We start from the raw sequence: 112,386 nt of genomic DNA on the forward strand, positions 1-112,386 counted from the left end.
ATCCTTTCGGCGTCTGATTCCCAGTCAGCGGGAGTTGCCTTCCCGGCCGTTGGGCCGTTCCGACGTCCCAAACCCTAGCGGATCCGCTCCGTGATTCCCAATCGGACCTTGCGGTCCGATCAAGCATCACTGAGATCCGAAATCGAATTGAATTCGGGCACGCCGAAATCAACCCGTCCGGGAGATCGTGCTGGTGGTTTGAGGTGCCGCTCATGCGGCGGAGGTGCTGTCGCAGAACCGTTACGGCCCCGTGGCAACCCGGAGAACATTACGGGGCGGGCAGAGGGGTGTCAAGCCTCCCCTGTCAAGATTTTTTCCGCGTCCGCGTGTCCGGGCGTCAGTCCAGGTCGGTCAGCCGGCCGCCGGCGTCGGGCTGGGCGTGCTCGACGCGGCGCAGCAGCCTGGTGAGGACCTCGCCGAGCACCGCACGCTCCGCCGCGGAGAGGTCCTGGAGCAGGTCCTCCTCGAAGACGGAGGCGAGGCGCATGGCCTCCAGCCACTTCTCGCGTCCTTCGGTGGTCAGCTCGACGATCACCCGAACGCGGTTGGACTCATCCCTCTCCCGGGTGACGAGCCCCTCGGTGACCATGCGGTCGATCCGGTGGGTCATCGCGGCGGGGGTGAGGCCGAGGCGCTTGGCCAGCTCGCTGGGGCCCATCCGGTAGGGGACCCCGGAGAGGACGAGGGCCTTCAGGACCTCCCACTCCGCGCTGCTGATGCCGAGAGCGCCGGTCTGACGGCCGTAGGCGACGTTCATACGGCGGTTGAGCCGGGACAGCGCCGAGACGATCTTCTCGACCTGGGGGTCGAGGTCCTGGAATTCGCGCTGGTAGGCGGCGATCTGTTCGTCGAGTGTCGGCTCGCCGGCGCCGGGGGTGTCGGCCATGGGCCGAAGTATCGCACGGGCGCGCTTGGCGTTGAAGTCCTTCACGATGTAGTCTTTAGCTTCGAACTTTAGCTTCAAAGTCTTGAGACTTCACCAGTCCACGACTTGACTACCTGAGAGAGGTGAACGTGACCAGGGCGATGGGCGCAGCGATGCGCCGGATCCACGTGGGCAACGCACTCAGCGCGTTCGGGCTCGGCTTCACCGTCCCCTACCTGTACGTCTATGTGGCGCAGGTGCGGGGACTGGGTGCCATGACGGCGGGGTTCGTGCTCGCCGTCTTCGCCGTGGCCGCGCTGATCGTGCTGCCGTTCGCCGGCCGGGCGATCGTGCGGCGTGGTCCACTACCGGTCCTTCTCACCGCCCTGGTGACCGCCGCGATCGGTGCGCTGAGTCTGGGGCTGGCGGGGAGCGGTGCGACCGTGCTGGCCGCGGCGGCGTTGCTCGGGGCCGGGCAGGCCGTGATGCAGCCGGCGCTGGCGACGATGATCGTCGAATGCTCGACGGCGGAGACCAGGTCCCGCGCCTTCGCGACCCAGTTCTTCCTGCAGAACCTGGGGCTGGGTGTCGGTGGCCTCATAGGCGGCCACCTCGTCGACACCACCCGGGTCTCCTCCTTCACCCTGCTCTTCGCGATCGAGGCGGCGATGTTCCTGCTCCTGGCCGTCGTCATGGCGACGGTACGGATGCCGTACTCGCCGCGGATCGCGGACGCGCCGGCCTCCTCGTCGGCGAAGGGCAACTGGAAGCAGTTGCTCGGGAACCGGGCGATGGTGCAGCTGTCGGTGCTGGGCTTCGTGCTGTTCTTCGCCTGCTACGGGCAGTTCGAGTCCGGGCTGAGCGCCTACGGCGTCGAGGCGGCGGGGATCTCCACGTCCGCGCTGGGTACCGCGCTGGCGGCGAACACGCTGATGATCGTCGTCGCGCAGTTCGCCGTGCTCAAGCTGGTCGAGCGCAGGCGGCGGTCACGGGTGATCGCGGGTGTCGGGCTGATCTGGGCCGTGGCCTGGGTCGTGGCGGGTTACGCGGGGCTGGGGCACGGCAGCCAGGAGATGGCGACGGCCGCGTTCGTGTCGACGTACGCGCTGTTCGGGCTGGGTGAGGCGATGCTGTCGCCGACGGTGGCCCCGCTGGTGGCCGACCTTGCCCCGACCGGGCTGGCCGGGCAGTACAACTCGGCGTTCGCGCTGGTCAAGCAGCTGGCGCTGGCGCTGGGTCCGGCGGTGGGCGGCCCGCTGGCGGCGTCGCTGCCCGCACCGTACGTCGTCACGTTCCTGCTGTTCTCGCTGGGCATCAGCGTGCTGGCGCTGCGGCTGGGCAAGCGGCTGACCGACGTCCAGGACCGGCCCTGGCTGGCTGCCCGGAGCAGGGTCGTGGCGCGAGGCGGGGCCGCTTCGGAGTCCGTGTCCGCGTAGCGGGTTGGGACCGGGGGGGTAGGGACGCTCACCGGCGCTTGCCGGGTGCCGCTGACAAGACGCCCGCGGCTGGGGCGCCCCTTCAGGGGCGCGGGGAACTGCGCGAGCAACCCCCCACCCACCCGCACCCGAAACACAAGGGCCGCCCCCCTACGGCGCGACTCCTACCCCTTCGGCAACACGAACTCGCACCACACAGCCTTCCCGCCCCCGGGCGTCCTCCTCGACCCCCACCCCGAAGCGATCGTCGCCACGATGGCGATCCCCCTGCCCGACTCGTCGCCCGGTTCCGCGCGCCGGCGCCGCGGCAGGTGGTCGTCGCCGTCCGTCACCTCGATGATCAGTCGGCGGTCGGTGCGGCGCAGCCGCAGCCGCATGGGCGGGGTGCCGTGCTGGAGGGAGTTGGCGACCAGCTCGCTCGTGGCGAGGACGCCCAGGTCCTGGAGATCGGCCGGGAACCGCCAGCTGGTCAGCACGCCGGAGGCGAAGGCACGGGCGCGTGGCGCCGCCTCGACGCCGCCGAGGAGTTCCAGCGCGGCGTTGCGGAACAGGTCGCTGTCCGGGCCCGTGCGGGCCGGATGCTGCAGGACCAGGACGGCGACGTCGTCGTCGTGGTCGGCCGTGACGCCGGCCGAGCGGACCAGGCGGTCGCAGACGACCTGGGGGGTGCCGGTGGCGCCTGCCAGTGCGTGGGACAGGGCCGCGATGCCCTGGTCCAGGTCCTCGTCCCGGCGTTCGACCAGGCCGTCCGTGTAGAGGACGGCCGTCGAGCCGGGGCCCAGCGGTACCGACCCGGACGTGTGGACCCAGCCGCCGGTGCCGAGCGGCGGCCCGGTCGGTTCGTCGGTGCGCAGCACGCTGCCGTGCTCGTCGCGGACCAGGATCGGGAGGTGGCCGGCGGAGGCGTACACCAGTCGGCCCTCGTTGGGGTCGTGGACGGCGTAGACGCAGGTGGCGATCTGGTTGGGGTCGATCTCGGTGGCGAGGCCGTCGAGGAGCTGGAGGACCTCGTGCGGGGGGAGGTCCAGTCTGGCGTAGGCGCGGACCGCCGTACGGAGCTGGCCCATGACGGCCGCCGCGCGGACGCCGCGGCCCATCACGTCGCCGATGACGAGGGCGGTGCGGCCGCCGCCGAGGGTGATGACGTCGTACCAGTCGCCGCCGACCGCGGCCTCGGTGCCGCCGGGCTGGTAGGTCGCGGCGATCCGCAGGTCGTCCGGCTGTTCGAGTTCCTGCGGGAGCAGCGAGCGTTGCAGGGTGACCGCTGTCTCGCGCTGGCGGCGTTCGCTGGCGCGCAGGCGCTCGGCCGCCTCGGCGTGGTCGGTGACATCGGTGGCGAAGAGGAGGACGCCGCCGTCGCGGTCGCCGTTCTCGGCGACCGGGGTGCAGGTGAACGTGTAGGTGCGGCCGTCGAGGGCCTTGCGGGACTTGAGCGTGCGGGGCTTGCCGCTGCGCAGGACCTGGTCGAGAAGGGGGAGCAGGCCCAGTTCGGCGAGTTCGGGCAGGGCTTCGCGGGCGGGGGAGCCCGGGGGGCGGACGCCGAAGGCCGACGTATAGGCGTCGTTGACGTACGCGATGTGGTGGTCGGGGCCGTGGACGAGGGCGACCAGGGCCGGGACGTGGTCGAGGACGCCGCGGGCGGGCAGTTCGTCGACGGCCGGGACGCAGGGTGGTTCATCGGTCAGTTGTTCGGCGCGGGCCGCGGGTACGGAACCTTCCCCCCGCCGGTCCGGGGGGACCGCGTGCTCGGTCCGCGCTGCGGCGCGGCGCTGCGTTCCGGGGAGCCGGGCGCTCCAGCGCGTGAAGTTCACGAAACCTTGCCTCGTGTCGTCGTCTCCGGCCGGCTCGGGGAGCGGCCGGGGGCCGGGGGAAGTCCCCCGGTGCAGTTCTGGGGAGAAGCTGGGGAGAAGCCTTGTGCTCGGTCTGAGGGCAGTCTGGCAGGGTGGCCGTCGGCGACGACATCCGTCAGACGCCGGGGCGGGCCGTGGAGTTCCTGAGTTCCGTCAGGACGACCCGTTCGAGTCGTCGGAGGGACTGTGAGGAGGCTTTCCACCGGCCGCGAGTTCGAACTCCGCTCGGGGATGTTCGAGTGATCCGAGCGAGACGATCTCCCGTTTGAAGAGCCCGGAGAGGATCCATTCGGCGAGGACGCGGGCCTTGCGGTTGAAGGTGGGCACTCTGCTCAGGTGGTAGACGCGGTGCATGAACCAGGCAGGGTAGCCCTTCAGCCTGCGCCCGTAGACCTGGGCGACACCCTTGTGGAGGCCGAGGGAGGCGACCGAGCCGACGTACTTGTGGGCATAGGTGTCGAGGGGTTCGCCGCGCAGTACGTGGACGATGTTGTCGCCGAGGACCTTGGCCTGGCGGACCGCGTGCTGGGCGTTGGGGGCGGTCTCGGTGCCGGGTTCGGCGGCGGTGACGTCGGGGACGGCGGCGGCGTCACCCGCGGCCCATGCGTGGTCGACGCCGTCGATCCTCAGTTCGGCGGTGCATTTCAGCCGCCCGCGCGGGGTGCGCGGCAGGTCGGTGGCGGCGACCAGGGGGTGCGGTCTGACGCCGGCCGTCCAGACCAGGGTGCGGGTCGGGAAGCGCTGGCCGTCGCTGAGGACGGCGACGCGGTCGGCGCAGGACTCCAGACGGGTGTCGAGCAGCACCTGGATGTTGCGGCGGCGCAGTTCGGTGACGGTGTAGCGGCCCATCTCCGGGCCGACCTCGGGCAGGATCCGGTCGGTGGCCTCGACGAGGATCCATTTCATGTCCTCGGGCTGGATGTTGTGGTAGTACCGCGCGGCGTAGCGGGCCATGTCCTCCAGTTCGCCGAGGGCCTCCACGCCCGCGTAGCCGCCGCCGACGAAGACGAAGGTGAGGGCCGCGTCGCGGATCTCGGGGTCGCGGGTGGAGGAGGCGATGTCCATCTGCTCGATGACGTGGTTGCGCAGGCCGATGGCCTCCTCGATGGTCTTGAAGCCGATGCCGTGCTCGGCGAGCCCCGGGACGGGCAGCGTGCGGGCGATCGAGCCGGGGGCGAGGACCAGTTCGTCGTACTCCACGAAAGTGGCGCCTTTTCGCTCCTCGGCGGTGGCGAGGGTGGCGACTTCGGCGGTGCGCTTGGCGTGTTCGACGGCGGTCACCTCGCCGATGACCACATGGCATCGGTCCAGGACGCGCCGCAGGGGTACGACGACATGACGAGGGGAAATCGAACCCGCGGCCGCTTCGGGAAGGAACGGCTGATACGTCATGTAGGGGTCGGGGGCGACGACAGTGATGTCGACCTCACCCTGACTGAGCTCCCGCTTCAGCTTCCGCTGCAGCCGCAGGGCCGTGTACATCCCGACGTAGCCGCCGCCGACAACGAGAATGCGCGCACGTTCCTTCACCATCCCATGACGCACCCGTGACTGTTGTTTGTCCACAGCCCCGGCAATTTGTGTGACCGGCGGACGGCTGCGCCGAGCGCCGGGCGCGCGCCCCCCACCGAAGGAAAGGGGCCAGGTCAGCGGGGGCGGGCAGGGGGGCGTGAAGGCAACGAATCGGGAGGTAAACGACTCGTACTCCGATCGGGGGGCGCTCCGTGCGGAACGTCCCCCTTCTGAATTGACAGCCTCTCAACTATGTTCGTGTGTCGACGGGGTGTAGGGGATGTGGCCGATCCGTCCGCGACGGGCGGTCCGCCCGGTCCGCGGTCCATGGATCGCTCATGGGTCGGCCGCAGTTCCGCTCGCTCCGGCTCATCAGTGACGGGGAGAGTCTCCGGGGGGAGACGTCTTTAACCGGGGGAAAACAAATGCACATTCAGGACACGCATTGGTCATCGGTATCCGCTCTGGCGGCCGGTGGCGGAACAGTGAGCGCGACGGCGGGCAACGGACGCGGTGACGGGCCGCGTACGACGCCGTTGCGGGTGGACGCACAGCGCAATCTGGAGCACGTGCTGCGGGCCGCGCGCGAGGTCTTCGGCGAGCTGGGTTACGGCGCGCCGATGGAGGACGTGGCACGGCGGGCGCGGGTCGGTGTCGGCACCGTGTACCGGCGCTTCCCGAGCAAGGACGTGCTGGTACGGCGGATAGCCGAGGAGGAGACCTCCCGGCTGACCGACCAGGCGCGGGCCGCGCTCGGGCAGGAGGACGAGCCGTGGTCGGCGCTGTCGCGCTTCCTGCGGACGTCGGTGGCGTCGGGCGCCGGGCGGCTGCTGCCGCCGCAGGTGCTCCGGGTCGGGGTGCCGGAGGAGGTCGGCGGCCGTGCCGTGGCCGGCTCCGGGGCCGAGGAGGCCCGGGTGCCGCAGCAGCGGACCCAGCCGGCGGCCGGGGAGTTGCGGCTGGTGTCGGAGGAGCGGGAGCCGGTGGCCGACATCGCCGACGACGCGGGCGCGGCCGCGCTGCTCGACGTCGTGGGGCGGCTGGTGGAACGGGCGCGGGCGGCCGGTGAGTTGCGGCCGGACGTCTCGGTGTCCGACGTACTGCTGGTGATCGCCACGGCGGCACCGTCCCTGCCGGACGCCGCGCAACAGGCGGCGGCTTCGTCCCGGTTGCTGGACATCCTGCTGGACGGACTGCGGTCCCGGCCGTGACGGTGGCTTCCGGTACTTGCGGTGCCCGCGGGAGCGCGGCAGCAGGTGCCGGGCCATCACTGTGGGCGGGTGCGGGTGAGTTGTGGCTGGTCGCGCCCACGCGGCGGAGCCGCATATCGGGCACAGCCCCGCGCCCCTCGGGGCGCTGCGTCCCGGCGTTTCCTCTTACGGGTGACCGTGTTGTCGCCCGGGGAGCCGGGTCATAGGCGGTGTGGCAGTCTGAGCCGGTGATTCGGTCGGTCGGGCAGGCATCGGGGGCGTTCCGCGATGAGCGTTGACGGGTGGGACGAGTCCGTCGGTGAGGGGACGACCTCGCCGCAGGTGCCCAGCCAGGGCGGGCGGGCCGCGGTGCCACCGGCCGGCGAACCGCCGGAGGGGAACGTTCCGGCACAGCGGGACGGCAGTGTGCTGCCGCCGTCCCGCGAACTGCCCCATCCCGACAGCCAGTTGATCGAGCGGATGCGGGCCGGCGACGACTCGGCGTACGAGGAGCTGTACCGCCGGCACGCGGACGCGGTACGGCGCTATGCGCGGACCTGCTGCCGGGACGGGCACACCGCCGACGACCTGACCGCCGAGGTGTTCGCCCGCATGCTGCAGGCGGTGCGCGGCGGTTCCGGACCCGAGTACGCCGTGCGCGCCTATCTGCTCACCTCGGTACGGCGGGTCGCCGCACAGTGGATCAAGTCGGCCCGGCGCGAGCAGCTGGTCGACGACTTCGCGCTGTTCGCGGCACAGGCCGCGCGTGGCACCGAGGGGGCCGAAGACACCGCATCTCCTGGCTCCTTCGGAGCGGGGCTCGACCTCGGCGCGGACGTGCGCGCGATGCACGAGGCCGAGCAGTCGATGGCGATGCGGGCCTTCCGTTCGCTGCCGGAGCGCTGGCAGGCCGTGCTGTGGCACACCGAGGTCGAGGACGAGTCGCCGAGCGAGGTGGCCGTTCTCTTCGGACTGGACGCCAACGGCACCCGGGTCCTCGCCAGCCGGGCCCGGGAGGGGCTCAAGCAGGCCTACCTCCAGGCCCATGTGAGCGCCTCCCTCGTCGACGACGAGGAGTGCGCCCGCTACGCCGACCAGCTCGGCGGCTACGCCCGCCGCAAACTGCGGGTCCGCGCCGAACGGGGGCTGCGCAAGCACCTGGAGGAGTGCGCCAGGTGCCGGCTGGCCGCCGCCCAGATCGAAGAGGTCGCGAGCGGTATCCCGGCCGTCGTACCGGTCGCGGTCATCGGCTGGCTCGGAGCCGCCGGGTACGCCAAGGCGCTCGGCATCGTCGCCGGGGGCGCCGGGGTGGGGGCCGCGGGTGCGGCCGCCGCGGCCGCCGGTTCGTCCGGCGGGGCGGGCGGCGGGGCCGGGGGTGCCGCCGCCTCGGAAGGGCTCGCGGGGCCGGTGAAGGCCGGTATCGCCGCCGGAGTGGCCGCGACGGCGATCGCCGTGGTGGCCCTCGCCCTGACGAACGACAGCCACCCGGTCAAGGAGGCGGTGAAACCCGCCCCGTCCGCGCCGGCCGTACAGCGGCCCGTGACGCCGGCCCCCACCCCGCCGAAGCGGAAACCGGCACCCGAGCCGGTCGTCCTCGCCCCCCGGCCGACCTCGACCCCCACCCCCACCCCGACCCCGACCCAGGCCCCCAGGCCCGCCCCGAGCCCGAAGCCGACCCCCACCGCGACCCCCGCACCGGCCCCGAGCCCGACTCCCACTCCCACGCCGACGCCCACTCCGCCGCCCGCCCCGGCCGTCTACCAGTTCAGCGAGCTGCGCTTCGACATCACCGGCGACGGCACCCGGCCGGAGATCCGGCTCGGCGAGAGCAGCTGGGTCTGGCAGCGGTACGGCGTGACGGTGGCCGGCAAGGAGTACGCGCACGGCGTCACCGTGCACGGCCGGTCCTCCGTCACCATCGACCTCAACCGGCAGTGCACCGCCTACGACGCGACGGCCGGCGTCGACGACATGACCCTGGGCCTCGGCAGGGTCACCTTCGCCGTCTACGCGGACGGGGTACGGCTGTGGCGGTCCGGGGCGGTCGAGGGCGGACAGGCCGCCGTACCCGTCCATGTGGACCTCACCGGGCGCCGGACCGTGCGTCTGGTGGTCGAACCGCTGACCGCCTTCGACACGGTGGCGCTCGCCGACTGGGCCGAGTCGAAGTTCACCTGCCGGTAGCGGACGCGGCCCCGGCTCAGATGCCGGTGGCGGCCGGCGTGCTGTTCAGCTCACGCAGGGCGTCCTCCTCGGTGAGGGAGGCGCCGCGCGAGCGCTCGGCCGCGTAGCGCCGCGCGGTCAGCGTCGTGCGGGCGGTCTCGTCGACCTCCGCGGCGCGGGTGCGCTCCGGCTCGGGGCGGACGCTCCCGGCCCGCCAGTGGTCGGCGGCGGCGTACAGCCGTACCGCCCCGGCGAGATCGCCGAGCCTGGCCAGCAGGTCGGCGCCGACGTCCACCAGGGCCGCCGTGATCACCTCGGCGCACCGGTACTCCACCGCCTCGCGCAGCCCCTCGGCCACGATCGGCAGCGCCCGCGCGGGACCGTGCTCCTGGGCCGTGAGCATGGCCTCGACCACGCGGATCGCGGCCCCGAACTGCGGAGGCGCGGAACCGGCCGCCGTGGCGTCCCGGGCGTACTCGTAGCATTCGCGCGCCCGGGGCAGGTCGCCGTCGTAGTGCGCCAGGATCGCCCGCAGCAGCGCCACGTACGCCTTCGACTCCGCCACCCCGTACCGGTCGGAGGCCTCGCCCGCGCGGTCGAGGGCGATCCGGGCGCCCGCCCGGTCGCCGGAGCGGAAGGCGATCTCGGCGAGCCGGGCGAGCAGGAACGGCGTCTCCGCGTACGCGCCGACCTCGTGGGCGAGCCGCAGCGCCTCCCGGTACTCTCCCTCCGCCGCCGCGAACCGGCCGCGCGCCATGTCCGCCTCGCCCGCCGCGCTGCACACCTGCGCCCTCATCCAGCGGTCCCCGACCCGCCGGCCGAGGACGCGCAGCTCGGCCAGGTCCTCGTCGACGCCCCGCAGGTTGCCGGGTGAGTCGACCATGATGTGGGTGCGGTACATCAGGGAGACGCCTACCTCCCAGTCGCCGCCGTACTCCCGGCAGTTGTCCACCACGGCGGACATGTCCGGGGCGATGTCCACGGCCGGGCCGCCCAGGGTCCAGGCGGTGAGCGGCCAGATGAGGCCGGGCAGCCGGGCGGCCCGGGGACCGCCCGGCTCGAACGCGGCCCTGATGAGCGAGAGGTACCGCGGGGTCCGCTCGTCCGCGACCAGGTCGGGCTGGCCGGACTCGGCGGCCAGGAACAGGTCGTACAGCCTGAGGTCCATACGCAGCTCGCACAGCGGGTGCCCGGCCCCGGCGTCGGGGGCGGCCAGGAACGCGCCCACGGGGTCCGCCGCGTCGGCGAGCGCGCGCAGCTCGTCCGGACCGGCGTCCTCGGGCAGGGCGTCCCGGGCGACGCCCAGGCGCAGTACCGCGCGGAACGAGGCCGTCGCCTCCTGGCGGTAGTTGCGCAGCCACCAGAACCAGCCGACGGCGAGGACGATCCGGCCCGCCTGTACCTCGTCGCCCGCGCGCATCGCCCGGTCGAGGGCCGCGCGGATGTTGTCGAGGTCGGTCTCCAGGCGGCGGATCCAGGGCAGTTGCTCCCCGGAGCGCAGTCGCGGCTCCGCCTCCTCCACGAGCGCGCGCACCCAGGTGCCGTGCCGCCGCTCGGCCGCCGCACGCAGCCCGGGAAGCTCCGCGGCGCGCTCGACGGCGTACTCGTGGATGGTCTCCAGCATGCGGTAACGCATACCGCCCGTGCCGTCCGGGGTGGCGACGATCAGGGACTTGTCGACGAGCGCGCCGACGAGGTCGGCGGCCGGTCCGGTGCACACGGCCTCCGCCGCCGTGAGGTCCCAGCCACCGGCGAAGACGGACACCTCGCGCAGCATGGTCCGCTCCCGCTCGTCGAGCAGGTCCCAGGACCAGTCGACGACCGCGCGCAGGGTCTGCTGGCGGGGCAGGACCGTACGGCTGCCGGCGGTGAGCAGGCGGAAGCGGTCGTCGAGCCGGTCGGCGATCTGCCGGGGCGTCAGCAGCCGCAGCCGGGCGGCCGCGAGCTCGATGGCGAGCGGCAGCCCGTCCAGGCGGCGGCAGATCTCGTCGACGGCCGCCGCGTCGCCCGGCGCGGCACCGGTCCCCGTCCCCGTCCCCGTCCCCGGGCGGACGGTGGCCGCGCGCTCCTCGAAGAGACGGTGTGCGTGCTCGGGAGCGAGGGGCTCGACCGGGCGCACCGACTCGCCGGGGACGCCCAGGGGTTCACGGCTGGTGGCGAGGACCGTGAGTCCCGGGCAGTGGGTGAGCAGGGTCTCGGCGAGAGCGGCCGCCGCTTCGATGACGTGTTCGCAGTTGTCAAGGATCAGGAGCTGGCTGCGCGGGGCGCAGTACTCGACGAGCAGGGCCGTGGGGTCGGTCTGCACGGTCGCCAGCTCGTTGGTCATGAGCACGGTCTCGCGCAGACCGAGCGCGCTCACCACCGCGCCCGGCACCGCCTCGGGCCGGTCGAGCGGGGCGAGCTCGACGAGCCATGCCTGTGGGAGCCCGGCGGCGGCCTCCTCGGCGAGACGGGTCTTCCCGGAGCCGCCCGGTCCGGTGAGGGTGACGAGACGGGCCCTGTGCAATTCGGAACGAACGGCTTCGAGTTCGGGTTCCCGGCCCACGAAGGAGGTAAGACGCGGACGGAGGTTGCCGGTGCGGGGCGGGGGCGCGCCGAGGGGGTCGGGTTCCGGCGTGAGCAACGACGCGTGCAGCGCCTGGAGTTCCGGGCCGGGGACGGCGCCGAGGCCGTCGGCGAGGGTGCGGCGGGCGGTCTCGTAGGCGGCGAGCGCGTCCGCCGGGCGGCCGGTGTCGCACAGGGCGCGGATGAGCAGGGCGTGCAGCGACTCGTCGTACGGGTGGTCCGTGGTGAGCCCGGTCAGCTCCGGTAGGGCGTCGGCGGCGCGGCCGAGGCGGAGGGCGGCGTCGGCGCGGGCGCGGGTGGCTTCCAGCCGGAGCGCCGCCGGGCGGACGGCGGCCGCCACCCGGTCGGGGAGGTCGGCGAGGGCGGGGCCGCGCCAGAGGGCGAGGGCCTCGGTGAGGAGGCGGTGGGCCGCCGCCGGGTCGCCGGCGGCGAGGGCCTGGCCGCCCTCGCGTACCTGCCGCTCGAAGACATGCAGGTCGACGTCGTCCGCCGTGGCCGCCAGCCGGTAGCCGCCGGGGCCGGACGTGATGCTGTCCTTGCCGAGGCTGCGGCGGAGCCGGCCGACGAGGGCCTGGAGTGCGGCCGGGGCGTCCTGGGGCGGGTCGTCGTCCGCCGCCCAGATCTCCTGGATGAGGATCTCGGGGGTGAGGGTGCGGGCGGGGTGCAGGGCGAGGACGGTGAGCAGCGCGCGGAGACGGGGGCCGCCGACGGGTATGGGGGCGCCCTGCTCATCGGTGGCTTGGGCCGTGCCCAGGATTCGGTACCGCACCGGGTCATTGTCACCGGGGACCGGCCGAAGGGGCACGGAGTTTCGACGGGGGGTGTGTCGGGGGCCGCGGGGTGGGGCCGGGGAGGGTGGGGACGCGGGGTGGGGACGCTTACCGGCGCTGGCAGGGTCCCCCCGCGCCCACCCGTGCCGCCCTGCGGCACGCCTGCCCGCGGCTATATGAACCACGACCCGCGAACGTCGCGCCCCGCCAGAACCCCGCGGAACAGCACGAACCCGCGGACGTCGTGCCCCGTCAGGGGCGCGGGGAACTGCGCGGGTGACCCCCACCGGGCCGCGGCCGAGCCACGAGGGTCCCACCCCCGATGCGGGGGGCCGGGGGCGGCAGCCCCCGGACATGTCGGCCCCCTCCCCGGAGGGTCACGCCCCCGAGGCCAACGCCCCCCTCATCGGCCTCACCCCCGCCGGCACCGCACGCGCGCGTGCCGGCGTCCCCGTCCAGCACGTGCCCCGCCGGGACAGCAGCCGGCGCAGCCACAGCTCCAGGGAGACCAGGTCGGCCAGCCCGTCCAGCGGCAACGGCTCACCCGCGGCCGCCGAGCGGAGCGCCTTGCGGACGACTCTCGCCTCCACCAGGCCCGCCTGGGCGAGCAGCGGCGTCGCGAAGAGGGAGATCAGGTCGTCGGCGGCCACGCGCAGCCCGGTGCGGGTGGCCGCCGCCGAGGAGGCGTGGGAGGGGGCGCCCCAGCCCGGCGGGAGGTCGGTGACGCCGGCCCCCTCCAGGACCGTACGGAGGATCGCGGCACGGGCGCCCGGCTGGACGCGCAGGGCCTCGGGGAGGTCGCGGCAGGCGCGGACCACCTGGTTGTCCAGGAAGGGGGCGTGCAGGCGCTGGGAGCGGATCTCCGCCGCCTGCTCCAGGACGCGGAGGTCGGCGGCGTGCCGGGCCAGCACCGCACGCGCGCGGTAGTCTCCGGGGCGCTGCCCGGGGCCGACGCCGGAGCGGTTCGCCGACCCCTGGAGCAGAACCGATACTTCAGCGAGGGCCTCACCGGTCAGCCAGCGCGCCGCCGGGCCCGGTCTCGCCCAGGTGAGCGCCGCGAGGGACGCGCCCACCGCGCCTCCGGGATCGTCGAACCGGCGCCGCAGCAGGCGCTCGGCGAGGGACTCGACGCCCGCGCGGTACGGCGTACGCGCCAGTCGCCGTGCCGCGCCGTACACGCGCGCGGGGACCATCACCGAGCCGTCGGCCTTGGCCAGCGCGGCGACCGGGCGGACGAGGTGGCGGCGTTTGCGGTCCATCAGCAGGTCGGCGAGGCGCGCGGGGTGTGCGTCGAGGACCTGGCGGGCGCCGTAGCCGGTGAAGTGGTCGGCGCTGCCCGCGGCGAGCCGGGCGCGGTGCCGGGCGGCGGAGATCAGCGACGGGCCCGGTTCGTCGGTCAGGGGGCCGTCGAGGTCGGCGTACGGCAGCGTCTCCTCGCCGCCGGTGACCACCACGTGGTGCAGGCGCGGGTTGGCGGCGAGGGTGCCCGCGCGCTGGAGTTCGGCCTCGCGGCCGCCCACGGCCAGGTCGTTGAAGGTCACGGCCAGGAGCCGCTCGCCGGCGCCCGTGCCGTGGCCGAGGACCGTGCCGGGCATGCCGGGCAGGCCCGCGGCGAGCAGCGCGAGCGTCCCCGACGCCGGGCCGCCGGAGAGGTCGGCGCCGATGCCCGGGACCGGCATCCCGCGCGCCGCGCGACGCTCGGCGGGGCCCATGCCGGGTACCGGACCCGGGTCGATGTCCGGGACGTGCCGGGGTGCCGACAGCCGCGCGCGTACCGCTTCTACGAGTGCGTCCCGTACCGCGTCCACCGCGCTGTCCGGGTCGGCGGAGGGGGCCGCGACCGCGAGCGAGGCGACCTGCTCGTATCCGGCGACCTCGCGCGCCCCGGTGCGCAGGATCAGCGCATGCCCCGGCGGAATGCGCCGCACGCCCTCGTACGGGGTCGAGTCGTGCACCGCGGCCGGCACGTCGGGGGCGGCGAGCAGGGCCGCGAGGTGGCCGTAGTCGAGGTTGGCCTCGATGAGGTCGGCGAGCGGCAGCGCGGCCGTGGCGTAGGCCGTACCGCCTGCCCAGGGGCTGTGGAAGACGGGGCGGGCGCCCGCGAGGTCGCCGCAGACCGTGACCCGGCGGCCGACCTGGACGACGGCCGTGTAACTGCCGGACCAGGCGGTCAGATGCCGGAGTGCGCCCCCGCGCGCCGTGAAGAGGCCGAGGCGCAGTTCCTCGTCGGTGGCGCCGCAGGTGCCGAGGACGGCGATGCGGTTCTGTGCGTCGGCCTTGATGACACGCACCTCGTCGGGGCGCCAGTCACCCACCGCCCAGAGCGGGTCGGGGTCGCCCCACAGGAGCTGGGAGCCGACGGGGTGGACGGTCTCGCCGTCGTAGCCCATGGCGCCGGCGGAGCCGAGCGTGGCGGCACCGGAGGCGGTGCTGCTCCATCCCACCAACCACCGCATCGACGCCTCCACAGGCTGTGGACAACCATGCACGGGTACGAACCGGGTCCCCATGCTGCCATGAAGGACGCGGTCCGGAGGGGCGGTGGGGCCGCCTTTGATCCATGGAAGATTGAACGGAGTTGCCGCAGGACGGGCCACGCGCGCGTGCCGTGGAGGGGCCGCGGCGGGAGTCGGCCGCCGTACGGCACCAGGTGACTGCGACGCGAATGCGCCCCCTGTACGCTCCCCCAAGACGCCCTTCGCGCCCTCAATTACCGTGGTAGGAGCGTTGGACCCTCGCGAAAGGTGGGGTCGATTTTCGGCCAAATCGGCGATGGCCGCGCGGACTTGCGCACGCTCCGTACATGCTTTGCGCATCGCACGTACGCGTGTCAGGACACGCACAGTCCGGGAGGCGGGCATCGCCTCCCGGACCGGTCCGCCACCCGCGGGGATGAAGGTGGCGGTGTCCCCCAGCCCACTGGATCCAGTACAGCGGGCCGACCCACGCACCAACCATGGAACCGCTCCCCCGATGGCCGGAGAAGAGCGCACGGGCGGGCGCACGGCCACACGGCGGGGGCACGTCGCGACAGGTCGTGCACGGTGCGTATCTGGGCCGCACTCGCGTACGGACCACAATCCCGCCATCCGGAACAATGCCTCTTAACGCTTGGGATGCGGCGAACTACGCTGGGTTTACGAATGCCGCGTGGTTATGCCAGCGCGGCAGCCGTCTGTGTCGAGGGGTGGCGCATGTCCAGGGAGCAACGCGGGCCGAACGAAAAGCTCGGCGCCGTTCTCGCCCTCGCGGGAATCAGCAACGCAGGACTCGCGCGACGCGTCAACGATCTTGGCGCTCAACGCGGGTTGACTCTTCGCTACGACAAGACGTCGGTGGCGCGCTGGGTGTCGAAGGGCATGGTGCCGCAGGGCGCCGCCCCGCACCTCATCGCTGCCGCGATCGGCCAGAAGCTGGGCCGCCCGGTGCCGCTCCACGAGATCGGCCTGGCGGACGCGGATCCCGCACCCGAGGTGGGCCTCGCCTTCCCCAGGGACGTCGGCCAGGCGGTGCGGTCGGCGACGGAGCTGTACCGTCTCGACCTCGCCGGCCGCCGGGCCGGTTCCGGGGGCATCTGGCAGTCGCTGGCCGGATCGTTCGCAGTAAGCGCATACGCAACGCCCGCCTCGCGTTGGCTGATAACCCCCGCCGACAGTTCGGTCGCGCGCGAGGCGAACGCCGTGGACGGTTCGGGCGCACCGCTCAAAGTCGGCCACAGCGACGTGCAGAAGCTGCGGGAGGCCGCCGAGGACGCCAGACGCTGGGACTCCAAGTACGGCGGCGGCGACTGGCGGTCGTCGATGGTGCCGGAGTGTTTACGCGTGGAGGCGGCGCCGCTGCTGCTCGGCGCGTACTCCGACGAGGTCGGGCGGGCGCTGTTCGGGGCGAGCGCGGAACTGACCCGGCTGGCCGGGTGGATGGCCTTCGACACCGGGCAGCAGGAGGCCGCGCAGCGGTACTACATCCAGGCGCTGCGGCTCGCCCGCGCGGCGGCCGACGTGCCGCTCGGCGGGTACGTGCTGGCCTCGATGTCCCTCCAGGCGACCTACCGGGGCTTCGGCGACGAGGGCGTCGACCTCGCGCAGGCCGCGGTGGAGCGCAACCGGGGGCTGGCGACCGCGCGGACCATGAGCTTCTTCCGGCTGGTCGAGGCGCGGGCCCACGCGCGCGCCAATGACGCGCAGGCCGCGGGGGCCGCGCTGAAGGCCGCGGAGGGGTGGCTGGAGCGGGCCCGGGAAGGGGACAACGATCCTTCCTGGCTGGGCTTCTACGGCTACGACCGGTTCGCCGCGGACGCGGCCGAGTGCTACCGGGACCTGAAGGCTCCGCGGCAGGTGCGGCGCTTCACCGAACAGGCCCTCTCCAAGCCGACGGAGGAGTTCGTGCGGTCGCACGGGCTGCGGCTGGTCGTCTCGGCCGTCGCCGAACTGGAGTCGGGCAACCTCGACGCGGCCTGCGAGCAGGGGGTGCGGGCCGTGGAGGTGGCCGGGCGGATCTCCTCGGCGCGGACCACGGAGTACGTGAAGGATCTGCTGCACCGGCTGGAGCCGTACGGGGACGAGCCGAGGGTGGTGGAGCTGCGGGAGCGGGCGCGGCCGCTGCTGATGGCGCCGGCGTGAGAGTCGCCTGAGCGTCTGCGGGGTTCGTGTCGCATCGCGGGTGCGGGTACGGGTGCGGGTGCGTGGGGGCTGGTCGCGCAGTTCCCCGCGCCCCTGACGGGGCGCATACGGCCCCGCGCCTCTGACCGGGCGCTTCACCAACCGTGCGTTTGAAGTGGCTGTCAGTGGCGCAGTGCACTATCGAGGTGGGAGGTGGTGCAGGTGCGCGCCGGGATTGCTTACGACTGTGACGTGCTCGTCGTCGGGGGTGGGATCGTCGGGCTGTCCACCGCGTATGCGATCACCCGTGCGGCGCCCGGGACCCGGGTCACCGTGCTGGAGAAGGAGGCCGGGCCGGCGAGGCACCAGACGGGCCGCAACAGCGGGGTCATCCACAGCGGGATCTACTACCGGCCCGGGTCGCTCAAGGCGCGGTACGGCGTCACGGGCGCCGCGGAGATGGTCAAGTTCTGCGCGGAGTACGGCATCGCGCACGCCGTCACCGGCAAGCTGATCGTCGCCACCGAGCGGGACGAGCTGCCCCGGCTGCACGCGCTCGTGCAGCGCGGCCGGGAGAACGGCATACCGGTGCGCGAGCTCGGCGGCGCGCAGATCGGGGAGTACGAACCCGAGGTGCGCGGGCTGGCCGCCATACACGTCGGGACGACCGGGATCTGCGACTTCGTGGGGGTCGCCCGGCAGCTCGGGGAGGCCTCGGGGGCGGAGATCCGGTACGGCGCCCAGGTGGTCCGCGTGGACCGGCGGCCGGAACGCGGCGTGGCCGTGCTCACCGCCCGCGGTGACGTCGTACGCGCGCGCGTGCTGGTCAACTGCGCGGGACTGTACTGCGACGAGATCGCGCGGCTGACCGGGGATGAGCCGGGGATGCGGATCGTGCCGTTCCGCGGGGAGTACTACGAGCTGGCGCGGCCGGAGCTGGTCCGGGGGCTGGTGTATCCGGTGCCGGACCCGGCGTTCCCGTTCCTCGGGGTGCACCTCACGCGCGGGATCGACGGAGGAGTGCACATCGGGCCCAACGCGGTGCCGGCGCTGGCCCGGGAGGGGTACGGGTGGGGCGTCGTACGGCCGCGGGAGGTCGCCGGGACACTGGCCTGGCCGGGCGCCTGGGCGCTGGCACGGCGGCACTGGCGGTACGGCGGCGGGGAGCTGCACCGGTCGGTGTCGAAGAAGGCGTTCACGGCGGCCGTACGGCGGCTGCTGCCCGCCGCCGGGGAGGAGGACCTGGTGCGGGCGGCCGCGGGGGTGCGGGCGCAGGCCGTGCTGCGGGACGGGACGCTCGTCGACGACTTCCTGATCAAGGAGGCACCGCGGGCGGTCCATGTGCTGAACGCGCCCTCGCCCGCGGCGACCGCCTCGCTGCCGATCGGGCGGGAGGTGGCACGGCGGGCACTGGAGACGCTGGACTCGGTATGACCCCGCCGGGCGTCCGGCGGGGGCCGTAAAATCGACGCACTGTGTCTGATTCCCGCAATGCCCCCGAAGCCCCCCGGCCCGCCGAGCTCACCGGGCACGCCCCCGGTGAGCACTCCGACCACGCCCCCGGGGTGTCCGTCCGGCACACCCGGGCCAAGGGGGAGCCGCGGTTTCCGGACGGGCCCAAGGCCGATCCCGCCGGGTCCCACTTCGAGCGGCGGATCCGCAGTTTCCAGCCGCGCCGCAGCCGGGTCACCGCCGGCCAGGCCGACGCGCTCCAGCGGCTGTGGCCCAAGTGGGGCCTGGACATCGACGGGCAGCGGATCGTCGACCTCGGCGAGCTGTTCGGGAACGCCGACCCGGTGGTGCTGGAGATCGGGTTCGGGATGGGCGAGGCGACCGCGCAGATGGCCGCCGAGGACCCGGGCGTCGACATCCTCGCCGTCGACGTGCACACGCCGGGGCAGGGGAACCTGCTCAACCTGGCCGAACAGAACGGGCTGTCCAACGTCCGGGTCGGGAACGGCGACGCGATCATCCTGCTCCGGGAGATGCTGAGGCCGGACTCGCTGGACGGGCTGCGCGTGTACTTCCCGGACCCCTGGCCCAAGAAGCGGCACCACAAGCGGCGGCTGATCCAGCCGGAGTTCCTCGATCTCGCCGCGACCCGGCTGCGGCCCGGGGCGATCGTGCACTGCGCGACGGACTGGGAGCCGTACGCCGAACAGATGCTCGAAGTGCTCGATGCCCACCCGGAGTTCGAGAACACACAGGCCGGCGGCGGTTTCGCGGCACGTCCGGCGCACCGGCCGCTGACCCGTTTCGAGGGCCAGGGACTGGACAAGGGACATGTGGTGAACGATCTGCTCTTCCGCCGCGTACAGCACCCGGTGCCGCAGAGCGAGCGGCACCGTCAGGAGTCACCTCGTTAGGGTCGATGCCGTGGCCACCTCCCCGCCGCCGTACCCGCCGTATCCGTCGTACCCACCGGACCGCGCCGACGGCGGTCTGCGGCACCCGCACTGGTGGCAGCGGCGCTGGGTGCGGTACGGAGCGCTGAGCACGCTGCTCGCCCTCTCCGGACTGGTGATCATCGCGCTGGTGCGGCAGCAGACGGGGACCGAGGGCTTTCTCGTCGGGCTCGGGCTCGCGGTCCTGCCCGTGCCGCTGCTCGTCGGCGCGTTCCGGTGGCTCGACCGGGTGCAGCCCGGCCCCTGGCGGAACGTGCTGTTCGCGTTCGCCTGGGGCGCCTGCGCGGCGGCCCTGATAGCCATCGTCGCCAACAGTTTCGCGACGAAGTGGATAGCGACGGCGACCGCGGATCCGAGCAGCGCGGACCGGCTCGGGGCGACCGTGATAGCGCCGGTCGTCGAGGAGTCGGCGAAGGCGGCGGCCGTGCTCCTCGTCTTCCTGTTCCGCAGACGGGACTTCACCGGGATCGTCGACGGGGTGGTGATAGCCGGGGTCACCGCGACCGGGTTCGCGTTCACCGAGAACATCCTCTACCTCGGGACGGCCTTCGGGACCGACCAGCTGACCGGGGACAGCGGGATCGCCTCCGTCACCGCCGCGACGTTCTTCGTGCGCATCGTGATGTCGCCGTTCGCGCACCCGCTCTTCACCGTCCTCACCGGCATCGGCTTCGGCATCGCCGCGCTCTCCGGGGAGCGGCAGCGGGCGCGGCGCGTGCTGGTGCCGGTCGCCGGGCTGCTGCTCGCGATGAGCATGCACGCGTTCTGGAACGGGTCCTCGACGTTCGGGCAGCTCGGGTTCTTCGCCGTGTACGGCATGTTCATGGTGCCGGCGTTCGGGGTGCTGACCTGGCTGGCCGTCTGGACGCGGCAGCGGGAGCTGCGGACCGTGCGGGAGGAGTTGCCGGCGTACGTCTACACGGGCTGGCTGGGGGCGGCCGAGCCGTTCGTGCTCGGGTCGATGCGGGCCCGGCAGCTGGCCCGGGAGTACGCCGCGTACCACTTCGGGAAGGCGGCGGGGCGGTCGGTCGCCGAGTACGAGGGGTACGCGACGACGCTGGCCCTGCTGCGGTGGCGGGGGCAGCGGGGGCGGGCGGGAGCCGACTTCGTGGTGCGGGAGCGGGAGCTGCTGGCGGAGTTGTGGAGCCGACGGGAGCTGGTCCGCCCGGCCCTGGAGTACGCGGCCCGGACGGCCGCGCCGGGCGGGTGGCCGGGATACGCCGGCCACCCGCCGTCGGTCTGTGCGGCACCGGGGTGGTACGGGACGGCGGTGCCGTATCCGGCCTACAACCCGTACCGGAGCTGACGCCCGGCGGCTGCGGACGGCTCGGCACCGCCGGAATGCGCCGCGACGGCTGAGCGCCGTTGCGGCGGCGGACAGGAAGGTGACCGGCGAAGAGAAAGCAGCAAGCCGAACGCCCCCGGGGACGCGGGGAACTGCGACGTGCCCCGTAAGGGGCGCGGGGAACTGCGCGATCGGCCACGACGGCGCTGTGCTGCGCAGCGGGCCGGCGTTCTGACGGCGGGCGCCGGCCGGCGGGGCGTCAGGCGGAGGCCGTGGTGAGGCGGGACAGTTCCTGGTCTGTCAGCTGCAGGTCGGCCACGGCAAGCAGCGGCGGGAGTTGTTCGAGGGTGCGGGCCGAGGCGATCGGGGACGTGACGGTGGGCTGGGCCGCCAGCCAGGCCAGGGCGACCGTGGGGACGGCGACGGAGTGGGTCTCGGCGATCTCGTCGAGCGCGGTGAGGACCTTCTGGCCGCGGGCCGACTCCAGGTACTGGGCGGCGCGGCCCGCCCGCGGGCTGTCGACCGTCGTACCGGGACGGTACTTGCCGGTGAGGAAGCCGGCCGCCAGGGCGAAGTAGGGGACGGCCGCGAGCCCGGTGCGGGAGGCCAGGTCCTGGAGGGAGCCCTCGTAGGTGTCCCGGGAGACCAGGTTGTAGTGGGGCTGGAGGGCGACGTACCGGGCGAGGCCCTCACGGTCGGAGAAGTCGAGGGACTCCTGGAGGCGTTCGGCGGTGATGTTGGACGCGGCGATGTGCCGGACCTTGCCCGCCCGCACCAGCTCGTCCAGCGCGCCGATGATCTCCTCGACCGGGATCTCGGGCTTGTCGAAGTGCGTGTAGTAGAGGTCGATGTGGTCGGTGTCGAGGCGGCGCAGGGAGGCCTCCGCCGCGGCCTTGATGTTGGCGGCGGACAGCCCCGGGTACCCGGGGTGCTGGCTGACCTTCGTCGCGATGACGACGTCGTCGCGGTTGCCGCGCGCCCTGACCCACTTGCCGATGATCGTCTCGGACTCGCCGCCCTGGTGGCCGTCGATCCACGCCGAGTACGAGTCGGCGGTGTCCACGAAGTTGCCGCCCGCGGCGGCGTAGGCGTCGAGGACGGCGAAGGAGGTCGCCTCGTCGGCGGTCCAGCCGAAGACGTTGCCGCCGAGGGCGAGCGGGAAGACCTCCAGGTCGGAGGAGCCGAGCTTGTGCAGGGAAGGGGAAGCGGAAGAAGCAGTCATGCCTCACTTCAACACGCGTCGCCGGGCGCCCCATGCCGACGCAACACGAAGTTCTCGTAAAACGGAGCGGCGGCCCCGACAGTCCCCGGGCGGGGAGAGTCGTCAGGGCCGCCGGGGAACACGGTCGCCGTGGCACCGGTCAGGGGTTGAGGCCCTTGCCGCGCAGCCAGGTCATGGGGTCGATGGCGGTGGCCTGGCCGCCCGGGTGGACCTCCAGGTGGAGGTGCGGGCCGGTGACGTTGCCGGTGGCGCCCACACGGCCGATGACGTCACCGGTGGAGACCTTCTGGCCGACCTTGACGCCGATCGAGGACTGGTGGCAGAACCACAGCTCGGTGCCGTCGTCGAGGGTGATGATCGTGCGGTAGCCGTAGGAGCCGGCCCAGCCCGCCTCGGTGACCGTGCCGCTGTGCACGGCCTTGATCAGCGTGCCGGTGGGCGCGGCGAAGTCGAGGCCGGTGTGGTAGCCGGAGGACCACATGGAGCCGGCCTGGCCGAAGGTGCCGGTGATCGTGTATGAGACGACGGGCAGCGTGTACTGCTTGGCCAGCGCGGCGAGCCGGGCCTGCTCGGCCTTCTGCTTCGCGGAGGCCTCGGCCTTGTCCTTGGCGTCGGCGGCCTTGGCGGCGGCCGCCTGCTCCGCCTTGGCCTCGGCGTCGGCGACCGCCTTGTCGGCGGCGGCGACGGCCTTGGCACTGGCCTTGGTGTCGAGCTGGCTCCGCTGCTGCGCGGCCTGCGCGATGATCCGGCTGCGCAGCGCCTCACCGGCGTCGGAGGACGAGGAGTCCGCGTCGGTGGCGGTCGTCGTGGTGACGCTGCTGAGCGCGGTCTGGGTGGCCTGGTGGCCGGTGCCCTCGCCGAGCAGGGAGCTGACGGAGGTCGGCAGGTCGGGCAGCGAGATGGAGACCGGCGGCTTGCCGGTGTTGGCGCTGGCCATGCCGCCCGCGCCGACGGCGGCGATGACGCCGACGCCGAGAACCGTGGAGCTGCGGGCGAGCCCGCCGCCGCGCTGCTTGGCGACCCGGTGCCGGCCGCGTGAGGAGAGGGACTCCTCGGTGGGGTTCCACTCCTCCCAAGGGCCCTCGTCGGAGCGGTAACTGCCGTAGCCGAAGGTGTCGGGCTGACGCTGGCTGGGCACGAACGGGGCTGTCGGAGCAGGCGGGTTGGACGCCACGCGGGCGCACTCCTTTCCTTCCGCCGCCTACCGGGTTAGCTGACGGGTTCGGAGCGGGAAGGTCTCCTACGCGCGTATACCGGCCGTTTCCTACCCGGCGGTAGCCGTGCGATTCACCCCAAGGTGGTGGTTCCCCGGTTCCCTTGCGGGATTCGGCGCGTGCGCACGGAGCCATCTCGGGTGACGGCTGGGACGACCGCGCTGCGTTATCGAACGTTAATAGACGTGGCTATGAGATTCCAAGCCGTTCGTCTTGATCATTAAGCTTTCAAAGCTTGGACTTACCGGCCACTAACGGTCAAAAACGGTCGAGTTGGCGGTGCTCGCTGCTCAGCTCGGGAGTCATCAGGAGTCACACAGGTTTTGATGGTGACTCAGTTGTGATGCACAGGGCGGCCGCCCGGACACCGAGTGTGACCGGGCGCGGGGTCGGCGCTCAGGGCCGTCGTACGGCGAGCAGCGCCATGTCGTCCGTCATGCCGCCGCCGGTGTGCCGGCGCACCTCGGCCGCGAGCCGGGCGAGCAGCGTGCCGGGGGCGGCGGCGGTCCGGCCGGTCAGCCGCCGCTCGGGGTCGTAGAACCGGCCGTGCGCGTCCCGTGCCTCGGAGAGGCCGTCGGTGTGCAGCAGCAGCGTGGCCCCGCTCGGGAAGGCGTGCTCGGCCGCCCGGTCGGGCCACGTGCCCAGCTCGCCCATCCCGAGCGGTAGCGCGGACTCCGGCGCCCGCACCGGGCGCACCTCGCCGTCACCGTGCAGCAGCAGCGGCGGCGGATGACCGCGGTTGACGACCCGGAGCGTGCCGTCGCCGTGCGGGAGCTCGGCGAGTACGGCGGTGGTGAACCCCTCGTGGGCGTCGATCCCGCCGCGCCGGACGCCCTCGCGCGCCAGCGCCCGCTCCAGCCGCCCGGCGACCGCCTCCAGCGTGGCCTCCTGCTCGGCGGCCTCCCGGAACGCGCCGATGACCACGGCGACGGCGGCGACCGCGCCCATGCCCTTGCCGCGGACGTCGCCGACGACCAGCCGCACGCCGTACGGGGTGTCCTGGACGGCGTACAGGTCGCCGCCGATGAAGGTGCCCTCCTGGGCCGCCTCGTAGCGGGCCGCGATCTCGAAGCCGCCGATCCGCTCGGCGGGCTCGGGCAGGACGGCCCGCTGGGCGGCCTCGGCGATCTCACGGGCGGAGGCCAGACGCTGGTCGCCGATGCGGACGATCCGGTTGATGCCCGCGGCCAGGACGGCGACGGTGACCACGGTGACGATCTCGGTGACGGCGTCGGCGTCCGGGAGCACGGCGAACCGCGCGTGCACGGCGTAGGTGGCGAGGAGCGCGGCCAGGCCCGTGAGGACGGTGGTGCGCAGGGCGGAGAGCGGCGCGGCGATCAGCGGGGCGGCCGTGAAGAAGGGGACCGCGGTGAAGAACCGGGGGGTCAGGACGTCGTAGCAGACACCCGCGCCGATCAGCAGCGCGGGCAGGGAGCGGGCGAGGGCCCGGGAGAGCGTACGGACGGACGTGCGGGCGGACGTGCGGGCGGACGCCGGGCCGCGCAGCTCCGTCTCTCCACGGCCCAGCACGCGACCCCCCTGATGTCCCATGTGTTCGATGCCTGTCCGTCCAGGTTTGCGGCTGTGAGCGGGTGGGGCGAATGGTGTGGGCCGGGCGGATGAGTGCGGACGTGTGTGACGAGGAACACGTACCGGAACCCGTGCCTGGATACGACTCAGGGCCGGAATCCTCGAACTTGGATTCCGGCCCTGGGTTTCAGTAGCGGGGACAGGATTTGAACCTGCGACCTCTGGGTTATGAGCCCAGCGAGCTACCGAGCTGCTCCACCCCGCGTCGGTGAAACCAGCATACGTCATCCGAAGAGCAGAAGTCACACGGGTTACTTCCGGCGGACGCCGGAGGGGAGGGGAGGAGCGGCGGCTGTCCGGCTGACGGCCGGCGGGGGCTGGTCGCGCAGTTCCCCGCGCCCCTTCGTGGCTCGTTGCAGTGGCGCCCCTGAAGGGGTGCGGGGAACTGCGCGGGCAACCACGACGCACCCGCACCCGCACACCCGTCCCCGCCGCCCTCCCCGCCACCCACCGCAGGGTCAGCCGAGGAGATGCCCGTTCGGCGCCTTCGCCTGCGCCTCGTACTCGCCCAGCACCAGCACCTCCACCCCCGCCTCCCGCAGCGTCCCCGTCCCGTCGGCCGCCGTCACGAACGTGTCCGGCTCGCGCCATGCCGTCACCACCCGCCGTACCCCGGCCCGGAGGATCAGCTCGGCGCACGGGTGCGGGCGGGAGGCGCGGTGGGTGCAGGGTTCGAGGCTGGTGTAGACCGTGGCCGTGGCCAGCCTGGGGTCGGCCGGGGGGATCTTGGCCAGCGCCGCCTCCTCCGCGTGCACCACGGGGTCGCCGGCCTCCCGGGAGTGGCCGCGGGCCAGCTCCGTGCCGTCGGCCGCGACCACCACCGCGCCCACGCTGAACGCGGTCCGGGAGGGCGGACAGTGGGCCGCCAGTTCGCAGGCGAGCCGCAGCCAGTGCCGGTCCGCGGCGGCCGCCGACCCGCCGGTGCCGGGGGCCGTGGGCTCGTAGCGCATGAGGACGACGTCCTCGATACGGCGGGTGTCCAGGAGCCGGAGCCGCCCGGCCTGGTACCCGCCCGGCCCGAACAGGCGCGGTGCCTTCGGGTCGCCGACGAAGAGCGGGGCCAGGACCAGCTGGAGCTCGTCGGCGAGGCCCTGCTGGAGCAGCTGGGTGTGGACGGTGCCGCCGCCCTCGACCATCAGGCGCCGCACCCCCCGGACGTCGTACAGGTGAGCGAGGAGCGGCCGCCAGCCGAGGCCGGCGCCGAGGGGGACCACATCGGCGGCGATCCCGAGGGCACGGGCCCGCCGTGCGCCCTCGTCCGTCGTGTACACGGTCTTCTCGCCGCCGGTGTGCCAGAACTTCGCGTCCGGGTCGAGGTCGCCGGTCGCGGTGACCGTGACCTTGAGGGGGTACTCGGGCCGGCCGGCGGCGACCCGGGCCGCGCGCCGCTCCGGGGAGTTGACCAGGAGCCGGGGGTTGTCCGCGCGGATGGTGCCGGCGCCGACCAGGATGGCGTCGACGGAGGCCCGTACCTCGTCGACGCGGTCGAAGTCGGCGGGGGACGAGAGCAGGAGCCGGTCGGGGCCGGTGTCGTCGAGGTAGCCGTCGAGGGAGACGGCGGCGGACAGCAGGACGTGGGGGTACGGCATCGACTGCGCTCCCTGACACGGACGCTTGGTTAAAGTTTGAAACAAACCTACACTGGTCGCATGACGACTCGCTGGCTCACCCCGAAGGAGCAGCGCGCCTGGCGCGCCTACATGGCGGCGACGAACCTCCTGGAGGACGCGATCGACCGGCAGCTCCAGCAGGACGCCGGCATGCCGCACCTGTACTACGGCATCCTCGCCAACCTCTCCGAGGAGCCGGAGCGCAAGCTGCGCATGACCGATCTCGCCCAGAAGGCGAAGATCACCCGGAGCCGGCTGACGTACGCCGTGACGCGGCTGGAGAAGGACGGGCTGATCCGGCGCGAGGACTGCCAGTGGGACAAGCGGAGCAGCTTCGCGATCCTGACGGACGAGGGCATGGCGGTGCTGGAGCGCACCGCGCCGGGGCACGTGGAGACGGTACGGGCGGCGGTCTTCGACCATCTCTCCGACGAGCAGGTGGAGCAGCTGGAGGAGATCAGCTCCGTGATCACGCGGGCGCTGGAGGGTGACGAGTCGGCCCCGCACCCGCCGTCGGACAAGCTGCCGTGGCGGCGCCGGTCGTCGTCCCCCTGTTCCGGATCCTGAACCCGGCCCTCCCGCCTCTCCCGCCCCTCCCGGCCGTGCACTCGATTTCACGGAACCGTACGGAAATCTGTTGCTTCAAATTTAAAGCATGGGGTAGGGTTCCAGCCGTGGATCTGCTTCAAATCTGAAGCAGGTACCCGCGACGTCCCACTGGAGAACCCGATGACCGACTTCCCCGCCGCCACCCAGCGCGCCCGCGTCCGGGTCCCGCTGCGTTTCAACGACGGTTACAGCGTCGACACCGAGCTCGTCACGTTCCACGGACTGGCCGACGGGCAGGAGCACGTCGCCGTCGTCCTCGGCGAGCCGGCCCCCGGCACCCTCCCGCTGGTGCGCCTGCACTCCGAGTGCCTGACCGGCGACGTCTTCGGCTCGGCCCGCTGCGACTGCGGACCCCAGCTGCGCGAGGCCGTCGAGCGCATCGCCGACCGCGGTGGCGTCCTGCTCTACCTGCGCCAGGAGGGCCGCGGCATCGGCCTCTACAACAAGCTCGACGCCTACGCCCTCCAGGACCAGGGCCTGGACACCTACGAGGCGAACGCCGCCCTCGGCCTCCCCGAGGACGCCCGCGACTACACCGCCGCCGCCCAGATGCTGGCCGCCCTCGGCATCACCGACCTCGACCTGCTCTCCAACAACCCCGACAAGGCCGAGCAGTTGCGCGGCCTCGGCGTCACCGTCCGGGACCGCGTCCCGACCGGCGTCTTCAGCACCGCCCACAACGTCCGCTACCTGCGGGCGAAGGTCCTGCACACCCAGCACACGCTGCCGCTGGCCGAGTTGACGGAGCGCAGCGCGGGCTGAGCGGCGCCCGGTGCGGTGTACTGGCGACGACAGGCACACCGACGAGGGGGAGCCACCGTGGACGACCGGCTGACGCGTGTTCTCGACGACCTCCACCGGGAGGGCCGGGCGCACGACGGCCCACTGGCCGACCGGCTGCTGAGGCTGCGCAACATGACCCCGGACGCGGCCCGGCTGATCGCGACCCTGATCCGGGCCCGGCGCGCCACGTCCGTCCTGGAGATCGGCACCTCCAACGGCTACTCGGCGATCTGGTTCGCCGACGCCGTCCGCGACACGGGCGGGCGGCTGACGACCGTGGAGCTCGACGCCGACCGGGTCACGGCCGCGCGGGCCAACCTGGCACGCGCGGGGGTCGCGGCCCATGCGGACGTCGTCCACGGCGACGGCGCCGATGTGCTCGCCGGGGCCCCCGACGCCTCCTTGGACCTGATCGTCCTCGACGCGGAACGGCCCGCGTACACCGACTACTGGCCGCGGCTGCGGCGCGTCCTGACGCCGTACGGCGTGCTGGCCGTCGACAACGCGGTGAGCCACCGGGAGCAGGTGGCCGCGCTCCGCGAACTCCTCACTGCCGAGCAGGAGTTCGCCGTCGCCCTGCACGAGGTGGGCGACGGGGTACTGACCGGCGTCCGGGTGCGCGCGGGCCGGCCGGCGTAACCCTCCAGGCCGGCGCCGAGGTCGGGGCCCCGGATCCAGAGGCCGCACGGCCCCCGCAACGAGGCAGCGCCCGACCCGACCGAAGTCGGACCAGGCGCTGCACAGCAGGTCAGGGGCCAGATCCCCCGCCCACCACCCGTAGGCCGTGTGGGACTCGAACCCACAACCAATGGATGAAAAGTCCTGGCTGGATCTTGCCGGGTGGTTCCTGACGCTGCTTCGGTTTCCGGATCCGCCTGGTCAGGACAGGGTCCGCGTGACCTTCGGTCCGGTCCCTGACAGCCGGTGCCATCTCGTCCGCTCACGCATCGCTCACGCAAAAAGGTCGGCTGAGCAGTGCTTTCGACGTCGGCGCCGCCTTCTGGAGTCAGTCTGCGGCAGATGCGTCCACGTCCGCCAGACACCGCTCGTTGATCGTCGGCGGAAAAGCAGCAGCAGCCGGCCGAGACCAGAGAGCGCCACGTTGTGCCTTGTCAGAGACGGTCCGGGGGAGGCTGCTCACCATCAAGGTGCCGCATCGCGTACGCGCGTTCATCCGGATGTCGTGCCAGGCGTGCCATCGCCCACGCGGTGTGCGCCGGGGATCTCCACCACCGACTCGTGGCCGGGGATGTGCATCTGCCCGAGACGCTCGGCGTCCTCCACCTTCCACCCCTGCACGAGGTAGCTGTCGCTGCTCTGTCGCCGCCGTCCGATAAACGGCGTGGTGACGGCACGTTCACGTCGTACAGGCACGCCTCGGCAACGTCCGGCCGCGAGCTCGGCCTCGGGCGCCGTCTCCTCGACGCACTCGCCTGCCGCCCGCCCCGCCCCTGACCTTGGCCCATGACGGGCCCCGCGGTAGACGCGTGGGCAAAGCCCGCATTCAAGGGGCGGGTACCACCTGTGCGGCCAGTATCGCGGCGGCCAGCAGTTCCTCGCGGGGCGCGTCGGAGGCCGCGTTGACGGCGAGGCCCTCGGCGGTGGCCATGAGGAAGCGGGCCAGGGCCTTGCAGTCGGTGTCAGCCGACAGGTCTCCGTCCGCCACGGCCTTCTCGAAGCGGTCCTGGACGGCCTGCCGGTAGTCGTTGCGGGCCGCGGTGAGCAGGTCGACGATCGCGCGGCCGTCTTCGCCGGAGGCGAGTCCCGCCTGCACGGTCAGGCAGCCGCGGGGCTTGCCCGGTGTGGTGTACGCCTCGACCAGGCCCGTGAGCAGCCGCAGTGCCACCGCACGCGCCGTGGGTTGCGCCAGCGCCTCGCGGGACAGCGGCGAGCGCGCCTGGGCATAGCGGTCCAGGACCTTCTCGAAGAGCTGCCTCTTGTTGCCGAAGGCCGCGTAGAGGCTCGGCGGCCGGATGTCCATCGCCTGAGTCAGGTCGGCGATCGAGGTGGCCTCGTAGCCCTGGCGCCAGAACAGTTCCAGCGCCACGTCCAGTGCGGCCTCCTCGTCGAAGGCGCGCTTGCCGCCTCTGGGCATGCCCCTCTCCTCTCTCATCCGGCTCCGGCAGGGTGCCGGTTGCCCGATTCCTTTAGTGGTCGTTACAGTGTAGCGACCGACCGCTTTAGCAATCACTACATGAAAGGGTGAGTGGTCCCCATGGGCAAGCTGACGGGCAAGACCGCGGTCATCACCGGCGGAAGCAGCGGGATCGGCCTGGCGACCGCCCGGACGTTCGTCGCCGAGGGCGCCCACGTGTACATCACCGGCCTCGACGCGGAGGAACTGGTCGAGGCCCAGGCCAGGATCGGCGGTGACGTCACAGCCATACAGGTCGACATCTCCCGCCTGGAGGATCTCGACCGGCTCTGGCAGCAGGTCAAGGAGGAGCGGGGAGGCGTCGACGTCGTCGTCGCCAACGCCGGCCGCGGCGAGCAGGCCACCCTGGCCCAGGCCACGCCGGAGCACTTCGACCGGATCTTCTCCGTGAACGCCCGAGGCACGTTCTTCACCGTGCAGAAGGCGCTGCCGTTGCTCAGCGACAACGGCTCCGTCGTCCTGATGGCGTCCGCCGGGCATTTGAACGGCGCGGCGGAGCGCACCGTCTACAGCGCCACCAAGGCCGCCATCCGCTCTTTCGCCCGCACCTGGGCGAGTGAGCTGAAGGACCGCGGGATCCGGGTGAACACGGTCAGTCCAGGACCGATCGACACACCCGCCCTCGACACGCAGGACGACCCGGACGCGCTGCGCGCCGCCCTCGCGTCCATGGTCCCCCTGCGGCGCCTGGGCCGGCCCGAGGAGATCGCCGCGGCCGTGCTGTTCCTCGCCGCCGACGACAACCGCTACACCACCGGCTCCGACCTCGTCGTCGACGGCGGCCACACCCAGATCTGACCACCACCAACGATCCGGCTTCAAAGCCTTCTTGAGGAGAAACCCATGAGCGACACCACGACATGGCCGCATCACGCACTCGGCAGGGAACTGAGCAACTGGGGACGGTGGGGCGACGACGACGAGATCGGCACCCTGAACCTCATCACGCCCGAAAAGCGGGTCGCCTCGGCCCGGCTGGTCAGGACCGGGAAGACCTTCGACCTGGGCATGTCGTTCGGCAAGGAGGGCCCGGCCGGCCCGAACACCTTCCGGGACAACCCCCAGCACCTGATGACCCTGGTGCCCTCGGACAGCGCCGGCGCCCCCGACGGCATGTTCGGCACCGACGACCTGGTGGTCATGAGCCTGCAGGCGGCCACCCAGTGGGACGGCCTCGCCCACATGGGATACGGCGGCCACTTCTACAACAACGTGCCGGCCGCCGCGGTGAACAACTTCACCGGCGCCTCCAAGGACTCCTTCGACAAGGTGGCCGGCCGCCCGATCTCTCGCGGGGTGCTCCTGGACATCGCCGCACTCAAGGGCGTCGACCGCCTGGAGGACTCCTACGAGGTCACCGCGGCCGACCTGTCGGCGGCCGAGGAGCGCCAGGGCGTACACGTGGAGTCCGGTGACATCCTCTGCGTCCGCACCGGCTGGCACCGGTGGTTCGCCGAGGGGGACCGTGACCACTACATGGGCGAGCACGAGGCCGGCCTCGGCCTGGACACCCTGCGCTGGCTGTACGACGTCGAGGTCGCCGCCGTAGCCGTGGACAACTGGGCCGTCGAGGTCTACCCCTCGCCGGTCGAAGGCACCTACGCCCCCTTCCACCAGGTCGCGATCCGGGACATGGGCCTGACTCTCGGCGAGATGTGGGACTTCGAGGCCCTCGCCGCCGACTGCGCCCAGGACGGCGTGTGGGAGTTCCTCCTGTGCGCCCCCGGCCTCAAGATCACCGGCTCGGTCGGCTCCCCCATCACCCCCATCGCCCTCAAGTAGAAACTGCGGCCCTTCGGACCACGCACAGCGCGGAGAGAGACCGGCAACAGCGCTCTGGTGCTGCGGTACTTCGAGAGCTTCGCCGCGGCCGCGGACGTCCAGATGCCGGGCCGGGTCGGACGGGTCATGCCGAAGGAGCCGCGGCGTCTCCGCCGCCGGAAGGGTCTACGACCAGCGGCCGGTCTTCGTCCTCCAGGTGCGGGACAACAAGATCCTCCGCGTCCGGGAGTACCTCGACACCCTGCACGCCGTCGCCGTACTGGCGGCGAACTGACCCGCCGGCCCGGGGATGTCGCTGATCACAGGACATCCCCGGGGCCGTTCACAGCAGTTGACACCTCGCCCGGTTCACGGAAGGCAGTACATCGACATGACATCCCCCCGGCTGACGATCGACGTGTGGGCGGACGTGCTCTGCCCCTGGTGCTACGTCGGCGAGCATCGGCTGAGCACCGCGGTCGCGCGGTCCCCGCACGCGGCCGACATCGAGCTGAAGATCCACACCTGGCAGCTCGACCCCGACGTCCCCACCGAGATCTCATGGATCCCGGAGTACCGGGTGAGGAAGTTCGGGGTCACTCCCGCCCAGGCGCGCGCGATGGAGAGGGAGGTGGCCGGGCAGGCCGCCGCCGACGGCCTGCCCTACGTCCTGGACCGACCGGTGCGCAACACCCTCGACATGCTCCGCCTGGTCCACCTCGGCAACGAGCACGGCGTGGGCCGGCCGTACATGGCGGCGATGCAGGACGAGCTGTTCGGCGGCAACCCCGACGCCTTCGCGCGCGACACCCTGATCCGCCTCGGCGTGAACCTGGGCGTCCCGGCCGGCGAGATCCGCTGCGTTCTCGCCACGGACCGCTACGCCGACGCCGTGCGGACCGACCACGCGGCCGCCGTCGCCCTCGGTGCCCGCGGTGTGCCCTTCACCGTCCTCGGCAACAGCTTCGCCGTATCCGGTACGGCGAGCCTCGCCCAGTACACCGATGCCATCGACCGGGCATGGGAGCACACCCATGGCTGACACTCCCCCCACCCCGTCGCCGCTGGAGTTCATCGAGACCGGCCCGGACGGCGGTTGGTGCGATGCCAGGACCGGCCTCTGTACCACCGCGGCCGGGTCGGAGGTCCCGCTGCCCGAGGGCGAGGACGCCGGCCCGCAAGCCGGCGCCCGCTCCACCCCGAGCAGCCCTCCCGTGTGAACCACCCCGGATAAGATGTGATGCAGCTCACATAGGAAACGTTGCCGTTTTCTGAGGCCCTGGCTAGGCTGATGCCGTCCGAAGAGAACGGCACCGTTTTGCTCGGGAAGGGAGCGCCATGAGCGAGCAGTCCACCGCCCGCCGCAGCCGCTTCACACCCCTGCGCGCGGCCCAGCTCTACGACGCCGTGCTCGACCTCCTGCAGGAGGTCGGATACGAGGCGCTCTCGATGGAAGCCGTGGCCACCCGGGCGCGGTTCAGCAAGGCCACCCTCTACCGCGACTGGGGAGGCAAACCGCAGCTGGTCGCCTCCGCGATGCAGTACCGCAGGCCGGTCCAGATCGACACGATCGACACCGGATCGCTGCGCGGTGACCTGTACGCACTGGCCGGCCACTCCGACAACAAGGAGCTCGCCCAGAGTGCCGCCGTGCAACTGGGCGTGGGGCACGCCATCTACACCAACCCCGAACTCCGCCGCACCCTCAGAGAGGTGATGCTCGACCCCATCCTCGACGACATCCACGCCATTCTCCGACGCGGCGTCGACCGAGGCGAGGTCGCCCCGGACAACCCCGCACTGGATCTCGTCCCGCCGATGCTGGCCAGCCTCGTCATCGCCCGTCCGCTGATCAGCGAGACGCCGATGACCCAGGGCGATGTCAGGGGGCACATGGAAGCCCTGGTCTTCCCCGCCCTCGGCATCTGACCCGCTCCCGCGGGCTTCACGCGCCGGCCTCCCCCACCGTCGGTGCGCACCAAGCACCTTTCCCGCCCTCGGCCTCCCCGCGCCGACGGCGTCTCGCGCCCTCCCTCCGGCCAATGACGGCCGTGTGACCGAGGCGCTCCTCTCTTTCTTCCCGTGCCTCCGCACGCCTCGACACCCCCACCTGACGCGCGCCGCTCACGTCGTCGGGCCACCCCCGCACGCCCTCATGCCCTGACGGGCGATCCCAACGACCTGACCGAGAGAGCACCACCATGGCCACATTCCTGTACAGACTCGGGCGTTCGAGTTTCCGTCGACGCCCCCTCGTCCTCCTTGCCTGGCTCGCCCTGCTGGGCGCGGCGATCATCGCCGCCCTCAGCGCGCCGGCCACGAAGGCGCTGCCTTTCACGCTGCCCGGGGCGGAGTCCCAGAAGGCGTTCGACCTGCTCGACGAGCGTTTCCCGGGCTCTACTTCGGACGGCGCCACGGCCCGGATCGTCTTCAAGGCCCCCGAGGGGCAGACCATGACCACCCCGGCCAACAAGGCCGAGGCGCAGAAGGTGACCAAGGAGATCGCGAGCGGCTCCGACCAGGTGGCCTCCGCGGTCGATCCCTACACCGCCGGGGCCGTCAGCAAGGACGGCTCGACCGCGTACATCTCTGTCACCTACAAGGTGACCGCGGCCGAGGTGGACTCCGACTCCCACGACGCGCTCGACCGCACCGTCGAACAGGCGCGGGAGTCCGGACTGACCGTGGAGGCCGGCGGGAACGCCGTCAAGGTGGCGGCCCACGGTGCGGCCGCCGAGGTCATCGGCGTGATCGTCGCGGCGGTCGTGCTGGTCATCACCTTCGGCTCCCTGGTCGCCGCCGGGCTGTCGCTGCTGACCGCGCTCATCGGCGTCGGTATCGGCTTCCTGACCCTCACCGCGCTGAACTCGCCCCTCGAACTGGGCGACAACTCAGGGGTGTTGGCGTTGATGCTGGGGCTTGCGGTCGGCATCGACTACGCGTTGTTCATCGTCTCCCGCTACCGCTCCGAACTCGCCGAGGGACACCCGAAGCAGGAGGCCGCGGCCCGCGCCACGGGCACCGCGGGTTCCGCGGTGGTCTTCGCGGGCCTGACCGTGGTCATCGCGCTGGCCGGACTCGCCGTCGTCAACATCCCGATGCTCACCAAGATGGGGCTGGCCGCCGCCGGATCCGTCACCATCGCGGTGATCATCGCCATCACCCTCGTGCCCGCCATGCTCGGCTTCGCCGGTGACCGGGTGCTGTCCAGGAGGAGGTCCGGCAAGAGGAAGCCCGGCACGGAGAAGCAGCCCGGTGAGGCGCACGCCCCGGCGAAGTCCCCGATGGGCGTGCGCTGGGCGCGGTTCGTCCTCCGCCGCCCCGTCGCCGTCCTGCTGACCTGCGTCGTCGGCCTCGGTGTGATCGCCGTCCCGACGGCGTCCATGACCCTGGGTCTGCCCGACGACGGCGCCCAGCCCACCGACACCACCCAGCGCCGCGCCTACGACCTGCTCTCCGAGGGCTTCGGCGCCGGCTTCAACGGCCCCCTCGTCGTCGTGGTCGACACCGCCCACAGCGACGACTCGAAGACGGCCGTCGGCGAGGTGGTCTCCAGGATCGGCAAGCTCGACGACGTGGCCGCCGTCGCTCCCGCCCGCTTCAACCAGGCCGGGAACACGGCGATCGTCACCACCGTCCCGTCGTCCAAGCCGGCCTCCGAGGCCACCGAGAAGCTGGTCGAGCGCATCCGCGACACCGGCGCGGCGATCGAGAAGGACACCGGGGCGAAGCTGCTGGTCACCGGCCAGACCGCGGTGAACGTCGATTTCTCCCAGAAGGTCAACGACTCCCTCATCCCCTACCTGGCCCTGGTCGTCGGACTCGCCTTCCTGCTCCTGATGGCCGTCTTCCGGTCCGTCCTGGTCCCGCTCAAGGCAGCCCTCGGGTTCCTGCTCTCCGTCCTCGCCGCCCTCGGCGCGGTCGTCGCGGTCTTCCAGTGGGGCTGGCTCGCGAGTGCGATCGGTGTGGCGGAGACCGGGCCCATCATGAGCCTGATGCCGATCTTCATGGTCGGCATCGTCTTCGGACTGGCGATGGACTACGAGGTCTTCCTGGTCACCCGGATGCGGGAGGCGTACGTCCACGGCGAGGGGCCGGGACAGGCGGTCCTGACCGGCTTCCGCGACGGAGGACGCGTGGTCACCGCGGCCGCCGTCATCATGATCGCCGTCTTCTCCGGCTTCATCGGCGCGAGCGGCGCCATGATCAAGACGATCGGCTTCGGGCTCGCCGTGGCCGTCCTCTTCGACGCCTTCGTCGTTCGCATGGCCATCGTTCCCGCGGTCCTGGCCCTGCTCGGCAAGTCCGCTTGGTGGCTGCCCGCCTGGCTCGACAGGATCCTCCCGAACGTCGACGTGGAGGGCGAGGGACTCGCCAAGTCGGCCTCCCCACGCCCGGGTTCGGGGCCGGACAACGACGACCACCCGCAACCCGTCCGCGTCTGACCCCTGCACCGCTGCCCCGGGCGCGGGCGCACAACGCCCGCGCCCGGGGGCCCGACCGGATCGCCCGCGCGCACCCCGCACACCGCTCCCGCCACCCCGTGGATTCCACCCCCACATTGGAGCAGTCCGGCATGATCACCGTCCTCATCGCCGACCCCCACGCCCTGCACCGCATCGGCCTGCGCACCCTCCTCGCCTCCCGGCGCGGGCTGACCATCGCCGGCGAGGCCACCACGGGCACCGAGACGGCCCGTATGCACGACCGGCTCCGCCCGGATGTCGTACTGCTGGGCAGTGGCCTGCCCGCCATCGACGTCACCACGACCGTCCGCCGCCTGAGACAGACCCGTACCCCCGGCTCCGCGTCGCCGCGCGTCCTCGTCCTGAACTCCGCGCGCCGCGACGAACACGCCTACGACGTCCTGCGTGCCGGGGCCGACGGATTCCTCCCCGACACCACCACTCCCGAAGAGCTGGTCGCGGCCCTGTTCACCGTGGCCGCCGGGGACGCCGTCGTCCCGCCCCGTCTGGCCCGCGCTCTCATCCATGCCGTCCGTCACGACCCCCGCCCCGAAGTCCCGGTCCCCAAAGGCAGGTTGGAGGACCTCACCAGGCGTGAACGCGACGTCCTGACAGCCGTGGCCGCCGGCCGGTCCAACGCCGAGATCGCCGCACAGCTCTCCATCGCCACCACCACCGTCAAGGCCCACGTCACCAGCATCCTCACCAAGACCGGAGCCCGCACCCGCGTCCAGGCCGTGATCTTCGCCTACGAATCCGGACTCGTACGGCCTCCCCTGCCCCCTGCCGGCCCCTCCCTCCCCACCCCCCACCGAATGACGAACCGCGAGGAACCGACATGCGGGTACTGCTCGTCGAGGACGACCCTGCCATCGCCGAACCGCTGGAACGCGGCCTGAAGCGCTACGGCTACACCGCGCACCGGGCCGCCACCGGACGAGACGCCCTGCGCGCCGGAACCGCCTGGGACATGGTGCTGCTCGATCTGGGACTGCCGGACATCGACGGACTGGACGTCTGCAGACAGCTGCGCGCCGACAGCGACGTCCCGCTCATCATGATCAGCGCACGGGACAGCGAGGCCGACAAGGTCGTCGGCCTCGAACTCGGCGCCGACGACTATCTGGTCAAGCCGTTCCTGGTACGGGAGCTGATAGCCCGCATGCGCGCGGTCCAACGCCGCCGTGCGAGCGCCCCGCCGCCCACCCCGGGACCATTCGATCCCGGCCGGCCCGGCGTGGTGATCGACCTGCCCGCGCCCGGACGGACAGCAGACCGACACGGCCGGGTGGTCATCGACCGCCAGGCCCACCGCGCCTTCCTGGACGGCTCCGAAGTCGCCTTGCCGCCCCGGGAGTTCGCCCTGCTCGCCTTCCTCGCCGAGCAGCCGGAGGTGCTGGTGACGCGCGAGACCATCATGTCCTCGGTCTGGGACGCCAACTGGTTCGGTCCCACCAAGACCCTCGACACCCATGTCTCCGCCCTACGGCACAAGTTCGGCGACGCCCTGACCATCGAGGCGGTACGAGGCGTCGGCTTCCGTCTGTCGGTCGGCCCCCGCACCGCCACACATTCCTCCGCATCATGAATGAATCGATTCACTACATGGGTCCGCTAGAGGTCGAAGGGCGGAACTCCGCGCGACCCTGCAGCCTGGAAGGGATGTTCGCACGATGAAGCATAGGCAGTTCGAAACGTTTAAGTAAGCCTATTGACGCGAAATGTGCCCTCTCACTAGCGTGCGCCGAAACGTTCCAACCCGGCGGAGCGCTGCGGCAGCCCTTCCGTGCCACCGCGGGCCTGCCGGGCGGGTTCACTGGACAAGGAGGGAACGGCATGCCTCTCAACAGGTCGGCCACGCGTCGGCAGGTGGTGGGTTCCGCTGCCGCGGCTGTGGTGCTCGGTATGGTGAGCCCGGCGCGCAGCGCCGCGCTTTCCGGCGCCCCGGCGGCCACGGCCGCCGGCGCCGAGGACGGCTGGACGGCGCAGTGGATCGGGCGGGACACCCCGTCGGTGGCGCCCGAACTGGGCAAGCAGAACCCGGCGCCGCTGCTGCGCCGGAAGTTCGGGCTGGGCAAGCGCGTCGCACAGGCGAAGTTCAGCATCGTAGGACTGGGCTACTACGAGGCGTGGATCAACGGCCACCGAGTGGGTGACCAGGTCCTGGACCCGCCGCCGTCGGCATACGACAAGACCGCGTACTCGCGTACCTTCGACGTCACGAAGGCGCTGCGCAGCGGGGACAACGCCATCGCCGTCACCCTGGGCCGCGGCTACCTCAGCACCCCGTCGACCACACCGGCCACGATATTCGGCCTGGCAAAGGCACCGTGGACACAAGAGCCCCGACTTCTGGCGCAGTTGGACATCGTCTTCGGTGACGGCACCAGACACCGGGTCGTCAGTGACGACCAGTGGAAGATCACCGACGGGCCCACCCTCGACGCGCTGTACTTCGGTGAGCACTACGACGCCCGCCGGGCCAGACCCGGCTGGACGAGCACCTCCCACGACGACTCCGCCTGGGAAACCGCGCAGGTGCAGCCGGCGCCCACCCAGCAGGTGGTGCCCGCCGACATGCCCCCGGTGAAGGTCACCGACACCTTCGGCCCCGTCGGCTCCACGGAACCGAAGACCGGCACCCAGGTCCACGACTTCGGCCGGACCACGGCCGGCTGGGCCCGCATCAAGGTCAGCGGCACGCCCGGAACGACCGTGACCCTCATCTACGGCGAGCAGCTCAACGACGACGGCACCGTGTTCCAGTCGGGCCTGCTCGGTCCCGCCGCGGTCACCCACCTGGATTCCTACACCCTGGACGGCAAGGGAACGCAGACGTGGGAACCCAGCTTCACCCGGCACGGTTTCCGCTACGTCGAGGTCTCCACCTCGACACCGCTGACCTCGTTCGGCATCGAGGCCCGCGTCGCACACACCGCGGTGGCGTCGACAGGCCGCTTCGACAGCGCCAACCCGCTGCTGAACAGGATCAACGCCAATCAGCGTGCGTCGCTCCTGGACAACATGTGGGGCATTCCCACCGACACCCCCTGGCGGGACCGGCAGGGCTGGACCGCCGACGCCTACCTCTACCTGGACTCGGCGGCCCTCAACTTCGACGTCGAGGGCCTGTACCGCCAGTGGCTGCGGACGTTCCGGGAATCCCAGCGGGCCGACGGCAGCCTGCCGATCATCGCCCCGGACCCCGGCGGCCTCCCTCTGTTCAACGACCCGTCCTGGTCGGGCACGCTGATCTCCTCCGCCTGGACCCACTATCAGCACTACGGCGATGCCGGCGTGCTGTCCGACAACTACCCGGCCATGGCGCGCTGGCTCGACCTGATGCGCACCACCATCGCGGGAACGGACGGTCTGTACACCGGCTTCTCCTTCGGCGACTGGTCACCGCCCGGCGCCGAGACGGGCACCACCGTGGCCCTCAGACCGCCGGAGGGCTCCCTTCTCACCGCCAACGCCGACCTCTTCCACGAGGCCCGTCTCCTGGCCCGGATCGCGAAGGAACTCGGCCACCCCGACGACGCCGCCCGGTTCGACACCATGGCCGACGCCCTCGCCGAGAAGTTCAACGACACGTTCTTCGACGACGCCACCGGCGTCTACCGCACAGCAGTGGACGCCGGCTACCGCCAGACCTCCAACCTGGTGGCCCTGGCCTACGGGCTGGCCCCCGAAGAACACCGGGACACGGTCCTCGCCAACCTCGTCCAGGACATCACCGACCGCGACAACCACCTGAACACCGGGGCCATCGGCACCAAACTGCTGCTCCCCGTCCTGACCGAGAACGGCCGCGGCGACCTGGCCTACAAGATCGCCGCCCAGACCAGCTACCCCAGCTGGGGCCACTGGGTGAAGCAGGGCGCCACCACCTCCTGGGAGACCTGGTCCATGACCAAGAAGGACCTCTCGATGAACCACCCCTTCCTGGGCACCGTCGACGACTGGTTCTACCAGCACCTGGCGGGTATCCAGGCGGCCGCTCCCGGCTACGGCAAGGTGCTCGTCGCGCCGGTCGTGCCGGACGGCCTGCGCTACGCCTCGGCCCAGGTGGCCACCCCGCGCGGCGAGGTCAGCGCCGGCTGGCGCCAGGAGAGGGGCGGTCTGACCCTCACGGTGAAGGTGCCCGCCAGGACACCGGCCGAGGTCCGTGTCCCGGTCCCGGACGGTGCATGGAGCATCACCGCGGACCGGCGCGCGACCCGCGGGGAACGAAAGGACGGCTACGTCGTCTACCGGGTGCATGCCGGGACCCACGTGTTCCGCGTGTCCTGAGCAGGCACCGGGCCCCGAGCCCGCCGACGGGAGCGGGTTCGGGGCCCGGCCGAGGTGTTTCAGGTGGACCGGCGGACGACGACCTCAGCCGAAGCCGCGCTCTCCCAGATCGCGCGGCCGAGCGGAGTCCGCCGACCGTTCAGCTCCGCCTCCAGCCAGACGGGCAGTCCCGTCAGGCTGTCGGAGTCGGCCAGGCGTGCCGTCGTGAGCGCGGGGATCGCCAGGCTGCCTTCCACGGTGTCCTCGGCGCCGATGACCGCCACCTCCGACGGAACCCGCCGGCCCAGATCCGCAGCTGCGGCCAGCACCGCCAGTCCATGGCGGTCGTCGGCCGCACAGATCGCCGAACCCGGCATCCGGCCCAGCGCCGACAGGGCCGCCACCGCCTGCGGTCGGTCGAGAGGCAGGGTGAACACCTCGGGTTCCGGCAGCCCCCGCCGCCGGCATTCCTCCCGTACGCCCTGGAGCCGGTGCTCGGCCACCACTCGCCGGGTCGAAGGCTCCGGGAAGGCGTACCGGACCCGTTCGTAGCCGCGTTCTGCCAGGTGCGCGACCTGGGCGCGGCCGATCGCCCGCTCCCAGGGCCGGTCCGCCGCCTCCGGATCGGCCTCGGCGGCGGGGAACCCGAAGACGTGCCGGGCGCCGGCGGCACGGATCGCCTCCTGGGTCTGTACGGTCACGAAGGCGAACAACGCGACGCCAAAGGGCTGCAGCGCCCCGGCCACCTTCACCGCCTCCGCCTCCTGCAGCAGCGTGTGCGTCACGACGGTGTAGCCGAGGTCGGACAGGGCGCCTACGACCGCACCGTTCCAGCGCTCGCTGACATCCCCCACGAACGTCGGGTCGAGGACCACCAGGACGACGTTCGAGTGCCCGCGGCGCAGCGCCGTACCCACGGCATTGCGCACGTATCCGAGTTCGGAGACCGCCGCGGCCACACGCCCCTTCGTCTCCTCACTGATCGTCTGGGACTCCTTGCCGTTCAGCACGTAGCTGACCGTGGCCACGGAGACCCCGCTGAGCTTGGCCACATCCCGGATCGTCGGACGGCGTACCCCGGCTCCCACTCGTCCAGCCCCTCTTCCTCGACTCCAGCCAGAGTATGCGCAGCTCATCTCCGTGCGCACCGAGTCCTCTCCACCTTCCATGAGGACCCGATCCGTGATCGATCAGCCCATCGGTGGACGGCGGCCTCCCTGCCTGTCGCCAAACTATGGCGAGCCCGGGCGGATGGTGCGGCCGACACGGAGGAGCAGCTGCCCACACCCCCCTTACCTTCACAGTGACGAGAAGCGGAGATCTTTCAGCGCGTGCCGGCAAGAGGTCCCGCTGCAGGCTGGAGGCGCCAGACACCGAGAGCCGGTTTGCCGAGATGCTGCGGGCGGTACCGGAGACTTGGCCGAGGTGGAACAGGACCAAGTGAGCAATTGCTGCGGCTGTTTGGCATCTCGTCCACGCGATGGGCACCAGTCCGCCCTCCGCGCCCGATACGGGGCCAGCACACTGCGGCCATCGAGTCCGGCACCTCTGCCTTGCTCGTCGTCTCGCTCGCCGACTTGGCGTGCCCTCGAACATCCGCTCGCGCATCACTCACGCAGAACCCCGAAAACGCCGCAGCGCCCGAGTCAGCCGAAGCCAACCCGAGCGCTGCAGTGCAGCTCAGAAGGGATTTACCCTCCCCCGCGTCCGTAGGCCGTGTGGGACTCGAACCCACAACCAATGGATTAAAAGTCCACTGCTCTGCCAATTGAGCTAACGGCCCAGGCGATGTTGTCTCCCCGAGCATAGCCGGACGGAGGCGTCTCGCCGATCGGGTATCGGGGGCGTGGCCGCGTCGTGTGGCGGAAGAGGGGCTGGAGCGGGGCGGTCGGTCAGAGGTCGGCCAGTTTGGGAGCGGCCTCCTCGCGGGCCGTTCCGGCCGGGTTGAGGAACCAGTGACGGGCCGAGACCTGCCACCAGATCGCGGCGAAGCCGAGGACGGCCAGCACGGCGACCGGCGCGTAGTTGAAGGACTTCCAGGTCACCGGGGAGACCTGCGGAAGCATGAACAGGATGGTGATGACCACCACCCACGTCACCGATGTCACGCCGATCACCTTCGACCAGCGGCCCAGGTGCCAGGGGCCGCGCTCGAACGCGTCGCCCTTGCGCACCCGCAGCAGTGTCGGGATGACGTAGGCCACGTACAGCCCGATCACCGCGATGGACGTCACGGCGGCGTAGGCCGTGTAGTTGATCAGGTAGGGGAGACCCAGGGCGAGCGCGGAGAGCGCCGCCAGCCAGACCGCCGCGACCGGGGTACGGGTGCGGGGGCTGACCGTGTGCCAGACACGGGAGAAGGGGAGCGCGCCGTCGCGGGAGAAGGCGTAGATCATGCGGCTGTTGGCCGTCACGGAGGCCATTCCGCAGAAGAGCTGGGCGCCGATGACGACGAGGAGCAGGAGCTTGCCGGTCGTGGCACCGAGCGCGTCCAGGAGGATCTGGGCCGGCGGGGCCCCCGTCGGGGACGCCAGCTCCTTGTCGTACGACTGGATCGCGAACGTGAAGCCGAGCAGGAGGACGAAGCCGGCTATCCAGGAGGTCCAGATCGAGCGGACGATGCCCTTCGGTCCCGCCGTCGCCGCGTCGTGGGTCTCCTCGGTCATGTGCGCCGAGGCGTCGTAGCCCGTGAAGGTGTACTGGGCCATCAGGAGGCCCAGGAGGACGACGTAGGGACCGCTGCTCCAGCCCGTCTCGTTCACGAACTTGGTGAAGACGAAGGACGTCGACTGGTGGTGGTCGGGGACGAAGGTCAGCGCTCCGACGATCACCAGGACGCCGATCACGTGCCACCACACGCTGACGCTGTTCAGGATGGCGACGATGCGGACGCCGAAGGTGTTGAGGAGGCCGTGCAGGACCAGGATCCCCGCGAAGAGGAGGATCGTGCGGCCGGGGGTGACCTCGAAGTCGAACTGGAGGTTCAGGTACGCGCCCAGGAAGGACGCGGCGCCGAAGTCGATGCCCGCCGTCACCGCCACCTGGCCGAGCACGTTGAACCAGCCCGTGAACCACGCCCAGGCGGCCGCGCTGCGCGGCGGGGCCAGGCGGTGGGCCCAGAAGTAGAGGCCGGCGGAGGTCGGGTACGCCGAACAGATCTCGGCCATGGAGAGGCCGACGAAGAGGGTCATCAGTCCTACGGCCACCCAGCCCCAGGTGATCACGGCCGGACCGCCGGTGATCATGCCGAAGAGGTAGAGGGTGAGGCAGCCGGAGAGCACCGAGATGATCGTGAAGGAGACCGCGTAGTTCGAGAAGGCCGACATACGGCGGGCCAGGACCTGGGTGTAGCCGAGCTGGGCCAGCCGTTCCTCGTCGGAGAGCGGCGTGCCTGTCGCGTCATCTGTCATGCCCCCAGCGATTCCCTCGCCAGGGTCGTGACATGCATCACAACTTGGCCAGAAAAGCCCCTTGAAACCCTGCCGTCCGCTCCCGATCGGCACCCGCCCGCCGAAGGAACCATTGCCCTTGCCGCCGTAGCGGTGAAGGTGTCCCGCGGAGTCCCGTACGACCAGGTCGTTCTTCCCGTCCCCGGTGATGTCGCCGACGCCGAGGCCCGCGCCGTACGTCGATCCCCAGCCGTCGGCGACCTTTGCGCGGGCCTTGGGCCGCCGGGGTTTTCGGGGCATGCGAAAGGGCCCGCAGGAACGTGTGGAACGTTCCGTACGGGCCCTTCGTCAGCTCACTCGGTGTCAGCCGTTGCGCTTCCAGCGGGGCTTGTCGTCACGGCGGCCGAAGGAGCCGGAGGACGAGCCGCGGTGGTCGTCACGACGGCCGACCGGGCGCTCGTGACCGCTGTGGCCGCCGCTGCGGAAGCCCGGGCGGTCGTCACGGCGGTCGCGGTTGAACGGACGGTCGCTGCCACGGTGGCCGGACGGACGCTCGTCACGACGGAAGCCACCGGACGCCGGACGCTCGTCACGGCGGTCGAAGGAGCGGCCACCGCGGTCGTCACGGTCACGGTCGAACGGACGGCGCTCGTCGCGGCGGAAGCCGCCACGGTCGTCACGGCGCTCGTCACGACGGTCGTCCCGGCGGAAGCCGCTGGACGGACGCTCGTCACGACGGTCGAAGGAGCGGGCACCGCGGTCACCGTCACGACGCTCGTCCCGGCGGAAGCCACCCGACGGACGGTCGTCGCGGCGGAAGCCGCCACGGTCGCCACCGTCACGACGGTCGTCCCGGCGGAAACCGCCCGACGGACGCTCGTCGCGGCGGAAGCCGCCACGGTCGCCACCGTCACGACGGTCGTCCCGGCGGAAACCGCCCGACGGACGCTCGTCCCGACGGTCACGGCGCTCGTAGTTGCCCCGCTCGTCACGCTGCTGACGCGGACGCTCGTAGGAGGAGGACTCCTGACGGTCCGGCGCCTCGGCGACCGGCTGCTCCGCCACCACGGCCTCGGCCTCGGCCACGGCGACGGCCTCGGCCACCGCCGTCTCCGGGTCCTCGCCGCGCTCGCGGGCGGCCCGGGCGACCAGCCGGTCGGCCTCCTCGCGCAGCTCGGCGGCCCGGCGCTGGGCCCGCTCCAGCTCCTTGGTGAGCTGGGTGACCTCGCGCTCGGCCTGCTGCGCCGCGTTGCCCGCGGACTCGGCCTGCACCTCGGTCATGGAACGGGCCCCGGTGATGTCGGCGACCTCGGGCTCGAAGGCCGTACCGGAGTTGATGATGTGACGGCCGGCGTCGACGCCCGCGTCCTCCATCAGCCGGAAGATCTGGCGGCGCTGGTGCGGGAGGGAGAGCGAGACGACCGTGCCGGTGCGGCCGGCGCGAGCGGTGCGGCCGGCGCGGTGCAGGTAGTCCTTGTGGTCACCGGCCGGGTCCACGTTCAGCACCAGGTCGATGCCGTCGACGTGGATGCCGCGCGCGGCGACGTCGGTGGCGACGAGGACGTTGACGTAACCGTCCTTGAAGTCGGCGAGGGTCCGGGTCCGGGCACCCTGGGTCATGCCGCCGTGCAGGGCGTCGGCCTTCACCCCGGAGTCGCGCAGCTGCTCGGCGACGCGGTCGGCGCCCAGCTGGGTGCGGACGAAGATGATCGTGCGGCCCTTGCGGGAGGCGATCGCGGCGGTGACCGGCGCCTTGTCCTTGGGCTTCACGATGAGGATGTGGTGGGACATGGTCGTGACCGCACCCTGGGCGGCGTCGACCTCGTGCGAGACCGGGTCGACCAGGTAGCGCTTGACCAGCGTGGAGATCTCGTTCTCCATGGTGGCGGAGAACAGCATGCGCTGGCCGCCGGCCGGGACCTGGTCGAGCAGCTCGGTGACCTCGGGGAGGAAGCCCAGGTCGGACATCTGGTCGGCCTCGTCGAGGACGGCGATCTGCACGTCCTCCAGGGAGCAGGCGCCGCGGTTGATGATGTCGCGCAGGCGGCCCGGGGTGGCGACGAGGATGTCGACGCCGCGCTCCAGGGCGTAGATCTGGTTGCCCATGGAGGTACCGCCGCAGACGACCTTCATCTTCAGGCCGAGGACGTCGCCGTAGGGCTGGAGCGCGTCGGCGACCTGCATCGCCAGCTCGCGGGTGGGGGTGAGGATGACGGCACGCGGCCGCTTCTTCTCGGTGTGGCCGCCGGCCAGGGTGGCCAGGGTGGGCAGACCGAAGGAGAGGGTCTTGCCCGAGCCGGTGCGGCCCCGGCCGAGGATGTCCTTGCCGACCAGGGCGTCCGGGATGGTCGCGGCCTGGATCGGGAAGGGGGTCGTCACGCCGTTCTGCGCGAGCTTGCGCACGACGCCCTCGGGGAGGCCGAGGTCGGCGAAGGTGGTCTGGGGGGTGGTGTCGGTGGTGTCAGCGGTCTCCTCGGAGACCTGGGTCACCAGTTCGTCGTCCTGGGTGTTCTCGGGCACGACGATCTGATCATTACTGGACACGGACATGCGAATGCGAAACCTTCCGGAGTCTCTTCGGCACGCGCCCGTCAACTCCGTGATTCGCTCACGACCGCCTCAATGCGGTCCGCCACGGCAAGGGAGAGTACGCGCCACACGGCGCGCTCTGCAGTGGCGCCGGGCAAATGGGATCAAACGATCTACCACCATACGCACCCAACACCCCCGAAGGCAAACCGAGCCACAACCTCGCAGCTCACAGCAGGTTCACCACAACCCCGACGACGCTCACGCCAGTCCGCCGAGCAAAGAACACACAGACCGGACGCGCTGCCATACACACCCCCCAACACCCGGCCCGCCCGTCTTCTTCCCCGCCCCGGAGAACACCGCCTCGCCGGGCCCGGAGAACGCCGCCTCACCCGGCCCGGAGAACGCCGTCCCACACCGCCCCGGATGCGACCGCGGCCGGGTATTTCCCCGCCGCAACGGCGCTCAGCCCGCGCGGCGCGTCCCGGCGGTGCCGATACCCCCGCCCAAGGCCGCGCCGCCTGCCCCGCCACCCGCGAGGCGACCGCCGCCTGAATCTCCGTCCCGCCGTAACGGCGCCGAGCCCCCGCGGCGCGTCCCGGCGGTGCCGGTCCCCCTCGCACGCCCTACGCCGGTGTCCCCGCCTCCGGGGCCGGCTCTCGTTGGACCAGTTGCGGGCCGGTGTCCTCGTGTGCCGAGGAGGACGGCTCGGCCGACGGCGGGTCCGTCGCCGGGGGCGGTGGGGTCGGTGACGCCGGGGGCGGGGTGGGCGAGGCCGCCGGGGGCGCGGGGGTCGTCGGGGCCCCCGTCGGCCCGGCCGGCGCCCCCGGCGGCACGCTGCTGCCCGGCTGCACCGGCACGGCCGACCCCGCGCTCGCCCCCTTCGACGGTTTCGCGGACGCCGACGCCGACTCCCCCGGCTTCGCCTTCTCCCCGTGCCCGCGCTTCCCGTCGGCCACTTCACCGCCGTACCCCGCACCGCCCTCGCCGGACACCCCCGCCCCGCCCTCGGACACGTCCCCGACCCGGCGTCCCGTGGAGTGCGACGGCTTGGCCTTCCCCGCGTCGTCGCCCACGTTCACACAGCCGGCGGCGGCCGCGACCGCCATCACCGTGACGGCCAGACGGACGGGTACGAACAAGGGGCGCACGGCGGCCACCTCCGAGGCGGAGAAAGAAGTCAACCTGCCCAACTCCCGCCGCCCACAAGAGGACACGCACCCCGGACCCCACAGGCCCACTGTCAGTACGACAAACGCCGGACCGCCGCACCCGACCGTCGCGGGGGCGTGGGCACGTGGTTCACCATGGGGTGTGCGATTCGACTCCGTTCCCATGCCGGCGAGCGTCGAGGCCAGACCTCGCGACAGCCGCGGCTACCCCGTACCCGCCATCACCCCGTGGGAGGGCGACGCCCCCCAGTTCGCACTCACCGACTACGAGCGCAGCGCGGAGTGCGCCCGCAACAGGCTGTGTTCCGTCTGCAACACCCTGATGCCCAAGGGCCCGGTGTGGCGGGTGGTCGGCGCCGCGGAGAGTTCCGCGATCCGCGACGCGCTGGCCGCCGGGCGGCCGTACCGCAACCTCGCGCCGACCCTGGAGGCTCCCGGGCACCGCGCGTGCATGCTCTACGCCTCGATGGTCTGCCCGTACCTGGCCCGCCCCAACGCCAGGCGGGGTACGAGCGCGGAAACCCCGGACGACATGACCGCTCATGTCGTCCGGGGTGCGGTGCGGGGAAGGCTGGGCGCCGTGGTCGGGTTCGGCGACTACGAGTTCGCCGTCACCGGTTCCCAGGTCCTGTTCCGGTTCCTCGACGTGGTGGAGTTCCTGCCGCACGACACGGCGGACGAGCACCTGGCGGAGCTACGGGCGGAACTCGACCGTGGCGACGGCCGGCCGGGCGGCGGTCAGCCGCGGTAGGCGGGCAGCCCCTTGTGCGCGGAGGCCTTGACCGGCTTGCCGAACCCGTGGGCGGTCCTGGTGACCGTGTAGGTGCCGCTCGGGGTCCGGAAGGCGATGGTCTTGCCGTTGGGCGACCAGGTGGGCTCGGTGTAGTCGGTGGTGGCGTGCGGGGTGATGTCCTTGACGGCGTTGGTGCCCGCGGTCAGGTCGTCGACGAAGAGGTGGTCGTGGCCGCCGACGGAGCGGACGAAGACGACCTCCTCCGCGTCGGGGGCGAGCGCCGGCTCGGAGCCCTTGGCCAGCGCACCGCCCTGCTGCCGCAGGTAGTCGTCCCGGATGTAGACCTCGCCGTTGTGGGTGTTCTCGTAGACGGACGTGCCGTAGGCCCCGCCGGCGTTCGGCCAGGTGTTGTTCGTCTTCGGGAGCGCGCCCGCCTCCGGGTCGTCGCTGTTCAGGCTGATCTTGGCCGGCCTGCCGTGGTTGCTGGTGGCCTTGACGCTCTCCAGCACGGTGCTGCCGTTGATCTTGGCGGCGAAGATGATGTTGTTCTTCGCGGGGATGCCGTCCGCCTTGTCGGCCGCGGCGACCTGCCAGGTCGGGTGGGACCAGGTCTGGTTGCCCGGGTTGGCCGCGACCGTGACCCGGTGGCTGCCGTCGGGGTCGGAGACGACCAGGTTGCCGTGGCCGTCGACGAAGGCGGCCTTGCTGCCGCTCGGGTTCCAGGCCAGGTCGCGGACGACGGTACCGAAGTCGATCGACCTGCCGCCGACGAGAACGTGACGGGTGCCGTCGCTGATGGTCAGTCCTCGGGGCACGCTCACCGCCTTGGCGGCGGGAGCGGCCGTCGCGGTGGCGGACACGGCGGCCACGGCCAGCAGCGCGGCGACGCCGGTGGTGACAGCGGCTGCGGTGCGACGACGGTAACGTGCGGACATCGGGTTCCCCCCAGGACGAAAGACACTGCGCCAAGTGGTCATCGCGGGAGCCTCCTGCCGCCCCTTCGCGATGAGAGAAGTCTTCCCACGGGGCATGACGGGGCTGTGCGCGCGCTGTCACAGGCGTGCAATAGGGGTCGGCGCCGGAAACCCCCGCTCGACGCGTTCGTCCCCGACAATGGCCCTGTGCTGGAGATGACACGCGACAGTTTCGAAGAGCTGGTGAGCGAGGCCCTGGACCGGATCCCGCCGGAGCTGACGCGGGTCATGGACAACGTGGCCGTGTTCGTGGAGGACGAGCCGGCCGCCGACGACCCGGAGCTGCTGGGCCTGTACGAGGGGACGCCGCTCACCGAGCGCGGGGAGTGGTACGCCGGGGTCCTCCCCGACCGCATCACGATCTACATGGGACCGACCCTGCGTTACTGCGAGACCCCGCAGGACGTGGTCCACGAGGTCGCCGTGACCGTCGTCCACGAGGTGGCGCACCACTTCGGCATCGGAGACGCCCGGCTCCACGAACTGGGCTGGGGCTGACCCGCCCCGGCCCAGCCCTGGCCAGCCCCGGCCAGCCCCGCCCCTCCCCAGCCACCTCGGGCGTCACGAACCGCCGCATATGAGCCGGCGATCCTGGGCATACGGCACCAATGGCCCGTGTCCGCGCCCGAACCCGAGCCCGCCCGCCCGTCCTGGAACTCGCCCCCGAGGCACACCGGCCGCCCGCCTGGAGCCGCGTCCTCGGCCTGGCGGCCGTCGTGCTGGCCGGCGCCTGGCTCGGCCTGCTGACCGTCGGGAACGTCCGCGCCCAGGTCGGCCCGATGGACACGACGATGACCCTGCGCCCGTCCCTCACCGGCGGCACGAAGATCAACGTCTCGCCGCTCGGCGCCCTCTACCTGGACACCCACACCGGCCCCGTCCGCCTCGACGTCAACGTCGACCAGCTCGACCCGGTCCGCTCCCAGGCCCTGGTCGACCACCCCGAGCGCCTCTCCGGACTGCAGGACGAGGTCGCCCACGACGTCGAGCACGGCACCCTCGACCTGGCCGTACGCTCCTGCGTGGCCGTCGTCACCGGCGCCACCGCCCTGGGCCTGGCGGTCTACCGCCGCCCGCGCCGCGCCCTGACCGCCGGCGGCCTCGCCCTCGCCCTGCTCGCCTCGTCCGGCGCGACCGCGTACGCCACCTGGAACCCCGAGTCGGTCCTGGAGCCGAGGTTCTCCGGTCTGCTCTCCTCCGCCCCCGCCCTGGTCGGCAACGCACGCAGCATCGTCACCGAATTCGACGTCTACCAGAAGGAACTGGCCCGCCTGGTGACGAACGTGACGAAGCTGTACGACGTCACGTCCACGCTCCCCGCCTACTCCCCGGACCCGGCCACCCTGCGCGTCCTGCACGTCTCCGACATCCATCTGAACCCGGCGAGCTGGAAGATCATCGCCTCGCTGGTGGAGCAGTACAAGGTGAACGTGATCGTCGACTCCGGCGACACCATGGACCACGGCACGGCGGCCGAGAACGGCTTCCTGGACCCCGTCGCCGACCTGGGCGTGCCGTACGTCTGGGTCCGGGGCAACCACGACTCGCTCCTCACCCAGCGCTACCTCTCCCGCATGAAGAACGTGCACGTCCTGGACGGCGGCCGGGCCGAGACGGTCGCGGGACTGCGCTTCGCCGGCATCGGCGACCCCCAGTTCACCCCCGACCGCTCGGCCGTCCCCGGCGGCGACGCGGCCGAGGAACTGGCCGGGGACCGCCTCGCCACGGCCCTGCGGGAGCAGCGGGCGGCCGGCACCCCGGTGGACGTGGCGATCGTCCACGAGCCGGCGGCCGCCCGGATGACCGACGGCGAGGTGCCCCTGGTCCTGGCGGGCCACCTCCACCACGAACAGACGGAACTGCTCCCGCACGGCACCCGGCTCCGCGTGGAGGGCTCCACGGGCGGCAGCGGACTGCGGGCCGTCGAGGGCAGGTACCCGGACCCGATCGAGGCCTCGATCCTCTACTTCGACCGGGACAGCCACCGCCTCCAGGCCTGGGACGAGATCAGGCTGGGCGGTCTGGGCGAGACGACGGCAGAGGTCAGCCGCCACCTTCCGGCGGACGTGTTCGATCAGCGGCTCCGCCGCGGGCAAGGAACCCCGTCGCCCTCAGGGTCGTAAACCGTTTTGGCGATACCCCCCGCGATCCCATATGCTTCTCACGTCCCCGACGCGCTGAGGAAGCGCGCAGGCGGGCCGATAGCCCTCATCGTCTAGCGGCCTAGGACGCCGCCCTTTCAAGGCGGTAGCACGGGTTCGAATCCCGTTGGGGGCACGCAAGATCGTGTGCAACACTGTTGCACGCACAGCTTGGTCCTGTGGAGCAGTTTGGAGTGCTCGCCACCCTGTCAAGGTGGAGGCCGCGGGTTCAAATCCCGTCAGGACCGCTGAGGTTTCACGTGAAACCTCGTGGCTGGGTAGCTCAGTTGGTACGAGCGATCGCCTGAAAAGCGATAGGTCGCCGGTTCGACCCCGGCCCCAGCCACAACAGACAGCCCCTCCGGGATTCCGGAGGGGCTGTTCTCGTGTCGCAGCCCTGGATCTCCTTGGCGGTGCGACCCGCCGGCGCTAGGTTCTGGCGGGTCGACACATCACCAGGGTGGGGAAGATGAACCGGGATCAGGACATACAGCTGGAGAAGGAACGCGCGCGCTACGGCCTCCTCGCCGTCGTCGTCAGCAACCTCGCGATCGCCGCGGTCGCGGTCTTCGGCGTCTGGCGGCTCAACGGCAACGAGTCCGTGATCATCGGCGTCCTCACCGCCGCCTTCACGGCGGTGAGCAGCATGACCACGGCATACCTGGGCATCAAGGCCGTATCGAACACGGCGAAGTCGATCGCGTCATCGGCAGCCGCACAGGCCCCCCAGGCCCCGGCCGCCCCGGTCCCGGTCACCCAGGCTCCGGTCACCCAGGCTCCGGTCACCCAGGCTCCGGTCACCCAGACCTCCGCCGGCGAGACGCCCGCCGCTCCGGCTGCCGCCACCCCGGCCACGCCCGCCGCCACCCCTCCGACCCAGCGCGGTCAGTAGCCCGAGCCCGGTAGAACCGCCGGAAGCAAAAGGGTTCGCCATGAATTTCCCCGAGGTGAGATCCTGGATCGCGTATGTCTACGCACCCCGCCCCCGCCCTGGGCGCCCTCGCCCCTCGCCTGACCGAGCTCTCACTGCGCGACGCGCACCGGCTCGGGCGCAGGCTGGAAGGCGCGCGCAAGATCCGTAAGCCGGAGGCCCGGACCGCCGTCCTCGCCGAGATCGAGGCCGAGGTGGCCAGGGCCGAGGAACGGATGGCCGGCCGGCGCGCCGTTCTGCCCGCCGTGTCGTACCCCGAGCAGCTGCCCGTCAGCCAGAAGAAGGCCGAGATCGCGGAGGCGATACGCGATCACCAGGTCGTGATCGTGGCCGGTGAGACCGGCTCCGGGAAGACCACCCAGATCCCCAAGATCTGTCTGGAGCTCGGCCGGGGCGTGCGCGGCATGATCGGGCACACCCAGCCCCGCCGGATCGCCGCCCGTACCGTGGCCGAACGGGTGGCGGAGGAGCTGCGCACCCCGCTCGGGGAGGCCGTCGGCTGGAAGGTCCGCTTCACCGACCAGGTGAACCCCGACGCCACCTTCATCAAGCTGATGACGGACGGCATCCTGCTCGCCGAGATCCAGACCGACCGCGAACTGCGCGCCTACGACACGATCATCATCGACGAGGCCCACGAGCGGTCCCTCAACATCGACTTCCTGCTCGGGTATCTGGCCCAGCTGCTGCCCCGGCGCCCCGATCTCAAGGTCGTCATCACCTCGGCCACCATCGACCCCGAGCGGTTCTCCCGGCACTTCGGCGACGCCCCGATCATCGAGGTCAGCGGCCGGACGTACCCGGTCGAGGTGCGCTACCGGCCGCTCCTCGAAGAGGACGCGGAGGACGCCGACCGGGACCAGATCACCGCCATCTGCGACGCCGTGGAGGAGCTCCAGGGCGAGGGCAGGGGCGACATCCTCGTCTTCCTCTCGGGAGAGCGCGAGATCCGGGACACCGCGGACGCGCTGGAGAAGCGGAACTACCGGTTCACGGAAGTGCTGCCGCTCTACGCCCGGCTCTCGCACGCCGAGCAGCACCGGGTCTTCCAGCCGCACACCGGCCGCAGGATCGTGCTGGCCACCAACGTGGCCGAGACCTCGCTGACCGTCCCGGGCATCAAGTACGTCATCGACCCCGGCTTCGCGCGCATCTCCCGCTACAGCCACCGCACCAAGGTGCAGCGGCTGCCCATCGAGGCGATCAGCCAGGCCAGCGCCAACCAGCGCAAGGGCCGCTGCGGCCGTACCTCCGACGGCATCTGCATCCGGCTGTACAGCGAGGACGACTTCGTCTCCCGGCCGGAGTTCACGGACGCGGAGATCCTCCGTACCAACCTGGCGAGTGTCATCCTCCAGATGACCGCGGCCGGCCTCGGCGACATCGAGAAGTTCCCCTTCATCGACCCGCCGGACCACCGCAACATCCGCGACGGCGTGCAGCTGCTCCAGGAGCTGGGCGCGATCGACCCGGCCGAGAAGGAAGCCCGCAAGCGGCTCACCGACACCGGCCGCAAGCTCGCCCAGCTGCCCGTCGACCCGCGGCTCGCCCGCATGGTCCTGGAGGCCGACAAGAACGGCTGTGTCCGCGAGGTCATGGTCATCGCCGCCGCGCTCTCCATCCAGGACCCGCGCGAACGGCCGGCCGACAAGCAGACCCAGGCCGACCAGCAGCACGCCCGCTTCCGTGACGAGACCAGCGACTTCCTCGCCTTCCTCAACCTGTGGAGATACGTCAGGGAGCAGCAGAAGGAACGCGGCTCCAGCTCCTTCCGGCGGATGTGCAAGCAGGAGTTCCTGAACTTCCTGCGCATCCGTGAGTGGCAGGACATCTACATGCAGCTGCGCACGGTCGCCAAGCAGATGGGCATCCACCTCAACGAGGAGGACGCCCCCGGCGACCGCGTGCATGTGTCGCTGCTCGCCGGGCTGCTTTCGCACATCGGCATGAAGGACGTGAAGGATGGCGCGAAGAACGAGTACCTGGGCGCGCGGAGCGCCAAGTTCGCGCTCTTCCCGGGGTCCGCGCTGTTCAAGAAGACCCCCCGGTTCGTGATGTCGGCGGAGCTGGTGGAGACCAGCCGCCTCTGGGCCCGGGTCAACGCGAAGATCGAGCCGGAGTGGGTCGAGCCGCTCGCCGAGCACCTCCTCAAGCGGACGTACAGCGAGCCGCACTGGGAGAAGGACCAGGCGGCCGTGCTGGCGTTCGAGAAGGTCACGCTGTACGGCGTACCGATCGTCGCCCAGCGCAAGGTGAACTACGGCCGCATCGACCCCGAGGTCAGCCGCGAGCTTTTCATTCGCAACGCGCTGGTGGAGGGCGACTGGCGCACCCACCACAAGTTCTTCGCCGACAACCGCCGCCTCCTGAGCGAGGTCGAGGAGCTGGAGCACCGGGCCCGGCGCCGGGACATCGTCGTCGACGACGACACGCTCTTCGACTTCTACGACCAGCGGGTGCCCGAACACGTCGTCTCCGGCGCCCACTTCGACTCCTGGTGGAAGCACAAGCGGCAGGAGCAGCCGGAGTTCCTCGACTTCGAGCGGGAGATGCTGATCCGGGAGTCGGCGGAGGCGGTCACCAAGGCCGACTACCCGGACTCCTGGCGGCAGGGCCAGCTGAAGTTCCGGGTGACCTACCAGTTCGAGCCGGGCGCGGACGCCGACGGCGTGACCGTCCACATCCCGCTCCAGGTCCTCAACCAGGTCACGGACGAGGGCTTCGACTGGCAGATCCCGGGCCTCCGGGAAGAGGTGGTCACGGAGCTGATCCGTACCCTCCCGAAGCCGATCCGCCGCAACTACGTGCCGGCGCCGAACTTCGCGAAGCGCTTCCTGGACACGGCGGTCCCCCTTCAGGAACCCCTCCCGGTGACCATGGCGCGTGAGCTCAAGCGCATGGTCGGCGTGCCCTTCGAGGCCGAGGACTTCGACTGGGCGCGGGTCCCCGACCACCTGAAGATCACCTTCCGGATCATCGACGAACGGCGCCGGAAACTCGCCGAGGACAAGGACCTGGAGGCGCTGAAGCTCCGGCTGAAGCCGAAGGCCCGCCAGGCCATCTCCCAGGCCGCCGCGGCCACCGCGGAGCGCCAGGGCGGCGAGTCCCTGGAACGCAAGGGCCTCACGGACTGGACGATCGGCACGCTCACGCGGGTCTTCGAGACGCGCCGGGCGGGCCAGCCGGTGAAGGCCTACCCCGCGCTGGTCGACGACGGCGACACGGTCTCGGTGCGCCTCTTCGACACCGAGGAGGAGCAGGCCGAGGCGATGTGGAAGGGCCTGCGCCGGCTCGTCCTCCGCAACATCCCGGTGAACCCGGCGAAGTTCGCGTCGGAGAAGCTGACGAACGCCCAGAAGCTCGCGCTGTCGGCGAACCCGCACGGCACGATCCAGGCCCTGTTCGACGACTGCGCGATGGCGGCGGCGGACAAGCTGATCGCCGACTTCGGGGGGCCGGTGTGGGACGAGGAGTCGTACCGGAAGCTGTACGACAAGGTGCGCGCCGAGATCGTCGACACGACGGTCCGCACGGTCGGCCAGGTGCAGCAGGTGCTGGCCGCCTGGCAGGCCTGTGAACGCCGTCTGAAGGGCGTACGGAGCCCCGCGCTGCTGGCGAACCTGACCGACGTCCGCAAGCAGCTGGACGCGCTGATGAAGCCGGGCTTCGTGACGTGGGCCGGGATACGCCGGCTGCCCGACCTCATGCGCTATCTGGTCGCCGCCGACCGGCGCCTGCAGCAGATGCCGGCCAACGTCCAGCGGGACACCACCCGGATGGAGAAGGTCCACGAGATGCAGGACGAGTACGCCTGGCTCCTGGAGCAGCTCCCCAAGGGCCGGCCGGTGCCGCAGCAGGTCCTGGACATCCGCTGGATGCTGGAGGAGCTGCGGGTCAGCTACTTCGCGCACGCGCTGGGGACCGCGTACCCGGTCTCCGACAAGCGGATCGTGAAGGCGATCGACACGGCGGCCCCGTAACCGACCGGGCACGCGGAGTGAGTTCGACCAGGACCTACCCCCTCCTGTACAGTCCTTCTCGCAGCACAACGCAAGACAAAGTGCCGCGAAACCTGGTCCTGTGGAGCAGTTTGGAGTGCTCGCCACCCTGTCAAGGTGGAGGCCGCGGGTTCAAATCCCGTCAGGACCGCCCGATGCCGAGGCCCGCATCCCGTAAGGGAAGCGGGCCTTTCGCATGTCCGGAGCCCGCGGACGGCACGGCCGAGGACCGCCGTCGCGAGGGCGGGCGGGGGCCGGGCGCCCTTGACGGGGTCACATTCGGCGGTTACCCAGGAGGGAGGGCCCGGTTCTCCCGGCCCCCTTCTGGAGGTGGCGTATGGCGGCTTCGGTGCGGCACGAGACACGGGCGTTGCTGAGGGCCCACCTGGCGGCCGCCTCGTCGTACCGGCATCTGACCCGTCACTGCCCGGTCTGCCATCGGCTGCTGCGGCTGGCCATGGACTCCGCCCCGCACGCCGCGGAGGGCCCCGAGGGCGCCACGGAGGACGAGGATCCCGTCGGCGTGTGACCAACGGCCTTTCCCGCAAGGGGCGGTGGCGGGTCCGCTGCGCCGCGCCGCCCCTCTATCGCACCCTGCGGAGTACAAACAACCCATGCGGTATGTGACGGGTGTCACCGCATGAGTTTCCGAAACGACGGTACTTACCCCCTTCCTACAACTGGTCAATTTAATATGTGCAATTGCACCACCCTGTGGACCCGCCCCACGCCCGTCCCGGGACCCCCCTCCGGGCCCGTCCACAGCGATCCGACAGCGCCCCCCAGACTCCGACAAGGCCGCTCACAGAACCGCTGGCTAGGGTGGGCCAAGACCCCATGGGCGCACAAAAAAGATCGCGCTGGACCCGGCGGAGTCCAGCGCGATCTACGACGCACCCTGTGTCGCTTGCCTGAGAAGTTCTTGTCGGCCTGGGCGTGGGTCCCGTTGGGGCAGGTCCCGCGTCGCTTGTAGCTAGGGTTTCGGGCGTCTCGGCCAGTTGGGGGACCGGTCGGTTTGCCCGCTATTCAGTTGGTCAGGCCTCGCTGCGCTGCTGCGGGATGCCCGCCAGCAGGGCGCGCACCTCAGCCTCGCGGTAGCGGCGGTGTCCGCCGAGCGTGCGGATCGACGTGAGCTTGCCGGCCTTCGCCCACCGCGTGACCGTCTTGGGGTCGACGCGGAACATCGTGGCGACCTCAGCCGGGGTCAGCAGCGGCTCGGCATCAGGGGTGCGAGCGGTCATGAGCGGCCTCCTCGGGAGAACCGAACCATCTCGGTTCTTTCCTCTAAATTCTGCACCTTGACCCGCGTTGCCCGAAATGGCGGACGCGAGTCGAGTCGGTTATAGGACGAACGGCTTGTCCTCGGCACTACAACTACACCATCTGTCCAGCCGCGTCGGCCAAACCGATGGAATTGCCCTCCCAGGTAGTCATCAGCCGCGGAAGCCGATGGACCATGCCATAGCGGACAGTCACGCCTCTGTGACGATCAGTCACAGGACGATCAGGAGTCACCAGACCCCCCAAAGCACGTAATGCTGAGAATCCGCCCACAGTGCACCACACTTGGACGGATGGAGCCCTCCCCGGACTCCTTGTCCTATTTTGGCACGAGGAGTGGCAAGAGGCGCAAGAGCCGTGTAAGTGCTATCCGTCACCCTTGGCGCAAAAGCCCGGATCAGGATCCAACGTCCTGTGCGTTCACTGAAGTGCCGTCAACGTACGTTGTTTCATGCCTTCTGGGCCGTGACGTACATCACTCACCACACACACGTCACGCAGGTGTCATCCGGCGGTAAACCCCATCAGACACCCCGTCACCTAGTACGCAGGAACGGGCATCGGCACTCAGTTCGCCGAACGGCGGTCCCGTACCGCCCGCCACCGCTCCACCAGCCGGCCGTACGCCTCCCCGGCCGCGGCCCCGTCGCCCTGGCGCAGCGCCTCGATGCCGGCCGCCACGTCGGCCGCCGAGTGGTCGCCCTCCAGGTCGCCGGCCGGCAGCGTGTGGACGAGACCGCCGTAGTCCAGCTCGACCAGCGAGCGCGGGTGGAACTCCTCCAGCCAGCGGCCGACGTCCACCAGGCCGTCGATCAGCGGCCCTTCCTCCACGGTGTCCTTGAGGGTGCGCAGCGCCCGCGCCACCCGGCGCCGGGCCTGCACCATCGGCGTGCGGTAGCGCAGCATCGGCGGGATCTCCGCGGTGCCCTTCTCGTACCGGCGCTCCTCGTCGGAGACGAGCACGAACCAGTTCAGCGGCACCTGCCAGGTCGCGGTGCGGATCCAGGGCCGCGAGTCGGGGTTGCGGACCAGCCAGCGCTCGTAGTCCGCCGTGGCCTGCCGGCGCACGACCGGCGGGAGCATCGCGTCCAGGACCGGCTTCGGCAGGTCGTCGGGGAGCTCCTGGAGCGCCTGCCAGCCGCGCAGCCGGGTCCGCCACGGGCAGACGCAGACGACGTCGTCCACCTCCAGGACGAAGGCGTCACCGCTCTCCTGCACCGGCACCACGACCGGCGGGGTGGGCAGCAAGTCGGCCAGGGAGCGGCGCAGTTCGTCCTGATAGGAGGGACGGTCCGGGCGGCGGGCGTAGCGCGTCCAGTGCTCGCGCTCGCGGGCCGGGAAGGCCGCCAGCGGCTCGTAGACGCGCAGGTACGTGGCATAGGGGACGACCACCGAGGACACCTTGGGCACGCCTGCTCCCTCCCCATCGGACCGGGCTCGAAACCAGCGGACCCCACCACGGAGCCGACCCGGGGCGACCGCGGAAACCACAGCAAATCGTCCCACGCTCATACGTGCGCACACGGCACGGGAGAGTGATCCTGAACACTGCGCGGATGGTGCGCGGGCAATGGCTCTACGCTCATGCCACGGCCCCCGCCACCCTTACGGGAGCCCCAGCTTCCACCCGCCGCGACACACGCGACACAACCGGGAGTCACCACAGTGACCGACGTTTCCACCGGCGTCCTGCACACCCTGTTCCACTCGGACCAGGGCGGTCACGAGCAGGTCGTGCTCTGCCAGGACCGCGAGAGCGGCCTCAGGGCCGTCATCGCCATCCACTCCACCGCGCTGGGCCCCGCCCTCGGCGGCACCCGCTTCTACCCGTACGCGAGCGAGGAGGAGGCCGTCGCCGACGCCCTCAACCTCGCGCGCGGGATGTCGTACAAGAACGCCATGGCCGGGCTCGACCACGGCGGCGGCAAGGCCGTGATCATCGGGGACCCGGACCGCGACAAGACCGAGGAGCTGCTGCTCGCCTACGGGCGGTTCGTGGCCTCGCTCGGCGGCCGGTACGTCACCGCCTGCGACGTCGGCACGTATGTCGCCGACATGGACGTGGTGGCCCGCGAGTGCCGCTGGACCACCGGGCGCTCCCCCGAGAACGGCGGCGCCGGCGACTCCTCCGTGCTCACCGCCTACGGCGTCTACCAGGGCATGCGGGCCAGCGCCCAGCACCTGTGGGGCGACCCCTCGCTGCGCGGCCGCACCGTCGGCATCGCGGGCGTCGGCAAGGTCGGCCGCCACCTCGTGGAGCACCTGCTGGAGGAGGGCGCCGAGGTCGTCATCACCGACGTGCGGCAGGAAGCCGTGTGGCACATCGCCGACCGGCACCCTTCCGTGGGAGTGGCCGCCGACACCGACGCGCTGGTCCAGGTCGAGGGCCTCGACATCTACGCCCCCTGCGCGCTCGGCGGTGCCCTGAGCGACGCGTCCGTCCCGGTGCTGACCGCGCAGGTGGTGTGCGGCGCGGCCAACAACCAGCTCGCCCACCCGGGCGTCGAGAAGGACCTCGCCGACCGCGGCATCCTCTACGCACCGGACTACGTGGTGAACGCCGGCGGGGTCATCCAGGTCGCCGACGAGCTGCACGGGTTCGACTTCGACCGGTGCAGGGCCAAGGCCGCGAAGATCTTCGACACCACGCTGGCCATATTCGCACGTGCGAAGGAAGACGGGATTCCGCCGGCCGCGGCGGCCGACCGGATCGCCGAACAGCGGATGCACGATGCCGCAACAGCGGGTGGCCGCTGACCGACGGCAGGGTTTCCGGGCGGTTTTTCGGTACCTGCCGGCGGGCAGTTGGAGAGAACTCTCACGTTCGTCGGCGGGTCGCCCGCCAGGAAGTGGTTAAAATCGTGGTTGACCAGCGGGGACGGGGCGCCTCGCGGGTCACCGGGTCAGGCGCGTGGTGCGGGCGACGTACCGTATGGGCGCGGGCTCAGGTACCGTGGAAGCCCTACGGACCGGTCTCTCCGAGGAGAGTCCGTTCCGGATCATGAACGCGTGTCAGACTCTGGGGCCGTCGAGCCCCGTCACCGAGGGGGTCGAGCCATGGGGCGCGGCCGGGCCAAGGCCAAGCAGACGAAGGTCGCCCGCCAGCTGAAGTACAACAGCGGTGGGACTGACCTGTCACGTCTGGCCAGCGAGCTGGGCGCATCGACTTCGAGCCAGCCGCCGAACGGCGAGCCGTTCGAGGACGACGACGAGGACGAAGACGACCCGTACGCCCAGTACGCGGATCTCTATAACGACGACGATGAGGACGAGGACGAGGACGACCAGTCCGGTCCGCACTCCCAGCATCGTCGCGGTGCTTGACGCCAGCGGCTGCTGAGCCGCTTCACTTGCCCGGTCCGGGATTTCATCGCCGGACCGGGTTTTGTGCTGGGCTCTCGGGGCTCCGCCCCGGACCCCGCTCCTCAAACTCCCCCAGAGGGGGGACCCCCAAGGGGCTAGTTGGACGGGTGATCCCCTACCAATTCGGCGCCGATGGTGTGCTCGCCGCGGTCGGTGATCTCGCCTGCGACCCAGGCCTCGACCCCGCGGTCGGCCAGTGTGGTGAGTGCCACATCCACCGATTCCTGCGGGACGATCGCGATCATGCCGACGCCCATGTTGAGCGTCTTCTCCAGTTCGAGCCGCTCGACGCCGCCGAGGCGGCCGACCAGGCCGAAGATCGGGCCCGGGGTCCAGGTGCCGCGGTCGACGATCGCGTGCAGGTGGTCCGGGATGACCCGGGCCAGGTTCGCGGCCAGTCCGCCGCCGGTGACATGGCTGAAGGCGTGGACCTCCGCCGTGCGCGTCAGGGCCAGGCAGTCCAGCGAGTAGATCTTGGTCGGCTCCAGGAGCTCCTCGCCGAGGGTGCGGCCGAAATCCTCGACGCGGGCGTCGAGCGCGAGGCCCGCCTGGTTCAGCAGGACGTGCCGGACCAGGGAGTACCCGTTCGAGTGAAGCCCGGAGGACGCCATGGCGATCACCGCGTCACCCGTACGGATACGATCCGCGCCGAGCAGCCGGTCGGCCTCCACCACGCCCGTACCGGCGCCGGCCACGTCGAAGTCGTCCGCGCCCAGCAGGCCCGGGTGTTCGGCCGTCTCGCCGCCCACCAGGGCGCAGCCGGCCAGTACACAGCCCTCGGCGATGCCCTTGACGATGGCCGCGACCCGCTCGGGGTGGACCTTGCCGACGCAGATGTAGTCGGTCATGAACAGCGGCTCCGCGCCGCACACCACGATGTCGTCCATGACCATGGCGACCAGGTCGTGGCCGATGGTGTCGTACACGCCCAGCTGCCGGGCGATGTCCACCTTGGTACCCACGCCGTCCGTGGCGGACGCGAGCAGCGGGCGCTCGTAGTTCTTGAGGGCGGAGGCGTCGAAGAGGCCGGCGAAGCCGCCAAGGCCGCCGAGGACCTCGGGGCGCTGCGTCTTCTTCACCCACTCCTTCATCAGCTCCACGGCGCGGTCGCCGGCCTCGATGTCGACTCCGGCAGCCGCGTAGGAAGCACCGGGAACAGAGTTCTCAGACATTGCCTGGGATCTTTCGGGTTGGTTTCTACGAGGCTTACGGGCGACGGATCGCGTCGGCCGCGGCCGTGGCTGCCGGACCGGCGGCCAGCTCGGTCTCCAGGAGCTGCTTGCCGAGCAGCTCGGGGTCCGGGAGCTCCATCGGGTACTCGCCGTCGAAGCAGGCCCGGCAGAGGTTCGGCTTGGCGATGGTGGTCGCCTCGATCATGCCGTCGATGGAGATGTACGCCAGGGAGTCGGCGCCGAGCGAGGTGCCGATCTCCTCGATGCTCATGCCGTTGGCGATGAGCTCGGCGCGGGTCGCGAAGTCGATGCCGAAGAAGCAGGGCCACTTCACGGGCGGGGAGGAGATCCGGATGTGGACCTCGGCCGCACCCGCCTCGCGCAGCATCCGCACCAGGGCCCGCTGGGTGTTGCCGCGGACGATCGAGTCGTCGACGACCACCAGTCGCTTGCCCTTGATGACTTCCTTCAGCGGGTTCAGCTTCAGGCGGATGCCGAGCTGCCGGATGGTCTGCGAGGGCTGGATGAAGGTCCGGCCGACGTAGGCGTTCTTGACCAGGCCGTTGCCGAAGGGGATGCCGGAGGCCTCCGCGTAGCCGACGGCCGCGGGGGTGCCGGATTCCGGGGTCGCTATCACCAGGTCGGCGTCGACCGGGGCTTCCTTGGCGAGCTTGCGGCCCATCTCCACGCGGGAGAGGTACACGTTCCGCCCGGCGATGTCGGTGTCGGGGCGGGCCAGGTACACGTACTCGAAGACACAGCCCTTGGGCTTCGCGTCAGCGAACCGCGAGGTGCGCAGGCCGTTCTCGTCGATGGCGACGAACTCGCCCGGCTCGATCTCGCGGACGAAGCTGGCGCCGCAGATGTCGAGGGCGGCGGACTCCGAGGCGATCACCCAGCCGCGCTCCAGGCGGCCCAGGACCAGCGGGCGGATGCCCTGCGGGTCGCGGGCGGCGTAGAGGGTGTGCTCGTCCATGAAGACGAGCGAGAAGGCACCCCGGACCTTCGGCAGGACCGCGTGCGCGGCCTCCTCGATGGTCAGCGGCTTGCCGTCCGCGTCGACCTGGGCCGCGAGCAGCGCGGTGAGCAGGTCGGTGTCGTTGGTCGCGGCGACCCGGGTGGACCGGCCGCCCGGGTCCTTCGGGAGTTCGGCGACCATCTCGGCGAGCTGCGCCGTGTTGACCAGGTTGCCGTTGTGGCCGAGCGCGATCGAGCCGTGCGCGGTGGCGCGGAACGTCGGCTGGGCGTTCTCCCACACGGAGGCACCGGTGGTCGAGTAGCGGGCGTGACCGACCGCGATATGACCCTGGAGCGAACCGAGCGAGGTTTCGTCGAAGACCTGGGAGACGAGGCCCATGTCCTTGAAGACGAGGATCTGGGAGCCGTTGCTGACCGCGATTCCCGCGGATTCCTGGCCCCGATGCTGGAGGGCGTAGAGCCCGAAGTACGTGAGCTTGGCGACCTCTTCACCGGGAGCCCAGACACCGAAGACGCCGCAAGCGTCCTGGGGGCCCTTCTCACCGGGGAGCAGATCGTGATTGAGGAGACCGTCACCACGTGGCACGGCACCGAGTGTAGGCGAGATCGACCACTGGTCCGAATTGGGGATACCCGGCCGTAATGGATCTACGACCGCGGACACCCTTGTGGCTTTCTCCATTTCCGCAGGTCAGCACGGTAAGAGGTTTCTCCAGGGAGGGCCGGTTCGGGTGGACCGGTGCCGACGCAACCCCCTCGCACCGTATCCCTGAGTGAGGTGTCGCACATCATTCGGGGGGCCCGGACAGCCGGACGCGGTCGCCGCCGGCCGTGCTGAGGGTGAGCCCGCCGTCCTCGCCCGTCATGGTCAGCGGCCCGGCGGTGAGCGTGCGGGCGAGGGCGCGCTCGAAGGTCATCCGTGCGTTGTCGCAGGCCATCCGGGTGGTCCGGAGGTGGCTCAGCCGGATCTGGTCGCCGGTGATCTGCGCGGTGGCGCTGAACCGGTTGCACCCGAGGCTGCCGGCCGCCCGGCCGTCCTGAATCTTCAGGTGGGCGCGTGCCGGGGCGGGGTGGGCGGTGCCGTCGACGGTCACGCTGTCGACGGTCCAGTCGGTCCCGGTGACCGGTGGCCGAGTCCCCACGGAAGCACCTCCCTCACCGCCACAGGCCACCGCGAGCAGGACGAGCAGGGCGGCCGCCGCCGTAGTCAGGGTCATACCGCGCATGCGCTGTTTCAACCCGTACATACCGTTTCGACGGTGCGCACCGGTCGATCGGTTCCCTCACGGGTTTCCGGACGGGCTGTCTCGCGGGTTTCCTCACGCCATGACGGGCAGGTACGCCCCCAGGTCCGCCCGCTCGCCGCTCGCGCTGACCCGGGCGTCCGCCAGGGCCTCCTTCCACCCCAGCCGTCCGGTGGCCAGCCGGATCCAGGTCAGCGGGTCGGTCTCGACGACGTTCGGCGGGGTGCCCCGGGTGTGCCGGGGTCCTTCGACGCACTGCACCACGGCGTACGGCGGCACCCGCACCTCGGTGGAGCCGCCGGGCGCCTTGACGGCGAGCGCGTCGGCGAGCAGCCGGGTGCAGGCGGCCAGGGCCTGCCGGTCGTACGGCACCTCCAGTCCGGCGACGGCCGCGTTGAGGTCGTCGGTGTGGACGACCAGCTCGACGACCCGGGTGACGAGATAGTCGTCGAGGGAGAGGGCGCCGGCGCTGGTGGCGAGCAGCCGGGTGCCGGGGTGTGCGTCGAGCAGCGCGCGCAGGCCCGTGTCGGTGTCGGCGAGGTAGGCGTCGAGGTCGGGATGGTCGACGGCGAGGCGCCGGGTGAAGTCGGCGATGGCGGCGGAGTTGCCCGAGGTCCCGAACGGCCAGTCGAGCAGGACCGCGTCGGCCTTCGCGGGCTGTGGCTGGTCCAGGGCCCGGTGGACGGCGGTGAGCGCCATGCCGATGTGGGCGACGAGGTCACGTACGGTCCACCCGTCGAGCCGGGTGGGCAGCGCGAGCTGCTCGGGGGTGAGGCCCGCGACGGCCGCCCTCACGTTGTCGAACTGGGCGAGCACCGCGGCACGGGTCCTGGCCGGGTCGTACGTTCTGGGGCGCTTCTTGGCGGGAGGCATGGCGGTGAGCGTATTCCCCCGGCCCGCCCCCGGCGGACAGCCTGTCAGGCTGGGTTGACACGCCGGGGGGCGTCAATCCAGACTGACAGACATGGAAACGCAAGAGCTCTCGGAACGCCTCAGGTCGCACGACCCCGCGGTGGGACTGCGGGCCGTGGGTGCCCTGCACCGACTGGCCGAGCAGGTCGAGGCGGCGGCGGTCGCGCGCGCCAGGGAACAGGGCTGGTCCTGGGAGCAGATCGGGGACGCCCTCGGGGTGTCCCGGCAGTCCGTCCACGCCAAGTACGGGAAGTGAGACGACCATGTTCGAGCAGTTCGCAGCAGAAGCCAGGGCGACCGTCGCATCGGCGCTCGAAGAGACCACGCTGCGCGGCGACCGCCGCATCGGCACCGAGCACCTCCTGCTGGGAGTGCTTCACGAACCCCGCGCGGTGCGGGCGCTCGGCACCGACCTGGAGACCGCCCGCGCCGCCCTCGACACCCTCGACCGCTCCGCGCTGGCCGTGGTCGGCATCGACGTGCACGGGATCGAGCGGGCACCGGTCCCCGCCTCGCGCAAGCGCACCCCCTTCACCTCCGGCGCCCGCGCCGTCCTCCCCCGCGCCCTGGCCGAGACGAGGAGGGCCGGCGGCCGGCGCATCCAACCGGAACACCTGCTGCTGGCACTCCTCGACTGCGAACGACCGGATCCCGCGGCGGACCTCCTGACCGAACTCGGCGTCGACCGCGCAGCCGTCCGCGAGCGCATCCGGCGGACCGGCCGCTGAGACGCGGGACCCCGGGCGTCGGGCGCTCAGACGCCGAGAGCCCGGCGGAAGACGTCCGCATGCTCGGTGCACCAGTCGGCGAAGGTGCGCGGCTTGCGGGCGAGGAGACGTTCGACGGTGTCCGTGCGGACTCCGACGGTGTCGGGGCGCATGAGGCGGAACCCCTCGACGAGGGCCTCGGCGAGGGCGGGCGGCGCCCCGCCGGGGAAGCGGAACCGTACCGCCTCGGCGGGGGTGGCCACCGCGCGGACCTCGATGGCACGCCCGATCACCTCGGCGAGGACGCGGACCTGCTCGGCGACGGTGAACGTCTCGGCGCCGGTGAGGGCGTACTCCTGGCCCTGGTGGCCGTCCCCGGTCAGGGCCAGGGCGGCCACCGCGGCGATGTCCGCGGGGTCGACCGGCGCGTAGCGGCCCGGTCCGGCGGGGTCGAGGACGTAGCCGGCCTCGCGGAGGGTGGGCAGCACCGCCTGCGCCCTCGTCAAGCTCCGCCCTGTGCCGTCGTCCAACTGTGTCTTCTCGCGCAGCCGCCTCAGCGACGCGGGACCACCTACGTGCCGCCCGACCCCCACCGCCGCCCACCCCGAACCCTTCGAAGGCGTCGTCGTCCAGGTCGGCTCCGGGTACGCCGGCATCGACGCCGGAACCGCGTTCCTCCGGGTCCGGCTCGCCGACCACACCGAGCGCCAAGCCCTGCTCACGGACACCGAGTTGATGCCGTGAACCTGGTCCTCAGCTGCCTCGCCGGTCTGCTCGCCCTGCGCGCGCTCTACCTGGCAGCACTGGCCTTCACCTGGAAGAGGGGGCGCAACGCATGACGGCCATGGCCGAGCGACACACACCTCAGATGTCGGCAATGGAGTTCGAAACGATCGCCGCCGGCGCTCCCGAGACCGTGACGTTGGAGTTCGTCAACGGACGGATCGGAGTCAAGAAGGCGCCGGACGGGGACCACAGCACCATCGTGTCCTGGCTGGCCCGGCGCTGTATGCAGACCAGGCCCGACCTGGACCTGTACCAGGGCCGAGGGCTCCGGGTGGAGGCTTACCGAGAGGGACGGGTGAAACCGGACGCGGTGCTCGCACCCGAGGCGCACTTCGCGGGACAGGGTGAATGGGCCGACCCGGACGGGGCGCTCATGGTCGTCGAGATCACCTCGTACGACTCGGACACCGACCGGCGGGACCGGCACGAGAAGCCGACCGCGTACGGCCAGGCCGGGATCCCCCTGTACCTCCTGATCGACCGGGACTCCTGCACGGTCACGGTGCACAGCGGCCCGGACCGGAGGATCGGTGGCTATCGCGCCGTCCACACCGCGAAGTTCGGCGAGACGGTTGTCCTCCCCGAGCCGATGGGCATCGAACTCGACACGGAGATCCTCAAGAACTACGTGCGATGAGCCGGGAACGCCCCGCCCGGAGACATCGACCCGGGCGGGGCGTTCGTCGTCGTACGGCCGGTCAGGCCAGCAGCGCCTCGATCGTCCCCTCGTGCGCGTCGCGCAGTTCGGTCAGGGAGAGTTCGAACTCGCCCTGGATCTCCACCGACGCGCCGTCCACGACACCGATGCGGGTCACTGGCAGGCCCCGCGCACCGCACATGTCGTTGAAGCGGACCTCCTCCGAGCGCGGCACCGCGACGATCGCGCGCCCGGCCGACTCGGAGAGGAGGAAGGTGAAGGCGTCCAGGCCGTCGGGCACGACGAGACGCGCGCCCCTGCCGCCGAGCAGCGCGGACTCCACCACGGCCTGGATCAGACCGCCGTCGGACAGGTCGTGCGCCGAGTCGATCATGCCGTCGCGGGAGGCGGAGATCAGGATCTCGGCGAGCAGCCGCTCCCGCTCCAGGTCCACCTTCGGCGGCAGGCCGCCCAGGTGGTCGTGGACGACCTGCGACCAGGCCGAGCCGCCGAACTCCTCGCGGGTGTCGCCGAGGAGGTAGAGCAGCTGCCCCTCCTCCTGGAAGGCGACCGGCGTGCGGCGGGCCACGTCGTCGATCACGCCGAGGACGGCGACCACCGGGGTCGGGTGGATGGCCGCCTCGCCGGTCTGGTTGTAGAGCGAGACGTTGCCGCCGGTCACCGGGGTGCCCAGCTGGAGGCAGCCGTCGGCGAGACCGCGCACGGCCTCCGCGAACTGCCACATGACCGCCGGGTCCTCGGGGGAGCCGAAGTTCAGGCAGTCGGAGACGGCGAGCGGCTTGGCACCGGTGGTCGCCACGTTGCGGTAGGCCTCGGCCAGGGCCAGCTGGGCACCCGTGTAGGGGTCGAGCTTGGCGTAGCGGCCGTTGCCGTCCGTGGCGATGGCGACACCGAGGCCGGTGGCCTCGTCGACGCGGATCATGCCGGAGTCCTCGGGCTGGGCGAGGACCGTGTTGCCCTGCACGAAGTGGTCGTACTGGGAGGTGATCCACTTCTTGGAGGCCTGGTTCGGGGACCCCACCAGCTTCAGGACCTGGTCCTTCAGCTCCGCGGCGGTCGCCGGCCGGGGCAGCTTGTTCGCGTCGTCCGCCTGGAGCTCGTCCTGCCAGGACGGGCGGGCGTACGGGCGCTCGTAGACCGGGCCGTCGTGCGCGACCGTGCGCGGGTCGACGTCCACGATCTTCTCGCCGTGCCAGAAGATCTCCAGGCGGTCGCCGTCGGTCACCTCACCGATGACGGTGGCGATGACGTCCCACTTCTCGCAGATCTCCAGGAAGCGGTCGACCTTGGCCGGCTCGACCACCGCGCACATGCGTTCCTGCGACTCGCTCATGAGGATTTCCTCGGGCGAGAGGGTCGAGTCACGGAGCGGGACGTCGTCCAGGGTGACGGTCATGCCGCCGGAGCCGTTGGAGGCGAGCTCGGAGGTGGCGCAGGACAGGCCGGCCGCGCCGAGGTCCTGGATGCCGACGACGAGCTTCTCGCGGAACGCCTCCAGGGTGCACTCGATGAGCAGCTTCTCCTGGAAGGGGTCGCCGACCTGGACCGCGGGACGCTTGGACGGCTTGGCGTCGTCGAAGGTCTCGCTCGCCAGGATCGACGCGCCGCCGATGCCGTCGCCGCCGGTCCGGGCGCCGTACAGGATGACCTGGTTGCCCGCGCCGGAGGCCTTGGCGAGGTGGATGTCCTCGTGCCGCATCACGCCGATGGCACCGGCGTTGACCAGCGGGTTGCCCTGGTAGCAGGCGTCGAAGACGACCTCGCCGCCGATGTTGGGCAGGCCCAGGCAGTTGCCGTAGCCGCCGATGCCGGCGACGACACCCGGCAGGACGCGCTTGGTGTCGGGGTGGTCGGCGGCACCGAAGCGCAGCGGGTCGACCACGGCCACCGGCCGGGCGCCCATCGCGATGATGTCGCGGACGATGCCGCCGACACCGGTCGCCGCGCCCTGGTACGGCTCGACGTACGACGGGTGGTTGTGCGACTCGACCTTGAAGGTGACCGCGTAGCCCTGGCCGACGTCGACCACACCCGCGTTCTCGCCGATGCCGACGAGCAGGGCGTCCGACCGGGGCGCCTTCTCGCCGAACTGGCGGAGGTGGACCTTGGAGGACTTGTACGAGCAGTGCTCGGACCACATGACCGAGTACATGGCGAGCTCGGCACCGGTCGGGCGGCGGCCGAGGATCTCCACCACCCGCTCGTACTCGTCCTTCTTCAGACCGAGTTCGGCCCAGGGCAGCTCGACGTCGGGGGTCGCGGCCGCGTGCTCGACCGTGTCCAGAGGCGTCCGGCTCATGCGCCCACCAGCTTCTTGAGGATCGAGGTGAAGAAGGGGAGGCCGTCGGTACGGCCCGTGCCGATCAGCGGCTCGACGGCGTGCTCGGGGTGCGGCATGAGGCCGACGACGTTCCCGGCCTCGTTGGTGATGCCGGCGATGTCCCGCTGCGAGCCGTTGGGGTTGAAGTCCACGTACCGGAAGGCGACGCGGCCCTCGGCCTCCAGCTGGTCGAGCGTGTACTCGTCGGCGACGTACCGGCCGTCCATGTTCTTCAGCGGGATGTGGATCTCCTGGCCCGCGCGGTAGTCGGCCGTCCAGGCGGTGTCCGCGTTCTCCACCCGCAGTTTCTGGTCGCGGCAGATGAAGTGGAGGTGGTCGTTGCCGAGCATCGCGCCGGGAAGCAGGTGCGCCTCGGTGAGGACCTGGAAGCCGTTGCAGATACCGAGGACCGGAAGGCCGGCCTTCGCCTGCTCGATGACGGTCCCCATCACCGGCGAGAAGCGGGAGATCGCACCGGCCCGCAGATAGTCGCCGTAGGAGAAACCACCGGGAAGGACCACCGCGTCGACCTGGTGGAGGTCCTTGTCCTTGTGCCAGAGGGCGACCGGTTCCGCACCCGCGAGCCGGATCGCGCGCTGGGTGTCACGGTCGTCGAGGCTTCCCGGGAAAGTGACGACGCCAATACGAGCGGTCACTTCGCCGCCTCCGCGACTTCCTCCACCTTGACGGTGAAGTCCTCGATCACGGTGTTGGCGAGGAAGGATTCCGCAAGATCGTGGATGCGGGCGAGCGCGGCCTCGTCGACCGGCCCGTCAACTTCCAGTTCGAATCGCTTTCCCTGACGTACATCGGAGATGCCTTCGAAACCCAGGCGCGGCAGCGCACGCTGGACCGCCTGGCCCTGGGGGTCGAGGATCTCCGGCTTGAGCATGACGTCGACTACGACGCGTGCCACTGGCACTCCCGGTGTTGTGGTGCTGAGCTGGTGCCTTCAGACTACCCGCACAAAATTTCTACGCGGGTAGAGTTGTAGGAAACTACGTGAGCCGCATCACGATCGGGTGACAGCCGGGGATCCACACGAAAAGTTCTGGGAAAGTTCCCCGGGTTCGCCCGCGACATCTATTGCGCTGGAGACACGCGGACGGATTTAGTCGGGCTTCACTTTGTATTGCCAGGCACTGTACAAATGAATTGGCAATAGCCGATACTCGGCACGTCATCTCGCGCCATCGCGGTCATCACCGATGAGCTGACGATGAGCTGTATAGACGTGCCACACGAAGGGACCGAATATTCGTGGCGCAGAAGGTCGTGGTCACTCTCTTTGACGACATCGACGGCTCGGAAGCGGCGGAAACGATCGCCTTCGGACTGGACGGCAAGTCGTACGAGATCGATCTGAATCAAGCGAACGCCAAGAAACTGCGCAAGGCCCTGGAGCCGTACGTGGTGGCCGGCCGCAAGCGGTCGAAGTCGGGCAAGGCGTACAAGCAGACGGAGGTCGCCCCCGACCCGGCGGCCGTCCGCGCCTGGGCGCAGGCGAACAAGATGGACGTCCCCGCCCGCGGCCGCATCCCGAAGAAGGTGTACGAGGCGTTCAGCGCAGCACAGTGACAGGGCGGTCGGCCGCCCTCAGGGTGCGTCAGCCGCCCCTGCGGGCAGCCGACTTGCGCTACCCCCCTGCTGATCAGCTAATGTCTGGAGCACACCGAGGGACGCGGTCGGAAAACCGGGGCTCACGGAGTACATGCGGGTGTAGTTCAGTAGCAGAACATCCCCCTTCCAGGGGGAAGGCGCAGTGTGCAATTCCTGTCACCCGCTCTGCACCGCCGGTCCTGGTCATGCTTGTGGATCAGGTAGGCTGGTGCTCGCACCGATCGGTGGGAGCCGGTCGGGAGCAGTGCGGACGTAGCTCAGTTGGTAGAGCGCAACCTTGCCAAGGTTGAGGTCGCGAGTTCGAGCCTCGTCGTCCGCTCCAGATCAGAGAGAAACCCCAGTCATATGACTGGGGTTTTTTCGTGCGTCCGCCCTCTTCCACCGGGCCGCCCCTGACATTTGTCATGGCGAGTGATGACACCGCGCACTGCTCCCGGGCCCAGGCCGCGGGGACGCTGGAGTCATGGACGACGAACACGTGATTGAGGTCACAGATCTCCGGCGTGTCTACGGGGGCGGGTTCGAAGCGGTCCGCGGAATCACCTTCTCCGTGGCCCGCGGGGAGATCTTCGCACTGCTCGGCACCAACGGCGCCGGAAAGACATCGACGGTCGAACTGCTGGAGGGACTCGCACCGCCGGACGGCGGCCGGGTCCGGGTACTGGGCCACGACCCGTACCGGGCGCGGGCCGCCGTACGCCCGCGCACCGGCGTCATGCTCCAGGAGGGCGGCTTCCCCTCCGAGCTGACCGTCGGCGAGACGGCACGGATGTGGGCCGGCTGTACGACCGGAGCCCGGCCCACGGCCGAGTCGCTCGGCCTGGTCGGGCTCGGCGGCCGGACGGACGTCCGGGTCAAACAGCTCTCCGGCGGGGAACGGCGCCGCCTCGACCTGGCACTCGCGCTGGCCGGCCGGCCCGAGGTGCTGTTCCTGGACGAGCCGACGACCGGACTCGACGCCGAAGGACGCCGGGCCACCTGGGAGTTGGTGCGCGAACTGCGCGACGCCGGGACGGCCGTCCTGCTCACCACGCACTACCTGGAGGAGGCCGAGGACCTCGCCGACCGGCTCGCGATCCTGCACCAGGGGCGCGTCGCGACCGCCGGCACCCCGGCCGAGGTGACCGCGGGCCGGCCCGCGCGGATCTCCTTCGACCTGCCCGACGGGTACTTCCTCGGCGACCTGCCGCCGCTCGGCGTGCTCGGTGTGTGCGGGCACGAGGCCGAGGGCAGGGCCGTACGGCTGCGGACCCGGGAGCCGCAGCGGACCGCCCACGGGGTACTGACCTGGGCCGAGCGGACCGGGGTCGAGCTGGGCCGCCTGGAGGTGCGGTCGGCCTCGCTGGAGGAGGCGTTCCTGGGGATCGCGAAGGAGGCGGCCGCATGAACACGCCGACCACGACGGCTCTCCGGCGCCGCCGGCTGGGCGCCCTCGCCCGCGCCGAACTGCTGCTCCTCGGCCGCAACCGCAGTGCGGTGCTCATCGCGCTGCTCGTGCCGCTCTCCCTGCCGATCACCGTACGGCCCGCCTTCGGCCAGCTCGACCTCAAGGGGAAGGGGCTGAACACCGGCACCCTGATGCTGACCGCCGCGATCGGCTTCTCCTTCCTCTTCGCCGTGTACACCTCCCTGGTGAGCGCCTACGTGGCCCGCCGCGAGGAACTCGTCCTCAAACGGCTGCGCACCGGCGAGCTCGCCGACGCGGAGATCCTGGCCGGGACCGCCCTGCCCGCCGTCTGCCTCGGCCTGGCACAGGCACTGGTCCTGACCGTCGGCTGCGCGGTGCTGCTGCACGCGGGCGTGCCCGCGGCGCCGTACCTCACCGTGCTGGGCCTGCTGACCGGCCTGCTGATCAGCGCCGCGCTCGCCGCGCTCACCTCGGCCTTCACCCGGACCACCGAGAGCGCCCAGGTCACCGCGCTGCCCGTGGTCTTCGTCTCGATGCTGGGCTCGGGCATCGCCGTCCCGGCGGACGCCCTGCCCGACCGGGTCGCCAGGGCCGGCGAACTCCTCCCGCTCTCCCCGGCGGTCCGGCTGGTCCGGGCCGGCTGGACCGGCGAGCTGAGCACGGCCCAGGCCCTGACCACCACCCTCACCGCGCTGGCCTGGACCGCGGTCGCGGTGTTTGCTGTACGGCGGTGGTTCCGCTGGGAACCCCGGCGCTGAGGGGAACGGGACCGGGATGAGCGCAGCTGCGGGAGGCTGGTGGCGGGGGAAGAGCACACCGGCCAAGATCGAGACGTACACCCGGTGGTCGTTCCACTTCTTCGCGGTGGTCGAGGTCGCGGCGATCGGACTGCCGGTCCTCGCGCAGGCGGGGGCGGATGTCGCGGGCTGGATGACGGCGATGGTCGTCGGCCACGCACTGCTCTGCGCGGTGACCGCCTCCCGGGCGCTGGACTGGACGCGCGGTCGGCGGGAGCAGCCGGTGCGGCTGCTGTGGGTACTGGGCGCGGCGACCTGTGTCCTCGCCGTCGTGGCCCTGGCCCTGCGCAGGCACGGCGGCCCGGACGACGGCACGGAGAACGCGGCGGGGACCGTCTTCGCGATGATATTGGCCTTCGGGGCCGGCACCATGGCGCTCGGCGTACGCAACCGGCGGCGCGTGGCGGCACAGACCACGGGCTTCGCGTTCGGGGCGGCCGTGCTGTCCCTGCCGCTGGGCGTTCCCGGGCCCGAAGCAGTGGTCACGGCGTGCGTGGTGCTCCTCTCCGGCAGCTTCCTCGCCGCCACCTCGATCTTCTCCGTCTGGCTGCTGAACGCCGTCTACGAACTCGACGAGGCCCGCGAGACCCGCGCGCGGCTCGCCGTCGCCGAGGAACGGCTGCGGTTCGGACGCGATCTGCACGACGTGCTCGGCCGGAACCTCGCCGTCATCGCCCTCAAGAGCGAGCTGGCCGTACAGCTGGCCCGGCGCGAACGGCCCGAGGCCGTGGAGCAGATGATCGAGGTGCAGCGGATCGCGCAGGAGTCGCAGCGCGAGGTACGCGATGTCGTACGGGGGTACCGGGAGGCCGACCTGAGTGCCGAACTCGCCGGTGCACAGGGGGTGTTGACGGCCGCGGGGATCTCCTGCGAGCTGTCCGGGGACACCGCGGGACTGCCCGCGGAGGTCCAGTCGGCGCTGGGCTGGGTGGTACGGGAGGCCACCACCAATGTGCTGCGGCACGGGGATGCGAGCCGCTGCTCGGTGGGACTGCGGGTACGGGAGGGGCAGGTGGTGCTGACGGTGGAGAACGACGGGGTCGCGGTGCGCGGAAGCGGTCCGGGCCAGGAGCGCGGTGGGAGCGGTGGCTCCGGACTGGCCGGGCTGCGGGAGCGGCTCGCCGTGGTCGACGGGGCGCTGGAGGCCGGGCCGGCGGGACCGGACGGGTTCCGGGTGGTGGCATCGGTGCCGCTGTCCGGCCGTACGGCTGATGCGAAGGTGAGTGGAGTCACGTCATGACGTCTCCGGTACGGCTGTTGCTCGCGGACGACGAGCATCTGATCCGGGGCGCGCTGGCCGCGCTGCTCGGCCTGGAGGACGACCTGGTCGTCGTCGCCGAGGCGGCCACCGGCCCGGAGGCGCTCGCCATGGCGCGGGCCCATCGCCCCGATGTCGCGGTGCTGGATCTCCAGATGCCCGGCGCGGACGGTGTGAGGGTGGCCACATCGCTGCGTGCCGAACTGCCCGGCTGCCAGGTGCTGATCGTCACCGGTCACGGGCGGCCCGGTCATCTGAAGCGGGCGCTGGCGGCCGGTGTGCGCGGGTTCGTCCCGAAGACGGTGAGTGCGCAGCGGCTCGCCGAGATCATCCGCACCGTGCACGCCGGAAACCGGTACATCGACCCGGAGTTGGCCGCCGACGCGATCTCCGCCGGGGACTCGCCGCTGACCGCGCGGGAGGCCGAGGTGCTGGAGCTGGCGGCCGACGGGGCGCCGGTCGCGGAGATCGCCGAGCGGGCCGCGCTGTCGCCGGGGACGGTGCGGAACTACCTCTCCTCGGCCGTCACCAAGCTCGGTGCGGAGAACCGTCATGCGGCAGTGCGTCTCGCACGGGAGCGAGGTTGGGTATAGTTGCTCTCGCGCCACGGCGCATGCGGACGTAGCTCAGTTGGTAGAGCGCAACCTTGCCAAGGTTGAGGTCGCGAGTTCGAGCCTCGTCGTCCGCTCAGTGGAGAAGGCCCCCGGTTTCTGCCGGGGGCCTTCGGCTGTTCCCGGGCCCGGAGGCCCGGGAACCTGCGTCACGACCAGGTGTTGCCGGTCAGCCGCTCGTACGCCTCGACGTACTTCGCGCGGGTCGCCTCGACCACGTGCTCCGGCAGCGGCGGCGGGGGCTGCTCGCTCCTGCGGTCCCAGCCGGACTCGGCCGAGGTCAGCCAGTCGCGCACGTACTGCTTGTCGAACGACGGCTGGGCGCGGCCCGGCTGCCACTCGTCGGCCGGCCAGAACCGGGACGAGTCCGGGGTGAGGACCTCGTCGGCGAGGACCAGGGTGTCGTTCTCGAAGCCGAACTCGAACTTCGTGTCGGCCAGGAGGATCCCCCGGTCCCGGGCGATGTCCCGGGCGCGGCCGTACACCGCGAGGGTGGCCTGGCGCAGCTGGGCGGCGGTCTCGGCGCCGACCTGGCGGGCGACCTCCTCGTACGACACGTTCTCGTCGTGCTCGCCGACCTCGGCCTTGGTGGCCGGGGTGAAGATCGGGCCGGGCAGCTCCGAGCCGTCGACCAGCCCCTCGGGGAGGGCGAGCCCGCAGACCGTACGCGACTCCTGGTACTCGGCGAGGCCGGAGCCGGTGAGGTAGCCGCGGGCCACGCACTCGACCGGGAGCATCTTCAGGGACTTGCAGATCAGGGTGCGGCCCGCCCAGTCGGCGGGGGCGCCCTCGGGCAGCTCGGTGCTGATGACGTGGTTCGGGACCAGGTCGGCGAGCTTGTCGAACCACCACAGGGAGAGCTGGGTGAGCACCCGTCCCTTGTCGGGGATCTCGGTCGGCAGCACCCAGTCGTAGGCGGACAGGCGGTCGCTGGCGACCATCACGAGGTCACCGGCCGCGTTCTGGTAGAGCTCGCGCACCTTGCCGGTGTGCAGATGCACCAGACCCGGCACCTCCACGGGCTCGGGCTTTTCGACGAATCCGGACACGGTTCCTCCCCGTGGTTCTGTACAGGTGCCCTTGATTCTCCCGTATGCCGGGTTGCGCACGGACACGGGGGCCACGCGGACGCCTGTGCGGGTCAGTCGTGCTTGCAGATGCGGTCCAGGAGGTTGGCGGTGGCGCGCTGGACGCGTGGGTCGGTGTGGCCGGGGCGGTCCAGGGCCGGCGACCAGGCGAAGGTGCCGGAGGCGAAGACCAGGGCGCCGGAGGGGGCGCGGTAGAGGGAGGTCTCCTGGTGACGCAGGGCGCCGTCGTTGTCGGTGTAGGGGGAGTGGGCGAGCAGGATGCGCGCCTCGTGCTCGGGCAGCGCGGTGCGCGGGAAGTAGCGGTCGGCCTCGCCGGCCACCAGGCCCGGCAGTTCGTCGCCCTCGTGCGCGGCGGTGGCCTCCCAGAGCCAGTGCCCCGCGTTGCGCACGATCAGGGGGTACGGCTCGGGCACCCGGCCCGCGTACTGGATGCCGACCGTCTGCTGTTCGGGCCGGTCGATCTCGCGCCAGAGCACGGGCTTGCCCGGACCCCTGCGTTTTCGGCAGGTCAGCAGGCGGTTCGCGACCCCGGACGGGGAGGGGCCCAACTCCACCTGCCAGTACATGGTGTTGGCGGAGAGGAAGACGAGGCTCGTGCCGCTGTCCCGGGCCAGTTCGACCGTGCGGCGCATCTGCGGGGACCAGTACTCGTCGTGGCCCGGGAAGACCAGGCCCCGGTAGCGGGTGGGGTCGACACGGCCGGCGTGCAGGTCGCGGGCGTCGGCGTAGGCGAGGTCGTAGCCGTAGCGCTCGGCCCAGCGGATGAAGTCGTAGGCGTGGCCGACGTGCAGGGGCAGGCCGGCGCCCGCGTACGGCCGGTCGAAGGAGACGGTGGTCGCCGCGTCGGCCTCGCCGAGCAGCCGGCCCCGCTCGTCCCAGGCGTGGTAGAGGCTGGCCCCGGTACGGCCGTCCTCCGGGTAGAGGTTGTACGCCTGCCAGGTGATGTCCGGCAACAGGAGCAGCAGGTCGGCCGGGTGGTTGTCGCGGATCGTGAAGGGCACGTGCGAGCGGTAGCCGTCGGCCGTGGTGAGCACCGCGACGTACGCGCCGATGCTCCAGTACGACGGGACCTGCAGCCGCCAGGACAGCCACCAGTGGTGGCAGGAGACCGTGCGGTCGGCGGCCAGCGGCGGCGGCTGGACGATGCCGGACAGCCGGGGGCTGGTGGTGATCTTGGATGCGCCGTCACCGCCGTAGTGGCCGATGCGGTAGACGTCGACGCTGAACTCCTGCGGCGGGTCGACGGTGATGTGGAAGTCGACGGCCTCGCCCGGGGCGACCGCGCCGGTCGAGGCGAACCCCTTGATCTGGCGGTGCACGTCGTCCGCCGAGCGCGGGCCGCCGAGCGCGGCGCGCGGTGCGGGGACCCGGGGGTTCTCGCCGGTGGGCTGCGGCCGGCTGGGGTCCACGTACCAGGGGACGACGTGACCGGTGTCGTCGAAATAGGTCTCGCTGCCGCGCAGCCAGGGGACGGGCCCCTGACCGAAGGGATCCGTGACGGCGTGCGCAAGTGCTCCCGACTCCCAGCGGCGGATGTGGTCCGATGCCATGGTGGCTCCCCTCCCTCGTGCCCCCGTGAAGCGTGCTGATACGAGCCGATGTGTGCGATGCGCGCGAGATGCGCGCCGTACCGTGTCGCGCTGTGCGATGCCGTGCGGTGGCGCGTCGCGTGCTGTGACTGTGGCGTCTGTCTTATGTCGGATGCGCTTGCCACAACCGCGAACGGTCCCAGCACATCACATAACGCACGCGTCCGGTCACGGTTCGTTGCGAATTTGCCTGAAGTGGAACAGTTTGCTCCGCTAAAGCATCGAAAGGCCGAGGTCAGACCAGTCGGACCGGCTTCTCGGGACGTATCCCGGACTCGACCAGCCAGGCCCGCAGCGGGGCTGGGTCTCCCTCCTCGATGAGACTGAGGACTCTGGGCGTCAGGTCGGCGGCCCGCTCGCCGTCGACCAGCAGGGACGGGCCGTCCAGCCAGTCCAGGCCGGGGGTTGCTCCGGCGGTGTCCACGGCCGCGCAGCACACCATCGCCGTGACGTGGGCGGCGAGCAGCTCGCGGGCGGTGCGCGGGGGTTGGAGCGGGAAGAGGGGCAGCGCGCCCTCGTCACGGAGGGGGGTGCCGGGGGTGCCCTGGCCGGCCGGGGCGGGGCAGCCGGGGCGCACGGTGCCGGTCGCCTCCGCGTGCTCCTCGCGGGCGAGGGCCGCGGTGAGCCCGGCGGCGAGGGCGGCGCTGCGTTCGGTACCGCTGGTCTCCTCGCCTTCCTCGTCGTAGCCGGGGATGCGGGGGTCCGCGTCGTGGCCGGAGTTGCGGGGGTCCGCGTCGTAACCGGGGGCGTGGGGATCCTCGTCGTAACCGGGCACGCGGGGGTCCCCGTCGTCACCGGGGCCGCCGGAATCCCCGTCATAGCCAGGGCTGCGGGAGCCCCCGTCGTAACCACGGACGCGGGAATCCCCGTCATGACCGGAGCCGCCGGAATCCCCGTCGTAACCGCGGACGTGGGGATCCTCGTCGTGGGTCGGGAGGCAGGGGCGCCTGATCGGGGCGGACGGGTCGGTCAGGTGGTCCATGACTCGGGCCAGGGTGGGGCCGCCGGGGTCGGGGGCGGCCGGGTCGAGGGTGGCGCGGACCCCCAGGGCGTCCAGGACCCGGTGCAGACGGGCCGCCTCGGTGCGCCAGGTACGGTCGACGACCTCCTCCGGATACTCCTGCCAGGCCACCGGCGACCAGGCCGGGCCCGGCTCGGCGGGGCCGCCGTGGAAGAGGCGGGCGGCGAGCAGCGAGGCCGCCTCGTCCACCAGCCCCGGCTCCTCCAGCAGATCGCAGGCGGGCCGCTCGCCCAGCCGGGAGGCGAAGCCCTCGGCCAGCCGGTCGCGCCGGGACAGCTCGGTGAGGGCCGCCACCACGCCCGCGTCCAGCCGGGAGGGCCAGCGGCCCATCCGCCAGGCGGGCAGCGCGACCCGGGTGAGCAGGCGGTCCCAGCCGGCGTACGCGAGGCCGACCTGCTCCTGGGCGACGATCCGCAGTCCGTAGTCCACGGCCTGGGCCCGCTCGGCCGCCGCGGCGGCGACCCCGCGCTCCATCAGCGCCGCGTGCTCCCGGCAGCCGCGCAGCAGCACCCTGGCAACCCAGCCGACGCCCCCGCACAGCAGGCGGGTGGCCGGACATCGGCCGGAGACCGCGGAGACGGCCACCGCCGCGTCCAGGCCCCGGACGAAACGGCGGGCGGCGGCTATGTCCGGGTGTGCCGAGGGTCCCGTACCGGCGACGACCGGGGCGAGGACCGCGCGGAGCTCGCCGACGCGCATCCACCACAGGAACGGGGAGCCGATGACGAGGACGGGGGCGGCCGGGGTGCGGCGGTGCAGCCCGGGGGTGCCGAGCTCGTCGCCGCCCCTGGGCGCGGGCGGGCCGTGGGCCGGATGGGTGCGGTCCTCCAGCCAGCTGTCGCAGTCCGGGGTGAGCGCTATGGCGGAGGGCGCCGGCACGTCGAGGCGGTCGGCGAGGTCGCGCACCATCCGGTACAGGTCCGGGGCGGACTCCTCCGGGATCGGGACCGTGGGGGTCACCGCCGGGCGGGCGCGGGCCACGACCAGGGCGACGCCGACGGCGGCCAGCAGCACCAGGACGGCGAACACGCCGACGATCCAGCGGGCGGTGTCCCAGCCGCGGCCCACGAAGTGGCCGGTGGAACCGCCGGTCAGCAGGATCACCGTGGCCGCGGCGGGCAACAGGGCCACCGCCAGGGCCCGGCCGCGGATGCGCAGCACGGCGAGGGCCCGGGTACGCGCTGCCTGCGCTCCCGCCTCCGCACCGATACCGGTACTGGTCACGTCCGGACCTCACCCCCTCCCTGCTGTCCTCGCGCCGCCTTGGCTGTTGCTCACTCCCCCACTGTGGCACCCACCACTGACATCGCAATGCCGGTGGGCCAAGTGCCGGAACGCCTGCGCCGCACCCTAGTTGGGGCTCCGGCCGCCGTCAGCCGGATGGGGCATCGGTCACTCGATGGAATGGCCTTGGTCAGAGGTGATCGACAGACAGCAATGATCAGGCCCCGGATTTCGGGTCCGGGGCCTGTCGAGAGCGAGTCGGTTCTGTGGAGCTGGTGAGGCCGGTGGAGTCGGCGGGACAGGCGGGCCTCGCAGGTCCCTAGGCCTGGGCGGCTTCCTCCGCCGCCGCCTTCGCGGCGATGTCCGTACGGTGCTGGGAGCCGTCGAGGCCGATCCGCGCCACCGCCGCGTACGCCCGCTCCCGGGCCTGGCTCAGGTCCGTGCCCGTCGCCGTGACGGAGAGGACCCGGCCACCGGCGCTGACGACGTCGTCGCCGGCCCGCTTCGTCCCCGCGTGCAGGACGTAGGCGTGCGGCGCGTCCTCGGCCGCCACCGCGTCGAGGCCGGTGATGGGGTCACCGGAACGCGGGGTGCCCGGGTAGTTGTGCGAGGCGACGACGACGGTGACCGCGGCGTCCTCGCTCCAGCGCAGCGGCGGCAGGTCGGCGAGGCCGCCGTTGGCCGCGGCGAGCAGGACGCCGGCCAGCGGGGTCCGCAGGCGGGCGAGGACCACCTGGGTCTCCGGGTCGCCGAACCGGGCGTTGAACTCGATGACCCGCACGCCGCGCGAGGTGATCGCGAGGCCGGCGTAGAGGAGACCGGAGAACGGGGTCCCGCGGCGCCGCATCTCGTCGACGGTCGGCTGGAGGACGGTCTGCAGGACCTCGTCGACGAGCTTGGGGTCGGCCCAGGGCAGCGGGGAGTACGCCCCCATGCCGCCGGTGTTCGGGCCCTCGTCCCCGTCCAGGGCACGCTTGAAGTCCTGCGCGGGCTGGAGCGGGAGGACCGTCTCGCCGTCGGTGATCGCGAAGAGGGAGACCTCGGGACCGTCGAGGAACTCCTCGATGACGACCTGGTCGCAGGCGGCGGCATGCGCCTTGGCGTCGTCCAGGTCGTCGGTGACCACGACGCCCTTGCCGGCCGCGAGCCCGTCGTCCTTCACGACGTACGGCGCGCCGAAGGCGTCCAGCGCCTCGGCGACCTCCTCGGCGTTCGTGCAGACGTACGAACGGGCGGTGGGCACCGCGGCCCCCGCCATCACGTCCTTGGCGAACGCCTTGGACCCCTCGATCCGCGCGGCCGCACCGGAGGGGCCGAACACCGGGATGCCCGCGTCGCGCACGGCGTCGGCGACCCCGGCGACCAGGGGGGCCTCCGGGCCTACGACCACGAGGTCGGCGCCGAGTTCCACGGCGAGGGCCGCCACGGCCCCGCCGTCCAGGGCGTCGACCTGGTGCAGCTCGGCCACCTCGGCGATGCCGGCGTTGCCGGGAGCGCAGTACAGCGCGGTGACTTCGGAATCGAGGGACAGAGAGCGGCACAGGGCGTGTTCGCGGGCGCCGCTGCCGATGACGAGGACCTTCACGGGGCCAGCGTAGCCGGATGGGCCGACTGGATGTTCCTCCAAGGGGGCTCGGGTGAGCGGTGGCCGCCTGCTGGGATGCCCGCCCCTTCGGGGGCTGGGCGGAGGGTGGCTGCTGCCTCACACGCCGGACGCGCTGAGAAACCCAGGGGCGCGGGGAACTGCGCGACCAGCCCACGACGGCCCGCGACGGCCCGCGGTCGGCCCGCGGGTCGGCACTCGACCGCAGCACCCCCGCACTCGCCCTGTGCCGCTCTCTGTCACTCGTTCTGGAACTCCTCCACCACCGTCGCCCCCAGTTCCTTCACGATCAGCTCGTGGCCGGACAGGGCCGACTCGTCGAGGTCGGGGTCGTCCTCCTCGGGGATGTCGTCCTCGGGGGCCACCGGCGGCGGTTCGGGGGCGGTGGGCACCGAGGCCGGGGCCGACGCCGTCGAGGTGGGCGGCGGGCCCTGGGCCGGGGCGGCCGCCGGGGCCTGCTGGGCGGGCGCGGGGCGGGCCGGAGCCGCGGGGGCGGCGCCACCGTAGCCGGACACCGCGGGGGCGCCGTAGCCGCCGGGCTGACCGCCGCCGTACCCGGCGCCGGACGGGACGCCACCGGCACCACCACCGCCGCCGCCCGTCGGGTCGACGATCGCCTCGATCCGCCACTGCACGCCGAACTGCTCGCTCAACGCCTGCCGGAGCACGTCCTCGCTGCCGCTGCTCGCGAAGTTGTCACGGGCGCCGGCGTTGACGAAACCGAGCTGGAGGGTGGTGCCGTCGAAACCGGCGACCTGGGCGTTCTGGCTGAGCAGGATCCAGGTGAAGCGGCGGCGGTTCTTGACCGCCTCCAGGACGTTCGGCCACAGCACACGGGGGTCGATGCCACCGGCAGGGACGGAGGCCGGTGCGGGCGCGGCAGCCGGGGGCGGGGTCGAGGCCTGGGTCTGTGGCTGTGCCTGGGCCTGGGCCCGGACTTCGGGCTGAGCCGGGGAGGGCGGTGGGGCCTGCTGGGCCGCGGCAGCGCCCGTGGCCGTCGGCCAGCCGCCGGGGCGACGGGTGCCGCCGCCGGCGGGAGTGGCCGTCGGCCAGGCACCGGGCGCGGCAGCGGCGGCGGGAGCGGCGGCCGGAGCCGGAGGCTCTGGAGTCGGTACGGGTGCCGGCGCAGGTGCCGGGGCTGGGGCTGGGGCTGGGGCGGCTCCCCCGCGTACGGCGGCCCGAGCCGCAGCCGGACCACCGCCCTGCGGGACAGCCCCCGGAGCTGGAGCCGGAGCCGGAGCCACCGCTGGAGCCGAAGCCGGAGCTGGAGCCTGAGCCGGAGCCGCCGAAGGCTGCATGTGCGCCTCGGGCCCGGGGGCGTACCCCATGGCGGGCGCGCCGCCCCCGCCCGAGAAGTTGACGCCCCGCTCCAGCCGGTCGAGGCGGGCCATCACCGAACGTTCGTCGCCGTAGGCCGCCGGCAGCAGCACGCGGGCGCAGATCAGCTCCAGCTGGAGGCGCGGGGAGGTGGCGCCGCGCATCTCGGTCAGGCCCTGGTTGACGAGGTCGGCGGCGCGGCTGAGCTCGGCGGCGCCGAAGGTGCCGGCCTGGGCCTGCATCCGTTCGAGGACGTCGGTGGGGGCGTCGAACAGCCCCTTCTCCACGGCGTCCGGGACGGCGGCGAGGATCACCAGGTCCCGCAGCCGCTCCAGCAGGTCGGCGACGAAGCGGCGCGGGTCGTTGCCGCCCTCGATGATCCGGTCCACGACCTCGAAGGCGGCGGCGCCGTCCCCGGTCGCGAAGGCCTCGACCACGGAGTCGAGCAGTGAGCCGTCGGTGTAGCCGAGCAGCGAGGTGGCCATGGCATACGTCACGCCCTCCTCGGTGGCCCCGGCGAGGAGCTGGTCCATGACGGACATGGAGTCACGCACGGACCCGGCACCGGCGCGCACGACGAGCGGCAGCACGCCGTCCTCGACGGGGATCTTCTCCTTGCCGCAGACCTCGCCCAGGTAGTCCCGCAGGGTCCCCGGCGGGACCAGCCGGAACGGATAGTGATGGGTCCGCGACCGGATCGTCCCGATGACCTTCTCGGGCTCGGTGGTGGCGAAGATGAACTTGAGATGCTCCGGCGGCTCCTCGACGACCTTGAGCAGCGCGTTGAAACCGGCCGACGTGACCATGTGGGCCTCGTCGATGATGTAGATCTTGTAGCGGCTGGAGGCGGGTCCGAAGAAGGCCTTCTCGCGCAGCTCACGGGCGTCGTCCACACCACCGTGGGAGGCCGCGTCGATCTCGATGACGTCGATGGATCCCGGGCCGTTGCGCGCGAGGTCCTGGCAGGACTGGCACTCCCCGCACGGGGTCGGCGTCGGCCCCTGCGCGCAGTTCAGACACCGGGCGAGGATCCGCGCGCTGGTCGTCTTCCCGCACCCGCGCGGCCCGCTGAACAGGTACGCGTGATTGACCCGGTTGTTCCGCAGCGCCTGCTGCAACGGGTCGGTGACATGCTCCTGCCCGATGACCTCGGCGAACGACTCCGGGCGATAACGGCGGTACAGCGCGAGAGACGACACGCATACGAGGTTATAGGCGCCCACTGACAGCCGGCCCCGCCCGCAAACGCAAGCGCCCCCCACGCACCCGCCAGAGCCGACCTACCCTTGCTGCCTTCCGGCCCTGGGGGAGTTCAGTCAGATAGCGCCGCGTGAGGGGCTCTGCACAGAGTACCCGACGTCAGCCGCCAGGAACGAGTTCGCGAGCACTCCTCTCGGTCATGTAATGTTCCGACCGGAGGATTCGCCTAGAGGCCTAGGGCGCACGCTTGGAAAGCGTGTTGGGGGCAACCCCTCACGAGTTCGAATCTCGTATCCTCCGCCATTGCTCTCACCGGGCAATACGTCGAAGGGCCCCCTGGAAACAGGGGGCCCTTCGACGTTGTCCTCAGACCCCGGTGTCCTGGTTTTTGTCCACAGCGGGTGTCTCCGGGGCTCCCCAGATCGCTTCGGCGATCTTCCGGGCCACGTCCTTGAGCATGGCGTCCGGCAGCATAAGCACGGTGGCGGCCGTATGCCGGGCGTCGTGCAGCCGGGCGTCCCGAACCCCCGAGTCTTCCAGCAGCCGCTTCCAGTCGTGACAGTCCGCCTCCCGGCTCAGTGGGCCACACCACACCATGTGCCCTAGATTGCTTTGAGCCGCTGCAACGTGGGAGTCCAGCAGATAGCGCCATCGAGGCGGAGGTGCAGCCGCACTCCTCTGCCAGCCCCTCACCCGGCACGATTCCGAAGGGCGTCACCGCGAAGTGGAACCCTTCGATGCGCGGTTAACGAGGCGGCCGAACAGCCACGGAACGGTTGCCCTCATTCCAGATGTAGACACCGCTGGTACCTGCGCCGTACCAACTCTCTGGCCCGACCTCGGCCGTGAGAGACGGGTACTCACTGATGGAATCCCAGTGCAGCCCGGACGAACTCCCCGTGTCGCCGCTCTTGAGGTCGTGCCGGTCCGCCCAGTCCAGCATGTCCGCGCGCATCTGGACGTAGATGTTCGGGCCGTAGGGCCAGTGCACCCCGTCGGCGTCACGGTTGAGCACGCCTTGAGCGTGGTCATCCAGAGAACTGATCAGTTCCTTCCGATCGGTGCTCTGGCAGCGCCAGCACCACCACTTCGCTTCTCCGATCCCGGAGCCGAAGAACAACCCCCGCCGGGGCCGTCCGCATCCCTCGCAGCTGTACATGATCTTGCTCCTTCGCGTCTCGTCAGACCCGGTTCGGCGCAGTGGGGAACGGATCAGGCAGTTCCCTCCCTACAGAGGAGAGAGAACCGCAGAACCATCCGACTCCCGGCGGTTCGGAGCGACGCGGTATCACCAGGTATGGTCTGGGCTTTTGTCTGAAATACCCCTAGTTGTGCGCTCATCATCGCGCGGGGCGCGCTTCAGCGGGCCGCGAACCATAGAGCTGACCAACTCGGCATAGCGAAACCGGCTCTCCCGTCTGCTCGTTGTCCTGGCCTTCGTCTGGTGCACCGCCACCCGCCACCGTGCACCGCCGTACGTGCCCCCCCGTCTGGCCTGCCCCATGAATCTCCACGACGCCCCCGGACCGACGCGCAGTCTCGGCATGACGGTCACCGGACACCGCGGCCCCAGCAAGGTGTTCCTGTTGGACGTCATCTCGGCGCTATCGGGGGTCTTCGTGTGACCGAAACCGCCGACGTGGAGCCGCTCGACGGATCAGCAGTGCACCGACCATCCAGGTGCGCCCCACCAACCCGTTCCGTGCCGTGCGTCAACCCGGAGAGGGCGTTCGCGCGCCCAACCCTCCGATGTCACACTCGGCCCGCCGGCGGCCAGCCATCAGTCCCATCGCCTCGCGAACATGGCAGAGGAAGCGGCCCGCCCTCACCAGTCCGGCCGCGTGGCCGAGTGAAGTGGCACGAGTCGGCGATCACGCATGGGCAGGACTCACAGATTGGCCATCGGCCTCTTTGCCCTACGGGTCACGGCAACCCGGTAAGGGCATTTACACCAGGAGTATGGTCTCTGGTATGGCGACGAAAAAAGTCACTGTGACGATCCCTGAAGATCTCCTCGACGAGATCCGCGCCGACGCGGCGGAGAGGGGACTTTCGGCGTATGTAGCCGAAGCACTGCGATTCAAGCGCGATCGGGACCGGCTGCTGGAGCTGGTCGACTGGTTGCAGGAGGAACACGGGCCGGTCACCGAGGACGAGCGTGCGACAGCCCTCGAGGAACTGGATGATCTCGACGCCGAGCACGAGCGCCGTCGCACCGCCGGAGGACGCGATGCCGGAGAGGCCGCGTGAAGAAGCGTGCCGGTGAGCACAGGCAGCGGCCGCTGCGCGTCTTCGTACTCGACTGCGAGGCCCTGTCCCTGGCCGTGCGTGGCGACCGCAGGATGATCGCCTGGCTCGACCTCGCGGCCGGGGGTGAGGCCGAAGTGGTGACGTCTCCCATGACGCTGGTCGAGGCGTACGACGGCAGGACCACCGAGCAGCGCTGGGACTGGGTGCTCTCCCGACTCAAGGTCGCCGATATCGGAAGGGACGAGGCCCGCCAGGCCCGGCGTCTCCTGGCCGACGCCGAGCTGCGCGGTCACAAGTACGCGATCGATGCCGTGCTCGCTGTCATCGCACGCCAGCAGAAAGGGCAGGTCACCGTCTTCACCTCGGACGTGGACGACCTGGAGAAGCTCCTCCCGGACACCATCGTCGTCAAGAAGGTATGACCCGGCCCTGGTCTCAGTTCAGGTCTCATTCATCCCCGTCGAGCACCGTCCGCCGCCCTTCTGATACCCCTCTCCGCCGCAGGTCAGGACGCCCGCGTCCCTCCCCGAACCCCCAGACGACCATTTGGAAAGCGTGTTGAAGGAGCTGGACCGCTCCATGCGGTCCGGCTCTTCGGCGTGCCTTGGTTGCCGTTTCGGTTGCATTTACAGGGGCCGTCTGTCCAGGGCATTGGCTCAAGCGGGAAAGGCGCACGCTCACGTCCCAGGGGCGAGGTTGGCCGTCCTCAACGGCGTGGACGAAGAGACAGTCGCCGCTCGACCGACCGCCGGGGGCATATCAGGCCGCGTCGGCCGGGTCCCACGCCTCGGGCCGGGGCGGGCCGGCTCCGGTCCCGGTCGGGAGGCGCTGTTCGCACCAGATCGTCTTGCCCATCGGGGTCTGCCGTGTTCCCCACCGCTGAGTCAACCGGGCGACCATCAGCAGACCCCGGCCGCCCTCGTCGAACGTCCGCGCCCGCCGCATGTGCGGCGCGGTGCTGTTCGCGTCCGAGACCTCGCAGGTCAGTGCCTGGTCGTAGATCAGCCGCAACTGGATCGGGGAGCCGCCGTACCGGATGGCGTTCGTCACGAGTTCACTGACCACCAACTCGGTCACGAACGCGGCCTCGTCCAGGCCCCAGGACACCAGTTTGCGCACGCTCTCCGCACGTACCCGCGCCACCGCAGCCGGGTCCGCCGCCACGCCCCACGCCGCCACCCGCCCGGCGTCGAGCATCCGGGTGCGCACCAGCAGCAGCGCCGCGTCGTCGGCGGGACCGCCCGGAAGCTGTCTCCGCACCACCTGGTCGCACAGGTGCTCCAGCGAGTCGGCCGGCGTGGTGAGTGACCTGCGCAGTGCCTCCATGCCCACGTCCACGTCATGCTGCCGGGACTCGATCAGGCCGTCGGTGTACAGCGCCAGCAGGCTTCCCGGCTCCAACGTCACCTCGACCGACTCGAACGGCATCCCGCCCAGGCCGAGAGGCGGTCCGGCCGGAACCTCCAGGAACCGGACCGACCCGTCGGGCGCCACCAGAGCGGGAGCCGGATGGCCGGCCCGAGCCAGCGAACAGCGCCCCGACACCGGGTCGTACACCGCGTACAGACAGGTGGCGCCGATGTCCGAGGCAGGATCGTCGCGCAGGTCGCCCCCCGACTCCGCGGACAGCTGGATCACCAGGTCGTCCAGCCGGGTCAGCAACTCGTCCGGGGTCGGATCGACGTCCGCGAGCGCGCGCACGGCAATCCGCAGCCGTCCCATGGCCGCCGAAGCGTGGATCCCGTGCCCCACCACGTCCCCGACCACCAGGGCGACCCGCTCACCCGACAGCCGGATCACATCGAACCAGTCACCCCCGACGCCGGTGTCCGCCGAGGCCGGCAGGTAACGGTAGGCCACCTGCACCGCCGACTGGTCCGGCAGCCGCTGGGGAAGCAGGCTGCGCTGGAGCGCCAGCGCGGCCGTGCGCTCGCGGGTGAACCGGCGCGCGTTGTCCAGGCACACCGCCGCCCTGGCCACCAGGTCCTCGGCCAGGGACAGATCCTCGGGCTCGAAGGGGTCGAGGTTCTCCCTGTTGCGGACGAACATCACCACGCCCAGCGTCGTCCCCCGCGCCCTGACCGGCACCAGCATCCAGGAGTGGGTGTCGTACCGGGCGATCTTCGCCTGCCGGGCCGGGCTCTCGGCCGCCCAGGCGCGAATCTCCGGGTCCGTCGTCCGGTACACCGCGGAGCGTCCGCTGGCCAGGCACAGCGCCGCGGGCGAGTCCGCGAGGTACACGTCGGAGTCGTCGGCGGCGTCCCGCGTCTCCGTGACGCCCTCGAACAGGGTCAGCTCGGCGATCCGGCGCAGCCGGACGGCCCCGGGTATCGGCCCGGGAGCGGGCTCGTCGCCCCTGAGCAGGGCCTCCAGCAGGTCGACGCGGGCGAAGTTGGAGAACCGGGGCACCGCCACCTCGGTCAGCTCCCGGCCGGTCTGGGCCACGTCCAGGGTGCTGCCGATGCGGACGCTCGCGTCGTTCAGCAGCGCCAGGCGCTCCCGGTCACGACTGGCCTGGGTCACGTCGGTCACGGTGGTGCAGACGCCGAGCGTCCGGCCCCCGCCGTCCCGCAGCGGTGTCGCGGAGACGCTCAGGACCCGGGAGGCGGGCTCGGCCAGGAGGGTTCCCTTGACCTCGCCGACCTGCTCCTCGCCGGTCAGCAGGGCCAGCCGCATCCGCCCCTCCCACTCCACGGCGTCCGGACCGGTCAGCACGTCGGTCAGGCGGCGCCCGCGCCGCTCCTCGTCCGGGATACCGCTGAGGCGGCGCATCCGTTCGCTCTGCCATACGCAGCGCAGTTCGGTGTCGTAGACCGTGAGCGCCATCGGCGCGGCGTCCAGCGCCCAGGTGGCCAGCGTCCCCCGCTCCAGGAAGGCGGAGTGCTGCGGCGGCGGGCCGATCAGCAGGACCGCGCCGAGTCCGGTCCCGCCCCCGCCGACGGGGTGGCCGGACACCTGCAGCGTCAGCAGGTTTCCGTCGCGGTGCCGAAGCGGAAGCACCGTGTGCCGCTCCCGGGGCCCGTCGGCGTCGTCCGGGGCCGGCAGCTCCGCCACGCCCAGCAGCTCCGCGACCGGCTGTCCCACGGCCTCCGCGGCCGTGTACCCCAGCAGGCCCTCCGCGCCGGGGTTCCAGCCGACGACCAGGCCACGCCGGTCCGTCACGATCAGACCGCGGACGGGCAACCCTTCCATGGCATCCAGCGTGAGGCGCGCCATATCCATATTCAACCGTTCACCGCGGAGCCCCCGGCCCCCTTGGCGGTCGCGCGCAGCTGCGGGCTGTGGCCGAGCCCCGCCAGGGCGGCCAGCGCACCGCCGATCGCCCTCGCCGGGTCCGTGAGCAGGCGGTCATAGGTGACCGACAGGGTCAGCCGCAGCGCCTGCTCGGCGTCGAGACGGAACCAGGAGCCGATGGTCCGCTGGCCGTGCGGGGTGAGCCGCCACAGCTTGTCGGCGTCCTTGACCACCGCGTCGTCGGCGCTCAGGGCGTGCCGCCGGGTGTCGTGGCCGTCGACGATCGCCACGATCCGCGCGATGTCCGCCCGCGGGTATCCGACGTCGGCCAGGATGCGGGCGGCGATGACGGCGCCCTCGGTCTCGTGCCTGCGAACCGTTTCCGGGTCGCGGGAGCCGGGCGCGATGGCGGGCAGGATGCGTGCCGGGTCGACGGCCTTCCAGCCGGTGTCGTGGAGCAGGATCGCCGGGAGCACGACGGCGGCACGGGCCTCGGGCACCGCCTCCAGCAACGCGGCGGCGAGTCCGTAGGCGTAGAGCGAGTGCGCGTCGTTGTCGCGCACGTCGAGATAGGGCCGGGCGCGGACATAGATCTCCTGCGCCACCCCGGTCAGGCTCACCAGTGCGGGCACCTCGTCCGCCGGGGGGATCTGCGAGGCGTCCAGCGGAAGGTCGGCGATGGGTTCGCGGGGCATGTCGGTCTCCTGTGGCCGCGGGCACACTCAGTCGAGGTCGAGAAGGGTGACCGTGCCGGCCGTGCCGTCCACCCGGATCCGCTGTCCCGTCCTGATACGGGTGGACGCCGTCCCTGTTCCCGTGACGGCGGGCAGGGAGTACTCACGGCAGACGATGGCGGCGTGCGACATCACCCCGCCGATGTCGGTCACCGTGGCGCGTATCCGGCCGAACACCGGGGCCCAGCTGGGTGCGGTGACCGGCGCGACGAGGATCTCCCCGTCCCGTACCAGGTCCAGTTCGGCGGGGCTGTGGACGATCCGGGCCGGGCCGTCCGCACATCCCGGTGAGGCGGCCATGCCGGTCAGGTCGCCGCCCGTGGTGGGGCCGGCCAGCCAGGAACGGACCCGTTCGCTGGTGATGCCCCACAACATGATGCTGAACGGCTCCGTGACGGCCTCCGGGGGGCGGTTCAGCGCCGGTTGCGGGCGCCGGGTCGCGAGGACCTCTACGATCCGTCGTCGCCGTTCCACCTCGGGCGGCCAGTAGGCGGGGCCGATCGGCGCGCTGCCCTGTGCCCAGGCGGCCGCGAAGTCGAACAGCGCGCCGCGGGCCTCGTCGCGGGTGAGGTAGAGCATGTCGTTCTCGCCCGGCCAGAAGCCCGCCCGCTGCAGCAGCGCGGAGAGCTGCCGGACCTTGCGCCAGAAGACGCCCATGGTCCAGTGCTCGATGTAGAAGTTGTGGTTCTCGACGTACGGGTAGACCTGGCGGGCGAGCCGCAGCTTGGCCTCGAAGTCCGCGCGCCGGCCGGGGTCGAGCAGGGCGGCGTACTCGCCGGTGATCCGGTCGCGTTCGGAGACCAGCTCGGCCAGGCGACGGCCGATGCGCTCGCCGCGCCGCAGCCGCCGGACGTAGTCGCGGATGTACCCCAGGGGCAGCTCGGGGTCGTCCCGCCAGTACCGGTCGTCGCTGTAGAAGCCGTTGCCCGAGGTGAAGTTGAACCACGGGTCGCGGGCCGCCTCCCAGGCGTCCAGCCAGACACCGCCCTGGGGCGCCCGGGCGATGGCGGCGAGGGTGTCGTGGCCGGGGCCGGGGCCAGGGCCGGGGCCGGGGCCGGACGGAGGTTCCCCCGCTCGGACGGAGCCGGGAGCGGAGGAGCCGGGAGCGGAGAAGCCGGGAGCGGAGGAGGTCAGCAGCTCTTCCAGGCCCAGTTCGACGGCCAGCTCCGCCAGCCGCTTCAGCTCGTCGTCCGGGCGGAACAGCTCCATGTCCACGCCCTGGACCATGGCCGAGATGCCCTGGTCCGGGATGTCGGGGAACCACTGCCGACACGCCTGGAAGAGGTCCAGGTAGGCCGCATAGCCGAGGTTGAGGAACTCGAAGTGGTACTGCCAGGCACGGTGGCACAGCGCCAGCAGCCGGTCGTAGTCGCCCAGCAGGGCGTCGGCCGCGTCCAGCCCGACGCCGCGCTCGATCTCCTCGTACGGCTGCGCGTCGGGCAGTTCGGCGAAGCGGATCGCCTCCAGTTCCCGGATCGTGGCGAGGACCTTGCGTTTCCAGTTGTCCAGGAGCGCGTCCCAGTGCTCGAAGTAGTACCCCGCGCGTCTGAGGAACTCCGGGACCCGCGCCGCGGCCTCCTCCGGCGGTACGGAGATCGGGCTGAGATAGACGTAGCCGAGGTGGACACGGCACTCGATGCCGGAGGCGGGCGGCACCAGGAAGTGCCGGGTGTTGAACTGGCCCAGGCACTTGGCCGCCAGCTCGGGGCCGATCGTCTCGAACGGTTTGAGCACCGTGGGCCAGTGCTGGCTGTCGCAGAACCAGAACGCCGCTTCGTCCGCCGCACGCCGCTCGGGCTGGAAGAGCACGGAGTACGGGTACAGGCTCCGCCAGTCCTCGGCCCCGGCGGGCGCCGGCAGCTCGTGGGGACTGGGGAAGGTCCTACGTGCTCCCGATGTCGTGCGCGGCTGGGTCGCCATGGCGACGTCCCTTCGTGGGGTGCGCGGTGTCCGGACCCAGGTCCCGGGGCGGGTCTCCGCGGAGGCCGAGCATGGTCTCGACGATGCTGCTGACACCCGCCCCGGGCACCACCTCGACGGACGTGCGCGGCCTGCTGCTCCAGACCGTCTCGGGACGTGTCTGGAGCAGCAGCACCCGGGGACTGCCGTCCGGCAGCGGGGCGGGGGCGCGGTCGATGGCCCACTCGATGTCCTGCGGGCATCCGTAGTGGCTCTCGACGGCCTTGGCCAGCCGAGCGACCGCGGTGACCTCGGCCGACGCCAGGCAGGCCGCCTCCTGGCGTGCGTTCTCGACCGCGCGCCGGACGAGGGTGCCCCGGTCCGGCGCCGCGACGAGCTCCTGGTGCTTGCGCGCAACCGTCGTCCGTACGGGGACGAGCAGCACCTTGTCCACGACGTAGTGGTCGGGGGTCATCTCACCGGACACCACCGGTCCCCCGAGTCCCCAGGCCGCGTCGATGACGACCTTCGACCGGTCGCCGTCGGACGGGTTCAGGGTCAGGGCGACACCGGCCGTACGGGCGTCGACCATCCTCTGCACGCCGACCGCCATCGCCAGCCCTCGCTCGGACACGCCCCTGGCGGTGCGGTAGCTGATCCCGCGGGCCGTCCACAGGCTCGCCCAGCAGCCGCGTACGGCGTCGAGGACGGCATCGGCGCCCCGGACCCACAGGTGCGTGTCGTACTGTCCGGCGAAGCTCATGGCCGACAGGTCCTCCGTCCTCGCGCTGGACCGTACCGCCACCGGGGTGTCACCGTCCTCACCGAGTGCCTGGTAGGCGCTGGTGACGGCCGCCGCGACCGAGGACGGCACGGGCCGCTCGGTCACCAGTCGGCGGACCTCGGCGGCGCGCGCCTCGGTGTCGGCCGTGTCGGTGACATCGATCCCGGCGAGGACGGTTTCGATCTCCGCGCGCAGACCGCCGCCGTCGAGTAGTGCGTCGAAGGCGTCCGTGGTCAACACGAACCCGGGCGGCACCGGGAGACCGGCGGCGGTCATCGTCAGCAGCCCGGCGCACTTGCCCCCGACCCGCGCCGTGGCCGCATCGGCGCCGGAGTCAAAGGTGATGGTGTACATGCAGTTCATGCGGCTGTCCTCCGCACGGAGACGGCTGCGGCAGCACCTCTCTGAATCGAGCCTACGGCGTCCCTTGGTGCCGGTGCCGTCGGCGAGACGACGAGCGCGTTTTCACCCTCTCCCGTATCCACAGCGTCATGAGCCTCATACCCGACTTCATGCCCGACTAGCAGAGTAGGCCGGGATGGCATCGGCAACGCCTTGCGGGCGGTCCAGGACGTTCACCGCCGCGGGCGGCACGGCGGAGGGCGAACTGACGGAACTGCTCGACGCCGTCGCCGGATCCACCCTGTCGGAGCGGGAACTGTTCTCCGAGGAGACCCCGACGCAGTGGAACGCGGCCTTGAGGCTGCTCGCGGAGATCCTTCCCGCCGACAGCCCGAGCGTGGTGGTCATCGACGAGGTTCCGTATCTCATGGACCGCGTCGACGCCTTCGAGGGCATGCTCCAGCGGGCCTGGGACCGGCTGCTCAGCCGCAAACCGGTGCTTCTCCTCCTGGTCGGGTCCGATCTGCCGATGACGGAGGCGCTGAACAGCTACGACCGTCCCTTTCACCAGCGGGGCCGGGAAATGGTCGTGGGGCCCCTGAACCCGGCCGACATCGGCGAGATGCTCGACCTGTCCCCGGCGGCCGCGTTCGACGCCGCGCTGATCACTGGGGGACTTCCCCTGATCTGCGCCGAGTGGCGGCCGGGAGCGGACGTCCGCGAGTTCCTCCGCGACTCGCTGGACAACCCGATCTCGGCGCTGCTGGTCTCCGCCGAGCGCTCACTGGCCGCGGAGTTTCCACCGCAGGCGATGAGCGGGGAGGTTCTGCGTGCCATCGGTTCCGGGGAGCGGACCTTCACCAACATCGCGCGCGCGGCCGGCGGCATCGCCCACACCACTCTGACCCGAGCCACTGACGTCCTGACCGGGAAACGGGTCGTCGCCGCCGAACTGCCCCTCTCACTGCGGCCGTCGAAGGAACGCCGCTACCGGGTGGCCGACCCCTATCTGCGCTTCTGGCTCGCGTTCCTGGATCCGCACATGGCGGAGATCGAGCGGATGCGGGGAGATCTCACGCTGAGCCGCATCCAGAAGCGGTGGACGAGCTGGCGCGGCCGCGCGATCGAACCCCTGGTGCGGGAATCCCTCGCCCGTCTCCTGCCGGACGGACTCCTCCCCACCGCCCCGGCGATCGGCGGGTACTGGACCCGCGGCAACGACGCCGAGATCGACCTGGTGGGCGCCGACCGGCAGCCGGTGGCCAAGGAGTTGCTCTTCCTCGGCTCGGTCAAGTGGCTGGAGAACTCCGCGTTCGACAGCCACGACCTGGCCGCACTGCAGAAGCACCGGGCGGCGATCACCGACGGACCGGTACCGCTCGTGGCCGTCTCCCGCAGCGGGGTCGCAGTCGCCCGTAGACCGACCGTACGCCCCGAGGGCCACCACTGTCAGACCCTTCCGTCATGCTCTGCCCATGCTGATTGCGACGAACGTTCAGGGGCGCGCGGTGAAGCACCCCTCCAAGCCGGCGATAGACACGATGCTCGCGAACCTGGGACAGGGCGACCACCTGATCCTTGAGCGGCAGGACGAGGACCGCGAGGGCGACTGGTACATCCAGGTGCTGTTCCGCGACGACAACACCTACCAACTGGAGTACCGGGACGGCGTCCCCGCAGAGCACTACCAAACCGTGACCGCTTCCCAGGACAGGGCCCGTCAGGCCCTCCTCGACTGGGCGGACGACCAGCCGGACTGGCAGGACGGTTTCACGTGGAACAACATCGGCGCCATGTTCGCCCTCCCGATCGTCAAAGCCACGGATCAGCCCACCCCCTAGCGCGGCACTCCTGCCCGCCGGCCGCGAGGTGGAGCGACTTGATCACTGTCGGCGTGGAGGGGACGCCGAGGCTGGTTAGGCGGTTGCGGGCCGTCCCACAGTGGCTCCTGCGGTGGCCGTGGCGAGGGCGGTGCGGCCGCCCTGGCCAGGAACGGCCAGGGCAGGCCAGGCGGATTGGAGATCCGGTTCGTCGGCAGGGTGACGTACTTCGGTGGGAGTGCGCTGCGCCCCCGAGGCGCAACCCGACCGATCAGTCCACGCTTCTGACCGGGTCCAGGGATCTGCGTCTGATCGGGACCGAGACGGTCGACGGTGTCGAGACCACCCACTACCAGGGGACGGTCAACAGCAAGGGCCTGATCGGAGGGCGCCTCGATCAGTTCATCCAGTTGGAGGTCTCCGACCCGCTCACCATGGACCTGTGGACGGACGACGCGGACCGCACCAGGCAGTTCCGTATGCGAGCCGAGCACAACGACATGTTCGCCGACGCCGGAGACGGGCCGCTCGACCTGACCATCACCTTCCTCGACATCAGTCAGCCCGTGGCCATCGAAACCCCACCGGCCAAGGAAACCACCCCGATCGCGGACCAGGCCCAGGAAAACTGAGCGGCATCAGCGACATCAGCGGCATCTGACGGCAGCACAGGCGCAGCCTCGCGGTCGAACCAGTTGCTCGTGTTCCGGGCTCGACCCGGCGCACGGATCCGAGGAACCGTTCGGTTCCCGGCGAAGTCGGCCGCTCCGCCGTTGGATACTGCCGTTGCGCCCGGGTGCCTGGGTCGACGAGTGGATGAGGAGTACGTTCGGTGAGCAGCGACGATCGCGTGGGGCCGCCCAGTTTCGGCAGTGAACGGGACATGCTGCGGGCTTTCCTCGACTACCACCGTGCGACCCTCGCCATGAAGTGCGAAGGGCTCACCGACGAGGAGCTGCGGCAGCGGTCGATGCCGCCGTCCACGTTGTCGCTGCTGGGCCTGGTACGGCATCTCGCGGAGGTCGAACGCACCTGGTTCCGCCGGGTGTTCGAGGACAACGACGCGCCCATGGTGTGGTCCGACGAGATCGATTTCCAGGCGGCGTACGACGCGAGCGAGTCGACCAGGCAGGAGGCGTTCGCCGCCTGGGAGGCCGAGGTGGCGGCCTCGCGCCGGATCGAGCACGCGGCCGTCTCCCTCGACCAGGCCGGATACCAGCCGAGGTGGGAGGAGGAGGTGTCGCTGCGGATGGTGATGCTGCACGTGCTCCTGGAGTACGGCCGGCACAACGGGCACGCCGACTTCCTCCGCGAGGGCGTCGACGGGACCGTGGGCGCCTGAGCCCGGCTAGGCGGCGATCCGGATCTTCTTCGTCACCGTCACCTGGTCCAGGTCGGACACCCGTACCGTCATCGTGATCGTCCATTCGCCCGCGATGGGGATGTTGACGGAGTCGGCGGCCCAGTAACCCCCGCGGTCGGTCACGTTGGCGGGCAGCGGGCCGATCTTCTGGGCGGCCAGCGTGAAGGAGACACGGAGTTCGGGGACGGTGGAGATGCCGTCGTCGGGGCCGAAGACGACCGCCTGCACGGAGTTCGCGCCGACCCGGCCCGGGTCCAGGGTGATCTGTACCTTGCCGTGGCCGTTCGGCGTGCCGACGTCGAAGGGGACCATGGCGACGGCGGCCGCGGGGATGCCGGTCACGTCCGACGCCGTTCCCGACCCGGCCGCCTCGGCCGCGGCCCGGCCGGGCAGGGTACCGGTGAGGATCGTGGTGATGCCCAGGACGGCGACGCCGATGGCCACCTCGGCGAGGACCGACCGCCGCAGGGCGGCCTGGTGGCGACCGACGGGGGTGGCGGAGGTGACGGAGGTGACGGAGGTGACGGAGGCGGTGGACGGTTCCCCCGGGGTCGTCGGATTCCCCTCGGTCGCCGGATCCTTCCCGGTCGCCGGATCCTTCCCGGTCGCTGTGTCCTTCCCGGTCGCCGGATCGTCTTCGGTCGCTGAGTCGCTCCCGGTCGCTGACCCGTGCTCGGCCGCCGGATCGTTCTCGGCCGGTGCGTCCAACGGGGTCGGCAGGTCCGCGGGGGCACCGACCGGCACGAGGACGCGGGCGCGGGCCTTCGCCGCCGGGGCCGTCGCCAGTTTCGCCGTCCAGCGGCGGGACTGCGAGGCCGCCGCCAGCAGCAGGGTCACCGCGATGAGTTTGACGACCAGGAGCCTGCCGTACGACGTGTCGGTGAGCGCCTGCCAGGAGCCGAGGCCGCGCCAGGACTGGTAGACGCCGGTGACGACGAGGACCGTCACCGAGACGAAGGCGACCCGGGAGAAGCGGGTGACCACGGCGGCGGGAAGGGGCGTGGCGGTGGCGCGGAGGGTGATGAGAAGGGTCGTGAGGCCACCGAGCCAGAGCGCCATCGACAACAGGTGCAGGACCGCCGACGTCATGGCCAGCGGGACCTGGATGCCGGCCGAGGCGTGTTCCGCCGCCGCCCAGGTCAGGGCCAGCGCGATGGCGAGGGCGGCCGCCGTGCCGAGCAGGGGGCGGGACGGGCGGGTCAGGCTGGACGGGCTGAGGCGCCTGCGGAGGATGAGGTACAGCGCCGCCGTGAGCGCCAGCAGGGCGGCCCTGGCCAGCAGGGCCAGACCGGGGCGGCCCGTCGCCGACCTGCCGAGGGCGGTGAGGTCGAAGGCCGTCGCCGGGGAGCTGCCCTCCTCGTACGGCGAGCGGAGGACGAAGAGGAAGAGGGTCGCGGCGAGGAGAGTCCACCACGCGGTACGGACCGGGACGCGGAGCGGGGCCGGGTCCGGCGGACGGCAGACGGCCAGGAAGGCGACGGCGCCGATGAGCAGCGCCACGGCTATGTACGCGACGTAGCGGCCGATGTTGTAAAGGCTGCCGGTGAGCGGGTTCTCGACGGGGCCGGTGGATATCGGCGTCGTGGTCGCCGTCGGCTTGCCCACGGAGAAGGTGAGGGCGCCGGAGACGGGGTGGCTGTCCGCCGAGACGATGCGCCACGCCACCGTGAACGTGCCGGTGCCGAGCTTCTTCGGGAAGGTGATCCGGGCGGTGTCCGAGCCGGCCGGGCCGTGTGCGGCGGCGCTGGTGGACACCCGGTGGTTGGTGGGGTCGTACACCCGGAACGAGTCGTCGAGCAGGCCGACGGACTCGGTGAAGGTGAGGGTGACCGATCGGGGCGACGACTTGAGCACGGCGCCGTCATCGGGATCGCTGCCGCGCAGGGCCGCGTGCGCGGAGGCGGGGCCGGCCGAGGCGAGGAGGAGGGCGGCGAGGAGGGTGCCGAGGAGGGTGAGGGCGCGCAGGAGCCGGATCCTGTGCCGGTGGTCGTCGGCCGGCATCGCTCGCCGCTTTTCGTGTCCTTCGCTCACGTCACCCGCTCCGAGTTCGGCAACACGTGTTCTTGGGTCATACGGCCGGGAAGGCTGTAGTGCTCATTTTGTCTGCGGGTGGGTGGGGGCTGGTCGCGCAGTTCCCCGCGCCCCTTTCGGGGCGCGGGGCGCTCTGGTTCGAGGGTGGAAGCGTCACCACGTCGGGCGGGCCGACACTCCGCCGTCCACCACCAGGTCGTGGCCGGTGATCCAGGACGCGAGTGGCGAGGCCAGGAAGACGACGGCGTTCGCCACGTCGTCCGCGCTCCCCAACCGGCCCGTGGGCACCGCCTCCTGCCATCTCCGCACCCCCTCCGGCCAGTCGGCCGCCAGCCCCTCCCGGTCGATCAGGCCCGGGGAGACGGAGTTGACGCGGATGCCGAGGCGGCCGTACTCCAGCGCCGCCGCCCTCGCGTGCATGACGACCGCCGCCTTCGCCGCGCTGTAGTGGGCGTGCCCCGGGGCCGGGTGGCTCGCCTCGATGGACGCGATGTGGGTGATCGTGCCGCCGTCGGACCGGGCCCGCATGACCTCGGCGGCGGCCTGGGTGCAGGCGAAGACGCTGGTGAGGTCGGTGTCGACGACCGCGCGCCAGTCGGCCGCGGTCATGCCGGGCAGGGGCTGGACGGGTTGCACGGCCGCGTTGTTGACCAGGGCCGTCAGCCGTCCGCCGCCCCAGTCGGCGGCCTCGCGGACGACACGGTGGCAGGTCTCCTCGTCGCTCAGGTCGCCCTGTACGACCGTCGCCCGGCCGCCGTCGGACGCGATGGCCGAGGCCGTCTCGCGCGCCGCCCGTACCGCCGTACGGCAGTGCAGGGCCACCGCGGCGCCCTCCGCCGCCAGGCGCCGGGCGATGGCCCGGCCGATACCGCCGCTCGCGCCCGTGACCAGGGCGATCTGTCCGTCCAGCAGGTGGGTCGTCATGGACGGCAGAGTTCCGTGATGCGGGCGGCTTCGGACGGGTAACGCGCCGTGAGGTGGGCCGCGTTCCCGTGTTCGTACCCCGCGAAGGTGAATCCGGGGGCCAGGGTGCAGCCGAAGAGGGTCCAGGCGCCCGGGGGTGCGGGTGCCACGCGGGCGCCCATCCAGGTGCCGGCCGGGACGGTCAGCTGGATGTGCTGGCCGCCCAGCAGGTCGGGGCCGAGGACGGGGGTGCGGGTGGTGCCGTCGGGGGCCAGGAGCAGGAACTCCAGGGGGTCGCCCAGGTAGAAGTGCCAGATCTCGTCGGTGGGCAGGCGGTGCAGGGCCGAGTAGTCGTCGGCGGTGAGGAGGCCGACGATCGCGGTGCCCTCGGGGCGGCCGTCGGCGCGGGCGGGACCGGCCCAGGTCTCACGGAACAGGCCGCCCTCGCGGGGGATCGGCTCCAGACCGTAGTGGGCGATCAGGTCAGCGGGAGTCAGCGTCCGGGACATCCGGGCAGGCTACCGGCCGGGAGAGAAAAGCAAGTTGAGCGTGCTTCTCGGGCAGGTGGACGTCGGGGAGGTCGATCTCGGGGAGGACGACGGCCGGACCCAGCTCGAAGCCCTGGCGCCGGAAGCGGGCGATCGCCTTCTCGTTGCGGACGTCCGGGTCCACGATGATCCGGTGGCGGTCGAGGGCGCGCAGGGCGTACACCGTGAAGGCGGTCAGGAGGGCCTCCGTCCAGCCGGGGCGCGGGCCTTCGGGGCCGGGCGGGGCGAGCAGGACGTGGACGCCGATGTCGCCGGGGCGGGCGTCGTAGCACTCGCTCACCCGGTCGGCCTGCGGCTCGTACGTCTGGAGGAGCCCGACCGGGGTGCCGTCCTTCTCGGCGAGGTACGCGTGGTGGGTGTCGAGGGTGGCCATGTGGGCGTAGACCTCGGCGACCTGGGGGCGGGTGAGGCCGGTCATGCCCCAGAAGGCGGCGCGTTCCGCACGGACCCAGGTGTGGACGGCGTCCGCGTCGCGCTCGGGGTCCAGGGGGCGGAGACGGACGGTGCCGAAGCCGGGGACCAGATGTTCGAAGACGGGGTGGTGTGTGCGGTGCTCAGACATCGTGCTCTTCCGTGAGGTCTGTCAGGTCCGTGAGGTCTGTCGGGTCAGCGGGGTCTGCGAGTTCCCTGAGGTCTACGCGTTCCAATCGGTCCCAGTCGGTGATGACCGGGGCCAGGTCTCCCTTGAGCCACAGGGGGAGTTGGTCGCTGTGGTGGGGTGCACCGGGGACGCCGTCCGCGCCGAGCGGGACCACCCAGCGGCTGTCGTCGCGGCGGGCCAGGTCCCAGACGTAACGGGCGGCCGGGCCGCGCGCGGAGCGGTCGGTGAGGCCGGGGACGGTGGAGGTGCACAGCACGCAGTCGTGGTCGCCGGACAGGGCCGGTCCCTCGTCGTACGACGACGGCTCGGGCAGCGCCTGCCAGGGGGCGAGGCGGTGGGTGTCACCCCAGGTGCCGGTGGGCGGGTCGGCCGCGACCTCCTCGATCGCCGCGCGTACGGCGACGGGGCGGTCGACGCCGTACAGCTCCCTTGCCTTCAGCAGGTGTTCGAGGGCGAAGGCGATACGGGGGGTGAGGGCCAGCCAGGGGAGCAGGACCTCGGGGCGGGCCGGGGGTTCGGCGAGGGCGGCGAAGGCGGGGTGGGCGGCGAGGTGCCGTACGACGGCGGAGCGTACGGCCGCGAAGGCGGCGGCGTCGGTGCTGTCGGCGGCCATCCGGCGGTCCCAGGCGAGGAGGCGGGCCCGGAGTCCGGCGGCCTCGGGGGTGAGGTCGTCGAGGGCGGCCAGGTGGTCGAGGAGGGGGGCGGCGGAGGCGAGGTGGGTGTCGGTGTGGATCGCGGGCATGTCGGCGGCGGACCAGGTGCGGCGCTCGCCGAGGAGGGCGCGGATGCGGTCGGCGCGGTGCGGCGGGGCGAACTCGACGCCGAGGGGGGCGGCCGGGCCGCGCTGGTTCGCCATCACGGCCACGCCGTCGGTGATGTCGCCGTACGGCATCTCGTGCCAGCCCTGCCAGTCGTGGCCGGGGAGCCAGGCGGGGGCGAGGCGGGTGCGGTTGGTGAGGGAGCGGAGGGGGACGCGGCCGGCGACGCGGTGCAGGAGGCCGCCGGCGGTGTCGGCGGCGTGGACGACGTTGACGGGCTCGGCCCAGGCGTCGAAGGCGCGGTCGACGTCGGTGACGTGGCGGGCACGGAGGAGGGGGAGGAGGGCGCCGAAGCCCAGGTCTTCGGTGACACGGGGCGGGTAGCGGAGCGCCAACGCCTCGGTTTCGCCATCGGCGGATGTCTTCCCGTCCGCACCACCCGTGCGGCTTTCGTCGTCGGGTGCGAGCGGCTCCCGCGGGGGCCGGCCACCGTCGGCGACCGCCGGCCGATCACGATCGCCCACCACCCCCGAGGCCGTCCCCGTGCCGTCCGCTGTCGCCGGCACGCCTGTCGTCTCCTCCGGGGTGTCGGTGATGACCGGGCCCCGGGGCGTTTCGAGGAGTTCGAGCCGTAGTGGGGGGCAGCCGGAGATCTCGACGGTCTCCGTGTGGTGGGTGGTCGGGGTCCAGGTGCCGTCCGGGGCGAGGGCCTCCACTCCGGTCTCCGTGCGCCGCAGGCGCTCCCGGTAGAGGTCCTGGTAGTCGGCCATCGCGTTGGTGATGGACCAGGCGACCGTGCCCGTGTGGCCGAAGTGGGCGATGCCGGGGACGCCGGGGACCGCCAGGCCGACGACGTCGAACTCCGGGCAGGCGAGGTGGATCTGCTGGTAGACCCCGGGTGCTTCGATGAAGCGGTGGGGGTCACCGGCCAGGAGGGCGTGGCCGGTGGTGGTGCGGGTGCCCGCGAGGAGCCAGCCGTTGCTGCCGACGGTGGTGGGGCCGTCCGTGGCGAAGAGCGGGACCGCCTCCTCGCCCAGGTGCCGTATCGCCTCCTCGCGCCACAGCTTGGCCGGGAAGCCGGCGAACAGGATGTGGGTGGCCAGCCAGATGCCCAGGGGGTGCCACGGCTCCCAGCTGCCGGGGGCCAGGGCGGCGCGGGCGAACTCCGGCGTGCGGGCGGCACCGGCCGGCAGACCCTCGTTGACGCCGGCCACGTACGCCCGTACCCACTCCGCCGTCTCCGGGTCCCGTCTCTCCAGCGCCTCGAAGCAACGTCTCGCCGTGTCCGCCAGGCGGGCCCGGCGGGCGAAGACGTCCCAGGCCACGGCCGGGGCGCCGAGGAAGGACGCCGACGTGCCCTGCACCCGGTGCCGTTCCACCTCCAGCTGCCAGGCCCGGTCACGGGCCGTGACCCGGCCCTGCGCGCGGGCGAGTTCGTGGATGTCGGCCGCCCGCAGATGCGGGATGCCCCAGGCGTCGCGGTACGTCTCGATGGTCACCCGGTGACCCCCTTGTCTGAGGTTAGCCTTACCTAAGTCGAATCGCGGGGAAATCGTACGCGAGAGGTGCGGGAGTCGAGGAGGCCGGGCCGTCGCGAGCGCGCGGGGCCGGTCCGGGCGCGGGATCATCGAGCCATGGACGCCAACGCCCCCGCCCCCACCCCCGCCCTGCATCTCGCCCAGGACCCCGAGGCCGACGGACTCCTCAGCCGCAGCAGGCTCGCCGCGCTCGTCGGCATGCTGCTCGACCAGCAGGTGCCGATGGAGTGGGCGTTCAAGGGTCCGGCCACCATCGCGCAGCGCATGGGCACGGACGATCTGGACGCGCACGAGATCGCCGCCCGGGATCCGGAGGCGTTCGCCGCGCTGCTCTCCGAGAAGCCGGCCGTGCACCGGTACCCCGGTTCCATGGCCAAGCGCATCCAGCAGCTGTGCCAGTACCTCGTCGAGCACTACGACGGTGACGCCGAGGGCGTCTGGCGTGACGCGGGCAGCGGGGCGGAGCTTCTCGGGCGGCTCCAGGAGCTGCCCGGGTTCGGCAAGCAGAAGGCGCAGATCTTCCTGGCGCTGCTGGGGAAGCAGCTGGGGGTGACGCCGAAGGGGTGGCGGGAGGCGGCGGGGGCGTACGGGGAGCCGGCGGCGTTCCGGTCGGTGGCCGACATCACCGGGCCCGAGTCGTTGGCCAAGGTGCGGGCCCACAAGCAGGAGTTGAAGGCGGCGGCGAAGGCGGCCAAGGCCGGCGGGGGCAGGTAGCGAACGGGGCGGCCGTGGGCCTCGGCACGACGTCATCAGTACGTAGTCGGCACGCAGTCGGTAGGCCGACGGTAGGCCGACGACACGTAGTCGGCGCGCCGACGGTAGGCCGACGGTAGGCAGTCGGTAGGCCGTCGGCACGTAGTCGGTAGGCCGACGGCACGTAGTCGGCACGCCGACGGTATGTCACCCGATCGGGCCCTCCCTGCTGGCCTGCCCGGCTCCCCCGGTCTCAGCTGGAAGCATGACCGAGCCCCTCAGCACCGGCCCCGCGGACGACGACCGGAAGGCGCACGCCACCGGCACCGCTCGGCATGAGTTCGAACCGCCCCTGGAGGGGCCGCTGCACGCCCTCTCCCGGGCCGCCTGGCAGACCGTCCTGCTCACCGGGATCGCCTCCCTGATCCTCGGCGTCCTGGTCCTCGTCTGGCCCGGCGCCTCACTGCTCGCCGCCGGCGTGCTCTTCGGCATCTACCTGCTGATCAGCGGTGTCTTCCAACTGGTCGCCGCGTTCGGCACGCACCGGGCGACCTCGCTGCGCGTACTGGCCTTCATCAGCGGCGCGCTGTCGATCCTGCTGGGCCTCTTCTGCTTCCGCGGCCCCATGGAGTCGATCCTGCTGCTCGCCCTGTGGATCGGCATCGGCTGGCTGATCCGCGGGATCACCCAGACCATGGCCGCCGTCTCCGACTCCCGGATGCCCGCCCGGGGCTGGCAGGTCTTCCTCGGGATCGTCACGTTCATCGCCGGCATCGTGCTGATCGTCTCGCCGTTCAAGTCGGTCGCGGTACTCACCCTCGTGGCCGGCATCTGGCTGGTCGTCGTCGGCGTCGTCGAGATCGTCACGGCGTTCGGCATCCGCGGCCGCGCCAAGCAGATCCCCCGGACGCTGTGAACGCGGCCCCTGCGGGCACCGGCCGCGAGGCCACGCACGGTACGGACGGCACGCACGGCACGGACGCGGGCCCCGCCGGCGCAGGGCTTCTGAACGGGCGCCCCGGCAGTGTCGGCTCGTCCGGCTCGTCCGGCTCGTCAACTCTGTGCATCGGCGGTACGCCGAGTGAGCGGATCTCGTGCCCGGGACGATGAACAGCGCCCGCCGCGTGGGGAGATGACCGCCATGAGCAGCGGTCGTTCGGCCGGACGTCGCCCGCGGTCAGGCCCCGCCTGGCCGCGGGCGCTCGTGCTGCTGCTCGTCCTGCTGCTGGCCGGCGTCCCGACGGCCGCGGCGGCGCTCGCGGCGGCCGCCCCGACCGCCTCCGCGGAGACCGCCGAGCACGACGCCCTCGACACCCCGCTACGGCCCCCCGCCCGCGTCGTCCACCGTGCCGACGTACCCCAGCGCCCCGCACCGCTGCCCGACGCGGCGCCCGCCGGCCCGGCGGACCGGCACCGCCCCCGCCCGGCGACGGCACCGCGTCCGCCGTACGCCACCCCTCTCCTGCGCACCGTGGTCCTGCGCTGCTGACCGACCGGCCTGTCCCGCACACCCCCATCCCCCCAGGTCAGTCAGCCCTACGCAAGGAACACAGCCATGTCCTCAGACCCGTACGCGGTCCTGCGCGCCCTGCTGCGCGCCGAAGCCGTGCGCAGCACACCGAAGCCGGAGCCGAAGACGGCGGAGTCGTCGAGCCTGCGGCCGCGACCGCAGGAGCAGAAACGCGGTTGATCCCGCGGCCCCGAGCCGGGCGGCCCGTACGGGGCGCCCGGCTCACCTGCGTCTGCGGGCCGTACCGAACAGCGACCGGGTGATCTCCCGGCCGAGCTGCGTGCCCACCGACCGGGCGAGGGACCTGAACATCCCGCTGCCGACCACCTGTTCGACGAGGGAGGGTTCCTCTTTCCGGGCCGCGGCCTTCGAAGCCGCCTTCCGAGCCGTCTCCGGAGCCGTCTCCGGGCCGGTGGCCGGGGTCTGCCGCAGCTTCTCGTACGCCGACTCCCGGTCCACAGCCTGTGCATAACGCGACGAGAGGGCGGACTCCCGTACCGCCGCGTCCAGTTCCGCCGCGTCCACCGGCCCCATCAGGGACTCGGGCGCCCGCAGCCGGGTCGCCGCGACCGGCGTCGGGGCGCCCTGCTCGCTGAGCACGGTCACCACGGCCTCGCCGATGCCGAGCCCGGTGAGCAGTTCCTCAAGGTCGTACGGGGACTTCGGGAAGGTCCGCACGGTGGCCCGCAGCGCCTTCTCGTCCTCCGGGGTGAAGGCCCTGAGCGCGTGCTGGACGCGGTTGCCGAGCTGGGCGAGGACATCGGACGGCACGTCCTTCGGGGTCTGCGTCACGAAGAAGACGCCGACCCCTTTCGAGCGAATCAGGCGCACGGTCTGCGTGATCGAGTCCAGGAACGCCTTCGAGGCGCCGTCGAAGAGCAGATGCGCCTCGTCGAAGAAGAAGACCAGCCTGGGCCGGTCGGCGTCGCCGATCTCGGGGAGGTCGTGGAAGAGGTCGGCGAGCAGCCACATCAGGAAGGTGGAGAAGAGCAGGGGCCGGTCCTGGACGGCGGGGAGTTCGAGGACCGAGACGACGCCCCGGCCGTCCGGTGCCGTCCGCAGGAGGTCGGCCGTGTCGAACTCCGGCTCACCGAAGAAGTCCGCCATGCCCTGCGCCTCGAAGGCGGTCAGGGCGCGGAGGATCACGCCGGCCGTGGCCGTCGACAGCCCGCCGATGTTCCTCAGCTCCGCCCTGCCCTCGTCGGAGGTGAGGAAGGCGACCACGGCCCTGAGGTCCTTGAGGTCGATCAGCTCCAGGCCCTTGGTGTCGGCGTAGTGGAAGATCAGGCCGAGGGACTGCTCCTGGGTCTGGTTGAGCTGGAGCACCTTGGCGAACAGCACCGGTCCGAAGCTGGTGACGGTCGCCCGCACGGGGACGCCGTGGCCGAGGCCGCCGAGCGCGAGGAACTCGGCGGGGAAGCCGGTCGCCGTCCACTCCTGCCCCACCTCCCCGGCCCGGCCCCTGACCTTGTCGTTCGGCTGCCCGGGGCGGGCGATGCCGGACAGGTCGCCCTTGACGTCCGCCAGGAACACCGGGACGCCCTGCGCCGAGAGCTGCTCGGCGATCAGCTGGAGCGTCTTGGTCTTGCCGGTGCCGGTGGCGCCGGCGACCAGGCCGTGCCGGTTGAGCATGGCGAGGGGGATACGGACCGGGACGTCGGGACGGCACCGCCCGTCCCGGAGAAGGGCACCGAGATCCAGCGCCTGACCGCCGAAGGCGTACCCGGCGGCGATCCCGGCGACCACCGGGTCCGCGACCACCGGGTCCGCGGCGGCCGGGGTCGTGGCGGCCAGGTCCGCGGCGGCCGGAGTCGTGGCCGGAGTCGTGGCACCGGCTTCGTCGGCCGCACCGGCACTCATCATCGGAGCCCCCGTTCCCGTTTAGCCCGTTTGACTACCTTTACGGTGTCTTTTCCAGCGTCGCACTCGCTCGCCATGGCTGCGCCCGGAACGTCTGGACCGGTAGGCTTTCCGTGTGATCTTCAAGCGCATCGGAAACGGCCGGCCGTACCCCGACCACGGCCGGGAAAGCACCCGGCAGTGGGCGGACGTCGCACCGCGCCCGGTCCGCCTCGATCAGCTCGTGACGACCAAGGGACAGCTCGACCTGGAGACCCTCCTCGCCGAGGACTCGACGTTCTACGGCGACCTCTTCGCGCACGTCGTGAAGTGGCAGGGCGACCTGTACCTGGAGGACGGGCTGCACCGGGCGGTCCGCGCCGCCCTGCAGCAGCGTCAGGTGCTGCACGCACGCGTGCTCGAACTCGACTGACACCCGTCGACCGCCCGGCATGTGCCGCCGGTTGACCCTTTCGGGTTACACCGGCCACCCTCAGATGATCATCTATTAGTCAACGCACTCGTGGCGCACTACGCTGCGCTCATGAGCATGCTGACTCCCCCCGGCATGGGCGGCCAGTACCGGATCACAGGGGACAAATACCCTCGCATGCGCCCGCGCCGGCGGCGTGCCCGGCTGATCCTCTCCATGGTCGCCTCCGTCACCGCACTCGGCCTGGTCGGCTGGGGCACCCTGCAGCTCATCGACGTCTTCACGGGCGGCGGCGGGACGGCGTCCGCGGCCGGCTCGGCGGGGGACTGCGTCAAGCAGGCCGCCGCCAGCGCGAGTCCCGCGGCCGGCGCTCGGGCCGCGGTGCTGCCGAAGCCGGCCCAGATCACGGTGAACGTCTACAACGCCACCACCCACACGGGCCTGGCCAAGGACACCGCCGACGAACTCAGGAAGCGCGGCTTCAAGATCGGCGACGTCGGCAACGCGCCGGCGAAGTTCGACCAGAAGATCAAGGGCACGGCGATACTGCTCGGCCCGGCCTCGGCCCTGAAGACCTCGCTGCCGGTCCTGGCGACCCAGGTGACAGCGGCCGACCAGCGCACGGAGGCCGGCCGCAAGGGCACCGCCGTGGACCTGATCCTGGGCAACGCCTTCAAGACCCTGACCCCCCAGGCAACGGCCGCCAAGGCGATCACTGCCCTGTCCAACCCCGCCCAGACAGCGACGACTTCAAAGAAGACCTGCTGAACAGCGCCCCGAAAGGGACCCGCCGGTAGCACCCCGAAAGCAGGGGCCGCCGGCGGTGCCCCGAAAGCAGGGGCCGCCGAACAGCGCCCCGAAAGGGGCGCGGGGAACTGCGCGGCCGGCCACGGCGCTTCCGCGGCCGCCGGCACACCCGCACCCCTGCGGCGCCCGCGCGGGGGTCCCGCCGGCCACCGGCGCAACAGCCGAAAGCCTCGGCTCGCCCCTTCTCGCCGCCTTCCACCCGCCGGACGCCCGACGCGCGACGCCGGACACCCGACGCGCGACGCCTGACGCGCGACGCCGGACACCCGACGGAGTCTCCGCTACTCGGCCGCCCCGTACAGCCGGTCCCCGGCGTCGCCCAGCCCCGGCACGATGTACCCGTGCTCGTTGAGGTGGTCGTCCACCGCCGCCGTCACGACCGTGACCGGCGTGCCCGCCAGCTCCCGCTCCATGAGCTCGACGCCCTCGGGCGCGGCCAGCAGCACGACCGCCGTCACGTCGTCCGCGCCACGCCGGATGAGCTCGCGGATCGCCGCGACCAGCGTGCCGCCCGTGGCCAGCATCGGGTCCAGGACGTACACCTGGCGCCCGGAGAGGTCCTCCGGCATCCGCGACGCGTACGTGGACGCCTGGAGCGTCTCCTCGTTGCGGATCATGCCCAGGAAGCCCACCTCGGCGGTCGGCAGCAGCCGGACCATGCCGTCCAGCATGCCGAGCCCGGCCCGCAGGATCGGCACCACCAGCGGGCGCGGCCGGGCGAGCTTGACGCCGGTCGTGGCGGCCACCGGGGTCTGGATGTCGACGGCCTCGGTCCGCACGTCCCGCGTCGCCTCATAGGCGAGCAGGGTGACCAGTTCGTCGGCGAGCCGCCGGAACGTCGCGGAGTCGGTGCGCTGGTCGCGCAGCGTGGTGAGCTTGTGGGCGACCAGAGGGTGGTCGACGACGTGGAGACGCATGTCCACAACAGTAACCGCGCCCCCGCGCACCTCGCGCAGACCCGCGCCCGCCCACGTCGGCATCAAACCCCCCATCCGGGGGAAAGCGGAGGTGTCGGACCGGGGTGATGCGACCTTGCCTGAACTGCCTGCGCGACCCGGGCGGACGGACCGTGCCCACGGCGCGCCCGAGGGCGAGACGGAGGCCGAGCGGCGCCGCCGCCGGGTCCAGCCCCGCCGCGCCAAGGCGGCCCGGGTGCGGCACGCCATGCGCATGCGGAGGTTCCGCCGGTAGGAATCGGTAGGAGTCGCCGAGACTCCCCAAGACGCGGCGACACTCGGCAAGAGTCGTAAAGGCGATCCTTCGGCAAAGATCCACTCCTTGTGGCGCGTTGCGGTCCGTCATGGGGAAGGCCGTGCGTGGGCCGCGGGAAAACCCGCGTACGATCCGCAGGTGGCGGCAACGAGTGCGCTGGTGGCTGGGTTGACCGACGCGTGGATGCCTCTTTGCATACGCGCGATCAAAACTGCCAGACACAGGGAGCCGAAGACGTCCCCTGAACGCCTTGTTTCTGCCACGATTCCGAGTGGGCGGGGCTCGGAGCACAGCTCTCCCCGTCCAGAACCTCCGCCGGGGGGACCCCCAACCGGCACGCCTAAGACCAGTGGGAGAGTCACGGTGTACTTCGCCGCACTGCTCGCGCGCACCGAAGACGGGTGGGAAGCGAGCGACACAGAGCTCGACGATGTGGAGACCCTGTCGGACCTGGCCGACCTGGCCCGGGAATCGGCCTCGGAGGCCGAAGACACGGTGCTCGTCTTCATCGAGCAGGAAGACGCTTGGTTCGGCGTCGTGCGCGTCGACGGGGAGGAGGACCCCCGGGTCTTCGTCTCCAGCGCGGCCGCCGCCGCCCGGAGCTCGTACGGCGAGCTCCTGCTCACCGACGAACTGCTCGGAAGGGAGCCCAAGGACGACGATGACGACCTGGACGCCCTCGACCTCGACGGCACCGAGGACGGTGAGCCGGAGGCCGAGGACGACGACGACGCGGACGGCTCCGCCGTGCCGGCCGGCCCGGTCGGCGACGCCGCGATCCTCGACGACCTGGGCGTGAGCGCGAAGGAGCTGCTGGCACTCAGCGACGACGCGCTCAGCGAGATCGCCGAGGCACTGGGCGCCTCCGACGTCCTGGAGACCGTCCGCTGACGCTCCACGAGGCACCCGGGTCCGCCGACCCGGTACGCGACCGCTGGCGGGCCGCTATGCGGCTCGCCCTGGACGAGGCCGACCGGGCCGGCCGGGCCGGGGACGTCCCCGTCGGCGCCGTCGTACTGTCCCCGGACGGTACGACGGTCCTCGCGACCGGCCACAACGAACGCGAGGCCACCGGCGACCCCACCGCGCACGCCGAGATCCTCGCCCTGCGCCGGGCCGCCGCCGCGCTCGGCGAGTGGCGGCTCGTCGGCTGCACGTTGGTCGTCACGCTGGAGCCCTGCACGATGTGCGCCGGCGCCCTGGTGCAGTCCCGGGTCGACCGGGTCGTCTACGGCGCCCGCGACGAGAAGGCCGGAGCCGCGGGATCCCTCTGGGACGTCGTCCGCGACCGGCGCCTGAACCACCGCCCCGAGGTCGTCGAGGGCGTCCTCGCGGACGAGTCCGCCCGTCTCCTCACGGATTTCTTCCGCACCCGCTGAGCCGCCCGCGGAGGGCCCGTACCGGCCTCCCCTTATCGATTTCAGCGCACGGCCCGCCGTGCTGTAGGGTCTCTCTCGGTAGCGTGTCCGAGCGGCCGAAGGAGCTCGCCTCGAAAGCGAGTGTGGCGCAAGTCACCGAGGGTTCAAATCCCTCCGCTACCGCTGTCACACGAAGGGTGGCTCCGCATCGGAGTCACCCTTCGCGGCGTCACGCGGGCGACTCGGGGCGCTTGCCCACGTAGTTCCAGACCAGGGCCCCGAAGACCGGGGCGTGCAGCAGGAACAGCACCCAGAGCCACTTCGGGACGTACCTGACCCGCTCCGCCGGGGTGCGGACGCAGTCGAGCAGCGCCGCCACGACCAGCACGATCACCAGGGCGACAAGCCCGAAGGCCATCGTTGTCATCAGCATCTGTGCGCTCCCTCTCGACTCCGGTCGCCCGGGTTCCCCATCGCTTCCCTCGGCCCTTCATCGGAGCGGCCCCCGCGATCGGTTCACGCGATCCGTGCACGCTTCGGAGAAAAAATCCGGCATCCATCGCGCCGTTGGTCATACAAAACGATCGGAGGGTTACACTCGCGCCCGGCAAACGGGGGAACGAACAGGGGAGAGGCCAGGTGGCGGTGAACGCCAAGAAGATCGCCGTCTACGTACTCGTGATCTTCGCGCTCTACGTGATCATCACGGACCCGCCCAGGGCGGCGGACTGGGTCCAGATAGTCTTCCAGGGCATATCGGACGCCGCGAAGTCCGTCGGCGACTTCTTCACCTGGCTGGCCGACGGGGCGAAGTAGCCGCACAGGGAGTGCCCATGATCCGCCACCTGGTCCTCTTCAAGCTCAACGAGGGCGTCGGGCGCGACGATCCGCGAGTTGTCGCGGGCGCCGACGCCTTCTTCGCCCTCGGCGGCCAGATCGAGGAACTGTCCTTCTGGGAGTGCGGCTGGAACATCACCGACCGCCCCATCGCCCACGACTTCGCGATCAACTCGGCGGTCGAGGACCAGGACGCGCTCAAGCGGTACCTGGAGCACCCGGCCCACCAGGCGGCCGCGGCCCAGTGGCGGGAGTTCGCCACGTGGGTGATCGCCGACTACGGGTTCTGAGCCGTACGGCCGCCTCCGGCCCCGAGCCCCTCGCCTGCCATGGCGGGGGGCTCTACTGCGCCTTATGCCTCAACTTGCCAGTATTAATACCCAACACGACGTTATGCGGTGCTTGCACACAGTGCACATGTCTTGTGATGCTATGACCGCTTTTGACGGATGATTGACCGATGAAGAGGTGGCGTTGACCGTGTCGGCCAGTTCTGCGCCGCCCCAGGAAGAGGCGCCCGCCCCCGCCCAGACTCCCGCCCAGACCT

Annotated in this window: 98 protein-coding genes, 11 tRNA genes, 1 other RNA gene, 1 pseudogene and 1 riboswitch (1 of these 112 only partly in view); of the genes and pseudogenes, 64 read left to right on the top strand and 47 right to left on the bottom strand. The window is 71.6% G+C overall.

Annotated elements, in window-relative coordinates:
- Positions 1–337: 337 nt before the first annotated feature.
- Positions 338–886 (bottom strand): MarR family winged helix-turn-helix transcriptional regulator, encoded by a 549-nt coding sequence (locus IEZ11_RS51910; protein ID WP_189262668.1) that lies wholly within the window; start codon positions 884–886, stop codon positions 338–340.
- A gap of 140 nt (positions 887–1,026) precedes the next feature.
- Here IEZ11_RS51910 and IEZ11_RS11860 point away from each other — a divergent pair, with 140 nt between their 5' ends.
- Positions 1,027–2,301: an MFS transporter gene (locus IEZ11_RS11860; protein WP_189263062.1), complete on the top strand. Its 1,275-nt coding sequence runs from the start codon at positions 1,027–1,029 to the stop codon at positions 2,299–2,301.
- A gap of 164 nt (positions 2,302–2,465) precedes the next feature.
- Here IEZ11_RS11860 and IEZ11_RS11865 read toward each other — a convergent pair whose 3' ends face one another.
- Positions 2,466–4,112 (bottom strand): ATP-binding SpoIIE family protein phosphatase, encoded by a 1,647-nt coding sequence (locus tag IEZ11_RS11865; RefSeq protein WP_189262669.1) that lies wholly within the window; start codon positions 4,110–4,112, stop codon positions 2,466–2,468.
- Positions 4,113–4,304: 192 nt separating this feature from the next.
- On the bottom strand, positions 4,305–5,684 hold the full coding sequence (locus tag IEZ11_RS11870; RefSeq protein ID WP_189262670.1) for an NAD(P)/FAD-dependent oxidoreductase: 1,380 nt from the start codon (positions 5,682–5,684) through the stop codon (positions 4,305–4,307).
- 404 nt (positions 5,685–6,088) lie between these two features.
- Here IEZ11_RS11870 and IEZ11_RS11875 point away from each other — a divergent pair, with 404 nt between their 5' ends.
- Positions 6,089–6,871 carry a TetR/AcrR family transcriptional regulator gene (locus IEZ11_RS11875; protein WP_189262671.1) on the top strand — a complete coding sequence of 261 codons (783 nt, stop codon included), beginning with the start codon at positions 6,089–6,091 and terminating at the stop codon, positions 6,869–6,871.
- Between the two features lie 267 nt (positions 6,872–7,138).
- Positions 7,139–9,034, top strand: coding sequence for a sigma-70 family RNA polymerase sigma factor (locus IEZ11_RS11880; RefSeq protein ID WP_189262672.1), 1,896 nt, complete (start codon positions 7,139–7,141; stop codon positions 9,032–9,034).
- 16 nt (positions 9,035–9,050) lie between these two features.
- Here IEZ11_RS11880 and IEZ11_RS11885 read toward each other — a convergent pair whose 3' ends face one another.
- Both IEZ11_RS11885 and IEZ11_RS11890 read right to left on the bottom strand, forming a co-directional pair.
- Positions 9,051–12,347 carry an AfsR/SARP family transcriptional regulator gene (locus IEZ11_RS11885; protein WP_229712973.1) on the bottom strand — a complete coding sequence of 1,099 codons (3,297 nt, stop codon included), beginning with the start codon at positions 12,345–12,347 and terminating at the stop codon, positions 9,051–9,053.
- Positions 12,348–12,725: 378 nt separating this feature from the next.
- A complete protein-coding gene (locus tag IEZ11_RS11890) occupies positions 12,726–14,804 on the bottom strand; it encodes an asparagine synthase-related protein (RefSeq protein ID WP_189262674.1) in 2,079 nt (692 codons plus the stop codon).
- 738 nt (positions 14,805–15,542) lie between these two features.
- Here IEZ11_RS11890 and IEZ11_RS11895 point away from each other — a divergent pair.
- From IEZ11_RS11895 to IEZ11_RS11910, 4 genes are all read left to right on the top strand, one after another.
- A complete protein-coding gene (locus IEZ11_RS11895; protein WP_189262675.1) occupies positions 15,543–16,967 on the top strand; it encodes an NsdA family TPR-like regulatory protein in 1,425 nt (474 codons plus the stop codon).
- A gap of 192 nt (positions 16,968–17,159) precedes the next feature.
- On the top strand, positions 17,160–18,380 hold the full coding sequence (gene lhgD, locus IEZ11_RS11900) for an L-2-hydroxyglutarate dehydrogenase (RefSeq protein ID WP_189262676.1): 1,221 nt from the start codon (positions 17,160–17,162) through the stop codon (positions 18,378–18,380).
- A 41-nt stretch (positions 18,381–18,421) separates the two neighbouring features.
- A complete protein-coding gene (gene trmB, locus IEZ11_RS11905; RefSeq protein ID WP_189262677.1) occupies positions 18,422–19,312 on the top strand; it encodes a tRNA (guanosine(46)-N7)-methyltransferase TrmB in 891 nt (296 codons plus the stop codon).
- 10 nt (positions 19,313–19,322) lie between these two features.
- Positions 19,323–20,657 carry a PrsW family intramembrane metalloprotease gene (locus IEZ11_RS11910; RefSeq protein WP_189262678.1) on the top strand — a complete coding sequence of 445 codons (1,335 nt, stop codon included), beginning with the start codon at positions 19,323–19,325 and terminating at the stop codon, positions 20,655–20,657.
- Positions 20,658–20,895: 238 nt separating this feature from the next.
- On the opposite strand, the gene IEZ11_RS11915 is transcribed toward IEZ11_RS11910, so the two are convergent.
- The 5 genes from IEZ11_RS11915 to IEZ11_RS11935 all read right to left on the bottom strand — a co-directional run bounded on the left by IEZ11_RS11915 (position 20,896) and on the right by IEZ11_RS11935 (position 26,251).
- Positions 20,896–21,858: an aldo/keto reductase gene (locus IEZ11_RS11915; protein WP_189262679.1), complete on the bottom strand. Its 963-nt coding sequence runs from the start codon at positions 21,856–21,858 to the stop codon at positions 20,896–20,898.
- A 139-nt stretch (positions 21,859–21,997) separates the two neighbouring features.
- The gene (locus IEZ11_RS11920) at positions 21,998–23,032 is read right to left on the bottom strand and encodes a M23 family metallopeptidase (RefSeq protein ID WP_189262680.1); all 1,035 of its coding nucleotides are present in this window, start codon (positions 23,030–23,032) and stop codon (positions 21,998–22,000) included.
- Between the two features lie 9 nt (positions 23,033–23,041).
- Positions 23,042–23,200: riboswitch (cyclic di-AMP (ydaO/yuaA leader) on the bottom strand.
- Between the two features lie 268 nt (positions 23,201–23,468).
- Positions 23,469–24,602, bottom strand: coding sequence for a PP2C family protein-serine/threonine phosphatase (locus IEZ11_RS11925; RefSeq protein WP_189262681.1), 1,134 nt, complete (start codon positions 24,600–24,602; stop codon positions 23,469–23,471).
- Positions 24,603–24,793: 191 nt separating this feature from the next.
- Positions 24,794–24,867: transfer RNA gene (locus IEZ11_RS11930), tRNA-Met, on the bottom strand.
- A 253-nt stretch (positions 24,868–25,120) separates the two neighbouring features.
- The gene (locus tag IEZ11_RS11935; RefSeq protein WP_189262682.1) at positions 25,121–26,251 is read right to left on the bottom strand and encodes a dihydrofolate reductase family protein; all 1,131 of its coding nucleotides are present in this window, start codon (positions 26,249–26,251) and stop codon (positions 25,121–25,123) included.
- Positions 26,252–26,311: 60 nt separating this feature from the next.
- Between IEZ11_RS11935 and IEZ11_RS11940 the strand changes: the two genes are divergently transcribed.
- The 3 genes from IEZ11_RS11940 to IEZ11_RS11950 all read left to right on the top strand — a co-directional run bounded on the left by IEZ11_RS11940 (position 26,312) and on the right by IEZ11_RS11950 (position 28,303).
- The gene (locus tag IEZ11_RS11940; RefSeq protein WP_189262683.1) at positions 26,312–26,839 is read left to right on the top strand and encodes a MarR family winged helix-turn-helix transcriptional regulator; all 528 of its coding nucleotides are present in this window, start codon (positions 26,312–26,314) and stop codon (positions 26,837–26,839) included.
- A 162-nt stretch (positions 26,840–27,001) separates the two neighbouring features.
- Positions 27,002–27,643 (top strand): GTP cyclohydrolase II, encoded by a 642-nt coding sequence (locus IEZ11_RS11945; RefSeq protein WP_189262684.1) that lies wholly within the window; start codon positions 27,002–27,004, stop codon positions 27,641–27,643.
- 57 nt (positions 27,644–27,700) lie between these two features.
- Entirely contained in the window at positions 27,701–28,303 is a 603-nt protein-coding gene (locus tag IEZ11_RS11950) for an O-methyltransferase (RefSeq protein ID WP_189262685.1), read from the top strand.
- Between the two features lie 865 nt (positions 28,304–29,168).
- Here IEZ11_RS11950 and IEZ11_RS11955 read toward each other — a convergent pair.
- Entirely contained in the window at positions 29,169–29,759 is a 591-nt protein-coding gene (locus tag IEZ11_RS11955) for a TetR/AcrR family transcriptional regulator (RefSeq protein ID WP_189262686.1), read from the bottom strand.
- 120 nt (positions 29,760–29,879) lie between these two features.
- On the opposite strand from IEZ11_RS11955, the gene IEZ11_RS11960 reads away from it, so the two are divergent.
- From IEZ11_RS11960 to IEZ11_RS12000, 9 genes are all read left to right on the top strand, one after another.
- On the top strand, positions 29,880–30,617 hold the full coding sequence (locus IEZ11_RS11960) for an SDR family NAD(P)-dependent oxidoreductase (RefSeq protein WP_189262687.1): 738 nt from the start codon (positions 29,880–29,882) through the stop codon (positions 30,615–30,617).
- Between the two features lie 45 nt (positions 30,618–30,662).
- Entirely contained in the window at positions 30,663–31,601 is a 939-nt protein-coding gene (locus tag IEZ11_RS11965) for a cyclase family protein (protein ID WP_189262688.1), read from the top strand.
- A gap of 370 nt (positions 31,602–31,971) precedes the next feature.
- Entirely contained in the window at positions 31,972–32,622 is a 651-nt protein-coding gene (locus IEZ11_RS11970; protein ID WP_189262689.1) for a DsbA family oxidoreductase, read from the top strand.
- Positions 32,615–32,800, top strand: coding sequence for a hypothetical protein (locus tag IEZ11_RS11975; RefSeq protein ID WP_189262690.1), 186 nt, complete (start codon positions 32,615–32,617; stop codon positions 32,798–32,800). Before IEZ11_RS11970 ends, IEZ11_RS11975 begins: the two co-directional genes overlap by 8 nt.
- A gap of 118 nt (positions 32,801–32,918) precedes the next feature.
- Entirely contained in the window at positions 32,919–33,509 is a 591-nt protein-coding gene (locus IEZ11_RS11980; RefSeq protein WP_189262691.1) for a TetR/AcrR family transcriptional regulator, read from the top strand.
- A gap of 272 nt (positions 33,510–33,781) precedes the next feature.
- Positions 33,782–36,025, top strand: coding sequence for an MMPL family transporter (locus tag IEZ11_RS11985; RefSeq protein WP_189262692.1), 2,244 nt, complete (start codon positions 33,782–33,784; stop codon positions 36,023–36,025).
- Between the two features lie 131 nt (positions 36,026–36,156).
- Entirely contained in the window at positions 36,157–36,945 is a 789-nt protein-coding gene (locus tag IEZ11_RS11990; protein ID WP_189262693.1) for a LuxR C-terminal-related transcriptional regulator, read from the top strand.
- Positions 36,885–37,634, top strand: coding sequence for a response regulator transcription factor (locus tag IEZ11_RS11995; RefSeq protein WP_189262694.1), 750 nt, complete (start codon positions 36,885–36,887; stop codon positions 37,632–37,634). Before IEZ11_RS11990 ends, IEZ11_RS11995 begins: the two co-directional genes overlap by 61 nt.
- 248 nt (positions 37,635–37,882) lie before the next feature.
- Positions 37,883–40,339: an alpha-L-rhamnosidase gene (locus IEZ11_RS12000; RefSeq protein ID WP_189262695.1), complete on the top strand. Its 2,457-nt coding sequence runs from the start codon at positions 37,883–37,885 to the stop codon at positions 40,337–40,339.
- A 59-nt stretch (positions 40,340–40,398) separates the two neighbouring features.
- Here IEZ11_RS12000 and IEZ11_RS12005 read toward each other — a convergent pair whose 3' ends face one another.
- The 5 genes from IEZ11_RS12005 to IEZ11_RS12025 form a co-directional block, all read right to left on the bottom strand.
- Positions 40,399–41,370, bottom strand: coding sequence for a substrate-binding domain-containing protein (locus tag IEZ11_RS12005; protein WP_189262696.1), 972 nt, complete (start codon positions 41,368–41,370; stop codon positions 40,399–40,401).
- Between the two features lie 658 nt (positions 41,371–42,028).
- A tRNA-Lys gene (locus IEZ11_RS12010) sits at positions 42,029–42,101 on the bottom strand.
- 109 nt (positions 42,102–42,210) lie between these two features.
- Positions 42,211–43,728 (bottom strand): amino acid permease, encoded by a 1,518-nt coding sequence (locus IEZ11_RS12015; RefSeq protein WP_189262697.1) that lies wholly within the window; start codon positions 43,726–43,728, stop codon positions 42,211–42,213.
- Positions 43,729–44,070: 342 nt separating this feature from the next.
- Positions 44,071–46,257 carry a DEAD/DEAH box helicase gene (locus IEZ11_RS12020; RefSeq protein ID WP_189262698.1) on the bottom strand — a complete coding sequence of 729 codons (2,187 nt, stop codon included), beginning with the start codon at positions 46,255–46,257 and terminating at the stop codon, positions 44,071–44,073.
- Positions 46,258–46,865: 608 nt separating this feature from the next.
- Entirely contained in the window at positions 46,866–47,423 is a 558-nt protein-coding gene (locus tag IEZ11_RS12025) for a hypothetical protein (protein WP_308426466.1), read from the bottom strand.
- Between the two features lie 151 nt (positions 47,424–47,574).
- Here IEZ11_RS12025 and IEZ11_RS12030 point away from each other — a divergent pair, with 151 nt between their 5' ends.
- On the top strand, positions 47,575–48,162 hold the full coding sequence (locus tag IEZ11_RS12030) for a hypothetical protein (protein WP_189262699.1): 588 nt from the start codon (positions 47,575–47,577) through the stop codon (positions 48,160–48,162).
- On the opposite strand, the gene IEZ11_RS12035 is transcribed toward IEZ11_RS12030, so the two are convergent.
- Complete coding sequence (locus tag IEZ11_RS12035; protein WP_189262700.1) at positions 48,150–49,079, bottom strand: TolB family protein; 930 nt, start codon at positions 49,077–49,079, stop codon at positions 48,150–48,152. The genes IEZ11_RS12030 and IEZ11_RS12035 overlap by 13 nt on opposite strands.
- 186 nt (positions 49,080–49,265) lie before the next feature.
- On the opposite strand from IEZ11_RS12035, the gene IEZ11_RS12040 reads away from it, so the two are divergent.
- From IEZ11_RS12040 to IEZ11_RS12080, 9 genes are all read left to right on the top strand, one after another.
- On the top strand, positions 49,266–49,616 hold the full coding sequence (locus IEZ11_RS12040) for a metallopeptidase family protein (RefSeq protein ID WP_189262701.1): 351 nt from the start codon (positions 49,266–49,268) through the stop codon (positions 49,614–49,616).
- 110 nt (positions 49,617–49,726) lie between these two features.
- On the top strand, positions 49,727–51,241 hold the full coding sequence (locus IEZ11_RS12045; RefSeq protein ID WP_189262702.1) for a metallophosphoesterase family protein: 1,515 nt from the start codon (positions 49,727–49,729) through the stop codon (positions 51,239–51,241).
- Between the two features lie 81 nt (positions 51,242–51,322).
- A tRNA-Glu gene (locus IEZ11_RS12050) sits at positions 51,323–51,395 on the top strand.
- 37 nt (positions 51,396–51,432) lie between these two features.
- Positions 51,433–51,507, top strand: a tRNA-Asp gene (locus IEZ11_RS12055).
- Positions 51,508–51,531: 24 nt separating this feature from the next.
- A tRNA-Phe gene (locus tag IEZ11_RS12060) sits at positions 51,532–51,605 on the top strand.
- Between the two features lie 123 nt (positions 51,606–51,728).
- Entirely contained in the window at positions 51,729–52,151 is a 423-nt protein-coding gene (locus IEZ11_RS52410; RefSeq protein WP_373294898.1) for a hypothetical protein, read from the top strand.
- 74 nt (positions 52,152–52,225) lie between these two features.
- The gene (gene hrpA, locus IEZ11_RS12070; protein WP_189262703.1) at positions 52,226–56,170 is read left to right on the top strand and encodes an ATP-dependent RNA helicase HrpA; all 3,945 of its coding nucleotides are present in this window, start codon (positions 52,226–52,228) and stop codon (positions 56,168–56,170) included.
- A 94-nt stretch (positions 56,171–56,264) separates the two neighbouring features.
- Positions 56,265–56,339, top strand: a tRNA-Asp gene (locus tag IEZ11_RS12075).
- 186 nt (positions 56,340–56,525) lie between these two features.
- On the top strand, positions 56,526–56,717 hold the full coding sequence (locus IEZ11_RS12080) for a DUF6274 family protein (protein ID WP_189262704.1): 192 nt from the start codon (positions 56,526–56,528) through the stop codon (positions 56,715–56,717).
- A gap of 505 nt (positions 56,718–57,222) precedes the next feature.
- Here the strand turns inward: IEZ11_RS12080 and bldC are convergent.
- Both bldC and IEZ11_RS12090 read right to left on the bottom strand, forming a co-directional pair.
- Positions 57,223–57,429, bottom strand: a complete 207-nt coding sequence (gene bldC / locus IEZ11_RS12085) for a developmental transcriptional regulator BldC (protein WP_003949541.1) — start codon at positions 57,427–57,429, stop codon at positions 57,223–57,225.
- 607 nt (positions 57,430–58,036) lie between these two features.
- Positions 58,037–58,879 (bottom strand): DUF8083 family protein, encoded by an 843-nt coding sequence (locus tag IEZ11_RS12090; protein WP_189262705.1) that lies wholly within the window; start codon positions 58,877–58,879, stop codon positions 58,037–58,039.
- A 255-nt stretch (positions 58,880–59,134) separates the two neighbouring features.
- On the opposite strand from IEZ11_RS12090, the gene IEZ11_RS12095 reads away from it, so the two are divergent.
- Both IEZ11_RS12095 and IEZ11_RS12100 read left to right on the top strand, forming a co-directional pair.
- Complete coding sequence (locus IEZ11_RS12095) at positions 59,135–60,226, top strand: Leu/Phe/Val dehydrogenase (RefSeq protein WP_189262706.1); 1,092 nt, start codon at positions 59,135–59,137, stop codon at positions 60,224–60,226.
- A 300-nt stretch (positions 60,227–60,526) separates the two neighbouring features.
- Positions 60,527–60,793, top strand: coding sequence for a DUF3073 domain-containing protein (locus IEZ11_RS12100; protein WP_189262707.1), 267 nt, complete (start codon positions 60,527–60,529; stop codon positions 60,791–60,793).
- A 134-nt stretch (positions 60,794–60,927) separates the two neighbouring features.
- Here the strand turns inward: IEZ11_RS12100 and purM are convergent, their stop codons facing one another.
- The 4 genes from purM to IEZ11_RS12120 all read right to left on the bottom strand — a co-directional run bounded on the left by purM (position 60,928) and on the right by IEZ11_RS12120 (position 65,099).
- Entirely contained in the window at positions 60,928–62,004 is a 1,077-nt protein-coding gene (gene purM / locus IEZ11_RS12105) for a phosphoribosylformylglycinamidine cyclo-ligase (protein ID WP_189262708.1), read from the bottom strand.
- A gap of 34 nt (positions 62,005–62,038) precedes the next feature.
- Positions 62,039–63,568: an amidophosphoribosyltransferase gene (gene purF / locus IEZ11_RS12110; protein ID WP_189262709.1), complete on the bottom strand. Its 1,530-nt coding sequence runs from the start codon at positions 63,566–63,568 to the stop codon at positions 62,039–62,041.
- Positions 63,569–63,770: 202 nt separating this feature from the next.
- The gene (locus tag IEZ11_RS12115; RefSeq protein WP_229712974.1) at positions 63,771–64,199 is read right to left on the bottom strand and encodes an META domain-containing protein; all 429 of its coding nucleotides are present in this window, start codon (positions 64,197–64,199) and stop codon (positions 63,771–63,773) included.
- 102 nt (positions 64,200–64,301) lie between these two features.
- Complete coding sequence (locus IEZ11_RS12120) at positions 64,302–65,099, bottom strand: maleylpyruvate isomerase family mycothiol-dependent enzyme (RefSeq protein ID WP_189262711.1); 798 nt, start codon at positions 65,097–65,099, stop codon at positions 64,302–64,304.
- Positions 65,100–65,190: 91 nt separating this feature from the next.
- Between IEZ11_RS12120 and IEZ11_RS12125 the strand changes: the two genes are divergently transcribed.
- Both IEZ11_RS12125 and IEZ11_RS12130 read left to right on the top strand, forming a co-directional pair.
- Entirely contained in the window at positions 65,191–65,394 is a 204-nt protein-coding gene (locus IEZ11_RS12125) for a helix-turn-helix domain-containing protein (protein ID WP_189262712.1), read from the top strand.
- A 7-nt stretch (positions 65,395–65,401) separates the two neighbouring features.
- A complete protein-coding gene (locus IEZ11_RS12130) occupies positions 65,402–65,866 on the top strand; it encodes a Clp protease N-terminal domain-containing protein (RefSeq protein WP_189262713.1) in 465 nt (154 codons plus the stop codon).
- Between the two features lie 26 nt (positions 65,867–65,892).
- On the opposite strand, the gene IEZ11_RS12135 is transcribed toward IEZ11_RS12130, so the two are convergent.
- Positions 65,893–66,351 (bottom strand): Rossmann-fold NAD(P)-binding domain-containing protein, encoded by a 459-nt coding sequence (locus tag IEZ11_RS12135; protein WP_229712975.1) that lies wholly within the window; start codon positions 66,349–66,351, stop codon positions 65,893–65,895.
- A gap of 10 nt (positions 66,352–66,361) precedes the next feature.
- Between IEZ11_RS12135 and IEZ11_RS12140 the strand changes: the two genes are divergently transcribed.
- Both IEZ11_RS12140 and IEZ11_RS12145 read left to right on the top strand, forming a co-directional pair.
- On the top strand, positions 66,362–66,589 hold the full coding sequence (locus IEZ11_RS12140; protein ID WP_189262714.1) for a hypothetical protein: 228 nt from the start codon (positions 66,362–66,364) through the stop codon (positions 66,587–66,589).
- A 91-nt stretch (positions 66,590–66,680) separates the two neighbouring features.
- Positions 66,681–67,268 carry a Uma2 family endonuclease gene (locus IEZ11_RS12145; protein WP_189262715.1) on the top strand — a complete coding sequence of 196 codons (588 nt, stop codon included), beginning with the start codon at positions 66,681–66,683 and terminating at the stop codon, positions 67,266–67,268.
- A gap of 61 nt (positions 67,269–67,329) precedes the next feature.
- On the opposite strand, the gene purL is transcribed toward IEZ11_RS12145, so the two are convergent.
- From purL to purS, 3 genes are read right to left on the bottom strand one after another with little or no spacing between them, the layout of a single operon-like run.
- A complete protein-coding gene (gene purL, locus IEZ11_RS12150) occupies positions 67,330–69,588 on the bottom strand; it encodes a phosphoribosylformylglycinamidine synthase subunit PurL (protein WP_189262716.1) in 2,259 nt (752 codons plus the stop codon).
- Positions 69,585–70,265 carry a phosphoribosylformylglycinamidine synthase subunit PurQ gene (gene purQ, locus IEZ11_RS12155; protein WP_189262717.1) on the bottom strand — a complete coding sequence of 227 codons (681 nt, stop codon included), beginning with the start codon at positions 70,263–70,265 and terminating at the stop codon, positions 69,585–69,587. The genes purL and purQ overlap by 4 nt, the downstream gene beginning before the upstream one ends.
- Positions 70,262–70,525, bottom strand: coding sequence for a phosphoribosylformylglycinamidine synthase subunit PurS (gene purS / locus IEZ11_RS12160; protein ID WP_015659417.1), 264 nt, complete (start codon positions 70,523–70,525; stop codon positions 70,262–70,264). Before purS ends, purQ begins: the two co-directional genes overlap by 4 nt.
- Before the next feature lie 344 nt (positions 70,526–70,869).
- On the opposite strand from purS, the gene IEZ11_RS12165 reads away from it, so the two are divergent.
- The 8 genes from IEZ11_RS12165 (at position 70,870) to IEZ11_RS12200 (ending at position 75,380) form a co-directional block, all read left to right on the top strand.
- A complete protein-coding gene (locus IEZ11_RS12165) occupies positions 70,870–71,187 on the top strand; it encodes a histone-like nucleoid-structuring protein Lsr2 (protein WP_189262718.1) in 318 nt (105 codons plus the stop codon).
- A 135-nt stretch (positions 71,188–71,322) separates the two neighbouring features.
- Positions 71,323–71,394, top strand: a tRNA-Gly gene (locus tag IEZ11_RS12170).
- An 81-nt stretch (positions 71,395–71,475) separates the two neighbouring features.
- Positions 71,476–71,551, top strand: a tRNA-Gly gene (locus tag IEZ11_RS12175).
- A gap of 141 nt (positions 71,552–71,692) precedes the next feature.
- Positions 71,693–72,616 carry an ABC transporter ATP-binding protein gene (locus IEZ11_RS12180; protein ID WP_189262719.1) on the top strand — a complete coding sequence of 308 codons (924 nt, stop codon included), beginning with the start codon at positions 71,693–71,695 and terminating at the stop codon, positions 72,614–72,616.
- Positions 72,613–73,395 carry an ABC transporter permease gene (locus IEZ11_RS12185; RefSeq protein WP_189262720.1) on the top strand — a complete coding sequence of 261 codons (783 nt, stop codon included), beginning with the start codon at positions 72,613–72,615 and terminating at the stop codon, positions 73,393–73,395. The genes IEZ11_RS12180 and IEZ11_RS12185 overlap by 4 nt, the downstream gene beginning before the upstream one ends.
- 16 nt (positions 73,396–73,411) lie before the next feature.
- Positions 73,412–74,674: a sensor histidine kinase gene (locus tag IEZ11_RS12190; protein ID WP_189262721.1), complete on the top strand. Its 1,263-nt coding sequence runs from the start codon at positions 73,412–73,414 to the stop codon at positions 74,672–74,674.
- Positions 74,671–75,285, top strand: a complete 615-nt coding sequence (locus IEZ11_RS12195; RefSeq protein ID WP_189262722.1) for a response regulator transcription factor — start codon at positions 74,671–74,673, stop codon at positions 75,283–75,285. Before IEZ11_RS12190 ends, IEZ11_RS12195 begins: the two co-directional genes overlap by 4 nt.
- Positions 75,286–75,307: 22 nt before the next feature.
- A tRNA-Gly gene (locus tag IEZ11_RS12200) sits at positions 75,308–75,380 on the top strand.
- Positions 75,381–75,452: 72 nt separating this feature from the next.
- On the opposite strand, the gene IEZ11_RS12205 is transcribed toward IEZ11_RS12200, so the two are convergent.
- The 6 genes from IEZ11_RS12205 to ffs all read right to left on the bottom strand — a co-directional run bounded on the left by IEZ11_RS12205 (position 75,453) and on the right by ffs (position 84,488).
- Positions 75,453–76,352 (bottom strand): phosphoribosylaminoimidazolesuccinocarboxamide synthase, encoded by a 900-nt coding sequence (locus tag IEZ11_RS12205; RefSeq protein WP_189262723.1) that lies wholly within the window; start codon positions 76,350–76,352, stop codon positions 75,453–75,455.
- Positions 76,353–76,444: 92 nt separating this feature from the next.
- A complete protein-coding gene (locus IEZ11_RS12210) occupies positions 76,445–77,941 on the bottom strand; it encodes a N,N-dimethylformamidase beta subunit family domain-containing protein (protein ID WP_189262724.1) in 1,497 nt (498 codons plus the stop codon).
- Positions 77,942–78,215: 274 nt separating this feature from the next.
- Entirely contained in the window at positions 78,216–80,225 is a 2,010-nt protein-coding gene (locus tag IEZ11_RS12215; RefSeq protein ID WP_229712976.1) for a M48 family metalloprotease, read from the bottom strand.
- 319 nt (positions 80,226–80,544) lie between these two features.
- Positions 80,545–81,810, bottom strand: coding sequence for a phosphoribosylamine--glycine ligase (gene purD, locus IEZ11_RS12220; RefSeq protein WP_189262725.1), 1,266 nt, complete (start codon positions 81,808–81,810; stop codon positions 80,545–80,547).
- 257 nt (positions 81,811–82,067) lie between these two features.
- Positions 82,068–84,344 (bottom strand): DNA polymerase III subunit gamma and tau, encoded by a 2,277-nt coding sequence (locus tag IEZ11_RS12225; RefSeq protein WP_189262726.1) that lies wholly within the window; start codon positions 84,342–84,344, stop codon positions 82,068–82,070.
- 45 nt (positions 84,345–84,389) lie between these two features.
- Positions 84,390–84,488, bottom strand: an RNA gene (ffs, locus tag IEZ11_RS12230) — signal recognition particle sRNA small type.
- Between the two features lie 72 nt (positions 84,489–84,560).
- Between ffs and IEZ11_RS12235 the strand changes: the two genes are divergently transcribed.
- A tRNA-Ser gene (locus IEZ11_RS12235) sits at positions 84,561–84,648 on the top strand.
- Positions 84,649–84,711: 63 nt separating this feature from the next.
- Here IEZ11_RS12235 and IEZ11_RS12240 read toward each other — a convergent pair.
- Positions 84,712–84,930 (bottom strand): annotated as a pseudogene (locus tag IEZ11_RS12240) (site-specific integrase); the annotation flags it as partial.
- Between the two features lie 160 nt (positions 84,931–85,090).
- Complete coding sequence (locus IEZ11_RS12245; RefSeq protein ID WP_189262727.1) at positions 85,091–85,504, bottom strand: hypothetical protein; 414 nt, start codon at positions 85,502–85,504, stop codon at positions 85,091–85,093.
- Between the two features lie 343 nt (positions 85,505–85,847).
- Here IEZ11_RS12245 and IEZ11_RS51915 point away from each other — a divergent pair, with 343 nt between their 5' ends.
- From IEZ11_RS51915 to IEZ11_RS12255, 3 genes are all read left to right on the top strand, one after another.
- Positions 85,848–85,970, top strand: coding sequence for a hypothetical protein (locus IEZ11_RS51915; RefSeq protein WP_268239904.1), 123 nt, complete (start codon positions 85,848–85,850; stop codon positions 85,968–85,970).
- Between the two features lie 346 nt (positions 85,971–86,316).
- Positions 86,317–86,595 carry a CopG family transcriptional regulator gene (locus tag IEZ11_RS12250; protein ID WP_189262728.1) on the top strand — a complete coding sequence of 93 codons (279 nt, stop codon included), beginning with the start codon at positions 86,317–86,319 and terminating at the stop codon, positions 86,593–86,595.
- A complete protein-coding gene (locus tag IEZ11_RS12255) occupies positions 86,592–87,017 on the top strand; it encodes a PIN domain-containing protein (protein WP_189262729.1) in 426 nt (141 codons plus the stop codon). Before IEZ11_RS12250 ends, IEZ11_RS12255 begins: the two co-directional genes overlap by 4 nt.
- A 337-nt stretch (positions 87,018–87,354) precedes the next feature.
- Here IEZ11_RS12255 and IEZ11_RS12260 read toward each other — a convergent pair whose 3' ends face one another.
- The 4 genes from IEZ11_RS12260 to IEZ11_RS12275 are packed head-to-tail and all read right to left on the bottom strand — an operon-like array spanning position 87,355 to position 93,609.
- On the bottom strand, positions 87,355–89,787 hold the full coding sequence (locus IEZ11_RS12260; RefSeq protein WP_189262730.1) for a SpoIIE family protein phosphatase: 2,433 nt from the start codon (positions 89,785–89,787) through the stop codon (positions 87,355–87,357).
- Between the two features lie 32 nt (positions 89,788–89,819).
- A complete protein-coding gene (locus IEZ11_RS12265) occupies positions 89,820–90,524 on the bottom strand; it encodes an HD domain-containing protein (protein ID WP_189262731.1) in 705 nt (234 codons plus the stop codon).
- 27 nt (positions 90,525–90,551) lie between these two features.
- The gene (locus tag IEZ11_RS51920; protein ID WP_189262732.1) at positions 90,552–92,483 is read right to left on the bottom strand and encodes a PEP-utilizing enzyme; all 1,932 of its coding nucleotides are present in this window, start codon (positions 92,481–92,483) and stop codon (positions 90,552–90,554) included.
- Positions 92,446–93,609, bottom strand: a complete 1,164-nt coding sequence (locus IEZ11_RS12275) for a PEP/pyruvate-binding domain-containing protein (protein ID WP_189262733.1) — start codon at positions 93,607–93,609, stop codon at positions 92,446–92,448. Before IEZ11_RS12275 ends, IEZ11_RS51920 begins: the two co-directional genes overlap by 38 nt.
- Before the next feature lie 175 nt (positions 93,610–93,784).
- Here IEZ11_RS12275 and IEZ11_RS12280 point away from each other — a divergent pair, with 175 nt between their 5' ends.
- From IEZ11_RS12280 to IEZ11_RS12295, 4 genes are all read left to right on the top strand, one after another.
- Complete coding sequence (locus IEZ11_RS12280) at positions 93,785–95,170, top strand: ATP-binding protein (protein ID WP_229712977.1); 1,386 nt, start codon at positions 93,785–93,787, stop codon at positions 95,168–95,170.
- Positions 95,130–95,429, top strand: coding sequence for a hypothetical protein (locus tag IEZ11_RS12285; RefSeq protein WP_189262734.1), 300 nt, complete (start codon positions 95,130–95,132; stop codon positions 95,427–95,429). Before IEZ11_RS12280 ends, IEZ11_RS12285 begins: the two co-directional genes overlap by 41 nt.
- Positions 95,430–95,482: 53 nt before the next feature.
- Entirely contained in the window at positions 95,483–96,040 is a 558-nt protein-coding gene (locus IEZ11_RS52825) for an SCO4651 family lipoprotein (RefSeq protein ID WP_505995995.1), read from the top strand.
- A gap of 200 nt (positions 96,041–96,240) precedes the next feature.
- Positions 96,241–96,750, top strand: coding sequence for a DinB family protein (locus IEZ11_RS12295; RefSeq protein WP_189262736.1), 510 nt, complete (start codon positions 96,241–96,243; stop codon positions 96,748–96,750).
- A 6-nt stretch (positions 96,751–96,756) separates the two neighbouring features.
- Here the strand turns inward: IEZ11_RS12295 and IEZ11_RS12300 are convergent, their stop codons facing one another.
- The 5 genes from IEZ11_RS12300 to IEZ11_RS12320 form a co-directional block, all read right to left on the bottom strand.
- The gene (locus IEZ11_RS12300; protein ID WP_189263065.1) at positions 96,757–98,772 is read right to left on the bottom strand and encodes a copper resistance CopC/CopD family protein; all 2,016 of its coding nucleotides are present in this window, start codon (positions 98,770–98,772) and stop codon (positions 96,757–96,759) included.
- Positions 98,773–98,955: 183 nt separating this feature from the next.
- The gene (locus IEZ11_RS12305; RefSeq protein WP_189262737.1) at positions 98,956–99,726 is read right to left on the bottom strand and encodes an SDR family NAD(P)-dependent oxidoreductase; all 771 of its coding nucleotides are present in this window, start codon (positions 99,724–99,726) and stop codon (positions 98,956–98,958) included.
- Positions 99,723–100,202, bottom strand: a complete 480-nt coding sequence (locus IEZ11_RS12310) for a cupin domain-containing protein (protein ID WP_189263066.1) — start codon at positions 100,200–100,202, stop codon at positions 99,723–99,725. The genes IEZ11_RS12305 and IEZ11_RS12310 overlap by 4 nt, the downstream gene beginning before the upstream one ends.
- Positions 100,189–100,815: a GNAT family N-acetyltransferase gene (locus IEZ11_RS12315; RefSeq protein ID WP_189262738.1), complete on the bottom strand. Its 627-nt coding sequence runs from the start codon at positions 100,813–100,815 to the stop codon at positions 100,189–100,191. Before IEZ11_RS12315 ends, IEZ11_RS12310 begins: the two co-directional genes overlap by 14 nt.
- Complete coding sequence (locus IEZ11_RS12320) at positions 100,808–103,111, bottom strand: penicillin acylase family protein (protein WP_189262739.1); 2,304 nt, start codon at positions 103,109–103,111, stop codon at positions 100,808–100,810. Before IEZ11_RS12320 ends, IEZ11_RS12315 begins: the two co-directional genes overlap by 8 nt.
- Positions 103,112–103,246: 135 nt before the next feature.
- On the opposite strand from IEZ11_RS12320, the gene IEZ11_RS12325 reads away from it, so the two are divergent.
- From IEZ11_RS12325 to IEZ11_RS51925, 4 genes are all read left to right on the top strand, one after another.
- Entirely contained in the window at positions 103,247–103,864 is a 618-nt protein-coding gene (locus tag IEZ11_RS12325; RefSeq protein WP_189262740.1) for an HhH-GPD-type base excision DNA repair protein, read from the top strand.
- A 244-nt stretch (positions 103,865–104,108) separates the two neighbouring features.
- Entirely contained in the window at positions 104,109–104,759 is a 651-nt protein-coding gene (locus IEZ11_RS12330; RefSeq protein WP_189262741.1) for an HdeD family acid-resistance protein, read from the top strand.
- 225 nt (positions 104,760–104,984) lie between these two features.
- Complete coding sequence (locus IEZ11_RS12335; protein WP_189263100.1) at positions 104,985–105,332, top strand: hypothetical protein; 348 nt, start codon at positions 104,985–104,987, stop codon at positions 105,330–105,332.
- 66 nt (positions 105,333–105,398) lie between these two features.
- Complete coding sequence (locus tag IEZ11_RS51925) at positions 105,399–105,533, top strand: hypothetical protein (RefSeq protein WP_268239905.1); 135 nt, start codon at positions 105,399–105,401, stop codon at positions 105,531–105,533.
- A gap of 42 nt (positions 105,534–105,575) precedes the next feature.
- Here the strand turns inward: IEZ11_RS51925 and IEZ11_RS12340 are convergent, their stop codons facing one another.
- A complete protein-coding gene (locus IEZ11_RS12340; protein WP_189262742.1) occupies positions 105,576–107,213 on the bottom strand; it encodes a helicase HerA-like domain-containing protein in 1,638 nt (545 codons plus the stop codon).
- Between the two features lie 115 nt (positions 107,214–107,328).
- On the opposite strand from IEZ11_RS12340, the gene IEZ11_RS12345 reads away from it, so the two are divergent.
- Entirely contained in the window at positions 107,329–107,625 is a 297-nt protein-coding gene (locus IEZ11_RS12345; protein WP_003999914.1) for a type II toxin-antitoxin system VapB family antitoxin, read from the top strand.
- A gap of 111 nt (positions 107,626–107,736) precedes the next feature.
- Positions 107,737–108,393 (top strand): LytR C-terminal domain-containing protein, encoded by a 657-nt coding sequence (locus IEZ11_RS12350; RefSeq protein ID WP_229712978.1) that lies wholly within the window; start codon positions 107,737–107,739, stop codon positions 108,391–108,393.
- A 320-nt stretch (positions 108,394–108,713) separates the two neighbouring features.
- On the opposite strand, the gene upp is transcribed toward IEZ11_RS12350, so the two are convergent.
- Positions 108,714–109,349: a uracil phosphoribosyltransferase gene (upp, locus tag IEZ11_RS12355; protein ID WP_189262743.1), complete on the bottom strand. Its 636-nt coding sequence runs from the start codon at positions 109,347–109,349 to the stop codon at positions 108,714–108,716.
- Between the two features lie 115 nt (positions 109,350–109,464).
- Between upp and IEZ11_RS12360 the strand changes: the two genes are divergently transcribed.
- The 4 genes from IEZ11_RS12360 (at position 109,465) to IEZ11_RS12375 (ending at position 111,185) form a co-directional block, all read left to right on the top strand.
- Positions 109,465–109,623: a hypothetical protein gene (locus tag IEZ11_RS12360; RefSeq protein WP_189263101.1), complete on the top strand. Its 159-nt coding sequence runs from the start codon at positions 109,465–109,467 to the stop codon at positions 109,621–109,623.
- A 384-nt stretch (positions 109,624–110,007) separates the two neighbouring features.
- On the top strand, positions 110,008–110,535 hold the full coding sequence (locus tag IEZ11_RS12365; protein WP_189262744.1) for a tRNA adenosine deaminase-associated protein: 528 nt from the start codon (positions 110,008–110,010) through the stop codon (positions 110,533–110,535).
- Positions 110,536–110,591: 56 nt separating this feature from the next.
- Positions 110,592–111,023 (top strand): tRNA adenosine(34) deaminase TadA, encoded by a 432-nt coding sequence (gene tadA / locus IEZ11_RS12370; protein ID WP_229712979.1) that lies wholly within the window; start codon positions 110,592–110,594, stop codon positions 111,021–111,023.
- 77 nt (positions 111,024–111,100) lie between these two features.
- Positions 111,101–111,185 (top strand) — tRNA-Ser (locus IEZ11_RS12375).
- 46 nt (positions 111,186–111,231) lie between these two features.
- Here the strand turns inward: IEZ11_RS12375 and IEZ11_RS12380 are convergent.
- The gene (locus IEZ11_RS12380) at positions 111,232–111,435 is read right to left on the bottom strand and encodes a PLDc N-terminal domain-containing protein (RefSeq protein WP_189262745.1); all 204 of its coding nucleotides are present in this window, start codon (positions 111,433–111,435) and stop codon (positions 111,232–111,234) included.
- Positions 111,436–111,641: 206 nt separating this feature from the next.
- Here IEZ11_RS12380 and IEZ11_RS12385 point away from each other — a divergent pair, with 206 nt between their 5' ends.
- From IEZ11_RS12385 to IEZ11_RS12395, 3 genes are all read left to right on the top strand, one after another.
- The gene (locus tag IEZ11_RS12385) at positions 111,642–111,818 is read left to right on the top strand and encodes a hypothetical protein (protein ID WP_189262746.1); all 177 of its coding nucleotides are present in this window, start codon (positions 111,642–111,644) and stop codon (positions 111,816–111,818) included.
- Between the two features lie 17 nt (positions 111,819–111,835).
- Positions 111,836–112,129, top strand: a complete 294-nt coding sequence (locus tag IEZ11_RS12390) for a Dabb family protein (protein WP_189262747.1) — start codon at positions 111,836–111,838, stop codon at positions 112,127–112,129.
- A 184-nt stretch (positions 112,130–112,313) separates the two neighbouring features.
- Positions 112,314–112,386, top strand: partial view of an RNA polymerase sigma factor SigF gene (locus IEZ11_RS12395; RefSeq protein ID WP_189263069.1) — the start only. 842 nt of this gene lie beyond the right edge of the window; 73 of the gene's 915 nt are visible here — the first part of the coding sequence; it begins with the start codon at positions 112,314–112,316; its stop codon lies off the right edge, out of view.

Origin of the sequence: Streptomyces fuscichromogenes (assembly GCF_014645815.1) — a bacterium.
In the GTDB taxonomy this organism is placed as follows: Bacteria; Actinomycetota; Actinomycetes; order Streptomycetales; family Streptomycetaceae; genus Streptomyces; species Streptomyces fuscichromogenes.

Excerpts from the sequence above, each read along its gene's own strand:
- IEZ11_RS11970 (WP_189262689.1), top strand. The coding sequence starts at position 31,972 with ATGACATCCCCCCGGCTGACGATCGACGTGTGGGCGGACGTGCTCTGC.
- IEZ11_RS12045 (WP_189262702.1), top strand. The coding sequence starts at position 49,727 with ATGGCCCGTGTCCGCGCCCGAACCCGAGCCCGCCCGCCCGTCCTGGAA.
- IEZ11_RS12380 (WP_189262745.1), bottom strand. The coding sequence starts at position 111,435 with ATGCTGATGACAACGATGGCCTTCGGGCTTGTCGCCCTGGTGATCGTG.
- IEZ11_RS51910 (WP_189262668.1), bottom strand. The coding sequence starts at position 886 with ATGGCCGACACCCCCGGCGCCGGCGAGCCGACACTCGACGAACAGATC.
- IEZ11_RS12145 (WP_189262715.1), top strand. The coding sequence starts at position 66,681 with ATGACGGCCATGGCCGAGCGACACACACCTCAGATGTCGGCAATGGAG.
- IEZ11_RS12190 (WP_189262721.1), top strand. The coding sequence starts at position 73,412 with ATGAGCGCAGCTGCGGGAGGCTGGTGGCGGGGGAAGAGCACACCGGCC.
- IEZ11_RS12080 (WP_189262704.1), top strand. The coding sequence starts at position 56,526 with ATGGCGGCTTCGGTGCGGCACGAGACACGGGCGTTGCTGAGGGCCCAC.
- IEZ11_RS12185 (WP_189262720.1), top strand. The coding sequence starts at position 72,613 with ATGAACACGCCGACCACGACGGCTCTCCGGCGCCGCCGGCTGGGCGCC.
- IEZ11_RS12125 (WP_189262712.1), top strand. The coding sequence starts at position 65,191 with ATGGAAACGCAAGAGCTCTCGGAACGCCTCAGGTCGCACGACCCCGCG.
- IEZ11_RS12305 (WP_189262737.1), bottom strand. The coding sequence starts at position 99,726 with ATGACGACCCACCTGCTGGACGGACAGATCGCCCTGGTCACGGGCGCG.
- IEZ11_RS11870 (WP_189262670.1), bottom strand. The coding sequence starts at position 5,684 with ATGGTGAAGGAACGTGCGCGCATTCTCGTTGTCGGCGGCGGCTACGTC.
- IEZ11_RS11895 (WP_189262675.1), top strand. The coding sequence starts at position 15,543 with ATGTCCAGGGAGCAACGCGGGCCGAACGAAAAGCTCGGCGCCGTTCTC.
- IEZ11_RS11935 (WP_189262682.1), bottom strand. The coding sequence starts at position 26,251 with ATGCCGTACCCCCACGTCCTGCTGTCCGCCGCCGTCTCCCTCGACGGC.
- IEZ11_RS12265 (WP_189262731.1), bottom strand. The coding sequence starts at position 90,524 with ATGCCCCGCGAACCCATCGCCGACCTTCCGCTGGACGCCTCGCAGATC.
- IEZ11_RS11980 (WP_189262691.1), top strand. The coding sequence starts at position 32,919 with ATGAGCGAGCAGTCCACCGCCCGCCGCAGCCGCTTCACACCCCTGCGC.
- IEZ11_RS11960 (WP_189262687.1), top strand. The coding sequence starts at position 29,880 with ATGGGCAAGCTGACGGGCAAGACCGCGGTCATCACCGGCGGAAGCAGC.
- IEZ11_RS51915 (WP_268239904.1), top strand. The coding sequence starts at position 85,848 with ATGAATCTCCACGACGCCCCCGGACCGACGCGCAGTCTCGGCATGACG.
- IEZ11_RS12030 (WP_189262699.1), top strand. The coding sequence starts at position 47,575 with ATGCCGGCGAGCGTCGAGGCCAGACCTCGCGACAGCCGCGGCTACCCC.
- IEZ11_RS12210 (WP_189262724.1), bottom strand. The coding sequence starts at position 77,941 with ATGGCATCGGACCACATCCGCCGCTGGGAGTCGGGAGCACTTGCGCAC.
- IEZ11_RS11915 (WP_189262679.1), bottom strand. The coding sequence starts at position 21,858 with ATGACTGCTTCTTCCGCTTCCCCTTCCCTGCACAAGCTCGGCTCCTCC.
- IEZ11_RS12335 (WP_189263100.1), top strand. The coding sequence starts at position 104,985 with ATGAGCAGCGGTCGTTCGGCCGGACGTCGCCCGCGGTCAGGCCCCGCC.
- upp (WP_189262743.1), bottom strand. The coding sequence starts at position 109,349 with ATGCGTCTCCACGTCGTCGACCACCCTCTGGTCGCCCACAAGCTCACC.
- hrpA (WP_189262703.1), top strand. The coding sequence starts at position 52,226 with ATGTCTACGCACCCCGCCCCCGCCCTGGGCGCCCTCGCCCCTCGCCTG.
- IEZ11_RS11940 (WP_189262683.1), top strand. The coding sequence starts at position 26,312 with ATGACGACTCGCTGGCTCACCCCGAAGGAGCAGCGCGCCTGGCGCGCC.
- IEZ11_RS51925 (WP_268239905.1), top strand. The coding sequence starts at position 105,399 with ATGTCCTCAGACCCGTACGCGGTCCTGCGCGCCCTGCTGCGCGCCGAA.
- IEZ11_RS12020 (WP_189262698.1), bottom strand. The coding sequence starts at position 46,257 with ATGTCCGTGTCCAGTAATGATCAGATCGTCGTGCCCGAGAACACCCAG.
- IEZ11_RS12285 (WP_189262734.1), top strand. The coding sequence starts at position 95,130 with ATGCTCGCGAACCTGGGACAGGGCGACCACCTGATCCTTGAGCGGCAG.
- IEZ11_RS12245 (WP_189262727.1), bottom strand. The coding sequence starts at position 85,504 with ATGTACAGCTGCGAGGGATGCGGACGGCCCCGGCGGGGGTTGTTCTTC.
- IEZ11_RS12350 (WP_229712978.1), top strand. The coding sequence starts at position 107,737 with ATGAGCATGCTGACTCCCCCCGGCATGGGCGGCCAGTACCGGATCACA.
- IEZ11_RS12300 (WP_189263065.1), bottom strand. The coding sequence starts at position 98,772 with ATGCCGGCCGACGACCACCGGCACAGGATCCGGCTCCTGCGCGCCCTC.
- IEZ11_RS12000 (WP_189262695.1), top strand. The coding sequence starts at position 37,883 with ATGCCTCTCAACAGGTCGGCCACGCGTCGGCAGGTGGTGGGTTCCGCT.
- IEZ11_RS12115 (WP_229712974.1), bottom strand. The coding sequence starts at position 64,199 with ATGACCCTGACTACGGCGGCGGCCGCCCTGCTCGTCCTGCTCGCGGTG.
- IEZ11_RS12260 (WP_189262730.1), bottom strand. The coding sequence starts at position 89,787 with ATGGAAGGGTTGCCCGTCCGCGGTCTGATCGTGACGGACCGGCGTGGC.
- tadA (WP_229712979.1), top strand. The coding sequence starts at position 110,592 with ATGCGGCTCGCCCTGGACGAGGCCGACCGGGCCGGCCGGGCCGGGGAC.
- IEZ11_RS11880 (WP_189262672.1), top strand. The coding sequence starts at position 7,139 with ATGAGCGTTGACGGGTGGGACGAGTCCGTCGGTGAGGGGACGACCTCG.
- IEZ11_RS11860 (WP_189263062.1), top strand. The coding sequence starts at position 1,027 with ATGGGCGCAGCGATGCGCCGGATCCACGTGGGCAACGCACTCAGCGCG.
- IEZ11_RS51920 (WP_189262732.1), bottom strand. The coding sequence starts at position 92,483 with ATGGCGACCCAGCCGCGCACGACATCGGGAGCACGTAGGACCTTCCCC.
- IEZ11_RS11965 (WP_189262688.1), top strand. The coding sequence starts at position 30,663 with ATGAGCGACACCACGACATGGCCGCATCACGCACTCGGCAGGGAACTG.
- IEZ11_RS12275 (WP_189262733.1), bottom strand. The coding sequence starts at position 93,609 with ATGAACTGCATGTACACCATCACCTTTGACTCCGGCGCCGATGCGGCC.
- purL (WP_189262716.1), bottom strand. The coding sequence starts at position 69,588 with ATGAGCCGGACGCCTCTGGACACGGTCGAGCACGCGGCCGCGACCCCC.
- IEZ11_RS12280 (WP_229712977.1), top strand. The coding sequence starts at position 93,785 with ATGGCATCGGCAACGCCTTGCGGGCGGTCCAGGACGTTCACCGCCGCG.
- IEZ11_RS12315 (WP_189262738.1), bottom strand. The coding sequence starts at position 100,815 with ATGTCTGAGCACCGCACACACCACCCCGTCTTCGAACATCTGGTCCCC.
- IEZ11_RS11890 (WP_189262674.1), bottom strand. The coding sequence starts at position 14,804 with ATGCGGTGGTTGGTGGGATGGAGCAGCACCGCCTCCGGTGCCGCCACG.
- IEZ11_RS12340 (WP_189262742.1), bottom strand. The coding sequence starts at position 107,213 with ATGAGTGCCGGTGCGGCCGACGAAGCCGGTGCCACGACTCCGGCCACG.
- IEZ11_RS11975 (WP_189262690.1), top strand. The coding sequence starts at position 32,615 with ATGGCTGACACTCCCCCCACCCCGTCGCCGCTGGAGTTCATCGAGACC.
- IEZ11_RS12390 (WP_189262747.1), top strand. The coding sequence starts at position 111,836 with ATGATCCGCCACCTGGTCCTCTTCAAGCTCAACGAGGGCGTCGGGCGC.
- IEZ11_RS12250 (WP_189262728.1), top strand. The coding sequence starts at position 86,317 with ATGGCGACGAAAAAAGTCACTGTGACGATCCCTGAAGATCTCCTCGAC.
- IEZ11_RS11990 (WP_189262693.1), top strand. The coding sequence starts at position 36,157 with ATGATCACCGTCCTCATCGCCGACCCCCACGCCCTGCACCGCATCGGC.
- IEZ11_RS12015 (WP_189262697.1), bottom strand. The coding sequence starts at position 43,728 with ATGACAGATGACGCGACAGGCACGCCGCTCTCCGACGAGGAACGGCTG.
- IEZ11_RS11995 (WP_189262694.1), top strand. The coding sequence starts at position 36,885 with ATGCGGGTACTGCTCGTCGAGGACGACCCTGCCATCGCCGAACCGCTG.
- bldC (WP_003949541.1), bottom strand. The coding sequence starts at position 57,429 with ATGACCGCTCGCACCCCTGATGCCGAGCCGCTGCTGACCCCGGCTGAG.
- IEZ11_RS12195 (WP_189262722.1), top strand. The coding sequence starts at position 74,671 with ATGACGTCTCCGGTACGGCTGTTGCTCGCGGACGACGAGCATCTGATC.
- IEZ11_RS12100 (WP_189262707.1), top strand. The coding sequence starts at position 60,527 with ATGGGGCGCGGCCGGGCCAAGGCCAAGCAGACGAAGGTCGCCCGCCAG.
- IEZ11_RS52410 (WP_373294898.1), top strand. The coding sequence starts at position 51,729 with ATGAACCGGGATCAGGACATACAGCTGGAGAAGGAACGCGCGCGCTAC.
- IEZ11_RS11875 (WP_189262671.1), top strand. The coding sequence starts at position 6,089 with ATGCACATTCAGGACACGCATTGGTCATCGGTATCCGCTCTGGCGGCC.
- IEZ11_RS12130 (WP_189262713.1), top strand. The coding sequence starts at position 65,402 with ATGTTCGAGCAGTTCGCAGCAGAAGCCAGGGCGACCGTCGCATCGGCG.
- IEZ11_RS11955 (WP_189262686.1), bottom strand. The coding sequence starts at position 29,759 with ATGCCCAGAGGCGGCAAGCGCGCCTTCGACGAGGAGGCCGCACTGGAC.
- purM (WP_189262708.1), bottom strand. The coding sequence starts at position 62,004 with ATGTCTGAGAACTCTGTTCCCGGTGCTTCCTACGCGGCTGCCGGAGTC.
- IEZ11_RS12325 (WP_189262740.1), top strand. The coding sequence starts at position 103,247 with ATGGACGCCAACGCCCCCGCCCCCACCCCCGCCCTGCATCTCGCCCAG.
- IEZ11_RS12180 (WP_189262719.1), top strand. The coding sequence starts at position 71,693 with ATGGACGACGAACACGTGATTGAGGTCACAGATCTCCGGCGTGTCTAC.
- IEZ11_RS12120 (WP_189262711.1), bottom strand. The coding sequence starts at position 65,099 with ATGCCTCCCGCCAAGAAGCGCCCCAGAACGTACGACCCGGCCAGGACC.
- IEZ11_RS11985 (WP_189262692.1), top strand. The coding sequence starts at position 33,782 with ATGGCCACATTCCTGTACAGACTCGGGCGTTCGAGTTTCCGTCGACGC.
- IEZ11_RS12330 (WP_189262741.1), top strand. The coding sequence starts at position 104,109 with ATGACCGAGCCCCTCAGCACCGGCCCCGCGGACGACGACCGGAAGGCG.
- IEZ11_RS12035 (WP_189262700.1), bottom strand. The coding sequence starts at position 49,079 with ATGTCCGCACGTTACCGTCGTCGCACCGCAGCCGCTGTCACCACCGGC.
- IEZ11_RS11945 (WP_189262684.1), top strand. The coding sequence starts at position 27,002 with ATGACCGACTTCCCCGCCGCCACCCAGCGCGCCCGCGTCCGGGTCCCG.